Raw genomic sequence first — 115,343 nt, 5'->3', positions numbered from 1 at the left:
AAATAATTACTTGTAGCCATTGGCGTCAAATCGACTTTATACACCTTGCCTTCTTCCATGAAAACCTCTTTATCATATCCTTCTCGATAACGCACACGCTGTATGGTTTCATCAAGATTATAGGCCGTACCGTCAGGATATACATCGATCAGCTTAATAGTGAAATCCGTATCCTTAGCGTCAGAAGAAACATAAAGTGTAGACTCAATAAACCCAGTTACTTCTATACCTTCCGTAAGAACGTCTGTAGTATAAACAAGAATATTAGGATTTTCTTCTGCCTTTTGCTGATCAAATGCACCACCTTGAACGGCATTCCCCGTGCAGCATACATTCCCACCTAAAGAATTAACAGGATTCATGGGATCGTAAACAAAAGAATCTGGGTTATCTCTCGTCGCTTTCTTTTTTGTTAGCGTGCCATTGCCTTTAAGGGTGTTGGCCTTTCCATCACTATTCAAATAATAGGTCGTCATTTTAGTATCTGCCGGTGGCCATTCCTCCGCCGATTTCCAATCATTGCTACCCATAGTATAATATTGTATTCGAGGCGTGTTTTTCTTGAAATCATTGGCTTCTCCTTTCAACCAAAGATCCCACCAAGCATAGATCTGTTCGTCATAATTTAAACGGGCATCGCCTACACTACGTTGACCGACTATCGTGTTTTCGGTTGCACGGGTAAATGCACAATGCAAGGTAGGAGCAATTACCAAATATTGATTTTCTCGTATTTCAGGATCTTTTGAATTGTTGCGAACATGGTTGAATAAGGCCAAATTGGGCGTGATTGAAACATCATACCAAGAGGCGAACCAAAAACCAGGTGCACCGATTTCCATGGTATCATGATAAAGGCCTCCTTCGTACCAGGCTGGATCATTGGGTTTACGTACGACCATTTTATCAAAGACCTCCTGTTTCCCGTGCATATTCTTAACGATATCTTTAATTGGTAAATGCTTAAGCGATTCTGCCATATCCATGGGTGGTTTTTTTGGAGCCAGATCATAGAACCTTGAAATTCTGATCAAGTCTTCCTGCGTCGCACCTTCAGGGATTCTTGGCTTAAATTTATCTTGTTCTACCCCATATAACCAAGCGAAGAACAAAAGCTGCTCTACACCGCCTCGATACCAATTGCCCTGCTCCTTAATGTCACCAACCGTTCCAATTCCTGCGCCAAAACCTTGTGGAACCATGGCCGCATGTGAGGGATGATCGAGCGCGGATACAGCCATCTGCCATTCTGCCGTAGAGGAACAGCCATAAGTACCTATTTTACCGTTAGACCATGATTGATCGGCCATCCACGAAAATGCATCATAACCATCGGTGAGTGGCATCCCCAAAATATCCCATTCGCCTTCAGAAAAATAACGTCCGCGCTCATTTTGTACGACAAAGGCATATCCGCGTTTGACTGCTTCATAGGCTTGCTGGGCCGTTCGGGTTTGTTGCACGCCATCAACCCAGGTATTAAAATTATAAGGTGTCCGCGAAAAGATAATTGGCACCTTTTCTGTGGTTTTAGGCCGGTAGATATCAGTAGCTAGACGAATTCCGTCTCGCATGGGCATCATGATCTTTTGATCAATAATGGCAATTTCATCAAGTTTTTCAAAGATATCTTTTTGCTCCTGTCCATAGAATATCTGGACAGCTAACAAAAAGATAAAGACAAAGGGAATACGATAAATTTTCATAGGATTAATTTTTATTAGTGGTCGTATGTAAAAACAGTCTAATTTAAAGATAAATAAATTAAATCTTATAAGTAAAGCACCTGAAAGAACTAAATATTTCAAAATTAAATAGGACTGATGGATAATTCAGAATCACAGGGCTCGTCCGACAGGTACGGGCGAGTAAGTCCACAAATATGTATATGAAGTTGTCTTGTCGATCGAGACAAACTTTTGGAGTATAAATACCAATTGGTGGAAATAAAAAGCCCGACGAGTTATCATCGGGCTTGCTTGCTGATTTCCGAATCTGAATTAGTTCATAACCAATTCCTTGATTCTTATAATAGACTATACCTTAATAGGTTTCCGGTAACGGAATTGGCATTGTATTAAATACCTGATCTCCAGGCCTATCTATAGACAGAGTATTGGATAATCCATACCGTCTTAAATCGAACATTCTATGGTTTTCGGACCAAAGTGAATATCTTCGTTGTTTCAGCATCTCAGCTGTTAATGCCTCTGCCGTTTGCGCACCTGAATAATCAGGCAAGTTGGCCGAATTTCTGATGACGTTTAACGCATCTTCTGCATCCTGAAAATTACTGGCCAAAATACTTGCTTCCGCATAGACCAATATTAACTCCTCATTCCTAAGAAAATCGATAGGACTGGTATCAGAGTCGTATAAACGTGTTTCATGGGTGCCGTTTAGACCATCTTGTGAAGCTGGGTTTGTTCTTAAGGCAGACTTCTGCTCCACTCTCAAATCTCCAGCCTCTGCATCCGCAATCCAAGAATTATGGACTATAATCTGATCCCCATTAAGGCCAGGAACCTTGAACACCGTATTCGATTGATCGCCACCACCCAAGCCGAATATATGCTTTGGACCAATATCCAAATCTCCTGCCAGATCCAAGTAGGAGTTAGACAAAGCGGTCAGTGCCGCATTTCCGTCACCAGCATAAACCGCAGCCACGCCAGCCCATGCTCTGTTAAATTCAGAAAAGGTAGATGGCTCTTGGAAACCATTAAAACCATTACTCAATGTAAATGCAAAACTGCTTCCTGCACTGGAAAGGCTTTGTTGTCCTTCTTCCAAAAGAGCGCGAGCCTTAGCAAGACCTTCATTGAATTCTACAATTGGTCCCATGTTTTCAGGATCGGCTACGTCCAATCGTGCTTTTCCGTAAGACTTAAGTATTTGTATCAACTCTGATGCCATCATCGTCTTGGCATAACCGATGTAGCCGTTCTTTTCGCTTTCGTTTACGGCATCAGTATTGGCAACAGCTTCGAGTAAAAGATTGATATTCTTTATACATCTGTAATTCCCATTCCATGATCCTACGCTGTAAAAAGAGTTGTTGTCTAGCTGTAGGCCATCTTTGCCCAGCAAATCTCCTGTATTACGCGGTTCCGCATTAAAAAGATAAAGCTCTCTTCCCAAAACTCCATTAGAAGTAGCTTCGTTTCCTATTCCATTTCGGGACGTAGATTCAATCGCAACCACAAGCTCGTTCAATTGGCCTTTGGATGCATTCTTCAAGACCCCATCCACACTTGGCCCGTTTGGATCTACGACTTCATCAAAAGTACAAGAAACCATAAGCGAGAATAGTGGGATTATGAAGGTCACAATCGCTAAAGTTTTTATATTATTTTTCATATTATTTTTTTTAAAAATTTACGTTTAGGCTAAAGAAAAATTGGCGAGAACTAGGGTATGAACCTACCTCTATCCCGGTAGAAAGTCCGGTACCACCGTTTACGGACACCTCTGGATCATAACCACTGTAATCGCTAATGGTGAAAAGGTTTTTACCTGATACCCCCAATTTAACTCCTTCTACGGTGTTGCCAAATACACTATTCACCGTGTTTTTAGATAAAGAATAGTGAATTGAAGCTTCTCTCAACCTGAAATAACCTGCAGGTTCCACGAATCGTACCGCATTTGCTGGCATAAGAAGTCGTGCCTTACCCTCTTCGGTTTCTAGATCAGGAGTAACCAATCCTAAATCAGAAAGAAATGTCGTAAGGTTGAGATTTTCTCCTCCCTGTTTCCAGTTAAAAAGAAAAGACACATCAAATTGTTTGTAAATCGTGAAGTTATTGCTCCAACCCATTTGAAAATCAGGTTCTACATCCCCCACTTTGGTAGGTTTTATTCCTGTACCATCCAGGTTTAAATTACCGACCAACTGGGTAGCGGACTGTCCTTCTTGAATATAGAACGTTCCAAGACCAAGTCCAAATCCAGCGCCAGGTTGAGCGAATGCCGGTACGGCCAAGCGCGTTACTTCAGAACGGTTCTTATACCATTGAACGGAAGTGTTCCATTTGAAGTTCTCATTATCAAACACAAAAGCTCTTAAAGCTAATTCCACTCCAGTATTTTTAAGGTCACCAAGGTTGGTAGTTTCCTGGGTAAAACCAGAAGAGGAAGGCAATGCTCTTGTCAATATTAAATCTCTCACCTTCTTGTCGTAATAGGTCGCCTCAAAAGAGAGTTGATTATTAAAAATCCCAAGATCAAAACCAAATTCCAATTCACTGGCAGTTTCAGGTTTCACCAAGGCATCTCCTTTGCTTCCTACTACAGACTGTCCAATATTGCCACCTATGTTACTTGCACCCAAACTGGTAAAAGTAGAACCAAAGCTGGCAGGGCTCCCTGTTTCACCATAAGCTGCCCTTAGCTTCAACTGAGAAATAGACTCCAAAGTCCAAAAGTCGAAATTCGCCATGTTTATCGCCAAAGAAGCCTTTGGAAATCCATGGAATTTATTAGGGTCGCCATTTCTGGAGGATTTATCCATACGATATCCTAAAGTGGCGATAATCTGATCCTTATAGTTACCTTCTATTTGCCCAAAATATCCAAAATCTTTTTCCTCTGAGCGAAATTGATCAATGACTTGGTTAACAGATTGGTCAACACTTGTTTGGCCAGCAGCTAAAAGAGAGCCTCGGCTATTCACAAGATTCGACTTTTGATATAGATAAGCTACACCCAATTGTGTGGTAAGGTCTAAACTGCCGTTCATTGCTTCACGATTCCAAACACCAATAATTTGCGTATTCAATTGGGTAAAATTGTTTTTCCCTACAGCTATAAAACCTCCCGGTCCTGGTCGCACTTGGGATTGATGAGTTTCTGGAACATAAACATACGTCTGGTTCGCTAAATAATCCAAGCCGCCACTGGTCACAATTTTAACCCTATCTGTGTCGGTTCGCAACAAATTAGTATTTAGAGTCATCCCTTGCACGAGACGATCGTTGGTATCATCATTCAAGGCATTGTCCCTCACAAAAATAGAGTTTCCTGCAGCATTGGGGTTATCAGGATAATTACCATTTTCATCTGGGAATAGATTGGTCCATGGTCGAGTATATGCCAAGGTGTACCCATAACTTAGGCCACCCTCGTTTTCGTTTCCAGTAAAACTTCTACTGGAATTACTTCTGGTATAACTGGTAGATGAACTAAAATCAAATACATTAGAGATACGATGGTCAATATTGCTTCGCAATGAGAAACGATCAAAGCCGGTATTTTTTATAATACCTTCTTCGTCCCTATAAGAACCTCCAACATAAAATTTAGTTTTATCGTTACCACCAGTAGCACTTAAACGAGTTTCGGTTATAAAACCAGTATTCCCATAAATAATATCCTCAAAATCGTATAGTCCTCCATTTTCCGCCATTGTGGCCTCGTATTTGGCTCTTTCTGCAGCACCAAAAGCACTCTCAACCGATGCGGCCGTCCAAGGACGCACGCCTAAACGTTTAGCAATGGTATTTGTACCAATATCTTGACTAAAGCTAATTCTGGTTTTGCCCGATTTACCACGCTTGGTAGTAATCAACACGACTCCAGCGTTACCTCGTTGCCCATATATCGCAGCAGCAGAAGATCCTTTTAACACTTCTATGTTCTGAATGTCATTGGGGTCTAGATCTGCCAAACGGTTACTAGAATTCTCCTCATTCCCACGGTTTGCACCAGATGCAAAACGAAGACCAGATGGAATTTCCACATTATTATAATAGACACCATCAACGATTATGAGCGGTTGGTTGTTTCCATTAATGGAAGAAATTCCCCGTAATCTTAAGGCAAAACCTCCACCCGGCGCACCTGAGGTAGCCGTAATATTTACCCCCGGAATTTTACCGTATAAGGCTCCATCTACCGTAGATTGACTGGTAGTTCCGACTAGTTCTGCAGCAGAAACCGTAGAAACGGCATTCGCAAGGTTTTGTCGCTTAACGGAACTCGCCAATCCTGTTACGACTACTTCTTCAAGCCCGGTTGCAGACTCTTCCATGGTAACACTCAGAACTGTAGGTCCGGTCAACTTGACTTCCGTAGTGGCATATCCTAAAGAAGAAAACACCAAGGTTGAAGGAAATGAAGGTACCAAGATTTCAAAATCGCCATCAATATCGGTTATGGCACCGGTCGTAGTTCCTTTTACAATAACGTTGACACCTGGAAGAGGTAGTCCAGCCGACCCTTCCGTAACTTTACCTGTAACAGTTCCCTGAGCTGCAAGAAGCAACGGAACTGTTAAAAAGATCAAGAGAATAGAATTTTTCCAAAAATTTTGTTTCATATTCATATAATTAGTGTTAAAATTTAAAAGTTGAAGATAATAAAGTTTTCAAGTTTTAAAAATTTTATTTTCTAAATGGACTTGTTTTCCGTAAACAACGCCTGGCAAATAAACTTTAAATTAGTCTTTTGGAAGTGCCGCTCAATTGGATTAAAACGATGATGACACTATCACCACAAGTTACTATTGTAAATTTGTGAAATGCTATTTTTTTTCCTGTGGAAAATTGTCTCAAATACACTGCGAGATCAAATACAAAATAACAATCATCGATGGAATAAAATAAATTCAGTAGATTTAACTTTATCAACCATAAGCAAAGCGCCTTCAAAATGCTGACCTCAAGAGCTTTAACCTTATTAACGTTCTGTTTTTACACAAAAAAGTCGCTTTTCTTACGTCGAACCAAGTAATAATTGCATAGATCAGATTAACTTTAAAAGAAATAAAAATTAATGACTTATGAAAACTACAATTTACTTTTTATTCATTTCTGCAGCACTACTTCTAAGCTGTAACGATCAAAAAACAGTAAATACTGGAACCGATGATACATCCAGTTATTTCGACTATTCCAACAGCGATGACCAAAAAACAGGTGGTATTAAAATGATTCCTATCACCACTCCAAAAGGCACTTTTAATGTTTGGACAAAAAGAATGGGCAACAATCCAAAAATGAAAGTTTTGCTGCTTCATGGAGGCCCAGGTGGTACACATGAGCTGTTTGAAAATTTTGATGGATACTTCCCTAACGAAGAAATTGAATACATTTATTACGATCAACTGGATAGTTATTATAGCGACAAGCCCAACGATTCCACTTTATGGACCATTGAACATTCTGTAGATCAAGTGGAGCAAGTCAGAAAAGCCCTGAATCTCGATAAAGATAATTTTTACTTATTCGGACAGTCTTGGGGAGGCCTATTGGCAATGGAATATGCACTCAAACATCAGGATCATATAAAAGGACTTATTATTGCGAATATGATGGCCAGTGTTCCTGAATATGAAAAGTATGCGGCAGAGGTATTGGGACCACAATTACCACCAGAAGTGCATAAAGAAATTAAAGCCATGGAAGATAAAGAGGATTTTCAAAACCCACGCTATACCGAACTTGTGACCCAACATTATTACACCAAACACGTGTTGCATTTGCCATTGGATGAATGGCCAGAATTCATCAATCGTTCCTTTTCCCACATGAATCCTAATATTTATATTTATATGCAAGGCTACAGTGAATTCGGTGTTACTGGAAATGCCACATTAAAAGGATGGGACATTTCTGATCGGTTAAACGAACTAAAAGTTCCAACTTTGATGATTGGTGGAAAGCACGATACCATGGATCCAGAATATATGGAATGGATGAGCACTCAAGTACAAAACGGCAGAAGTTTGACGACCAACGGTGCACACCTTACACAATATGATGATGCTGACAACTTCTTTAATGGATTGATCAAATTCATAAAAGATGTGAATGATGGTAATTTCACAGAAAACTAAAAGATGTCCAAAGAGAACATAGCCAGGTTTGGACTCAGTGCGATGGGCTTTGTCTATGTTCTCGTCGGTATTTTGACAGCCATGACGGCATTCAATTGGGGCGGCCAAAAGACTGGAACAAAAGGCGCCATTACCTTTTTATCTGGTCAACCTTTTGGCAAAATCCTTTTAGCCACCATGGCCATCGGCCTTTTCAGTTATGCCTTCTGGCGAATGTATCAAACGTTTTATGATACCAGAAATTTAGGTACGGATTTTAAAGCCCTTTTTACAAGAGGCGGTTACTTTACCGGTGGTCTATTTTATGGGGCATTAGGATTCTTAGCTGTGAAATTGCTCTTTGGTGGTGGTTATGACAGTCAACAAGAGCTCGTCATTAATGCTTTAAATTCAAAATATGGAGGTGTTTTTGCGGTTATATTCGGATTGGTTCTGGCAGGTAAAGCGATCTTCGAAATTTATTTTGTGGTTTCAAATCAGTTTAAAAAGAACGTACAATCCTCAGAAATGCCCCCAAAAGCTAAAACTACTTTGTTGAAATTTGGCAGTATTGGACACTCGGCACGAGCTATAGTTTTTGGAGTCATGTCATTTTTAACGATACGAACTGGAATTACATTTCGAAATAAAGAAATGAGTACGTTAGAAGATGCTTTTCGATTTCTGAACAATGAATTTGGTGGTGTAGTACTTGGACTCGTGGCAGTCGGATTTTTATGTTTCGGGCTTTTTATGTTCGTTAAAGCAAAATATCTGTATATCAATATCCATTAATACTACCATTTATTTTTCTCCATCATTATGATTTTGGATGAAGAATCCGATCAATCAATTTCAAATTCATAGGCAATATCATCCGGAGTGTTCAATTTTCCATCAGCCCCCAAAGAAATCAAAATATAACGTTCACCAGAAGGATGCCTTTCATAAAAAAACTCTCGACCCCAATAATCCTTGTAGATGTTTTTATGCAAGGGATTATTTCTAACAATAGATGCCAATTCCTCTGGATAATGGCCTGAAGTTTCTTTCTCATGCTTTAAAAGGGATGCCACTTGTGTTAACTTTTTGGTAGTTTGTCTATCAGCATTTCCAAATAAAAAAGCAGAAAATCGTACGAAATAAAATGTAAGTACAATTATTATCCCTAACAATAAAACCTTCGGTAAGCGGCGCAACCATCTTTTTATTGGTGATCTATGTTTTTGTTCATACTTACGTTGCTTCCTTCCATTACGCCAAAATTTAAAATCCTGAAAAATCAGTAGCAATTCGGCCAATAAACCAGCAATTGATCCCATGTTTTATTTCTAACCCTTAGTTATTCAGTTCCTGTTCCATAAGCATCAAATAAGTACACCAAGGATGCCATGGTCGCAGCTCCCAACTCTAATTCTCTTTTGTTGACCGCTGAAAAAACATCAGTGGCTGCATGATGGTAATCAAAATAACGCTGGGAATCTGGTTTTAAGCCAGCCAAAACAATGTGATCAGATTTTAGTGGACCAATATCAGCACCGCTGCCTCCTTTTTCGAAATAATGAATTAAATAAGGTTTGAATAGGTCTCGCCACCCTAAGACTTTATTAAACACCTCATCACTACAATCAAATGAAAAACCTCTTGGCGTAAAGCCTCCCGAATCACTTTCCAAGGCGAAAATGTGATTTTCCTTTTTGGACTTTGCTATTTCAGCATATTTTTTACCGCCTCTAAGGCCATTTTCCTCGTTCATAAAAAGCACAACTCTTATACTGCGTTTCGGCTTAATACCACTTTCCTTTAACAGTCGGAGCACATCCATAGATTGCACAACACCTGCGCCATCATCGTGTGAACCATCACCCAAATCCCAAGAATCCAAATGTCCGCCAACAACGATATACTCATCTGGAAATTCTGATCCCGTAATTTGACCAATCACATTGTGCGATTCCACATCCGCCATCTGTTTGCAATTCTGTTTGAAAAAGAAATTAATTGACGGATCCAATGCCAACATCGTACTTAACAACTCCGCGTGATTGGTGCTTATTGCGGCAGATGGAATTCGTTGAGACACCGGCAAATCGCCATAGGTCATGCTGCCCGTATGCGGAAAATCATCCAATCGTAAGTTTAAGGAACGAACAATTACGCCAACCGCTCCCAATTTCCCAGCTTCCATAGCACCTGCATAACGCTGATCGGCACAACCTCCATAAGCCTCAAAGGTATCGATCAAATCTGCCTGCATGGCGCGATTAAAGAATACGATCTTCCCTTTAACTTGTTCTGGACTTAAAGCCTTCAACTCATCTATGCCCTGAACTTCAACAACATGTGCACGTACACCTCCTCCCGGTGTTTCAACAGAACCACCCAAAGCACAAATATTGACATGGGTCGTCATACCAGGTAGGGTTTCGATATAGGCAAATTCAGGTAAACCTCTAATCCATTTAGGCACCATGACCGGTTGCAGCCATACTTTGTCCAATCCTAATTTTTCCAATTCCTCCTTGGTATATGCCACGGCACGTTCTGCGCCTAAGGATCCCGAAAGTCGAGCACCAATCTTATTGGACAAATGATCCAACCATTCATAGCTCTTCCCGTTGGTCAGAGAATTACTGTAGATCTTTTTAATGTTTTCAGCGTCGGTTTGAGATGAAACATTGATGGAGAGTAAAATACCTAATATAACAAGTTGTTTCATCGGAAGGATATGATTGATTTATAGAAATAAATATACTGATTTATAAGAGATACTTTGCGGTTGAACTTATCCAAAGATGGAAGTTTGTATTAAACCTACAAGGTTTTAGAAACCTTGCAGGATGGAAGGTGAAGGCTTCGCATTAATAGTAAAAGCTATTCCTTTTCCAATTGCCTTTTATACAAATCGATATTGGCCTTTATGTCGTCATCTAATTCAGGCTCCTTAATATCTGTATAGGTTTTTAACGTATCATACAAAACCTTGGCTACTAAATATCTTGAGGTTTTTTTATCATCACAAGGAATAACATACCAAGGCGCATGAACTTTTGAGGTTTTATTGAGAAGATCTTCATAACAGGTCATATAGTCATCCCAAAGTTTGCGCTCATCCAAATCGCCAGGAGAAAATTTCCAGTTCTTATCCTCTCGATTCAAGCGTCTTAGCAATCGGTGTTTTTGTTCACCTTTTGAAAGGTTCAAAAAGAATTTAAATATTATGGTGCCGTTCTCAGCAATGTGTTTCTCAAAATTATTAATGTCTTCAAAGCGTCTTTCCCAAAAATCATCGTCAATATCCTCAACAGAGTCAATTCCTGGAATATTTTCATTTAAAATATAAGACGGGTGGACTTTGGTTACGAGGACGTTTTCATAATGCGTACGATTGAAAATTCCAAACTTACCTCGTTCCGGAAGTGCAATGTAATGACGCCATAAATAATCATGTTTTAATTCTAAACTTGTTGGTGTCTTAAAACTATGGACAACCACGCCACGCGAATTAAAGTCTTTAAAAACCTCACGGATCAAGCTGTCCTTTCCTGCAGTGTCCATGCCTTGCAAACAGACCAGTACGGAATACTTGCCATGGGCGTACATTTTATCCTGTATTTTACCGAGCCCCTTCCGAACGTCTTTTAAATGGTCTTTTATGTCGCTTTTAGAAGCATCTAAATCGAAAGAGGTCTTAAGATCATTTATCTTAATTGATTCTGTAACTTTAAAATCCTTACTATTAATATCCTTCATTATGGTTGCTTTTTATCTGAATTTATATTTTTGGTGTCAGCATTGACTTTATTGCCATCTGCATCTTCGTCCTTGGAAATCAATGGATGGTCTGTGATTCCTAAACCAACAATTTTAATGATACTACTCACGGCATTAAACAGCATTAAAACCACACTGATCAATCCCCCGCTCAATAGGGAGGACAGTGCTAAACTGATATAATAAATTGTAGCGTACCAAGAGCTTGGCACGTTATCAGCCTCTGTAATGGGGATGTTCAACAATTGGAATAGGATAATTGCCAGAATGAAAATGGTCGTATCAATCTTGGCAATAAGCAAAACATGCTGATAATGTTCTTTTGTTAGTTTCGATTCCGTACTAGAACTCAAACTTAACAAAGTCAGCAAAAGCGCCAAAATAGTCGCAGATGCCAAAGCTATGGTATTGCATAGCGTGTTAATTCCGGGAAGTGATGATTTGATTAAAATTTTAGCTTCATAACCACTAATATTCCCTAAAAAATATGCCCCAAGCCCCATTATAAGAGCAGAAATAATACCTCCGTAAAGTGCTCTTTTATTATATTGGGTGAGTTGTACCATATGTTTTATTTGGAGGCAAACAGTTTTACATCACTTTCACTCACTTCCTTTTCTCCAAGGATGATCAAACGCTCCACAACGTTGCGCAGCTCTCTGATATTTCCTGTCCAATCGTATTCTTGTAATTGTTTGATGGCTTTTGCAGAAAACGATTTTGGGGCGGTACCATTTTGTTCGGCTATTTTATTTGCAAAATGTTCTATCAATAACGGGATATCTTCCCTTCTGTCATTTAAAGGCGGCACCTGAATTAAAATGACGGCCAATCTGTGGTATAAGTCCTCCCTAAATCTGCCTTCCTCAATCTCCTTATTTAAATTTTTATTGGTTGCGGCTATAACCCGTACATCTACCTTAATATCCTTATCACTTCCTACACGTTGAACCTTGCTCTCCTGCAGAGCTCTCAATACCTTTGCCTGTGCAGAAAGGCTCATGTCTCCAATTTCATCAAGAAAAATAGTCCCACCATTGGCAGCTTCAAACCGACCTGCTCTATCTCTTACAGCACTTGTAAAAGCGCCCTTAACGTGCCCAAACAATTCACTTTCAATCAATTCAGAAGGAATGGCCGCGCAATTGACCTCAATCATTGGCCCAGTGGAGCGATCGCTCTTTTCATGAAGCCAGTGTGCAACAAGCTCTTTTCCTGTACCGTTTGGCCCAGTAATTAAGACCCTAGCATCGGTAGCAGCTACCTTTTCGATCATGTCCTTTATATGGGAAATGGCTTTGCTTTCACCGATCATTTCATAATTTTTGCTCACTTTTTTCTTGAGCATTTTATTTTCAACCACCAATTCCTTCCGATCCAAAGCTATTCTGACCGTGTTAAGCAATCGGTTCAAATCCGGTGGTTTTGAGATATAATCAAAAGCGCCCAGGCGCATGGTGTTGACTGCTGTATCCAAATCACCATGACCGGAAATCATCACAATCGTAGTTTCTGGTTTTATTTTCTTGGCGGCCTCCAAGACTTCTACACCGTCCATTTTTGGCATTTTGATATCACAAAGTACCAAATCATAATCCTCTTTTTTTATTTTTTCCAATCCAATCAAGCCATCTGCAGCTTCGTCTACTTGATAGCTATCGTTTTCTTCAGAAAGAATTTTCACTAAAACCCTTCTGATGCTTGCTTCGTCTTCTATGACTAATATTTTCGACATTCTTAATATTTAAAAATTATTCTTGTTCTAAAATAGAAACTTATAATTTGAACAAGGTATAAATTTGATTCGTATTTTTTTAACCCATCTGTATTTATTAGAAACTCTATAGGTGACATCACCCAATACAAAAGACCTATCGTAAAATGTTGTCATCAAACATAAAACAAAAATTGCTTTTGGTAATTTAAATTGTGAAGTCTATTTGAAACGATAATAATCGTAAGAAATCGAATCTATGACAAATATATAGATGCATTAACCTGCAACATCCAATCATCTCATATTTTCTCTAAATTCAAGTTAGAATCCAGATATCAACCAATATCATATCCACAATCCGAGCTACTTCAGTTAACCTTTGGTCAATTGGCCTTTAAAACTTCAATGATTTAAGTTTCCCATAGTTGATGTCGTTGTAGCGAGTTTCAATATCACCTGATTAATACCTTAACCATTTAAACAGCTCTTTATAGCTCGGTTTCTTACCGTACATTAAAATACCGACTCTATAAATTTTGGCCGCAAACCAAACGGTAAATATGAAGGTAAACACTAATATTGCAAAGGACAAAAGTTGTTGCCATATTGGAACACCAAACGGAATTCTCATCAGCATGACTACAGGTGATGTTAATGGTATAAAAGAAAATATTGTAGAAACAGTTCCGTGAGGATCTTCTATTACGGTAAACACTCCTACATAAACAGCCAAAATAAGTGGCATAATGATTGGCATCATAAATTGTTGTGTATCTGTTTCATTATCTACAGCCGCACCAATAGCAGCATAAAACGAACTGTACAAAAGATACCCTCCAATAAAGAAAAACAAAAACGCCACACATAAATTAAGAATTGGCAAGTTGACAAATCCAGTAATTAAGTCCTGGGCGATGTTTTGAGCATCAGAAGATGCCATTGCCTGATTGATCATTTCCTGTTGTGGGGATTGGATTTGCATCAAATCAATACCAAAAATTGCAGAAACGACAAATAACAATACGCCACCAAGAATAAGCCAAATTAAAAACTGTGTTATCCCAGCCAATGACGTCCCTATGATTTTGCCCATCATCAATTGTATTGGCTTGACTGAGGAAATAATCACTTCGATAATTCTGCTCGTTTTTTCTTCAATTACGCTACGCATGATCATATTGCCGTAAATAATAATAAACATAAACAACAAATAGCCCGCAGCGCCTCCAAAAGCAAGTTTTAGATAACTATCAATCTTAGATGTTTTCTCGCCATCAAAAGTTTCCTGCGCTATGTTTATTGTGGTTTTGGATGCTCTTATCTGCTCGATATCTACACCATCATTTTGAAGCTTGATATCAGACAGGCGTTTTTCAATTCGACGTTCCAAATTTGAAATTATGGATACGGAAGGGGACTCATCGGAATAAAAATTTACTGATTGGACGAGATTAAGGGTATCTGAACTTTTTTTAATATACAATAATCCAAAGTCCTCCTTAGCTTTCACCAACTCTTTTGCGGTTTCATACCCAGTATCACTTAAAATGGTATAAGTGGTGTGTTCAGTGTTTTCAAAAGCTTCTGCTAGAACCCTCGTTTCATCCAAAATTGTAATGGTCCGTTTTTTATCATTATTGATTTGGGACAAATATGCCACAACGGCCACAAGGGCAATCATAATGATAGGGCTCAAAAAGGTCATGACAACAAAGGACCTGTTACGCACTTTATTCAAATACTCTCTTTTGATGATGAGTGGTAAATGGTTCATTTTTAATTGTTTTTTACAGTTTGAATAAAAATGTCATTGGCACTAGGGATCACTTCAACAAAATGATGAATTTCTGCTTTTGACGTTAAAAAGCTCAACAAATCATTAGAAGATGTTTCTTGAGGTAGTTTAATATTCAATTTGATATCATCATTCAAATTTTTGAAAGTTGCCGGAAACACTTCAAATTTCTCCTTAATCATTCGGGTTACCTCTTCAGGATTGGAGGATTGCATACCGACTTCAAAAGTGTTCGTCTTAAATTGACGCTTTACATCGGTCAATTTCCCATCCAAAACTTTATTCGATTTATGAATCAGCGCAATATGGTCGCACAACTCTTCCACCGATTCCATACGATGGGTTGAAAAAATAACTGTTGCACCTTCATCTCTCAACTGTAATATCTCATCTTTAATGAGTGAGGCATTGATAGGGTCAAATCCAGAAAAAGGTTCATCAAAAATCAAAAGTTTTGGTCGGTGAATTACGGTAACAATAAACTGAATTTTTTGTGCCTGCCCTTTACTGAGTTCTTGTATTTTTTTGTTCCACCAATCGCCAATTTCCAGTTTGTCAAACCAATATTTTAGACGCTCTCTAGCTTCTTGTTTTGACAAGCCTTTTAACTGCGCCAAATAGAGTACCTGCTCTCCCACTTTCATGGATTTATAAAGACCTCGCTCTTCTGGCAAATATCCAATATCGCGGATATTCATAGGCTTTAAAGGTAGTCCGTCCAAAAGCACTTCACCAGAATCTGGCATGGTAATCTGATTAATAATTCGGATGAGTGTCGTCTTACCTGCGCCATTTGGGCCCAAAAGCCCAAAAATACTTCCTTTTGGAACTGCAATGGAGACTTCATTTAGTGCTTTAAAATCTCCAAAACTTTTGGAAACTGAATTTGCAACTAATAAGTTGTTCATAAAATAGCTTTTGTATGGTATAGTTTAAAGATGCGTAAATATATTAAATGTTAGACTTTAGACTGCTTTTTTATTTTTATTTTGAACATTATTAATATTTATAGAATTCAAAAAACCATAATGTCCTAAAAAACAAAACCCACCCTTAATAAATCAAGGATGGGAAAAAATTGCTATGAAAAAGAAAAATATCACTAAAATAAATTAGTGATATTCAAATATAGTAATTTTTATCAAATTACCAATTGGTTATGAAAACATATCTTTAACTTTCTCAAAGAATGATTTATCCGAACTTTCAGGCTTAGGCTGAAAGTGTTCGTCATTTCTCACGCTTTCAAAAAACTCCTTTTGCTCTTTATTCAGCGTCTTTGGTGTCCAAACATTAATATGTACCAATAAGTCACCTTTTCCGTAGCCATTGATACTTGGAATTCCCTTACCTCTTAAACGCAAGATCTTACCTGACTGAACACCCGATTCAATCTTGATACGCACTTTGCCCGTTACCGTATCAATTTCTTGACTGGTACCCAAAACAGCATCCGGTAAACTCACATATAAATCATAATGTAAATTGTCACCTTCGCGCTTTAAAGTGCTATGTTCTTCTTCTTGAATGGCAACCAATAGATCTCCAGAAACACCATTTCCAGGGGCATCATTACCTTTTCCTGAAACCTTTAACTGCATGCCATCAACTACACCTGCTGGAATTTTAACAGATACAGTTTCTTCTTTAAGAACCAAACCTTGGGCATCAGCGTCAGATGGTTTTTTGTCGATCATCTCTCCTGCACCACCACATGTTGGACATGGTGAAGAGGTTTGCATACGACCCAAAATTGTATTGGTAATTCGCATGACTTGTCCAGATCCATTACAGCTTGAACAGGTTTTGTAGGTTGTACCTGCTGCCTGAACTTTACGTTTTACTTTAAGTTTTTTCTCAACCCCATTGGCTATTTCTTCTAAAGTCAACGTAATTCTTATTCTCAAATTACTGCCTTTAACGCGTCTCTGTTGACCGCCAAAACCGCCACCAAAACCACCTCCAAAACCGCCACCAAAGATATCTCCGAATTGGCTAAAGATGTCATCCATATTCATGCCGCCACCATTGAAGCCACCGCCTCCACCTTGGAATGCCTGATGACCAAATTGATCATAACGCGCTTTCTTTTCAGGGTTGCTCAATACTTCATAAGCCTCTGCTGCTTTCTTAAACTGCTCTTCTGCCGCCTTATCGTCTGGATTTTTATCGGGGTGATATTTTATGGCCTTCTTACGATATGCTTTTTTAATCTCATTCGCCGATGCACTCTTATCAATCTTTAATATGTCGTAATAATCTTCCTTCATGGTATGCTGTTTCTAATCAATTCCTAAATCCTTACTCGCTTGTTTAAAATCCCGTAATTACTTTAGGAAAACGAATCACTTTATCACCCAACTTGTAGCCTTTTTCAATGACATCAACAATCTTGCCTTTTAAGTCATCAGAGGGTGCCGGAATTTGGGTAATGGCCTCATGTTCATCTGCACTGAAAACATCACCTATTTCTACAGCAATCTCTTCGAGTCCCTTACTATTTAAGGTACTCTTAAATTTATTGCGAATCAGCTCTACGCCCGTTAATAGCTCCTTTTCTTCAGTTTTAGAAATTTCATGGATCGCTCTGTCAAAATCGTCCATAACCGGCAAAAGCGACTGAATTACATCTTGGCCTGCAGTTTTGAACAATTCCATTCGTTCTTTTGTGGTCCGTTTTTTGTAATTTTCAAATTCTGCAAATAGTCTTAAAAACTTATCTTTTTCTTTGCCCAATTCCTCTTTCAATTGGTCCTCAACACTAATTTCTTCAGTTTGAGTAGCCTCATTTATAGCCTCTTCAACATTGATCTCAATGTCTTCAACTTTATCTTTTTTGCCCATATTCTTGAACTTCATTTTTTATCTTCATTTTTGAATTGGCAAAAGTACTGCCATTATTCAAAAAATGTCAAAATGTCACAATATATTTTCCATTTCTTCATTTACACAAATTTCAATCATTTGAAATGCTGACATTTTCAATATTTATCGATAGGTGCTTAAATGCATCGATTACATAATATATCATGATTGTATCACATTTCACTTCAAAGTATAAAATTATGGTGTATAGTGTCTTTGGGCTTTCTATCCTACTATCCTTACTTTTGTTTTTCGTGGTGTCGCCAGACAATGCAGAGCCAGAACCTTGGAGTGATCCCCAATCCATCCTTATGTTTTTATTTGCAGTCGCTATTTTGGCTTTTGGTTGTCTTCCTCTTTTAAAAATGAAAACCATGCGCATTGAGTCCGATCGCATCATTTATCAAAAACAGGTATTTGCTTCCCATATAAGAGAAGTGCTTTTTAAAGATTATGATTACTATAAAGTTATTTATGAAGAAACCGAAAATGGCGCGTTCGAAGCGGTATGGTTAATTAAGGATGGTATATTGATCAATTGTTTCAGTTCTTATGAGTATTCTAATTTCAAGGAGTTGAAAAGAGCATTAAACTTAGAGAATAAAGGACTATTGAATCTATCGCCAATGAAACAGTTTTTGTGTAAGTTGGGAGCAAAGATTTGAATTTGTGAATGAGCACCTCCAGTCATCTGAATTATTATGACAGTCCATTCGTTAGCCTAAATCAAATTTATAACCTGATAGAAGCCCTAAGATAATTATGATTTCAATATAGCTTCCAGTGCAGGATGGACATTGGGATAGGTAAAATCAAAACCAGCATCTTCTATTTTCTTCGAACTAACCCGTTGGCTTTCAAAAAGCATAATATGCATTTCGCCAAGCACCAGTTTCATTAAGAACTTTGGTATATTCGGCAAAAACAAAGGTTTATCAAGCGTTTTTGCGATTGCTTTTGTCAGCTCTGTATTGGTAATGGGATTTGGAGCAACGCCGTTGTAAATCCCTTCCAATTCATTCTGAATAATATAGACGAAAATCCGTGATAAATCATGAACATGAATCCATGACTGCCATTGTTCTCCAGAACCAAAGGCTGAGCCCAACCCAAATTTAATAGGCATTGCCATTTGAGGCAATGCACCCTCATTAGCATCTAACACTAAGCCTATCCTAACATTTGAAACCAATAATCCCAGTTCGGAGAACTCATTTACGGCATTTTCCCATGCAGCGACTACATCGCCTAAGAAAGTTGGAGATTGTTTAGTACAAGATTCGTCATAATATTTGGTGAGAGAATCTGGATAAAAACCAATGGCGCTTGCTGAAAGAATATGTTTGATATGGTGGTTCTGTACTTTTGATAACGCCGTTTTTAAGCACTGTAGCGATTGTACCCTACTTTCGATAATCGTTTTCTTATAACTTTTAGTCCAACGTTTTGCGATGCCTGCACCTGCTAAGTTGATAATGGCGTCAACATCTTTAAAACAGTCGCTGTCTATTTCGTTTTTATTGGGGTCCCAATAAAACCCTTTATAAGCATCCTGAGATTTTATTTTATCCTTTGAAGTTGTCAAATAATGCACCGAAATATCCTGCTCATGACATCGCTTTACAATTTCCTTCCCAATTAAACCTGTAGCTCCCGTAATTAATACCTTCATCTATTTTTGTGCTTTTTATAAAGTTAACCAATGAAAAATTGATTGTTTATCACTTTAACACAAGGTTTAACAGAATTAACAAATAAATGATATTTTTAACTTTTAGAACAAGATGATTTTCCTCTCAAAGAAGGGATTGGTATATATTTTATTCGATTCGACAAAGTTTTTTGTAAAAAGGCGTATTTAGCTCACACCTCGCTGAATGCTAAGAGCCTTTCCTTCAAAAGGGCGCATTTAGCTCGTTCCTCGCTGAATGCTAAGAGCTTTTTTCTGCAAAAGGGCGCATTTAGCTCGCACACTCGCTGAATGCTAAGAGCTTTTTTCTGCAAAAGGGCGCATTTAGCTCGTTCCTCGCTGAATGCTAAGTCGAATGCTTCGTTACACGAATCATTTCTCTTTTTCCGGGAGGACCAGGTAGTTTTTCAACTTCAAAACCAACAGCTTGCATGGCACGACGTACGCTTCCTTTTGCTGCATAGGTCACCAAAATACCCTCTGATTTCATAGCATCAAACATATTTTTAAAAATGGATTCCGTCCAAAGTTCGGGCTGTACCCGTGCCCCGAATGCGTCGAAATAAATTAGATCAAATTGATCTTTATCAGTGATATTCTTGAATAGCTTTTGTTGCTTCTGAAGTGTATAATATGGTGTTAGCCGTTTATCTATTTCCCAAGGGATATGATGCATCTCTTCAAAAAGTAAGGTTTTTTCAGGAATATGAAGCTCGTCTGCATAATTTAAAGCGGTCATCTCTTTTGCTGAAATTGGAAATGCCTCTACACCTGTATAATGGATATCTACATGATGGTCTTCTGCCTGCAACAAGGTCAAAAACGCATTAAGACCTGTGCCAAATCCTATTTCTAAAATTGAAATCTCCTGACTTTCGTTATTTGAAGAATTTAAGCGATCAAAGCAAAAAAGCAAACCATGCTTGATATAGACATGGTTTGCTTCTTGTATGGCTCCATGAATAGAATGGTACTGCTCATTCCATTCTTCAATCTGGATGGTCTTAGAACCATCAGCCGTAGTAATTATTTTGCGTTTCAATTGTTATTCGCTTTTCAACAACACACCGTCAGCCTCAAAAGAAAAGGTTACTTTAGGCTCAGTGATTGCTGCAATTTCCTCGGCAGATTTACCTGCATCTTCTGCATAATGTTGCAATTCGTCAACTGGAACTTCATTTACATAAGCCTTTCCATTGATCACAATTTCTTTTCCTGCAATATCTTTTGGCATAAAAAATCCATAATCTTTAAATTTCACCATGATTTGATTGCCATCTTCAAGATCTACTTTCATCCAACAGCCTTTTGACTGACAAACCTCATCCACTTTACCAATCATTTTGGCGTTTATGGTATCTCCAACACTCATTGACTTATAGGCTTCAGCCATATCTGCTGTCGATTTTGCGGCATCGGCTGTAATCTCTTCTCCAATCGACGTATAGTCAATAACTTCCTGTTCCACTTCTTGAGTTTCTGTCTTTTTATCTTCAGTTTTACAGGCGATTACGGTTAACGCAATTCCAAAAACGATAAGAATTTTCTTCATAATTTATTTATTTTCTGAAAGATTTATAGTGACAAATATAAGTTTTTTTTAAAACAAATTATTTGATTTTTTATACTGCAAGAAATCACTAAATTTGCAGCATCAAAAAAAATATGATGACAAAACACACTTCACACGAAATCGATATAGTAAAATCAGATACTACTAAAATTGACGCTGTTGATTTTGAGAACTTAACATTTGGTAGAACTTTTACTGACCACATGTTTATCTGTGACTATGAAAATGATGAATGGCAAACGCCAAAAATCATACCTTACCAACCTATGACCATGGATCCATCTGCTCGGGTATTCCATTATGGACAGGCGGTTTTTGAAGGCATGAAAGCCTATAAGGATGAAGATGGCAAAGTATGGCTCTTTAGACCAGAAGATAATTTCAACCGTATTAATAAATCGGCGGCGCGTTTAGCTATGCCTGAGTTTCCTAAAGATTACTTCATGAAAGGCCTGACCACCTTATTGCAAATGGACAGTGCGTGGGTGAAACCTGGGAAAGGAAATTCACTATACATCAGACCTTTTATAATTGCTACAGATCCAGCAATCTCAGCTTCCCCTTCAAGTAATTACAGATTCATGATTATTTGTGCTCCTGCGAAAGCTTATTACACCGGTAAAATACGCGTATTGATTGCTGAAGAGTATAGTAGATCTGCCAACGGAGGTGTAGGTTTTGCTAAAGCAGCGGGTAACTATGCAGCACAATTTTATCCTACTAGTCTTGCTCAAAAGAAGGGTTTCCAACAAGTTATTTGGACGGATGCCGACACCCACGAAAGATTGGAAGAAGCTGGTACAATGAACGTGTTCTTTAGAATAAATGACACTTTAATCACCGCGCCTTTAAGCGATCGTATTTTAGATGGTGTTACCAGAAGAAGTATCATTCAACTCGCCGAAGACAATGGAATTGAGGTACAAGTAAGACCAATAACGGTGACTGAAATTAAAGAGGCATCTAAAAATGGTTCCCTAAAAGAGATTTTTGGTGCAGGAACGGCTGTTGTAATTAGTCCTATCTCAGCATTCGAACATGCGGAAGAGCTTTTTGAACTTCCTAATATCGAGAATTCTTACGCTGATACCTTAAAAGATAAGATGCTCAGTATTCAGCATAATATGGCTGAAGATAAGCACGGATGGACATATCAAATTTAAAACTCAGATACCGAGTTTTCAATTTCTAAATTAAAAATTCCAAATTCCAATGAATAATCGTTGGAATTTGGAATTTGATATTTTATGCTTTTACTTTTGATGATTATGCTTTAAGAATGCAGGATTCTCTCAATATTAGGCTGGAAATAATTTGGGCCTTTTAAAACTTTTCCGTCCTCACGGTAGATAGGCTCACCGTCCTCGCCCAACTTACTCATATTGCTTTTCTGGATTTCATCAAAAACTTCTTCAATTTTATGCTGAAAACCATGTTCAATGATTGTTCCACATAAGATATAGAGCATATCACCTAAGGCATCGCCAACCTCCACAAGATCATTGGCACTTGCAGCTTCTAAATATTCTTCGTTTTCTTCTCTCATCAATTTATAACGGAGCATATTTTTCTCCAGTCCCAAATCGGCTTTTGGGGATTCCCTATACCCAATCTTAAATGCCGTATGAAATGCTTTTACTGCATCCAGTTTTTTCTTCATAATATATAGTTTTTATAGTGTTGCAATTTTTGCCAGTTGAGCTATATCTACAATGGCCCCAAATTCAGCAATAGAAAATGATGTTCAGGATTAACTTAGCTTTTTCAGAAGAACCTTGTTCAGATTCTAAAAGGTTTGACTAATTTTGCATAAAAATAGCGATATGTTAACAAATGGTCAATTGATTTTCGGGATATTATTTGCAATTGTTTTTGCCGTAATCTTGATTTATACCTATCGTAAAGATTTAAAACTTCACAGAAAACACTACAAAGGCAGTATTTGGATTCTCATTGCTTTTATCGCTTTTATTCTAATGATATTGGCCGTTAAGTATATGTTCACTTAACATAAACTGATTTAAAAACACTATCCATCAAAGCATCATTCTGAAAATTTTTCAGGAGTCAAAGTTAACTAACAGTTTCGAAAAATATAGAAATTCGAAAAATTCTTCACTGAGCCCAAGTTGCCATTAAGAATCAGAAACGTTCCCAATTTAAGTTTTAGTTTTTTTTTATGATGACATTTCAGTTGCTCTCCGATGTCATCTCATAACTAAAACATTCAAAAAGATGAGAGCTCAATTACACATTCAAAAACACGTATTAATTCCTCTTTTACTTTTCTCTCTAATTTTACTTTTTTCAAGTACATTATCAGCACAAACTTGGAATCAATTGGGTGTTGATTTTGTAGGTCCGCCCCATGTTGATTTCGCAAAAGCAGTAAGTATTAACGCCAACGGAAATACGGTTGCCTTTGGCCTGCCAAAGGGAGGTACGAGCATAGGGAGTCGTGTGCAGATTTTTAATCTTAATGGTACAAATTGGAGTCAAAAGGGCAGTACCATAATTTCTTCTTTAGGAGGAGGTGAATCGGTAAGTTTAAGCGCAGATGGAAATATAGTTTGTATTGGCGCCAACGCATCAGGTACTAACGGATCTAACTCTGGTTTGGTGCAAGTATATCAATTTAATGGTACCGACTGGCAACAAATGGGTTCCAATGTTTTAGGAGATAGCACTGGAGATTCTTTCGGATCAAAAGTTGCTATTTCATCTGATGGAAACACATTTGCAGCTTCCGCACCCAAAGTTGATTATAATAGCGTTCCCGACGTTGGACATGTTCGTATTTATAACTACAACGGAACCAATTGGATCCAAAAAGGCGGTCCAATAGTTCCCAAGGCTGATAGAACTTTGGGCATAACTCTCGATATGGATGCGACTGGCAATACAATAATCACATCAGGTGCCAACAGAGCGATTAATGGTGCAGGCGCCGTGATAGTGTATGCTTTTAATGGCACAGATTGGGTACAAAAAGGTCAAGAGATTTTAGGAGTGGGCACAGAAGGCATAGGCAGGGAAGTGGCCATAAGTGCAGACGGAAACATTATTGCCTATAGTTCATTTAGCTCCGCAAGAACTGGGCAAGTAAGGGCTTTCACATTCAATGGCACAGATTGGATACAAATAGGTAGCGCTATGGACGGAGAGAATAATAATGATTTATTTGGATGCAGTTTAGGCATGAGTGCAAATGGTACTATTCTCGCAATTGGAGCCAACGGTGTCAACGTGACAGGCGGACTACAGGCAGGCACCGTTACGGTGAACCAATTTGATGGAACCGATTGGAATCAGGCTGGCCAGGTTGTTACAGGCAATGTTAATTTTGACATGTTGGGTTCAGCGCTGGCATTGTCATCAGACGGCAACACATATGTGGCTGCACAAGCGCCTTCAAAAGCAACAGCGTTTGTTTATCGCATCAGTCAACCCCTATCACTCGACGACAATAAATTTTCTAAAATAACCCTATTTCCGAATCCGACAAATGGCAGTTTCAGCTTGAGTTTAGGGCATCAGGCAGAGACTTTAAACCTCAATATATTCAACATGCTGGGGCAAGTTGTATTATCGAAATCCTATACTTCAGTTGAACGTATAGAAAAACTGAGTCTTGAAGATCCAGGCTTATATTTTATAAAAGTAAGCAACAGCAATGGTGGTTCACAAACATTAAGATTACTTGTAAATTGATCAAATTTTTAATAAAAAAATGATGACATCTTCTATTTTTTAAGATGTATTAAAAATAACACTATTATGACTGTAATCATTTCGATCATCACGCTTATCGTTGTCAACCTTCTATTATTGAAATTTAGTGTCAATAAGAAAACGGGAAACTAAAATATAGTTCCCCGTTTTCTATTAAATGTGCTTTGAAATAAGATTCAATTCTCTTCTTTCAAAAAACTATGTGAGTTACTATAGTTCAGCATTTGGCTTGAGAAAGATTCTGGCTGGGTAACTTTTATTGAAGTAATCTCACCATGGTCATCTCTGTCTGGCATCAAAACAGGATTTACAAATCCGCTATAGGGCGCATCAGGGAATTGCGCATTTCTTTCTAAAATTTCCTTGTGTAATGTTTGATCTACCTTAACACCGTAGGTTTCCACCAGAGCCTCAACGGCTTTATAATCGCCTTCTGACTTGATGCGTTGGGTTTCACGAAGCAACTGTCCAAAAAGCTCATGCAGCTTTTCATAATCGTTGATATTGTAATAGGTTTTTCCATCACGGGTGATTTTTTCAATGACATTGTCATTTTTGCCTTTGTCAAAAACCCAAGCACTCACCCATTGTCTATTTCTCATGTGGGCTTGTTCAACATCGTCGCCCAAATTCAAGCGGATCAACTGGGTCATTAGCCCGTTGCGGATATAGCTATTATAAGCAGCCATCCCCACTTTTTTCCAATCGTCTACCAACCCAAGCTCTTGTAGTTTTGGATTGTACAGATAATAAAGCCCTACTAAATCAGCACGACCTTCTTCTAAAGTTGACGCATAGTTTTTAAGTGTTTCTTTAGTTTCACCTACACCAGGATTCAATTGCCCCGAAGCATGACCAACCACTTCATGTAAGGCCGTGTGCAACTTGCTTGCTACCTGACCGTATTCTTGCTCCAATTTTAATTCATCTTCATCATTTACAAATTCTTTTAACCTACCTGCACTTCCTGCATTATTATAGGCTTCGATAATATTGCCAAGAGAAACCGATTTACTTCCAACCGCTGCTCTAATCCAATTGGCATTTGGTAAATTAACTCCAATTGGTGTGCTCGGCGAAGCATCTCCAGCTTCACCTGCTACATTCACAACCTTATAAGTAACCCCTACAACATTTTTCTTTTTGTGAGCATCCATTAAAGGAGAATTGTCCTCAAACCATTGTGCGTTATCGGATAAAACTTTCATTTTTTGTGACATGTCAAAATCATTGATTTGAACGATGCTCTCATAAGAACCTCTATAGCCTATAGGATCATTGTAAACCTCAATAAAACCATTGATATAATCCACATTTCCTACAGTGGCAGCTGTCCATGCAACATTGTAGTCATCCCAGGTTTGCAAGTCACCCGTTTTGTAATATTGAATTAGAAGTCCCAATGCGTCTCCTTGGGCTTGGTTTTCAGCAACACCTTTCGCCAGTTCCAGCCATTTCACAACTTCATCAATGGCCGAACCATACAAACCACCTGATTTATAAACCAATTCTTTTAATTCGCCGTTTTCCTTTACCAATTTAGAATTGAGTCCAAATGACAAGGGTTTGTCTGGATTAGGCGATCTTTTATTCTTGTAAAACTGTACCACATCGGCAGTGGTGACATCTGTTCCATAAAAATTAACTGCTGATTGTGCCACATTATCTGCATCTTTAGCTTGATTGATTTTCTTTGAATCCTGATCATTAAAAATCACATCAAAAGCATCACCTTCCAATTGTGTATTGGTTGCGGTCAATAAAGATTTTAAATAGTCTTGAGAAAATTCTGCCTTTAATTTATCATTGGAATAATGGTGATGGATCCCATTGCTGAACCAAACACGTTTTAAATAGGTTTCAAAAGCTTTCCAATCGACCGAAGACTTATCCCCTTCATAATTACTATAGATGGTCTCTAATGCTTTTCTGATTTTAAGATTGTGACGGTAGTTTTGATCCCACATAATATCACGCCCTGCCAAACCTGCTTGGGTTAAATAATACACTAATTTTTGTTCTTTCAAAGTCAAGTTTTCCCACCCTGGAATTTGATATCGCAGAATTTTAACGTCGGCAAACTGCTCAACAGTATAATCAAATGCTGTGTCAACTTTTTCAGCCTGTGAAATTGAATCGTTGTTTGTTTTGGGTTCGTTTTTGCAGGCAAAAGTCAAGCTCATTGCTAGTGCAATCCCAAATATTGATTTTAAGTTCATTTGTTAATTTTTAAATTTTAATACTACAAATGTAATATTTATTAAGATACTATAAAATTGTCTATCTTTGATAAACTCTACAAAATCACCCAATGAAATTTATAAAATACCTCTTATTCTTACTGTTAATTGCTTTTATCGGAATGGCCATTTATATTGCAGTTCAACCCAATGATTTTGAAGTTACGGAAAGCACTACCATTAACGCTCCGAAAGCGGTGGTTTTCGATATCGTTTCAGATACCACTGATGTGGACTGGTCCTCATTTTGGAAAAGCTCTGAAACAATGCAGAAAACCATAGCCACCCCTAACGACTCAATTCACCAGACGTTTACAAGTAAGCGAATAAAAAAATCAGAATTAAAATGGAATTTTGTATCCAATGATGATGGCTCAACAACCGTTACTAGGAAGCTTGATGCTGACAATTTAGCGTTTATGACCAAGGCCAAATTTGCATTGTTTGGCGATAATGAAGAGGAACTTTCAGAGCAATTCAAAGCAGACCTGGAAAGTATCGATAAAAAAGTAGCAAAAAGTATGGCTACATATTCTATTAATGTTGACGGCATAACGGAATATGGTGGCGGTTTTTATTTGTACAAAACGATTTCTTCCACCGGAAGCAATAAAAGCACTACCATGAGAGAGCAATATGATGACATCAGAACATTCATGAATGCTCATAACATCTCCGCCAGTGGCATGCCATTCACAATCTATATTGAAATGAACCTGGAGAATGGCAATGTAATTATGAGCAATGCCATCCCCGTAAGTGAAAGGGTCATTATTGCAGAAGACAGTAATGTGCTTAATGGATTTATGGAACGCACCAAAGCACTTAAGGTGACTTTAAGAGGGAACCATACCAATTTAAAAGAAGCGTGGACCATTGCTCAAAAATATCTAAAAGATCAAAATATAGAAGCCTCAGAAATAAGTCCGTTTGAGGTTTATAAGAATGATCCTGCCCAACTTCCTAATCCTGCACATTGGGTTACTGAAATCTATATTCCTATTAAAGAATCCGCTGAAGACTTGTGAAACAACTAATATTGGTTTTTATTGGAGGTGGCTTTGGTAGCGTCCTGAGATTTATCATCGGGAAATATCTCAACAGCCATGCAACCGGTATTCCTTACGGCACCTTTGCAGCTAATATTTTAGGGAGTTTATTGATTGGCATTATTTTAGGTTTGGCCGTAAAGAACAATACTTTAACCCAAAACCAAATCTTATTCCTTGCCACCGGGTTTTGTGGCGGATTCACCACCTTCTCAACCTTTGCTTATGAGAATCACATCTTTTTAAAATCGGGCGATTTTATGAGCTTTGCCATCTATACTATAGCGAGTTTTGTCGTCGGATTTTTAGCTGTTTTCCTCGGAATGTATTTGGTGAAAAGTTGATCTGAGTTGTTTCGGAGAACTGCACGAAGTTTCATTTCCCGAAGATCTCGCGGATTTTCGCAGAAATGTTGCATATAAAAATTAAAGACTAAAGCAATCACCCAACTAATCACTGCTGACCGTCTACTGTCTACTACCAACTGCTGACTGAATAACTATTTCAAAAACGCCATAACACCCGCCCTCACCTCAACATCTACATAATTTTCCCGCGGTACAATTGGGCAAGAATACTTTTCATCGTAGGCACAATAAGGATTATATGCTGTATTGAAATCGATAGTCATGATTTCGCCATCTGGAATGCTCAAATCGATATAACGTCCGCCCCCGTAAGTTTCATCTCCATTGGTGTCATCTAAAAAGGGTAAAAACAGGTAATCTTCAAAGCCTGCTTCATTCAATAAATCTTGATCCTGGTAAACGCTCAAGGTGTACGACTCTCCTTTTAAATCGAAAGAAATTTCACCATATTTTAAATACGTAGGAAGCCTATCTGTTGTAGTTTTCATTTTGAAAGGCTTTTCATCGACGGATTTCGTGAAAGTTGCTTCTACCACATACAGAGAATCAAATTTAAAAAAGTCCAATCCTGTAAACTCTCTTCTATCTTTCTGTTTTAAAGGCGACTTTGAAGCATCTTTAAACTCTGCATTGAGATTTCTTTGAAACTCTGTCTCGCCTTGAATTGGTTGTTTATCCTGAGCACAACCCCATAAAAAAATGAATCCCAACAAAAATGAATATAGTGTTTTCATAAAAAAGTAATTGATTTGCAAACATACAATTTTAACTTAATGACCATAGTTTATTTCGATGATTCCGTATTTTTACAAACAAGAGGCTGGTATTTCGGAATTCGAGGATTTAGGACCATAATTACTGTTTTTTTTTATAAAAAGAGTCACAATAACCTCAAAACAAAGTTTAAAAAATGACAAACGTTTATAAAGTATTAATTATTGGCGCAGGCCCAATTGGCATAGCCTGCGCATTGGAATGCAAAAAAAGAAATTGGCACTATGTTGTCCTTGAAAAAGGTGCGTTGACAAATTCTCTATTCAACTATCCGAAAAACATGACTTTTTTTTCAACGTCAGAAAAGTTAGAGATTGATGACATACCATTTATCAGCAATAATCCAAAGCCCAATAGAGACGAGGCTCTCGAATACTATAGACGTGTAGCTACGTCCAACGAATTGAACATCCGTCTATACGAGGAAGTCATGACCATTAAAAAATTGGAGGACAATTTTGTAGTCACCTCTTCCAAAACGAAATATCACGTGAACAAAGTGATTATCGCCTCTGGATTTTATGACATTCCAACATTATTAAATGTTCCAGGGGAAGATTTACCGAAGGTCACCCATTATTATAACGAAGCCCATCCTTATGCTATGCAAGACGTAGTTGTGGTCGGCGCAAGCAACTCCTCAGTAGATGCAGCCCTCGAAATTTGGCGCAAAGGAGGAAACGTAACCATGGTCATCAGAGGCTCAGAAATCGGAGAGCGCGTGAAGTATTGGGTGAGACCGGACATCATCAATCGAATTAAGGAAGGAAGTATAAAAGCTTACTACAATTCAGAAGTCGTTGAGATTGTAGACACTGAAATAACCATTAAAACGCCAGATGGCAAAATCACGTTACCTAATGATTTCGTTGTAGCGCTTACAGGGTATAGTCCTAATTTCGAGTTTTTAATCAATTCAGGAATTAAACTCTCCAATGATAAAGCCCGCTTACCTCAATATGATCCCGACACTATGGAAACCAATATATTAGGATTATATTTAGCTGGGGTTATCTGTGGTGGCATGGAAACGCATAAATGGTTTATCGAAAACTCAAGGATTCATGCTAAAATAATCATTGAACATATCGAAACGTTAAGCACTAAAAAGATTTAAATTATGGAACAGTGGGAAAAACTGCCGGTATTCCAAAAGGCACGTGAAATCATGGATCTTGTTGGTTCCATCATCGATTCCGTTGAAAGGACCGATATTACATTTGAGGATCCGATTGAGGCTGAAATGATGCAGCACAATCTCAAATATTTGGGCATGAATGCTTCCATAATTCCTGCTAAGATAGCTGGCGCCTCATCTGAGGATATGCTCTACGACATTAGAATGGAGAATGCCACCATTATTAGAAAAGCGGCAATGGAATTGATTACTGATGCCAGAGGCCTGGAAATGCATGGGTATCCGGATACCGAATATTTAGATATCTTAAGAAATGAGGTCGAAGAATTTAGGGTATTGTTTGCGGAATGGGTCAAAACCTTCGATTGCTGGAACTATATTATTGATCGTTGGGGTCTCTTTAATCCGCCGGGAGTCAACTATGACGATGACGATCCAGATGACGACATCCCATTTAATTTTGATGATTTTGATGGATTTGATGATCTTTAAGGACGGAACTATTTTATAGGTCGCACTTCATTGTATTTTATCACATGAGACAAAACAATCTGAGTTTTAGTTTCACCATAAACAATGAGTTGGTCTATAAAGCTTTCCAAATGTTTCTGGTTCTTAAGGACCACTTCCATAACAATATTTTCATTGCCCGTTATTCTGTAGCAATTCAAAACTTCATCGTAGGTTTTCACCTTTTCCAAAAATGGTTTCAGCATGCCCATAAACGCTCTTAAGGTAATAATTGCCTTCAGCTGATAACCGGCCTCAAAGGGAGATACAAAGGCATGATAACCCTGAATAATTCCGGCATCTTCCATCTTTTTTATACGTTCAGAAACTGCAGGAGAACTGATTCCAACCTGTCTCCCGATTTCAGCGTTAGACTGACGTGCTCCGTTTTGTAAACACTTCAAAATCTTCCAATTAAGCGAATCTATACTCATTTAAAGAAAATTAACTATATTACTTTAATTATTAAAGCAAATATACCCTTTTACTTTAAGATCAATTCTAATACCATCAGATTTGTCACTAAATTTGATAAATTGCTTTTATTAATCATGTCGAACCCAATTCCATCTTACCTACCTGAAATGCCGCTTTATAAAAAGGCGATAGAAATTATTATTCTTTCAAGAAGTATTTCAACATATTTAAATCAAGATTTAGCATACTTAAAACCAGATGGTTCTGAAGATACAGACATTTATTTCTCTGGTGATATTGTACAACAATCCTCATCTTTGGCTCCTGAAATTGTCAATGCAGAAATGGAACGTCATACAGATAAAAAATACAAGCACATTGCTTCTTTGGAGCGTTTGACTAATTTACTCTATAAAAACTGTAAACGTTTAGAAAAAAGCCACAGTAATGGTAGAGAATACCTTCCTATCTTGAGAAGAGAGTTAAGAAAATTTAGAAGATTGCAGCATACTTGGATGATGACTTTGTAACACTTTAAATTCCAAACAAAACAAATTCCAAATTCCGAGTCTATCGGCAGATAGGCATATTTCAATAAGGATCTTAAAAAACACTAAAAATTGCTTAATTGCAGATTTTACAGTTTTCCTTTTCTTGCAATTCACCAATCAAATACCCAGCCTCGTTTACTTTAAAATCACAGCACTCTACAAAACCTTGGGCAACCAGTTTTCTCGCACGCTGAATCTGTGATTTCACAGTTGGTAAGGGCAAGTCTAACCGCTCAGAAATTTGAGCCTGTTTTAAACCTTGAATATCAGCTAAAATTAAAGGGCTCCTATATTTTTGTGGTAATGCTTTGATGATGCCACGCAAACAGTCTTCCCGTGTATGTTCAGAATTGGTGTGTTCTTCGACAATATCCTTTTCTTCAATTGGATGCCTAAGGTTATTTTGTCTAAAATAATCTATAACCGTATAGCGAGCAATGGAGAACACCCATGCCTTGATTTTTCGATCGTCTTTTAAGGAATCCAGTTTTACATGGACTTTGATAAATGTTTCCTGAAGCAAGTCATCAGCTATAGCGGCATCCTTTACCTTACTTAATATAAAGCGCCTGATGTCTTGTGCATATAAATCCCAAACGGTTTTCGTTTTCATAAAAGCTCATTAAAAAAGAGTCCACTTTAGTATAAAATTACTAAAATAGACTCTTATTATTAACATTTTAAACTAAGCTTAACAGTTGCAATTCTGACATGTACAGTTTTCACAGGTACAAGCCACACAATTTCCTTGTTGACAACTGTCGCAGTCGCAGAAACACTCTTTATTATTCATGATCTATATATTTTAATGTTCATCTAATAGACGTGAAAAGATTGAAAAAGATGCATTTTTTGAAACTTTTTTATAAACTTAGAATAATGGAGGAGCAAAACCCGATCCATAAACAGATTATTACTCAAAATAACGTCGCCACTCGAATTGTTTAAATATTAGAAAAGAACCCATCCTGATGCCACTTTTCAGGGTTTGCATCAATATAATTCGAAATGTTTTTATAAGATTTCTGCTGTCTAATGATATGGTCGTGAAATGACCTTTTCCAGGCGAAATCTTCAAAACCTGCAAGATGGATCATTTTTGAAGATGTTGTTTTAAAAGCCCCAATTAAACTTGACAGCGATTTTATTTTAATCGAAAGATGCTCTATTCTTAAACGATCAATTTCTATTATAAGATGGACATGATTTGGCATGATTACATAATTATGGACCAAAACATAAGGATATTGGGCCTCCAACCAATTGATTTGATTCTGGACAATCAATCCATATTCATTCAACTCCATTTTCTTCTTGGATTCTTTTGAAACCAATTTATCATGATTTTCAGAACCTACGGACAGCTCGCGTACGGACAGGTCGTGACCTGTCCCTTCCACAACCCTCCCCAAACAACAGACCATATTTTGCACACAAATTGTGACGAAATATAAATTATCTCGGGAATAATCATATCCTTTCAACCGATTTCTCTTCCGATTTTTCATTTTGATGCTACAAAACAATATTAATACTGATACTGATACTGAAAATTATGGAATATTTTCCAATTTTCCACGTACGGACAGCTCGCGAGCTGTCCCTACAAAATCCCAAATAACCAAACCATGAAATTATTAACAACACATCCATCATTAATCGCTATTGAAATCGAAAAACATGCTAATATACGCCGCTCTCAGCGCACGGACAGCGTACGGATATCGCGCGCGGACAGCTCCCGAGCTGTCCCTACATAATCCAAAAAACCAAATCACATCTATTTGCTCTATTTAAAAATCATCAAATCGATTCTTCGGGACTTTTTTCACAGATTATTGCAAACAAAAAACCTGACAGGTTTCGGAAACCTGTCAGGTCTGAATAAAATAGATCTTGCAATATTTTTAATTAAACCAAACTAATCAAGACCATTCCAGCCCTCAATTTGGCTTTCTGCCAAAAAATACTTTTCTGATTTAATGGTGTAGATCAGCCAATCAAAATAATTTTTTGATTTTCTCGTAAACTTGTAACGTAGTGTAGTTTCCATAATCGAATCATTTTATAGGTTATACTTAAATAGGTAAATAGCGACCCTACAAAATTAGTTCTGAAAGCTGATAACAGCACAATTTCTAAACACATATTAGTTGTTTTACATTTTTAACTACCTAATATGCATTGATTTACATAAATTAACGATAAACGGTTAAGTTTATTAATGAAAAAATCCTGAACGCTTTTCGTTCAGGATTGATTTTGTTTTTCGAGAAATATGATCAAATTTATGTAGAGTGGCTTAAAAAACTATAGACACGCTCACTCAATACTGTATACATAAGTTTTAGGAAAAATAATTATGGATTAACTGAATCACGATGGAACAAACGAGATCCCACCTAATACAGGGCTAAGCCTTTGGACTTCGCTCAGGTCGAAAAAATTGAAAATAATATCCGAAAAAGGAAAATGTGCTATGCAAGGACATCTCGCGAGCTGTCCTTGCTACATATTTCTGCGATACTGACCGCCCACTTCAAATAAAGCTTCGGTGATTTGACCCAATGAAGCCACTTTACACACTTCCATCAAGGCTTCAAAAATATTCTCATTATGAATGGCTTTATGCTGCAAGTCATTTAGCAAGTCTTTTGTATCATTTCCTTTGTGAAGATTTTCAAGCGTTTGGATCTGGAATTGCTTCTCTTCTTCAGTAGCTCTTATCACTTCTTTCGGAATAATCGTTGGCGACCCTTTACTGCTTAAAAAGGTATTCACCCCAATGATTGGAAACTCGCCATTATGCTTTAAAGTCTCATAATACAAGCTTTCTTCCTGAATCTTACTGCGTTGGTACATAGTTTCCATAGCTCCGAGAACGCCTCCTCTTTCGGTAATACGATCAAACTCCAACAACACTGCTTCTTCTACCAAATCGGTCAGCTCTTCGATGATGAACGAGCCTTGGATAGGGTTTTCATTCTTAGCCAGTCCTAATTCTTTGTTGATAATCAATTGTATCGCCATGGCACGTCTTACCGATTCTTCTGTTGGTGTTGTAATGGCTTCGTCGTAAGCATTGGTATGTAGCGAATTACAGTTGTCATATATGGCGTACAAGGCTTGAAGTGTCGTCCGAATATCGTTGAAATCAATCTCCTGCGCATGCAAACTACGCCCGGAAGTTTGGATGTGATACTTCAACATTTGTGCTCTTGGATCGGCGCCATATTTGTTTTTCATTGCCTTAGCCCAGATCTTACGGGCCACACGACCAATCACTGCATATTCAGGATCGATACCGTTGGAGAAAAAGAAAGACAGGTTTGGACCAAATTTGTTGATATCCATCCCTCTACTCAAATAGTACTCCACATAGGTAAATCCGTTGGACAAGGTCAATGCCAATTGCGTAATTGGATTGGCTCCGGCTTCTGCTATATGATATCCTGAAATGGACACCGAATAGAAGTTGCGCACATTGTTTTCGATGAAATATTCCTGTACATCGCCCATCAATCGCAATGCAAATTCTGTCGAGAAAATACAGGTGTTTTGCGCCTGATCTTCTTTCAAAATATCGGCTTGAACGGTACCACGAACTTGAGCAATCGTTTTGGTTTTGATATCTTGATACACGTCATTCGGCAATACCTGATCACCTGTAACGCCCAAAAGCATTAATCCTAAACCGTCATTACTTTCTGGCAAGTCGCCTTTATAGCTTGGACGTTCCACCTCTTTATCTTTATAGATTTTGACGATTTTGGCCTCGACTTCCTTTTCGAGTCCGTTTTCCTTGATATAAAGTTCACATTGTTGATCAATAGCGGCGTTCATAAAAAAGCCCAACAGCATTGGCGCAGGGCCATTGATGGTCATACTTACAGAAGTCATAGGATGCGACAGATTAAAACCTGAATACAGTTTTTTGGCATCGTCCAAACAACAAATGCTCACTCCGGCATTTCCGATTTTCCCATAAATATCGGGACGATGATCAGGATCGTTTCCATAAAGTGTGACGCTATCAAAAGCGGTTGACAAGCGTTTTGCCGGTAGTCCCATACTCACATAATGAAAGCGACGATTGGTTCTTTCCGGACCGCCCTCGCCAGCAAACATACGCGCTGGGTCTTCTCCCGTTCTTTTAAAAGGGTAAAGTCCAGAGGTAAAAGGAAATTCACCCGGAACATTCTCTTGTAAAATCCATCTTAAAATATCACCCCAAGCCTGATATTTTGGAAGGGCAACCTTTGGAATCTGTAAATGTGAAAGGGATTCTGTATGGGTTTCAATCTTTATTTCTTTACCTCTAACCTTAAAAGCATAAACAGGATTTTTGTAGGTATTGACTTTTTCATCCCAACCAGTAATGACTTCCCAGTTGTAAGGATCAAGGTTTAATTTGACCCGGTCAAATTCGCCTACCAACAGTTTTAGGAAATCTTTGTTTTCGACATCGCTTGAGTTGATCGATTGATTATCTATACCAGCTTTGTCCAATTCCGGGGTCTGCCCGATTACCGATTCGATGGTTTTGTAAATCCCATAAAGCTTTTGTGCCACTTCAACTTGTTCAGTTGCCGTTTTGTCATAAGCCCGATTATTTTCTGCTATCTCAGAGAGATATCGCGTTCTAGCTGGAGGAATTACAAAAATCTTTTCGCTCATTTCATCAGAAATGGTAAAGGTCGATTTTAAATCGGCCTTGGTTATTTCGACGATTTTATCCATAATCGCCTTATACAGGGTATTCATTCCTGGATCATTAAATTGTGAGGCAATTGTCCCGAAAACAGGTAAGTCTTTTGGATCAACATCCCACAAGAGATGATTACGTACATATTGTTTTTTGACATCACGGAGTGCATCCAAGGAACCACGTTTATCAAATTTGTTGATGGCCACCAAATCGGCAAAGTCGAGCATGTCAATCTTTTCCAATTGTGTAGCGGCACCAAATTCAGGTGTCATGACGTATAACGACACATCCGAATGCTCAATAATTTCCGTATCTGATTGACCAATTCCCGAAGTTTCGATAATGATTAAATCATATTCTGCAGCTTTTAAAACTTGAATGGCTTCATTGACATATTTTGAAAGTGCAAGATTGGATTGGCGGGTCGCCAAACTCCGCATATAGACACGAGGATTATTGATGGCATTCATCCGAATACGGTCTCCAAGAAGAGCACCTCCTGTTTTACGTTTTGACGGATCCACAGAGACTAAACCTACAGTTTTCTCTGGAAAATCAATTAAAAATCGACGCACCAACTCATCCACCAAAGATGATTTCCCAGCACCTCCAGTTCCAGTTATTCCGAGAACCGGTGTTTTGGAAGTTTTATTTTTAATATGAATTTTATCCAAGAGGTCATCTGCAACTTCTGGAAAGTTTTCAGCAGAAGAGATGATTCTTGCAATGGCCTTTGGATTTTTTTTCTTTAAATCATTTAATTCAACATCCAACACATCACCTATCGCATAATCAGAGGTTTTAACCAAATCATTGATCATGCCCTGCAAACCCATTTCCCTTCCGTCGTCTGGAGCATAAATTCTGGTAATGCCATAATCCATCAATTCTTTGATTTCTGATGGCAGAATGACACCACCACCTCCACCAAAAATCTTGATATGTCCTGCGCCTTTTTCCTTTAATAAATCATACATGTATTTAAAATACTCATTATGACCACCTTGATAAGAAGTTATCGCAATGGCATTGACATCTTCCTGAATGGCAGTATTGACCACTTCTTCTACACTTCTATCATGTCCTAAATGAATAACTTCAACCCCTGTAGATTGGATAATGCGTCGCATGATGTTAATTGCTGCATCATGCCCATCAAAAAGAGAAGCAGCAGTTACTATTCTGACTTTATGTTTTGGTTTGTATGGTGTTGCTTGTATCATTGTTGAAAATTGAAATTATACGTCCTGCAAATTTACAGATTTTATAAAACAAGTCACCTCATATTGTGAATAGTTTAAATTTGCAAGAGGGGTTGCAGCGGCATCCTTTTTTAGGCATTTATAAACTAACCAAAAAATAATCCAATTCCCCAAGATGCCTAAAAAAGATATAGCGGAAAACCCGGTTTTTATTTCAAAAACTTGCCCAAAGACTTATTATCTAAACTATTTGACATATTTTTGGACTTACTAACAATTAATTTTATTATGAAAAAATCAATAGTTGTTTTACTTACATTTTTTACCGTCTATTCTTGTGCAGAGTTACAGGGCGTTGTTGATTCATTGCCACAAGGCGGTGGAGTTTTAAGCAATACCGATATTGCATCTGGTCTAAGACAGGCTTTGGATATGGGTATTGAGAAACAAGTGACCAAACTGACCAAAACGGATGGTTTTTATAGAAATGAACTTGTTAAAATACTTTTACCTGCGGAATTACAAAAAGTTGACAAAGGTTTACGTGATATAGGACTTGGAAATCTGGCCGATGAAGGCTTGAAAGTACTCAACCGAGCTGCTGAAGACGCGGTTAAGGAAGCCACTCCAATTTTTGTGGGTGCAGTTAAGGAGATTACCTTTGCCGATGCAAGGAACATTCTTTTGGGCACTGATGACGCCGCAACACAATATCTTACCACTAAGACCCAAACATCTTTATATGATAAATTTCATCCTGTAATCAATACGTCGTTCGCTAAGGTTGGTGCTGATCAAATTTGGCAAAACCTGATCAACAGGTACAATGCGATACCGTTTACCAGCAAAGTCAATCCGGATTTGACGGATTATGTCACCGAACAAGCTTTAAAAGGTGTTTACACGATGATTGCGGTTGAAGAAAAAGAAATTAGAAATAAAGTAGGCGCAAGAAGCACAGATCTTTTAAGACGGGTTTTCGCTCTGCAAGATTCGAAATAGTCTCATAAAAATAGAAACCTCGAGAAAAATTTTTTAAGTTCAAAAGTCGATGGAACAATTCCATCGACTTTTTTTATGAATATTTTTAAAAATTTAACTTGTTCGCTATGTGGAATTTAGATATATTTAACTTTCAAATTCTTGTAGTCATGAAAACTTCATTGGAAATCAAAACGCACCAACTCAAACTACAAACACGGTATAAGCAACTTATTGAACAAGCCTACAACGTCCGTCAAACAGATCATGCTTTAAGTGATATTTCGGAATACAAAGCCATCAAGCTTTTAAATAAACTGAACCGTTTGAAATATTTACACAGAGATATAACTCCAAAAGCTCTAAATTAAACATTATCAAAACTTTAACGTTCCCGCCACGTCCTTAGCGACTTACAATACGTATTTATAGTTTAAGATCATATCCTATTAACCCATGAATACACAAAATTGCAAAGTCGGAAAAGTTAAGTTTAGCCTCAACGAGGTGTTGAACTTAAAGGAAGTAGAAAAAAACTACATAAAATTTACTGAAGAAGCCTATAATATGTTACAATTGGACGCCAGTTTGAGCGACTTTCTATACCATGAAGCTTCCAAATTGAGAAAGATCATCCTTAACTTAAAGAATGCTAAGACCACTGATGTTGATGCAGCGTTTTAAAATAATCAAACGCTTTCAGTAATCGCGATCCATACCAAGAGAACATTTCGCCATCCACCACTTGAATAGTGGCTTTTGGGAAGAATGGTCTGATCTCTTGTATGTGCTCTTCTTTGAATGGAAATGGCTCGCTGGAGAGCAAAACAAGTTCTGCGTTTTCCGGAAGTGATGCGTCGAGCACAACTTCTGGATAGCGACTGAGATGCCCAAAATAATTCTCTAAGCCATTTAATCGCAATAATTCGTCAATAAAATTATCTTTTGCAGCGACCATCCAAGGGTCTTTCCAAATAAAATAAGCGGCAGTTTTTTTAGGCCTGTCTTTTATAAAATCCTCAAAATCAGATATCTTTTCAGATATGTTGTTTATAAGGACAGTGGCAACGTCTTCTTTGGAAAAAAGTATGCCATATAATTTGATTAGATCCAAAGTATCTCCAATCGTATAAATATCACTGATGTGTACAGTGGCTATTTTCTCCAACTCCTGAATCATTTCTTTGGTGTTTTCTTCTTTATTGCACAAGATGATATCAGGCTTCAAGTCTATTATTCTATCAAAATGAACCTGTTTTGTACCGCCAACGATGACCTTCTCTTCCTTTAGATGAATGGGGTGAACGCAGAATTTGGTCATTCCAACAATTGAAGATTCCAAACCTAAATCCACCAATAGCTCCGTTTGTGATGGAACCAAGGAGATGATCCGTTTTGGAGTTTTATCTACTTCAATATGTCTATGGAGTTGATCTTTCATTTGATGTTCGTAGAGCTTTCTCAAAGAGGTTTTCGCAAAGTTTTCTCGCTGAGGCTGAGTCGCCAAGTAAAGTTCGCTTTAAAACTTCACAAATTTTCGATTTTTTAGATACTTAAGTCGTAGAAATTAAAGATATCAAAACGCGTTTAAAATCGCGGCCATTTCCTGTTGTAATTCCTTAGCCTTCTCGGCAGCAAATTCAGCAAAATCCTTTCCGTTTGATGCATAAATGATTCCTCTTGACGAGTTGATCAATAAGCCTACCGAGTCATTCATTCCGTATTTGCAAACGTCCTGAAGATTACCCCCTTGCGCGCCTACTCCAGGAACCAACAAGAAACTGTCCGGAATAATTTTTCGGACATCGGCTAAATACTCTGCTTTTGTAGCCCCCACAACATACATAAGATTTTCAGGATTTTTCCAAGTTTGCGAAGTCTCCAAAACCCGCTTATACACTTCTTTGCCCTCAATTGTTTTAGTTTGAAAATCAAATGCCCCTTCATTGGAAGTCAAGGCCAAAAGAATGGTATGTTTTTCTTTAAATTCCAAAAATGGTTCAACAGAATCCTTTCCCATATAGGGGGCAACGGTAACACTGTCAAAACCCAAGTCTTCGAAAAAAGCTTTGGCGTACATGCTGCTTGTATTGCCAATATCGCCGCGCTTGGCATCGGCAATAGTAAAAATTTCAGGATGGTTTTGATTGAGGTATTGAATCGTTTTTTCGAGAGATTTCCAACCCTTTAATCCGTAAGCCTCATAAAATGCCGTGTTGGGCTTATAAGCTACACACAAATGATGAGTGGCATCAATTACGGCTTTATTAAAAGCAAAAATAGGATCTTCTTCTTTGAGAAGGTGTTTTGGAATTTTGTTCAAATCGACATCAAGTCCAATACACAGAAAAGATTTTTTTATTCTGATTTGATCAATGAGTTGTTGTGTTGTCATACATCAAAAAAAACCTCAAAATGAGGCTTGATATTAAATTACGTCTGTACTTGCTTTTAACTTCTGGGTATTTTCTGCCAATTGCAGCTCGTCAATAATACGCTGAATATCGCCATTGACAATATTGCCCAAATCATAAAGTGTCAAACCAATTCTATGATCTGTGACACGTCCCTGTGAATAATTATAAGTTCTAATTTTAGCACTTCTATCTCCAGAACTCACCATAGAACCACGTTTTTCAGCATCTTCAGCATTTTTCTTGGCCAGTTCCATCTCGTATAAACGTGAGCGCAGTACTTTAAATGCCTTCTCTTTATTTTTGTGTTGTGATTTCTGATCCTGACACTGTGCCACCAACCCCGTTGGAATGTGGGTTAGACGCACTGCAGAATACGTGGTATTCACCGATTGACCACCTGGGCCCGAAGAACAGAAAAAGTCAATTCTAACATCTTTTGGGTTTATCTCTACGTCAAATTCTTCAGCTTCTGGAAACACCATGACCGTTGCAGCACTCGTATGAACACGTCCTTGGGTTTCGGTTTGAGGTACGCGTTGTACACGGTGTACCCCTGCTTCAAACTTCATGGTACCGTAAACATCTTCACCTGAAATGGCAAATTGAATTTCTTTAAAACCTCCATTGGTGCCTTCACTATAATCAACCACATCTACTTTCCAACTTTTGCTTTCGCAATATTTACTGTACATTCTGAACAAATCACCAGCAAAAATACTGGCCTCATCACCGCCTGTTCCTGCACGAAGTTCCACAACGGCATTTTTCACATCTTCGGGATCTTTCGGAATCAACATCATACGAATTTCTTCTTCCAGCTTTGGAATGCCGTCCTTGGCCTCATCATATTGCATCTTGGCCATTTCCACCATTTCTGGATCGCTGCCATCATCTAAAATCTCTTCGGCTTCAGCCAAATTGTTAGTCAATTCTAAATACTCCTCACGCTTATCCATCAACTTGCGCAATTCCTTATATTCTTTATTGAGGTCTATATAACGCTTCTGATCGGACATGATGTTTGGCTGGATAATTAAATCGCTAACCTCATCAAAACGCTGTTTTACTATTTGTAACTTATCTAACATAAATGGTTTAATTGTGATGCAAAAGTACAATAATTTCTTAATTTCGAATTGGGAAATTTCATTATGGCTCAAAGAAAAGCAACAAAAGAAGAATGATTTGCCACACACAAAAAAAGTTGAGTTGAAATATTTTCAAGAAATAAGTTCGTGAAAATTTCGTTTCATATTTATGACACACCGCTTAGAAGCCATATTACTGTTTTATAAACCCTTCTTTTTATGGTCTATGGGCATCAATATTCTGATTGTTATATTCACACCACACGTCTTACCAAGTATCATCACCAAACTATTGCTCACATTTTTTGTGTGGTTCTTAGTGCGTGAAACCAATGCCAAACGCAAATTGATTTTTTATAAGAATTTAGGCGTATCTACATGGCGACTATTTTCAACACTTTTTGTGATTGACATGGTAATAACCATCAGCTTTTTGCTATTAATTAAAGCATTTATATGATTATTGAATTGGATAGCGTTGAATTGTATTTTAATGAACGACGCATCCTAAATGGCATCTATTTAAAAGCTGAAACCGGCCATATCGTGGGTCTCTTAGGAAGAAATGGCTCCGGAAAAAGTTGTTTGCTCCAAATTCTATTTGGATCCTTACGACCAAAATATAAGTTTGTTAAGCTTGATGACGAACCACTTACAAAACCGCTTTATGCTTTAAATATTGCTTCTTATCTTCCCCAGCATCATTTAGCGCCAGATCATTTAAAAATTAAAACTTTATTTCAGATCATGAAATTGGATTGGGAAGATTTTATAAGCCATTTTGAGAATTTCCAGACCTATCACAACGCAAGAATAGGTAGACTGTCTGGTGGAGAACGTCGTGTCATTGAAACCTATGCCGTTTTAAAACAAAAACGAAAAATAATTTTGTTGGACGAACCATTCTCCAATATTGCACCTCTGCATATTGAAAAAATTAAAGCACTAATAATTTCAGAAAAATTAAATAAAGCCATTATGATTACCGATCATTATTACAGAGATGTCATTGATATTTGCGATGATCTATATCTTTTGAATAATGGCTGTACCAAAAAAATCGACAAATTGGCGGAGCTTGAGGATTACAAGTATCTAAATCCCGGAAAATTGAAATCATAAATTTAAGGGGCCTTGCAATCGGGCGGAGCCACGACGAATAAATAAGAAATTGTCTTTTCGATCAAAACAAGTCTGGTGGTAAATAAAACCATTAATGAAAATAAAAAAGGAGGCTATCAACCTCCTTCTCCATAGTCATTTAAAATTTTATCCACATTTTGAAGACCCACAGTCCTTGCAGGTCAAGCAACCTTCCTGATAAATTAGGTTTTCAGATTTACAGCTGCTGCACGATTGACCTTTTACCTGAGTACCATCTTCAACATAACGTTTCAAAGCTCTTGCCACACCATTTTTCCAGGTGTTGATGGACTCTGTATCCAATTGCAAACTGTTGATCAAGTCTACAACTTTATCAATTGGCATCCCGTGACGCAAGGTACTTGAAATCATTTTAGCGTAGTTCCAATATTCCGGATTGAACTTGTGCGACAAGCCTTCAATGGTTGTTTTATAACCTCTAATGTTTTTGTATTGAAAATCGTAGCGCGATGTACCGTCTTCATTTCTGTTTTTGATAATCAAGCCTTCATTTGCCCAACGAGGAATCAAAATACCATCTTCGTCATCAGCGAGACCAGTGAAAATCTCATAAGGCTTACCATCGATCAAACCGATAAAGGCAATCCACTTTTCTTTGTTATTTTGAAATCTCACCACATCGGCTTCCAAAGTTTGCGGACGCTTAGTTGGAAATGTCGTCAAGGTTTCTTGCTCTTCTTCTTTCTTTTCTTCATTCGAAATCAAAACCCCAGAACGTGAGCCATCTCGATAGACGGTAACCCCTTTACAGCCTTTCTCCCAAGCTTCCATATAAAGTTGCCCTACCAACTCTTCAGTAGCATCATTTGGCAAGTTAATGGTCACACTAATAGAATGATCCACCCATTTTTGAACTGCACCCTGCATAGAGACTTTACTCATCCAATCCACATCATTGGAGGTGGCCTTATAATATGGCGATTTTTTGATCAATGCATCCAGTTCCTTTTGCTCGTAATTTTTACTGATGTCATAGCCGTTGACCTCCATCCATTGTTTGAACCTATGGTGGAACACTACATATTCTTCCCATGAATCCCCTACCTCATCCACAAAATCTACACGAGCTTCCTTGTCGTTAGGATTTACTTTTCGACGTCTTTTATAAACGGGCATAAATACAGGCTCAATACCCGAAGACGTTTGGGTCATCAAACTTGTGGTTCCGGTTGGCGCAATAGTCAATAAAGCGATATTGCGACGACCAAATTCTGTCATGTCATAATATAGTTTTTCATCGGCCGCTTTCAAACGCTGAATGAACGGGTTGTTCTTTTCACGCTCCATATCAAAAAACGCAAAAGCTCCACGCTCCTTAGCTAAATCAACCGAAGCACGATAAGCCGCCAATGCTAAGGTTTTATGGACTTCCACTGAGAATTCATTTCCTTTTTTACTCCCATACTTAATGCCCAAAGCAGCCAACATATCACCTTCTGCGGTAATTCCAACGCCTGTTCTTCTGCCTTCTTTTGCTTTAGTCCTGATGTTGACCCATAAATTTCTTTCGGTAGCTTTGACCTCATCTTCTTCAGGATCAGCATCAATTTTCTGTAAAATGACATCGATTTTCTCCAATTCCAAGTCGATAATATCATCCATTATCCGTTGCGCTACACCAACATGTTTTTTGAAAAGCTCAAAATTGAATTTAGCTTCTTTTGTAAAAGGTTGCTCGACGTATGAAAATAAATTGATGGCCAATAAACGGCAAGAATCGTAAGGACACAATGGAATTTCACCGCATGGATTGGTGGACACTGTTTTATAACCTAAATCAGCGTAACAATCTGGAAGCGATTCATTAATAATGGTATCCCAAAATAAAATTCCAGGTTCAGCAGATTTCCATGCGTTATGGACAATTTTTTTCCAAATAGCATTCGCTTCAATGGTTTTCGAGAACTTGGGATTATCACTGAAAATTGGATATTTCTGAGTATAAGAGCTGTCCGATTTCACTGCTTTCATGAACTCGTCGTCTATTCTTACAGACACGTTAGCTCCAGTAACTTTACCTTGCTCGAGTTTGGCATCAATAAAATCTTCAGCATCCGGATGATTGATGGAAACCGACAACATTAAGGCTCCTCGACGTCCATCTTGCGCCACTTCTCTTGTAGAATTGGAATAACGCTCCATAAATGGAACAATACCAGTTGAAGTCAAAGCCGAATTCTTGACCGGGGAACTTTTTGGACGAATGTGTGACAAATCGTGACCTACCCCACCACGGCGTTTCATCAATTGAACTTGTTCTTGGTCAATTTTCATAATGCCACCATACGAATCAGATTCGCCGGCATTGCCGATCACAAAACAATTAGAAAGTGAGGCAATTTGAAAAGGGTTACCAATCCCTGCCATCGGACTTCCTTGAGGCACAATATATTTGAAATCTTTGATGAGATCAAAAATCTCCTGTTCTGACATTGGGTTTTGATATTTAGACTCAGCACGTGCAATTTCTTTTGCAATACGGCTGTGCATATCATTTGGCGTCAATTCATAAATATGACCATCGGAATCTTTAAGGGCGTATTTATTTAACCAAACTCTTGCGGCCAAATCATCACCTTTAAAATAGTCTAAGGCAGCATTAAAAGCTTCTTCTTGTGTGTAGGTCAGGGCTGGGGAGGTAAGCGTGTCAACTTTCATGGATTAATATACTTTTATCAATTAAAAAAATGTTTTATAAAAGTATAAAGAAACGAAAAATAAACAACTCGGTCTATGATCAAAATCATGAAGTTTACAAGTAAACGAATATAACTACATAGAAATCAATGTATTAAATATTTATCAACATTATAAAGTTAACAAATATTTTATATTCATGTATGCTCTCGAAAATTAGAAATTAAATGTCACACCTATGCCCAAGAGTTGCTTCCATTGCACTCTTGCACCGCGCTCAACATATTCACCATCCACCCCCGTAGGCGTCGAAATTTTGATATCATCATCGTATTTCAAATGGGAACTTAAAGATGCTTTTACAAATTGGTTGACCTTAAAATCAAAATTGACCAACCAATCCACATCCACATTTCCAAAATTGTCAATATAGTCCGTATACAAATTGAGCTTGGTAGAAATTTTAATGTTTTCATACATTTCGGTCTCAAAAAAATGGGACACCAAAATACCAACTTCGTTTCTTATACGCTGTCCTGATCTGATCAAATTCCCCTCAGCATCATAAACCGCGGGTTCAACGCCAAAAGCCCCCTTATTTGCCAAGGCCTCATCCAAGACAAACGTGGTTTTAACCGTTAAAGGTGAAAAGTAAAATGAAAACTTGTCAAAATCTTTACCATACTCAGCACCAGCACCAACGAACATATATCCAGGAGCCATAAACTTTGAGATGGGCGTTTCTTTATTAGGGTAATTATAACCATTGGTAAACTGCGACTTGAAGTTAACATGTCCAGAGAAAAACCAATTGGTTAAGGAATCCTTTCTATACCCGATTTTGGAATCAAGCTCAAGAATATCTTCAGTTTTTCTTACCTTTTGTGATTCTTGCTTGTTCACACCATAGCGGATTTTACCGCTGTTCTTCCAGAAAAAGTTTTGACGATCATAATTTAATGAGGAGTTCAATCCCAAGAGTCCAGAGATAGAATTACTACCTCCTGAATTCCAGTTGACAAAGGTCACTTCACTGATATCCAAACTGACTCTGTTTTTTTGAATCCATTTTGGTTCCTCAACAGCAGCAACCGAATCTGTATCTGTTGTTTGACCGTTTAAAAACTGACATAGCAACACTATGCACATACATAAAATCTTTCTCATTAAGTAGGGGTTTAATGGTTTAGACCAGTTTTAATATTCAAATTCTCCAAATTCACTTTTAATGGTCAACTGTTTTTTAGCGGCATTCTCCACCCTACCCACTATCTGTGCTTCTACGTTAAACGATCTAGATATTGAAATCAGATCTTCAGCGATTGAGGGAGACACATATAGCTCCATACGGTGGCCACAGTTGAATACTTGATACATTTCCTTCCAATTGGTATTGGATTGCTCCTGAATCAACTTAAACAACGGAGGAATTGGAAATAAATTATCTTTTATGATATGAAGGTCATTTATAAAATGGAGAATTTTGGTTTGGGCACCACCACTGCAATGCACCATCCCATGGATATCTTCTGAATTGTATTTAGATAAAATCTTTTTGATTATCGGCGCATAGGTCCGTGTAGGCGAAAGCACCAATTTCCCTGCATCCAAAGGAGAGCCTTCTACGGCATCAGTCAACTTAACGTTTCCTGAATACACTAAATGTTCAGGGACAGATGCATCAAAACTTTCTGGAAACTTAGCAGCCAAATACTTATGAAACACATCATGTCGCGCAGAAGTGAGTCCATTGCTGCCCATTCCGCCGTTATACTCGCTTTCATAGCTTGCTTGACCTGAAGAGGACAGACCAACAATAACATCTCCGGCCCGAATATTGGCATTATCGATGACATCAGAACGCTTCATACGTGCTGTAACGGTAGAATCCACTATAATGGTACGCACCAAATCACCTACATCAGCAGTTTCACCTCCGGTAGAATGGATAGTAACTCCAAAGGATTTTAACTCTGCAATCAATTCTTCTGAGCCATTAATAATAGCAGAAATCACCTCACCCGGGATTAAATTTTTATTTCTTCCAATAGTAGAAGACAGCATAATATTATCCGAAGCACCCACACAAAGCAAATCGTCAATATTCATGATCAATGCATCTTGCGCGATACCTTTCCAAACCGAAAGATCACCGGTCTCCTTCCAATACATATAGGCCAATGAGGATTTTGTACCTGCACCATCAGCGTGCATGATTAAACAGTAGTCTTCATCATTGGTGAGATAATCTGGAACAATTTTACAAAACGCCTGTGGAAACAGACCTTTATCAATGTTCTTAATGGCATTGTGCACATCTTCCTTAGAAGCGGATACGCCTCTTTGGGCATACCTTTTACTTACGTCTTGACTCATAACATTAATTGGAAATGCAAAAATAAGGATTGTATATTAGTTTTCCTTGATAATAGGATTTGAATTCATAATGGAGGGCGTGTCTTTTAAAAGTCTTTCCCTTTTATTTCCGTCGCCAAAGTAAATATTGGTCCCGACCAAAATCCGCCAATAAGTGTCATCAGACCCTCCTGAAATCACGCCGTCAAGTGTGTCGCTTAATACAAAGTTGTAGTCTGCCATAAGCCGTAAACCCAATCTTTTAGCGGCAATAACCTCAATCCCGGCACCTCCCTGAAATTTGGTTGCAGTTTGTGTAAAATAATTAGAAGCATTTAAACCTCCTCCAGCAAATAAAAACGGCGAAAAATTCTGATATGGAGACATGAGATATTCCAAGTTCAGATCAAAAGACATAAACCCCTCATTATAGATATCTTCAAATGCGAGGTTGAACTTATTATAGGTCAAACCTATATTGAGATGTGGAGAAAGACTTCGTTTATAACCTGCACGGAATGCGATTTCAAAAATCGGATTTGGCAAATCTCCATTGATAATTGATGTACCAATGCCTACATCAATGACATTCGCACCTCTATAGTCGAAGAAAAAAGTTTTTTTATCAAGGGTCTTGTTTACCTCCAAATCCTCGTTTTGTGCAAGCGTCTTAAAACTGACAGACGTTATGATTATTAAAGTAGCAATTTTTATAAAAAAGGGATAAGCTTTCATAATTATTTAATATGATTCAAATTTAAATCCTTCGATTTTGATATCAAAGGTTTAACAATAAATTCAGATTAACAAATACTATAACACTTGCCGTGTTTTAGCCATAAAAAAAGGACAGCTAATTCTATTGAATTAGCTGTCCTTTACTGTTTTCACTATATGATTAAATAATGGTTTTTTTCTTAATAGAAACCAACTTAAAATCCAAGTTGAGCATTCTTTTGAACCCCATCATGTACAATTACTACAGTATCTTGTTTCATAACCGGAGCATCATCATTCGAATCACCTTGAGAAAACAAATAAGTCGCAAATGCCAAAGCCGCTAGGCTCAGAATAAGTTTTTTCATTTTAATAATTATTGATTAATAGCATGACAAATATAAGAAATCAAGTGGCTGAACACGAGCTTTCAAGCATCTATTATTCCATATTATCAATAATTTCGACTAGTTGCATTTTATCAAGATGAAATACGTTTTTGCACATTGAAAAATACGTAGACCTACGTATCAAACTACTATTCAGAAGGCTTATTCAAATAAAAAAACCTCTAATTAAAGAGGTTCTTTTGAGGTTTTTCCGAAAGCTATCGGTTAAAACTAACACGTAAACAACAACTCACGGTATTTTGTCATTGGCCATAATTCATCATCCACCAACAATTCCAGTTTATCACAGTGGTATCGAATGCTATCAAACAATGGTTTTACTTTAAAACAATAGTCGTTGGCTCTGATTTCAAAATCTTCTATAAGATTTGCCGTTCTTCTCTCATCGGTCATTCTGGTAACATCAGAATTAATAGAAGAAATATGACCTGAAATATCTTCAATCAAATTCAGTTGTTCTTGAGCGAATTTTTTAAAGTCTTTCCCATAGATCTCTTTTAAACCTTTTACGTTTTTTATCAATCTATTTTGATATTGTACGGCAACCGGCACAATATGATTACGTGCAATATCTCCGAGTACGCGACCTTCGATTTGAATACGCAATATATATTCCTCCATTTCAATTTCGTATCTGGCCTCAGATTCAATTTTGTTCATGACGCCCATTTCTTCAAAAATTTTAATTGATTTTTCGGAAACCTTTACTTTCAAAGCCTCAGGAGTCGTTCTGTGATTGCTAAGACCTCGCTTTGCTGCCTCTTTCTCCCACGCTTGACCGTATCCATTTCCTTCAAAAAGAATGTTTTTGGATTTTTTAATATAGTCTCTCAAGACGTTGAAAATGGCATCATCCTTTTTCATTTCTTTTTTCTTGATCAACTTATCTACCTCGGCCTTGAAATCACACAACTGCTTTGCAACAATTGTGTTTAATACGGTCATCGGATTGGCACAATTGGCGGTAGACCCCACAGCCCTGAACTCAAACTTATTTCCTGTAAATGCAAAAGGAGAGGTTCTGTTTCGATCTGTATTATCCAATAATACGTCTGGAATCTTTCCTACAACATTCAATTTCAATTCCGTTTTCTCCTCCGGTGACAATTTCCCATTGGTAACATTTTCCAATTCGTTCAACACCCTTGTCAATTGTTCGCCAATAAAAACCGACATAATGGCCGGAGGCGCCTCATTTGCACCCAAGCGATGATCATTACTTGCTGAAGCAATGGCAGCCCTTAAAAGCTCTTCATTATCATTAACAGCCTTTATTGTATTGATGAAAAATGTCAAGAACTGCAAATTGCTCATTGGAGTCTTTCCGGGACCTAATAGATTAATGCCCGTATCGGTACTCAAACTCCAGTTATTGTGTTTTCCAGAACCATTAACCCCAGCAAACGGCTTTTCATGAAACAAAACCTTAAAATTATGACGTTCTGCAACTTTGTGCATGACATCCATCAATAACGAATTGTGGTCTACAGCTAGATTGGCTTCATCGAAAATGGGCGCCAATTCAAACTGATTTGGCGCCACTTCGTTATGTCTTGTCTTAACTGGAATTCCCAATAACATGCATTCCACTTCCAAATCCATCATATAAGCCAAAGCTCTTGCCGGAATAGAACCAAAATAATGATCATCCAATTGTTGTCCTTTTGCTGCAGAATGCCCCAATAACGTACGACCTGTCTGAACGATATCGGGTCTTGAGGCCGCTAAAGCACTGTCAATTAAAAAGTATTCTTGTTCCCACCCCAATGAGGTATTTACTTTTTTTACATTCTTGTCAAAATATTTACAAACTGCAACTGCAGCAGTATCCATAGCATACAAAGCTCTCAACAATGGCGTTTTATAATCTAAGGCCTCTCCTGTATAGGATACAAATACCGTTGGAATACACAAGGTGGTGCCATATATAAAAGCTGGAGAAGTTGGGTCCCAAGCCGTGTAACCACGAGCCTCAAACGTGTTTCTAATACCTCCATTGGGAAAGCTGGACGCATCAGGTTCTTGCTGGACCAATTGAGTGCCTCCAAATTTCTCAATGGCCAATCCATTTCCTATAGTTTCAAAAAAGGCATCGTGTTTTTCAGCAGTAGAGCCAGTTAAGGGCTGAAACCAGTGTGAGTAATGGGTCGCTCCTTTAGATATGGACCATTCTTTCATTCCTGTTGAAATATGATCGGCTACAGAGCGGTCTATCTTTGCTCCGGTTTCCACAGCTGCCATAACGCTATTAAAAGCCTCTTTAGTGAGAAACTGCCGCATCGTAGCCTCATTAAAAACATTGGAGCCAAATATTTCTGACCGCCGTTGTGTTTCTTCAATGTGAACAGGTTTGCGATTAAGAGTTTTTTTAACTGCGTAAAAACGTAATGTGGACATAATTATTTATTTAATTAAAATTATGCCACAAAAATAAAAAAAAATGAACACAAATAGGATTACACCCTAAAAAATATAGGGTCTCAGATTAAAAATTATGAGATTCGCAACAACAACCCCTCTATTTTTCGATGTAGAAGGCCAAAAAGATAAAAATAAGATAAGATGCTAACAAAATGAAACCTTTTAATCGGCCCAATTCTAATTTTTTAGGAAGAAAGATCATCGGTATCAAAATTAAGGCAAATGCCATCATCCAAATCATATCATTAGCCAATATCTGTGGGTTGTTAACTGCTATTGGTTGAATCATTGCTGTAAGACCAAGTACGGAAGCAATATTGAAAATATTGGATCCTATCAGATTTCCCAGGGAAATGGCTTTCTCCTTTTTCAAAGCCGCAATGACCGATGCTGCCAATTCTGGCACACTTGTTCCGATAGCCACCATAGTCACCGAAATGACCCGTTCACTGACACCCAATGACACCGCCATCTCCTTAGCACCGAAAACCAACCATTCACTGCCAAAATAAAGTGCAACAGCGCCTATCAGCAACCATACAGTAATTTTAAAACCTGAAGTAATTTGAAGCGTTTCATCAAGGTCTTCTACCTGCGTTTCTGGCTCACTTTTAGATTTTCGTATTAAAACAACAAGAAAGATAATTAATGAGAGCAGCAAAGCAGCTCCCTCCCATCGATTTAAAATATCGCCGCTCTGCAACATAAAATAGAGCACAACAGACAACAACATCATCATGGGCCAATTGAGTTTGTAAAAATTCTTGTCCACGGTTATTGGTGAAATAAGTACCGTAATCCCCAATACCAAACCAATATTGGCAATATTGGAGCCTATGACGTTGCCTAAGGCTATATCAGATGAACCAGCCAAAGCCGCCTGTAAACTCACTAAAAGCTCAGGTGCAGATGTGGCAAAAGACACCACTGTCATCCCTATAACCAGTTTGGAAATATTAAATTTAAAGGACAATGCCACTGAGGAGCGCACCAAGAATTCACCACCCACAACTAACAGGATCAAACCTAAAACCACCCAAACTACACTCATAAATTTTTTTTTGCGAAGATACTATATTCAAATTATGAGGAAAGCTTTGAGCTTTACGAATTTTATAAAATTTCAATATTCTCTGTTAAATAAAAATAATTGTCTAAAATCCGATTAAGCCCTCTTGTGGATATAGGCGGTCTAAAAAACAATGGTAAGACAGTATAAGAAACACTTGATTTTAATTTGGAAAAATTAGCAAAAGCAAGTATGTTTAACTGATACATATTAAAAATTTTATAACGTTAATATTGGCCAGGCACCATTGAAAAATAGGTTTAAGCCAAAATAGAACGTTTCCGGATCTTTATGGATCAAGCAAAGTTGTCGAGGATATTACCAATCCTTAATTTTAATAGTAATGACATATACTGGTGGACCTTTGAATGAATTGAACGGCAAAATGGGAATTTCTGCACCTTTTAGAAGCGTGCCAGTAATGAAATTGATCCGAACGCATAACCCTTTAAGCAAAGACGCCTTAGTTCAATTGATAGCATACCATTACAACAACGATTGTCCATGTGGCATAAAGAGCCAAGGCACTGTAGAAATGTTTGGAAAAAACCTCTACGAGTCGCAACTTGTCTATTGGAAAGAATACCGGTATACCTTAAAGGAATGTATTCAGTGGGAATATGATTTATTCGTAGTACAATCCTTGAAGGGTGGAATCATTGAGAAAAAAGCGCTCCATAATTTAAATGAAATATTAACGAATTTTCAATTTGAAGAAGCCGAAGGTTTTTTAGATGAGGAGCTGAGAATAGACATCATTATAAAAAAGAACACTATAAAAGTCGGTGGCATACAGATTAAGCCACTAACCTACAAATTAATGCGGCAGGAAGTCATATCATTTAATAAGATGGCAAATCAGAAATGGCGTAAGCCCGTTTTTTACATGTTTTATGATAAAGACGAAAACTTTATTAATAAAGACGAAGTCGTTCTCGAAATACAAAATTTATAAATCGGAAAGTGTGGCTTTCTCTTTTGATTTCTTTGGTGCAGATATAAGAACCTCCGAATGACAATATTCAGAGTACGTTGCGCGGAATTGATCGCCGTCTTTTATTATCTCTTTCAAATAATGAAATTTGATCTTTTTTTCTTGACTCGTTATGACGGGTAAATTCAGGTTGTTATTGAAATGTTTTATTTCCTTCTTTTTAGGATCCTGTTGTCTGTTTATAATAAATTCCCGATGATTATTAATTCTATTGTCGATATTCATATTTAAATCGGCAATTGAGGTCGTTTGGATATTTTCACTTATTATCTCCGAAAATTTTGGATCTATTTCATATCCAATACTATTGCGTTGAGATGCCATAGCGGCCAAGGCAGTCGTTCCTGTCCCTAAAAATGGATCTAAAACCACATCATTTTGTAGAGAATACATATTAATCAATCGATAAGGCAATTCAAAAGGATATGCAGCACTTCTTTTGCGAGATTTAGAATTATCGATTTTTTGTTTGGTGCCTTTCAAATCCCAGAGGTCGGAAAACCAAACATTTCTTTCTTCCCAAAAGAATGAACTTTCCTGTCTTCTTAATTTGTCGTCAGGCGTTTTAAATTCCCGTTTTCCCCCTTTTCTAAATATTAGCACCCACTCATGTTCCAAAGTAACGTATGCTCCTGCGGGCAGCATCCCGGAACCCATAAACTTATTTGGGGCGTTCGTTTGTTTACGCCAGATGATGTTTGGCAAATTTGGAATCTCCAATTTTTGAAAAGCAGAGATAATACGCGCATGATTTGGATATAAAGCAAAATTTGAATTTATAGTCCGAGTAGCATCACCAATATTAATACAGGCAAACCCGCCATCTTTTAGCACACGCGCTACTTCTTTCCATATTTTATCCAATTCAAGGTGCATCAATTCAAAAGCCAAATGAGGATCTTTATTTGTTAATGCGGTTGCAATTTTTGGATTTTGTAGAGCCATGATATCGTCCCACATTTCAATCATTGGATAAGGTGGTGAAGTGACTACAAGATCAATTGAATTGGATTCAATTTGATGCATGTTTTGAGCGGCACCAATGATAGTTTTATGTGTAGTGGTTTTTATATCCATTTGACAAATATAAGAAAGTTACTTAGAGTCAGATTGAAAGATTTACCAACAAATAACCTCAATTTTAATGGCTTCCTAAAAACAATTCAAAATTCACACGAATTACTCAATGACCTCTTTTTATCATGTCATCCTCTTGATTTTCACAGTCTTTAACATTCTGAACAAAAGTTTCGTTAAACTTTTTTATCCTATTAAATTATATAATAATTTTGAGTAAAAACGAAATAAAATGAAAACTGCTAAATTTATTAAAATCGGATTGGGCGTGATCTTCGTGGCTATTATCAGCCTTATTTCTCTAAAAACTTTCGCCCACAAATCAGAACCTTCTGCTGTGGTAAAAAACGAGGCATTAATTAATGAAAACACAGCTCTTGATGAAAATACGTCTATTACTATTGACAGCAATACTTCAGATTCAGAATTTGAAGACATCCAAACACTCCTTAAAGAACAACAGATTACCGCATCCTTCACCCAAATAGAGCGTAACGATGCTGGAAAAATTACAGGTATAAAAATCGAACTCACCGATACTAATGGAAATCAAGCGGTGAGCCAAATGTCTAGTAATGTTCCAATCCCACAAATTGTCTTCGGGAAAAAAGATGGTTCGCTTTATATCGCGCGAAGTAGCAAAGAACAAGGTGCAATGGCATTCTTTAACCGTCCAAACATGGCTCCTTTTGGTTTTGACAACGATTCTTTAGGGGCTCTAACGGCGCCTCAGTTTGGGAATTTTAATTTTGATGATTTCTTTAATGATGAGGATCATGCGTTCTTTTTGAATGGACAAACATTGAATTTGGACGAATTAAGAGAACAGATGAAAAAACAAATGGAATCGGGTGGTTTATTAGGCAACAATCTTTCTTGGTTTTTTGACACTCAAGACAATAATAGTCCGCTGCCGAATAAATTCAACTTCAGAGATGACCCGAATTCAAATAAGCTGATTATTATTGACGGCAAAGAATCAGATTTTCAAACCTTGGACGAATTGGCCAAATCCAATAGGTTACAAACCGTAGATCATCTACAATCAGATACAGCTATAAGTATTTATGGCAAAAAAGCTAAAGATGGGGCTGTCATAGCTACAACCAAGAAAAATCAGTAATTTCAAAGAACACAAAGTAGAACACACCTGAGACGGTGTGTTTTTTTATTCCCACCAATAGGTTTTAAAGCCACGAGCCTTACCCCGATCAATAAGACATTTTCTTATTTATATCTCGTTGGCTTTTCCGTCCGTACCGGCCCGAAGGAACCCAAGGTTCACGATTTAACACTAACAAGCAATAGAAACCTATGTTAAATAACTACAAAAACAGTTGTGTAACTATAAAAATAGTTATATTTGATCTTGATAATAGATGTTTTCAGTTTTGTTAATCATAAAATAGTTGTCCATGCAAAAGCTTACGAATAAAGAAGAAGAAATCATGCACATCATTTGGAAGCTTGAAAAAGCCTTCGTAAAAGATGTCATGGCAGTAATCACAGAAGATCAACCACACTACAACACCTTATCTACCATTATTAGAAATTTGGAAGAAAAAGGTTATGTAAGTTATCACGCCTACGGTAAGACCCATCAGTACTTCCCTACTGTAAGCAAGGAAGCTTACAAAAAACGGTTTATGAGCACTGCCATCGAGAATTATTTCAATAATTCCTATAAGAATGTGGTGTCTTTTTTCGCTAAGGAAGAAAAAATAAGCGTCGATGAACTTAAGGAAATTATTGCGCTAATTGAAACGAAAAACGCCCAAGAAACCGATTCTGATAACACCAAAACACACTAATTATGGAGTATTTATTAAAATCGAGCGCATTGATTGCCGTTTTTTACGCATGCTACATCTTGTTTTTACAGCGGGAGACCTTTTTTGATTCTAACCGATGGTTTTTACTATTTGGATTGATTACCGCCGTCTTATTTCCATTGTTGGTGATTCCTGTTTACGTGGAGATACCAACAACTATGTCTGGCGGATTTAGCGTGATTGCGACTACCGTCCAAACTGCTCCAGAACCATCTTTTGATTTCACCTCTTTAATAATGTGGATTTATGCTCTTGGCGCAAGTTTCTTTTTGGGCCGATTACTCATCCAATTCTTTTCATTATTGACAATCATCAAAACTAACGATAAGAAAAAAATTGGAAAGTACACCTATGTACAAACTTCACAGAATATAACGCCTTTCTCTTTTTTCAAATGGGTTGTTTTTAATCCAAAACTGTTTAACGAAGAAGAACTGGAACTCATTCTGCAACACGAAAAGATCCACGCATCCCAATTACACAGCATAGATACGGTTTTAGTTGATCTTGCCACCGCTCTATTTTGGTTCAATCCTTTTATATGGCTATACAGAAAAGCGCTCAAACAAAATTTAGAATTCATTGCCGATCATTATACTCAAAAACAAACCGATTGTGAAGAACGTTATCAAAAACTATTGCTTAAAACCAGCTTGCCCGAACAAAATTTAATTTTCATCAACACTTTTTATAATTCAACCGTCCGCCTTAAGCTATTTGGAAAGAAAATCACGCTTTTCACCGCTTTCGGACAAGTCAAAAAACGAATCGTTATGCTACACAAATCAAAATCAAACCTTATGAACACTTGGAAATACAGTATTGTCATGCCCTTATTGGTCATTTTTGCCATGACTTTTAATACCGAAACTATTGCACAAACTACAATTGCAGAAAAAGAAACTGCAAGAGACGATCAACAAAACATTTTAAAATTTGTGGTGACTAAAGACACCAAGGATCAACAGCTCGATTTCATTAAAGAGAAAATTGAAGATAAAGGCGCCACCATCGCATTTAAGAATGTGAAGCGGAATTCAAAACATGAGATTACTTCACTCAAGATTAAATTTGAGCACAAAAGCACGAGTTTGAATCACTCTAAAAAATTATCATCACCAATCGAGCCCATCGAAATTTCGATGAATCCATCCAATGGGGATATTCATGTTGGTGAGCAAACCCATGGACTGGGCCAAACCTTGAAAGTTGAAACGGATGAGGATGGACAGACAAGTTTAAATAAAAGCACCTCCAAAAGTTCCATAATAAATATCACTGATGAAAATGGAAATAAAGAAAAAATAATGCTTGAAGATGGTTATACTATGATCGAAAAAAGTGGTAAAAAATTCTATGTAACAAAGGACAACAAACAACTTATCATCACAACAGATAGCACAGGAACATCTCAAAAAATAAATCTCACAACTGACACCATCATCACTCCAAAATCAAACAGTCTTCAAAATAGTCCATATAGAATATCGACTGGAGTAAGTAAAATAGTTTACTCAGATGATGAGGATGATAAAGGTGAAGTGATTTTTGAGCAACGAGCCAGTGTTATTTCAGATTTAAAAAATCCGCCATTGTACATTTTAGATGGCAAAGAAATTTCCGAACAAGAAATGCAAACTGTTGACCCGAACACAATCAAAAGCCTTGATGTTATAAAAGATAATGCAGCCACTAAAAAGTATGGCGAAAAAGGTAAAAATGGCGTGATTCTTATTACATCGAAAAAGCCTGGAAATTCTAAACTGGAGGATAAAGAGATAATTACCATTGTCGAATCAAAATATGAAAACCAAAATATAATTTCTATTTCAAATAATGGAGAAAGACCATTATATATAATTGATGGCGAAGAAATCACTAAAAAAGAAATGGAGAAGATGGATCTATCAACATTTGGTACAATTGAAATTCTTAAAGATGAAGATGCCACCAAAAAGTACGGAGAAAAAGGCAAAAACGGCGTTGTCCTTATCACCACAAAAAAGAAATAACTGAAATTAAGGCCCATTAAGAAAGCCCAAATTCATAACTGAATTTGGGCTTTTCTATTTTTAAATCCTCGGTTGTTACTCTACCACAATCTTTTTGGTCAGGGCTTTTCCTTGTGATTCCAATCGCATAAGATAAATGCCGGATGATAATCCAAAATCAGAGTAAAGACTCAAAGAAACATCTTCAGTCATCCGGTGTTGCATCAATTTACGACTATCCATGCTAAAGATTTCTATTTGGGTATCGTTCTGAACTCCTGAAATATAAAGTCTATCTCTGATTGGATTCGGAAAGATTTTAAGATTCAGCGCATTGTTTTCTTTCAAACCCAATTCCCTATTCCAAACCTGTCCTCCCCTATGACCCCAAATATATTCCACCAATTCAGGCAGATCGATAAAAGGGTTCCTATTGAGTTGCCAAGTGTAGATGATATTGTTTCGGTTCATTTCAAAATCGTCAGGTGGATCATTTCGGTGCCATTCCAACAAAGTTTCCAGGTCTCCCAACTCCCCTCCCGTATCCTCAGGAAATCCATTGACAACTTCAAGTCCGTTGTAGCGTAGGGCCAAATAAAAAACACCACGTGCCACATCGCCTTTAAACTTGCCTAAAGTCCCTTTTGGCCCGTTGTATTGACCGTAGTGCAAATTGCTTCGTCTGCTATTCTCACGAGAATCTGCCGCACGAATTGCATGTGCATCACTATTTCCATGACGAAGGGAGTCTGCATTGGTATTCCAATAAACATCCTTGCCATCGAAAATCTCATCTAAATCAATACTGTAAAATCGGCCTCTACTTCGTGGATAGGTATGCTCCCTGTTCCATTTATTAAGACTTTCACTGGTTAGCTGAAAGTCTAATTTGGGGCGTCCAGTTTCTTGATACACCAACCACACTTCATTACTGTGTTCAGGATTTTGATCGGCCTCTTTTAAAATATCAATAACATCAGCATAAGTTTGTGCCCTGACCACCCCTTCTTCGGCTATAATATCTTGGATAGCTTGTTTTAAATCAGCATCTGCCAAACCATCCAAACTATCGTAATACCCATTGGGTTGCGAACTATTGACAATTCCGAACGTCGGATTGATAGGCGTTCCAAAAGCTGCCGTAGTAAAATCATTGTCTACGACTCTTATCTCCAAATGGTTATTCAAGGCTAAAAATGTTGGTGGGAATCCTGAAATAGTCACCTTCATAACCTCATCGCCTTCATCGTCATCGTCATCAATTATGGTAATAGTGGTTGTTACCGTGTTTGATCCGCTTGGAATTGTCAGGACCGTATCACCTGTAAAATCAGTGGTGTTAAAACCGAAATTATCCAGACTTAAATTGAATGTGAGATCTTCAGTCACATTTTGTTCCGTGGTGAAATTAATATCAAACGTATCTCCTTCATTATACTGCGTTTCTGGAATGCTTATCAAAATACCATTCAGCACAATCCCAGAACCATCATTCAATTGCCTTGGTGTAGGCGTTGTTGCCAAATAGGTGACTAAACCGTCATCATCCACAAAACGTTGGATGGAGTTAGTATTATTGTTCGGCCCTTCATTGATCTGTTGGATATCAAGATCAAAGGCCCTAAAAATATCCAAAAGCCCATTGGCATCCGGATCGTTGGTACCATAAACCAAAACATCAACCAAACTGTCGTCCACATAAGCCAAGGTGTATTCAGGAAAATCTTCATCATTTCCACGATAGAGCGCCACCGCATCAGGGCCGTTTTGAATTACGGAAACGGGTATTAAATATTGGGGCGTCGGAACAACAAACTTACTTCCAATAAGCAACAATCCGTTAATATCAGTTTCATAACCAGTCAAATCCAACGCCAAATAACTCGTGTTGCCACCAGATATTGAACCGTTAAAAAATACCAAAACATAACCATCCAAAGGGAAGTTGGGCGTTTCGGAGAGGAGTTCAACAAACTCCTTGTCGTCGATACTTGGAGTATCACAATCCAATTCATTGATAACCACCTGTGCGAAGGTTATAGTTGAAAAGATCAGAAAAAGAAGAATTACAGCTATATGTTTCATTATGAGGTTTTTAATAAAGATACATAACAGACTGATATGAAAAACATTGGAACTTAATAAACGATGAATTTAACAATTTCCTAAATTCAAAAAAGATATGAAAAGCGTATACCAGAAAGATGAAAACGCGGAAACTTCATGTTTTTAGGAGAAAATCCATCTGAGTTTTTGAAAAGGATCAAAAAAACACTCTTCAAAACTAACATTATGGAACACAACAACCCATTTATCATTACAAAAACAAACTTGAAACAAGACGTGTTTCATATATATGTAATAGTAACCATCATTTTAATTATAAATTCAAAGCTGAATTCATTAAAAACTGCTAAAACATTAGGAACATCATTCTTAAAACCGATATATTGAAAAGACAATTGCAATTCAAAACAAAATATTAATCTTTAAAAACACTACTATTATGATCACACTTGCCAAAATTATAATCGTTATTATTTTTTCGATTAGCTAAATGCAAAAACTAAGTAAAACTCAGTCTAGAATGAGTTTTGACCTTAGTTTTATTGAAACAACATTCATTTAATATTTTTCAAGGCTTAAATTTCTATCTTTGTTACAGATGCGATAAAAAAGCGTCGACTTTTACAAGAAGGGCACTATGAAAAAAAGTTTTTTTAAATTTTTGGCAAAGATCAATAAAGCACTACTTCCAAGCTATTCAAAACGCCAGCTTGATCTTTCTAAAGCTTCCAAACTTCAAATGGCCATCATAGGTTGGCGTGTATATGTGACCAAAAACGCATTAGATTAAAACCACAGCTTCAATCCCCAAATTCCAACTATATTTTCTGCTATCTTTGCAGAAAATAATAATAAATGTCATTTAAGGACTTACAACTCAATAAACCCATTTTAAAAGCAGTAGCCGAATCCGGTTACCAAATCCCCACCTTAGTACAAGAAAAGACCATCCCATTGGTTTTGGCCAAAAAAGATGTCATCGCCTCTGCGCAAACAGGCACGGGAAAAACCGCTGCATTTGCACTTCCCATTTTGCAACTTCTTTTTGACCATCAAGATGAAGCAAAAAAAGCAAAAAAAATCAGAGCCTTGATCATCAGTCCTACGCGGGAATTGGCGATACAAATTGCCCAAAACTTTAAGACTTACAGTGCCTATACCAATTTAAAAACAATGGTGATTTTTGGAGGTGCCTCCATCGATCCGCAAATTGACCTTCTTAAAAAAGGCGTCGACATTGTTATTGCAACACCTGGACGTTTACTTGATTTACACAAACAGGATCAGATCAATTTGGATCATATCGAAATTTTGGTTTTGGACGAAGCCGACTTGATGCTGGATATGGGTTTCATCGATGAGGTTTCCAAAATTGAACGTCTGTGTCCTGAAGGAAAGCAAATTTTGCTGTTTTCTGCAACCATGCCTTTCAAGGTAGAACAACTGGCAAACTCCATTTTAAAGTCGCCAGAACGGGTGGAAGTAACACCCACTTCATCGGTTGCTAAAAACGTGAGCCAAGTCTTGTATTATGTTCCAAAACAGAACAAAATCGAATTGTGCCTCCACTTGTTGCGCAATACAATCAAAGGCAATATTCTTATTTTTAGACGAACCAAATTTGGGGTTGAAAAACTCGAGCAGACCCTATTAAAAAACGGGTATAAAGTGGAGAGTTTTCATGGGGATAAAACCCAAAGTGACCGACAAGCTGCTCTAAGCAAATTCAAGCATGGTGAAGCCAATATTCTTATTGCAACAGACGTTGCCGCAAGAGGTATTGACATCAATGAGTTGGATGCCGTGGTCAATTTTGATATGCCAAACGTGCCAGAAACCTATGTTCATCGCATTGGAAGAACGGGTCGTGCAGAGCATTTTGGCAACTCCTATTCTTTCTGTTCAGCGGATGAAAAAGCCTATGTCAAGAGTATTCAGCAATTGATCAACCTACAGATTCCGGTTGAAGAAGATCATCCTTACCCTTTGGATCCAAAAGCGAAACCTATTATTCATACCTCTAAAAAAACAGGAAGTAAGCATAAGAAGGGACGTAAAGGGCAAGGCTCGAAAAGTAAGAAGAAACGTTGGTATTAGAAAGAGCTGGAAGTAGGAAGATTGAAGTTTGGAATTTATAGTTAGAGTTTCAATTTATAAATTGGGACATATTGATTATTGGTGGCTCATTTGAAATTGGGTATGCTGCAAGTTTAGACAAAGCAAAATATGCTACAGGCGCTGCTGCCACTTAGAGGTATATCACATTTTTAGTTTCCCTGTGTAGACCTGAACATGAACCCGCGGACTTCTTAACTTTAGGTCTCACAAAATCAGCTATCTGTAAATATTTACGCTATCATTAAACGGTTAACATTTTGTTGGCCGTTTTTTTTTATTAATAAATGTATCTTTAAAGTCTTAAACTTTTAAATAACAAACGTCGCACAAAAGACAGCCCCCTATGAATTATAAATCAACACCGTTTTATTTATTATTACTTTATGTGAGTTTAAGCTTCGCTCAAACCACCATAAAAGATGCACAAACCAATTACCCGGTGTCTTACGCTACAGTCTCCTTTAACAACGGCAACGGTTTATTTGCAAACGATGAAGGCCAATTTATTTTTACAAAAAAACTTTATCCAGATATTGATACACTCTATATTTCCGCCTTAGGCTTTAAAGACCTCAATTTGGCCACTGCAAATTTACCTGAAACCATTCTAATGTATCCAGAAGTTAATGCTTTGGACGAAGTATTGATTTCGGCTAAAATAGATCGGAAATTCAAGGTGGAAGACATCAAACCTCATCTAGATGACGATTATTACAAATGTTGGTTGCCCACTATAGAATCAGAAATTGCCGTTTACTTCAATAATCCGGATGAGGCATTGAAAAAAATCACTAAAGTTCACTTCCCTATTACTCTCGAATCTAAAGATTGGGAAAAACGAAAACGTTCCAATGCCGATAAAAAACCCTTTTCGACATTGTTTAAGGTGAAATTTTACAACAATGAAAACGGTCACCCAGGGAAAGAAATCAGCTTTCGCACCATTGTGTTCCGAGCGACTGAGAAAGACGGCGACAAATTTACTTTGGACGTTTCAGATGAAGATATTCTCATTCCACAATCGGGTGTATTTGTATCCTTACAAGTTTTGGGTTATACGGATGATAAGGGCAAATTATTGTCCAATAAAAAATATAAGGAAATCAAATCCAATGATGGAAGTATTATAAAAATTCCGACCAACTTTAGACCGCTCCTTCCTTTTACGGATAAAATTTCAGGAAATAAAACCTATGTCAAACGTGTTTTTGTCAATAATAATAAATGGACGCGATTTGAGCGAGGCAGCAACTTTCAATCAACCCTCCTCCAATCAGGACTAAATAATTACGGTATCGGACTCACTTTTAATGTTTATAAAGACTAATAACCCATGATATATCCTTGGCATCTTTACTTAATGGCAGCAATCTACGTGTTTGCCGGCACTATGCATTTTATCAAACCTAAAATGTATTTACGCATCATGCCAAGATACTTACCTAAACCTAAACTCCTGGTATTCCTTAGCGGGATAGCGGAGATTATGCTGGGTGTTGGCTTGTGTTTTCCTTCAACAAAAAACCTCGCTATATCAGGTATTATTGCGATGCTCGTCGTGTTCTTAATCGTTCATTATTATATGTTGACCAGCAAAAAAGCAGGTGCTGGCATTCCGGTGTGGGTCTTGTTATTGCGAATTCCTTTACAGTTTGGATTAATGTACTGGGCATTTTGGTATTTCCAACTCTAATTTCACCCTTTTAAATATTATCTTAGATAACTTAATCGATTTAAACCATCATGAATACTCCCAAACTTTTATTTTATTTAATCCTATTTGTTATGGCTGGCTGCGCAGAATCTAAAGAAAAAGAAGAAGTAGTTATTTATAGTTATGTAGAAGAGCCACATTCTTATGCCAAACCAAATAATGCGTTTGTCAATCACTTGAATTTAGAGATTGCTGTCGATTTTGAAAACGAAATTATAACTGGAAAAGCCATTTATGACATTGTCAATAATAATAGCACACAAATAATCTTAGATTCAAAAAACTTAACTATCGAATCTGTCATGGCCGATGGCAAAGAAACCGAATTCTCATTGGGAGCCAACGACAAAATTTTGGGACAGCCGCTGACCATTACCATTAAAAAAGACACCAAGAAAATCGAAATTATCTATAAAACCACAAAAGACTCGGAAGCTTTACAGTGGTTAAAACCTAAACAAACAGCTGATAAAACCAAACCTTTTCTATTTACACAAGGACAGGCGATTTTGACGAGAACCTGGATTCCCATTCAAGATAGCCCACAAATACGTTTGACCTATGAGGCCACTGTGCAAGTGCCCAAAGGTTTGATGGCAGTCATGAGCGCTGAAAATCCGAAGGAAAAAACTGAAGACGGTTTGTATCACTTCAGAATGAAACAGGCCATTCCTGCATACCTAATCGCATTGGCAGTTGGCGATTTAAGTTACAAAGCGATTAGCGAACGTACTGGTGTTTATGCTGAAAAATCTATGCTTAATAAAGCATTCGATGAGTTTTCTGATATGGAAAAGATGGTGTCAGCAGCTGAAAATCTTTATGGCGATTATGTTTGGGAACAGTTTGACGTCATTGTCCTGCCGCCGAGCTTTCCTTTCGGTGGGATGGAAAACCCAAGATTGACTTTTGCAACGCCAACTGTTATTGCCGGCGATAAAAGCTTGACCTCATTGATTGCTCATGAGCTCGCACATTCATGGTCTGGTAACCTGGTCACAAACACCACATGGAATGATTTTTGGATCAACGAAGGCTTTACTGTGTATTTTGAAATGCGCATCATGGAAGCCCTCTACGGAAATGAACGTGCCGATATGCTGGCCCTAATCAGCAGGCAGGATTTAGACGATGAATTGGAATATTTAAAAGACACGCCAAATGCCACCAAATTGAAACTCAATTTAAAAGGCAAAAATCCTGACGATGGTATGAACAGTATTGCTTATGACAAAGGCTATCTCTTTTTAAGAACCTTGGAAGAAACAGTCGGACGCAATAAATTTGATGCATTTTTAAAACAGTATTTTAAGGAACATGCCTTCTCAACAATGACTACAGAGAAATTTGTGACTTACCTCAACACGAATCTATTAGAAAAAAACAAGATGACCTTTAATACGGATCAATGGGTCAATCAGCCAGGGGTGCCTAAAAACCAAGCGGTCATAACTTCTGATAAATTCAAAAATGTCGAAGAAATTCTTCAAGAATTTATCGTCAACAACGAATTTGATAAAGAAATCACTAAAGATTGGACACCTCAGGAATGGGTGCACTTTATTAGAAATCTTCCTGCAACCATGACGGTGGAGCAAATGAAAACCTTGGACGATCTATTAAACCTGACCAATTCCTCAAACTCTTATATTCAAATGGTTTGGTACGAACAGGCTATAAATCATGATTATCACGGAAGAAATGTGGACGCTAAAATTGAAGATTTCTTGACATCTGTAGGCCGACGTTGGTATGTGGAAACTATTTTTAAAGCCTTCAAAAGAAATGATAGATTGGAAGACGCGCTGAAAATTTACGAAAAGTCACGGCCAAATTATCATTCTGTTACCGTGATGACCATAGATGATCTTCTGGCTTTTAAACCTGAGGAAGAAGTGATCAAATAATTTATAAGACGTTAACAAATTTGTCGGGAATAAAAGGCAGAATCTTATTCTATTGATTTCATTTTATTTCCCCCAACAGTAGTTATACCAAATAAACAATGTAATTAAATTGGTATTATTGATATTTACTCCCGTCAGAAAGTTTTGTTTTTTTTGGAATCTTCTGCGAAATCTGCGTAACCTGCCCGGCCGACAGGCGGGTCTGCGGGAAATTCATTCCACCGCAAAATCAAAATAAGTATCCGGAAATGGCTCCCATCTCAAGGTAAAATGCCACCATTCTTTAGGGTAATTTCTAAAATTGTATTTCAGCATCACATCCTGTAAGAGTTGTCGATTTCGCAATTGCGCTTCCGTGAGATTGGTATAATCCAACCAAGATAGCTCACCAAAAAAATCATAAGGGCCACCCATATCTAAAGGTTCTCCAGTATCAGCATCAATAATGGTCAAATCGATGGTACTACCTCTACTGTGCCCAGATCTTGAAGCGATATAGCCGTCCCTAAATAAAAACTGCTTGTCGACTTCTGGATAAAATTCGCGCTTTTGAATTGTGTCTGTCAAATCTTTCGACCAAGCAACAAAATGATCTACGGCACGTTGCGGTCTATAGGCATCATACACTTTTAAGCAGAGATTTTGATAGCGCAGATCCTCCTGTACTTTTTTTAAGGCTTCTGTGGCTTCAGAAGTAAAAATCAATCTGTTGGACTTATAGCCTTCAATGGGCATTCCGATAAAGTTATTGTTGGTGAAATATCGCAATTCAACTTCCAAATCAGGAATATGATCCTTAACGTAGACAAATCCTTCAGGTAATTGCGCTACTGGTGATTTCACAAATGCAAAACCTACTACAACCAACACTAAAAGCAATGCGATTTTTTTCCTCATAGTGATGCTAAGTTAAATAAAATAAACATTATGGACAGACCCTCTGTTTAAAAAAGAAATAGCATTTTATGCTTCAAAATATAAGAAACAAAAAAACCTCTCAAAAAAGAGAGGTTTTACAAAGAGCCGATAGAGGGACTCGAACCCACGACCTGCTGATTACAAATCAGCTGCTCTAGCCAGCTGAGCTACATCGGCGCAAGAGACTGCAAATATAATCTTGAAAATCATATTTGCAAATCTTTTAAAATAAATTAATCTAATGCATTGATTTTTTCAATCAGCGCTTGACCTTTTGTTTCCAATTCAGCATTGATAGCTTTAAAGTGTGCTTTTTTGTTCTCTACTTTTTTCTCATTGACTTTTGCAATCAATTCATCAAAAGTATTGATAGCTTCATCAACAATAGCTTCAGTTTTCTTTGTGTCTTTGCCAGTGTGTGCATATTCCCATACATAAGCCGCTTCAATAATATCGCCTAAAACATAATTAATATCCTTTTTTAGGTCTCTAACATTTGCCATTTTTATATTTTTTAAAATTTTTACAAAAGTAATCAATTATAACATCTCCTCTACAATGGATTGGGTATATTTTAACTACACATAAACTTCCAATAATGTTGCACCTTCGGAAACGATTTGATAAGTGCTAATCGCCGCAGGAAGCAAGATAGTCTCTCCTTTTTTTATGACTTCAGAATGGGTGGCCGTCTTGATTTCAGCTTCACCTTCCACGCAGATATAAATAACAAACGAATCGAACGTGTTTTCTTTTTGAAGCTCATTATCAACTTTTAAATAGTTGGTTGTAAAATATTGACAGCTCACCATTGGGTTGGAATGATTGGATGTCTTATCATAAGACACTCTAAAATTGTCTTCCATATCAAACCCAATGGCATCCATGGCCAAATCCGTATGAAGTTCACGCTCATTGCCAAAGTCATCTGTCCGATCCCAATCATAAATACGATACGTAATATCACTGGTTTGCTGAATTTCGGCCAATAAAACTCCTGCTCCAATAGCGTGTACCCGACCTACTTCAATAAAATAAGTATCACCCGCCTTCACCTTGTCAAAATTGAGAATATTTGGAAGCGATTTGTTATTTAAATGTTCAAGATAGAGCTCAGGTGTCATTTTCTGATTAAAGTCCACAATCAAATTGGCACCTTTATCCGCTTGCATCACATACCACATTTCCGTTTTGCCAAAGGAGTTGTGACGTTTTGCAGCCAATTCATCATTGGGATGCAATTGAATGGACAAATCTTCTTTGGCATCTATAAACTTGATCAATAATGGAAACTTATTTCCGAACTGCTTATAATTCTTTTCTCCAATCAAATCGGCTTTGTAAGTACTCAACAAATGTTTTAAGGATTGGTTTTCCAGATTTCCATTTATAACCACAGACGTATCGCCTTCCACATCGCTGATTTCCCAACTCTCGCCAACATTCGACAATTGCGAATCTTTATTCAATAAGGATTTTAATTTTTCACCACCCCAAATTTTATCTTTCAAAATGGGTTGGAATTTTAATGGATATAACGTGTTTTTCAAAATAGCTTGTTTTTGTTCAGAACTGCAAGTCCCGACAATTCGGGATGAGAATTTATAGTCTTTTATGAATTAAGTACCTGAATAGGTTACAAAATTACGAGGCGTTTCGTACAAAGTAATGGTCAGATCAAGTGATGGCTTCAATCTTGGTTTTATTTTGTCGTAGATCACAACAGCGATATTTTCGGCGGTAGGGTTTAAGGTTTTAAACTCTTCCACCTCAATATTTAAATTTTTATGATCAAGGTAATCTTCAATCTCCTCCTTTATGATGTCTTTCAAAACTTTCAAATCCATCACAAATCCGGTCTCATGATCAATACCACCGGTGACACTTACGGTCAATTCATAATTGTGGCCATGGTAATTGGGATTACTGCATTTACCGAAAATCTCGGCATTCTTCTCATCGCTCCAATCCTTTCTAAAAAGACGGTGTGCGGCATTAAAATGTGCTTTTCTGCTAACCGTAACAATCATGATTATCCTCTATTTATATGTTCATAGAACTTATCAAAAATGATCTTAAACCATTCTGTGTAAATCTCTGGCTGTTTTAGCATGTCTTCTTTTACTTCCTCCAAAGGCATCCATTTCCAAGCCGCAACCTCATCCGGATTAATAATAGGCGCGTCTTCATAATTACCGATAAGGACATGGTCAAACTCGTGTTCCGTTAGGCCATTATCAAAAGGTGCTTTATAAATAAATGAAATGGTGTCTTCCAATTCCGCCACAAAACCCATTTCTTCCTGAAGCCTACGTTTTCCGGCTTCAATATTGGTTTCGCCTTCACGTTGGTGGCTACAACAGGTATTTGCCCAAAGCAAGGGCGAATGGTATTTGTGTGCCGCACGTTGCTGCAACATCAGCTCATTTTTATTATTAAAGATAAACACGGAAAAAGCGCGGTGTAAAAGTGCTTTTTCGTGCGCCTCCATCTTTGGCATGAGGCCAATTTGCTCGTCTTTTTCATTAACGAGAATTACTCTTTCTTCAGTCATAGCTTACAAAAATACCAACAAAAGTTATAAAAAGCACCAATGTTAACTTAAAATTAAAATCGGTTTAATTCTTCTACTAAATTTGCCCTCAATAATAGTATCTTTGCATCCCATTTTAAGCAGAATATGAGTTTTAAAAAAGAAATAGAAAGACGACGAACGTTTGGTATTATTGCGCATCCAGATGCTGGAAAAACAACACTTACCGAGAAATTGTTGTTATTTGGTGGTGCCATCCAAGAAGCTGGTGCGGTTAAAAGCAATAAAATTAAGAAAGGTGCGACGAGTGACTTTATGGAAATTGAACGTCAGCGTGGAATTTCTGTCGCTACTTCCGTGTTGGCTTTTGAGTATGAAGGCATAAAAATAAATATTCTCGATACGCCCGGGCACAAGGATTTTGCCGAAGATACTTTTAGAACTTTAACCGCCGTTGACAGCGTAATAGTTGTTATTGACGTTGCAAAAGGTGTTGAAGAACAGACCGAAAAATTAGTAGAAGTCTGTAGAATGCGAAAGATTCCGATGATTGTGTTTATCAATAAACTCGATCGTGAAGGACGAGATGCATTTGATCTATTGGATGAAGTTGAACAAAAACTTGGCTTAAGAGTTATTCCAATGAGTTTTCCGATAGGTATGGGCTACGACTTTAAAGGGATTTATAATCTCTGGGAGAAAAACATCAACCTGTTTAGTGGCAGTAGTCGAAAAAGTATTGAAGAAACCATTGAAATTTCCGATTTGGAATCTAAAGAAATAGATGCACTGATTGGAAAAAAAGCAGCGGACACGCTTCGTGAAGAAATCGAACTGGTAGAAGGAATCTACCCTACATTTGATAGAGACGAATATTTAAATGGAACACAACAACCTGTATTTTTCGGATCTGCCTTAAATAATTTTGGGGTTCGTGAATTATTGGACTGTTTCGTTGAAATTGCGCCAAAACCAAGACCTAAACAAAGTGAGGAGCGTTTGGTGCAACCAGATGAAAAGGAGTTTACCGGCTTTGTATTTAAAATCCACGCTAACATGGATCCGAACCATCGTGACCGTTTGGCATTTATAAAAATTGTTTCGGGCACTTTTGAACGCAACAAACCTTATCTGCACGTTAGAAACAATAAAAAAATGAAATTTTCCAGTCCAAATGCCTTTTTTGCAGAAAAGAAAGAAATTGTGGACATCTCTTATCCTGGAGATATTGTTGGGATACATGATACGGGTAATTTTAAAATTGGTGATACGCTTACCGAAGGTGAGAACATCAACTATAAAGGTATTCCGAGTTTTTCTCCTGAACACTTTAGATACATCAATAATGCTGATCCATTAAAATCAAAGCAACTTTATAAAGGTATCGATCAGTTAATGGATGAAGGTGTGGCACAATTGTTTACACTGGAACTCAATGGCAGAAAGGTCATCGGAACCGTTGGTGCTTTACAGTATGAAGTCATCCAATACCGATTGGAGCATGAATATGGTGCTAAATGTACGTATGAAAACCTAAATGTATTTAAGGCTTGCTGGGTAGAACCTACCGATCCAAAAAATGATGAATTCAAAGAATTTTTAAGAGTAAAACATCGGTATTTGGCAAAGGATAAACAAGATCAATTGGTGTTTTTAGCGGATTCTCAATTTTCATTGCAAATGACGCAACAAACATATCCGAGTATTAAGTTTCATTTCGTTTCGGAATACAAGTAGTTAAATTCAAAAAAAACAATCTAAAGACACGCTTCGTGAATTGTTATTTGGGATTTAGGGTTTAGAGATTTTTAGTCCATCATAAAAATCTCTCCCCGTCCACTCTCTCCCTTTGGTCCCAAGCTATTAAATTTCCAACTAAAGCTCAGCATAAAGTACTGTTCCAAGACAGTACTTTGTGAGTCTTGAATATAATTATCAGTGGCAATACGTTGTGCGTTTGTATTCTGATTCAACAAGTCATAGACCTTTAAAGTTATATTTCCTTTGTCCTTTAAAACGGAATAAGCCAAGGTAGTATTCCAAAACCAGGCGCTTTTTTGAAATCCTTCTGCGACATCCCTATTATAGGTGAAACTGATATCGTTGCGCCATTCCAGTTTTTTGGGCATAAAAGTAGCTGTTCGAATGCCAACACTATGTCTTAAAAAATTTCGATCTTCAAAATCGTCCAGATCATATCGCGTATTAGTGATTGACAGTCGGTAATTTGGCCTTATTTCAAATATGTTTATCCAGGTATAAGTCACTCCAATTGAAGGATTAAGACCAATGCTTAATGCAGCATATTCAATATTATTGTTGAAATTGACCCGATTATTCGCATTGGCAAACAATCCTAAGTTCATCTTTACCGTCTGAAGTGAGTCAATTTTAAAATCCTTGCTTAAACTGGAACCAATATACGAGTTATAGTTACCGTTGACATTTGTATAGGTTGTGGTCCGAACAAAATTTTCGTCAATCTGCGATTTTGAAACCACCTGATCATCAACAATACGAGCATTGGCATAAACGTAAAACCCGCTACGCTTTTGATAATCATAATTGTTATAATCTACACTTATTCGATGTGTTTTTGAAGGACTTAAGTTGGGATTTCCTGTTATGGTGTTCAAGGGGTCAGAAACGTCTGTGAACGGTTGTAATTGTGCTATTTCAGGCGTATTATTTCCCAAATTATAGTCCGCATAAAATGAAGACTTCGCATTGAACCGATAATTGAAATTCGCATTCAACTCCAAGAAATCGTAAGTTTGATTTAAGCTTAATCCGGTCTTAATCTATCAGCATTTTCTAGTTTTGTAAAACTATAACCGGATCCCAAACTAATATTCGTCTTTTCTGAGTTATATACTAATTTAATATTTGGAGTATGCTTATGGTTCTTATTGATGAAATCTGTACTTAAAGTTGAATTGAAACTATCATACGATTGAGACTGCTGATCAAAGTCAAAAGTACTTCTGAGATCTTTTCGCTTATCTATATCATATGCATATTTAAAATCTAAAAACCATTTTTTTGCCTGCAGAGGTAATCGATAGGTAAAACCTAAATCTAACCTATTCGAAGTCCTTTCCCCATCAATAAATTGATCTCTTACAATAGCGTTGGGATCATTACCATAGATATTAGTTTCTGAATTTAGAAAATCAGAAGAATTATTCGCATTTACATCGGCATTCATATTTACCCTAATAAAACTTCCGTCTTTGCCAAAACGCTTGGTCAAACTCAAATTGTTTCCAAAATTCTTACCGATAATTTTTACAAAAGAAGATGTTTTTCCTTGATTCATCAATGTATTATTCTCATCACGTGAGGTCTCTTCCTTTTCAAAGCTATTCCTCGAATTTGAGAAGCGGAAGGAAGGTCTAACATTAATTAAAAATGTAGAATCAATTTTGATATCAAAAGCGGTATTTACACTATGCGCTTCTGTATCATTAATTGAGTTTGAAGAAGAATTTGAAAAATACCTGGAATCAGGTAAAATATTTTCACGTTCTACAATTGATGCATTATCTGAATGGCTCGAAGAATAAAAATAGTCTGCAGAAACATCATTCCCCTCACCCAATTCATCAGCATAATTCACCCCTGCAGTTTCTGATGTTGTGATACCTTGACCACCTCCAAATGATCGTCCATCAATGACAAAGGAATCACTGCCACTGAAACTCACACTGTTCACGGAACCAAACATCTTATGCAGTTCACCAAAACTAAACCCAGCCGAATTAATATTATTTCCGCCGGCCAGAACGCTTATGCGCTGTTCATTATCGAAAATATTGACGAGCCCAGCAAACTCATAACGTTCATCCGTTCCAGCTCCCGCCGCAACACGTCCAAAAACTCCTTTATTGTTTTCTTCTTTGATTGTTAAGTTGATCGATTTACTCTCCTTATCCCCTTGCTCTCCAGTAAATGCCTCTGCTTTGGATTTTTTATCTGTAATTTGGACTTTCTCAATAAGCTCCTTGGTTAAATTCCTTGTAGTAATTGTAGGATCATTTCCGAAGAATGGTTTTCCGTTTACAAGAATTTCACTTACTTCTTTCCCGTTGATTTTAATCGTTCCATCTTCGTCAACCTCTACTCCAGGAAGTTCTTTTAAAAGATCTTCAACAGTGGCATCTTTTTTGGTTTTAAACGAAGCCACGTTAAATTCCAAAGTATCTTTTTTCACGGTAATTGGTGCTCTGGACTTCACTAAGACCTCATCGAGTACATTAGCTGTTTTTAGCGGAATATTTTTCAGGTTGAGAGGATCTTTGCCGATTTTGAGAATTCGGGTATACGTTTCAAACCCTATATAGGAAATAATCAAGTTTAAGGAATCTTCATAAGTCCTATTGTCCAAAGTAAAAGCGCCGTTCTTATCAGAAATGGTATAGGTTACCAAAGTAGAATCTTTAAGAGTTTCCAAATAAATGGTTGCCGATTCTAATGGTGCCTGATCTACCTCTGAAATTAAAGTACCTGAAATTTTAAAAGGTTTACCTTGGGAAAAGGCCATACATGCCCACAATAATATGAACATACACAGAAGTTTTCTCATGCGTCTGATTGATGATTAATAGCTTTCAAGAAACGAATATAAAAGAGAAATCCAACGCAAATCTAAAAAAAACTATAAATAAAGTCTAAACTTTACTTTTTACGCATGTATATACTGATGGGAACACCATGAAAATTGAATTCTTCACGAAGTTTATTTTCTAAAAAACGCTTGTAAGGCTCCCTTACATATTGTGGTAAATTACAGAAAAAAGCAAACTGAGGTTGCGGTGTTGGCAACTGCATAATGTATTTAATTTTAACGTATTTACCTTTTAATGCAGGTGGTGGGTTATTCTCAATAATTGGCAATAACACCTCATTGAGTTTACTTGTTTTTATTTTCTTAGAGCGATTGTTATAAACTTCAACCGCAGTTTCAATAGCCTTAAAAATACGCTGCTTGTTGAGAACCGAAATAAAGACAATTGGAACATCAGTAAAAGGTTCAATCTCTTTGCGGATTTGTTTTTCGTAATCTCTCACAGTATTGGTCTCCTTTTCAACCAAGTCCCATTTGTTGACTAAAATTACAATACCTTTTCTGTTGCGTTCAGCCAACCAAAATATATTCTGAACCTGTCCATCAAAACCCCGTGTGGCATCATGGACCAAGATTACGACATCACAGTGTTCAATGGCCCTGACACTTCGCATCACTGAGTAAAATTCCAAATCTTCCTTTACCTTCGATTTACGACGGATTCCCGCAGTATCTACCAAATTAAATTCAAATCCGAATTGGTTATATTTAGTGTCAATGGCATCTCTCGTCGTTCCAGCAATATCAGTGACGATATAACGTTCCTCGCCAATAAGCGCATTGATAAAAGAAGACTTTCCAGCATTAGGACGGCCTACAACCGCAAATCTTGGTAAATCACTTTCTTCCTCTTCAACGTATTCAGGCAATGCTGCTACCACGGCATCAAGCAAATCTCCCGTGCCGCTTCCGTTAATACTGGCAATTGTAAAATAGTCTCCCAAGCCCAAGGAATAAAATTCCACGGCATTTTCTGCGCGCTTATTATTATCCACTTTATTGACGGCTAAAAACACAGGCTTGTTGACCCGTCTCAGCAATTTGGCAACGTCCTCATCCATTCCTGTCACCCCGGTTTCGACATCTACCACAAAAATGATGACATCGGCTTCATCAATAGCAAGCTCCACCTGTTTGTCGATTTCAACTTCAAAAACATCATCACTACCAACAACATATCCTCCAGTATCGATCACAGAGAACTCACGTCCATTCCACTCTGATTTCCCATAATGTCTATCTCTGGTCACACCACTTACGGCATCGACGATAGCTTCCCTCCGTTTGATTAAACGATTGAATAACGTTGACTTTCCTACATTTGGACGACCTACTATGGCTACTATACTACTCATGACTTTCAAATTGTTTGCAAAGGTAGTGTTTCCTTTCTGAAAAAAATAGAGTATTTTTCAACGCTTTAAAATTATATCTATGTCATTATCAAATGAAATTGTTCTTAGGCCGCGTTTTAAAATGGAATTAAACTACGGGAATGCGTTTATTCTCAAAACTTTTGAAGACGCAAAATCCACATCTAAAACTTATAAAATAGTTCGGGTCGACGATCATGTCTTCATCCGACTGCCCACTCATGAACAACAGTTTTGGTCGCCACAATTGCATTTGGAAATAAATGAGATAGACGACAAAACTTCTACACTCCATGGATTATTTGGACCAAATCCGACAGTTTGGACCATGTTTATGTTTCTGCATTTTTTAGTTGCAGGGCTTTTTATCGCCTTCGGCATTTGGACCTATACTAATTGGACTTTAAAAAACCCTTATGCGTTTCCAATGGGGCTGATGATTTTAATGGTGGCGGTTTGGTTTGGACTATATTTTGCCGGTCGGTTTGGAAGGGCAAAGGGGAAAGATGAAATGCATGGACTTTATGATTTTATGAATACAACTCTAAAAACGAATGGATTGATATAGAGATTATTACACGGAGGTTCGCGGAGATGCACGGAGGTCCGCAGAGAGTTTATATTATTTTTGTGAAATGAGCTTTGTATAGTAGATTTCGGGTCGAGCAATACTTCTACCTACTAACCTCTACCGACTACCCACTACCAAGTTAATACACAGAGCATTCACAAAGAGATTTTGAAAACATATACGAATCTGTATTTGTCGGTCAGTTTTGTATTGAACTTCAACTCAAAACTGAGACTGAATACTGCTTACTGAGGACTGAAGACTTAAAAAACTACTTCTGATTATACCCAAAGCGTTTCAACTGCTTCTGGTCACTTCGCCAGTTTTTATTGACTTTCACGTACAATTCCAAATGGACTTGTTTTCCGAAAAACAGTTCCAAGTCTTTTCTGGCTTCTATGCCAACTCTTTTTAAAGCAGCACCTTTGTGGCCGATGATGATTCCTTTTTGAGTTTCGCGCTCTACCATAATAACAGATCGCATGCGGATTATGGTCTCTTCTTCAAAAAACTCCTCGGTATCAATTTCAACGGCATAGGGAATCTCTTTTTTGTAATGCATCAGAATTTTCTCCCGAATGGTTTCATTTACAAAAAACCGTTCCGGTCTGTCCGTCAATTGATCTTTTGGATAAAATGCTGGCGATTCGGGTAAGAGTTCAATAATTCTACCGAAAACTTCTTTAACATTAAATCCCTCCAAGGCTGAAATTGGATAGATTTCCGCATTCGGCACTTTTTCAGACCATAATTGCACTTGTTTTTCCAATTGTTGTTGGTCGGACTTGTCAATCTTATTCAACAATAGCAACACTGGAATTTTTGAGTTGGTAATTTTTTTAAAGAAGGCTTCATCCTTAAGTTCCTGTTCTCCTATTTCCACCATATATATCAGCACATCAGCATCGTCAAAGGCAGACTTCACAAAATCCATCATGGATGCCTGAAGTTCGTACGCCGGCTTGATAATTCCTGGTGTATCGGATAAAATAACCTGAAAATCATCGCCATTGACAATTCCAAGAATACGGTGCCTTGTAGTTTGTGCTTTAGATGTGATAATGGATAATTTTTCACCCACAAAGGCATTCATCAATGTTGATTTACCAACATTTGGATTCCCGATAATATTTACAAAACCTGCTTTATGCATCTTATTGATAATTTTTACAAAGATAAGTTTTAAATTTTAAGACGAATGATTTCCACTAGTGGGTTTTAATACCGCGAGGCTTGCCTTGATCGAAAAGACCATTCCTTAGTCATAACTCGTAAGGTCGTCTCGAGGATCTTGATTATTCTGGGAGTCTCGCTCCTCTTTTTCAATTTGCTCAAGCACTTCAGAAATTGTATGCGAATCGTGCCCATATTGTTTTGAAAATTCTTTAGTAAACGCTGCTCCAAAAAAGAAGATGAGACACGAATAAGACACCCAAAGCAAGACTAAAACAATGCCCCCAGCGGCACCATAAGTTGATCCAGGATTGGCAGTTCCAAAATAAAGACCCAATAAATACTTACCAAGCGTAAAGAGAAGCGCGGTGATAAAGGCACCAATCCACACCGTTTTCCATTTGATTTTTGCATCTGGCATGTATTTGAACATCAGAGCAAATAGTGTTGTAACAACAGCCACAGACAGCACCAAATCCAACAAATAAGCAATATAGAGTACAATATGTGGGAATACTTCTTTTATATAATTACTCAACACTCCTAAAATTGCAGAAACTATAAAACTAATCAGCAATAAAAACCCAATGACCAATATAAAAGCAAAACTTCTGGCACGGTCTGTAAGCAATTTTTTGAAACTGAATTTTTCTGAGCCATCTACTTTCCAGATTTTATTGAGCGAAATCTGTAATTGGTAAAACACCCCTGTGGCTCCAAAAATAATACTGGCAATTCCAATAAGGGTAGAAATAATATTCTTCTCCGTATTGAGTGTCTCGGTAATGATTGTTTTAATGATATCGGCAGCGTCCTGTCCTAACACTTCACTAATCTCTTGTGTCAATTGACCTTGTACAATAGCAGGGCCCCAAATACTGCCCACAATATTGATCAAAATAACAATAAGTCCAGGCAAAGACAGCACGGCATAATACGCCACAACGGCACTCAAACGAAATGGATCCTCATCATTCCAAGTCTTGAAACTTTTCACAAATAAAGAAGGGAGGTGCTTTAATTTGAAGTTTTCTTCCAAATGCTCTGACTTTTTCTTTTTAGTTGATTCTGCATCCATTGGGAAAAGAATTTTTAGATTTTTAAAGTTAAAAAATTACTTTGGATACGTCTTTTTTATGTTCCGAATTAAGTCCTCTAAACCATTTAATTTTAGCTCATATACGGTTGCAAGCATCAGACCAAGTTGCCCCTTGGGAAAACCTTTGTTATGATACCAAACCACATAATACTCAGGCAACTCAATTAGATACCTCCCTTCATATTTGCCGAAAGGCATTTTGGTATGTGCAAGTTTGATGAGGAAGTTTTTATCGGGTTCTATCACAAGTTATGGATGTTTTTTATAATCGTCATAGACTTTCAAAGCGTCATCTATCTTTATTTTCCAAGCAGCCTGCATAATAATATTTCTGGAGTAGTTCGATTCTATATCATAACTATGTTGCATGACTGTCATCTCTTTATTGATGCGTTTATACGTACTATTTAGATCTCGTTTGATGTCCTTGGAAATATTTAGTTGGGTGATTTCTTTTTTGAATTTACGCGCATGTAATTCTGTAATATCAAAATGCAATTGCTCATGGGCAAGAATATGGTCAGACGATTTTTTCTTATGCACCCAAGAACGTTTTGGATAAAAATGGGCTTGTACTTGAGTGTCAAATCCTATCACTTCACCATTTCCTTCCTTAATGGAAAACCTAAATGAAATTCCAGAGGATGTTATGGCCACAATATCTCCAAGATCTTTGGGTTCCCCTTTAAAATCTGACCATTTGAGTTGAACATTTTCCTGCCACTCCAAAACATCTTCATTACTGGATGATCCGATAAGGGTCAATGCCAAAATAAAAAGTAGTTTGTAAATCATCACGCCCACTTAAAGGTGATGGCTTTTTCTATGTCTGGATGAAGACTATAAAGGACAGGGCAGGTTCTACCTGTGTTTTCAAGAATTTTTCTTGTTTTATCATCTGTTTCGAACGGTAAATCCATGATTACTTCAATTTTTGAAATCCGTCTTGGATTGCTGGCCATGATTTTGGTGACTTCAGAGGTTGCACCTGTCATATCTACACCCATATCCCTCGCCTTGATGCCCATAACGGTCATCATACAACTTGCCAATCCAGTAGCAACAGTGTCCGTAGGAGAGAACGCCAATCCCTTACCGTTATTATCAGTTGGCGCGTCGGTGATAAATGCATCTCCCGATTTAATATGTGTACACTCCGTTCTTAAATCGCCAAGGTAAACTACTTTTGAGGTCATAATTTTGCTTCTTCTATGGTAAGATCACTTGTGTATTTTACAATATAAATGGCTTCGTTGTAATAACCACCATTCAACTGTTTAGCATATCTGAATTTATTTTCAGTGTATTGGGTTTCAACGGCATTGCTTGATGCCTTGTACAAATCTTCATCAGATGCCAAGCGTAAAAGAACATCTAATGTAAGGTCAAAGCCCCTCGCTGCAAACTTATTTGGCTCAATACCGTATTTGCTCTTGTATGATTTAACAAAACTATTCTGTTGATCTGAATTCAAGCTTTTATGGATGTTTGGATAGTGAAATTTCAGACTTGCTAAATGATAATTAGACACATTTGCGCCTTCAAAGGCATCGGTTTTATTGGTAGTGACCAAAATAATGTCATGGTTCCTATTGGTCAACCCATTTAGCATGCTCGTTACATTTGACACTAAAGCCTCGTTGGCAGTCTCCAAAAAGACATAATTTTTGCCATTTGAAAAAGCGCCACTTAAATCGGTAGCCATTATATAATAAGCATCTCGGCCATCGTTTTTTCGAGAGAAGATTTGTTTTGCACTTGGAAATTCAGATTTCAACCGATTACTATTCTCTCTCTTTGAATGATCCGCTATGATGACCACATTGACTTTCGATGCATCATCTTTCACAAATTGAATGATGGCCTTTTCAAGCATCTGTGGTTCAGGAATGGTTTGAAAAACGTTGCCATACAATTGCTCTGGTTTAGTTATTGGTGAAATTACTGGAACGCCATCCTTTTCCAAGGCTCGCGCCACACGGTCTAAATTATTTGCCATTAAAGGCCCAATAACCGCGTCATAGTTAGAAAAGTCATTACTATTCAAAATTTTAGAAATTTCAGAAAGTTGATCTTCAGTATCAAAAACCTTCAATCTGGTAGAAATACCTAATTGTTTTGCTGAATCTACAGCCATTAAAACACCCGAATGAAAATCGAGGGAAACAGACAGACGTCTATCTGTTTTAATCATCTCTTTTGCTTCCTGAACTGAATCTGTATCCACTCTACTCAAGCGGAATGGCAACATGACCGCAATTTGCTTTGTTTTTAAATTCCTTAAATTTTTAGTGAGATTTGTTTCTTCAACTTGCCCAACGACTTCTCCAACAGTAACATTATGAGGGACTTTTAAAACCATGCCTTCTTTTAATCCATCGATTTTTAATTCTGGATTAAGTTTTTCCAAATCCTCTTGGGTCAAACCTAATTTTATCTTCAAACGATAATAGCCTTCACTTTTTTGGACCGTGTAATAATTAAAACTGTCATCAATGACTTTTTCATCGGTCGTGTTTGGCACATTTATTTCGTCTCCTGGCTGTAGTACTTCGTTCATACCAGGATTCAATGTTTCCAATTCTGCAACGGTGATTCCAAATTTATAGGCCACACGCCATTTCCCTTCTTTAGGTTGCACCTTGTAGGTTTTAATGGCATTACTTGGTGTTACCATTGAAACTACTGTTTTGTACTTCGGAATCCTGATCTGATCACCCCTTCTTAAATTCTCAGAATATAAGCGCTTATTGTGTTTTTTTATATCATCAATTTCAACATTGTATTCTTTTGAAAGGCTATAGAGTGTTTCCTTGCGCTTTACCTTATGGGATATATAACCGATCAACTCCTTGGTTTCCGTTGTGGCATCAGATGAAATAGCAGCTGCATTTGGAATGATCAAAACTGAGTTTAGATTCAATTTCTTCTTGGCATCCGGGTTCAAGGCATAAATATCAGAAACAGATACTTGGTATTTTTTTGCGATCGACTCTACAGTTTCTCCTTGCTTTACCGTATGCGCTTTAAACTTTTGTGCATGGGCAAACCAACTGCAAGACAAGGTAATGACACAAATTAAAATGAGTTTTTTCATTGATATAGTTTTATATTCCTGTTCTAACTCCTCTTCAAAAAGGAAGAATGGAATTTCTTAACTTCTTGTTTTTCTATTATTGATGAGATTCCTGCCTTCGCAGGAATTGTTCATTCCCATTCAATAGTTGCAGGCGGCTTAGAACTAATGTCATAGACTACTCTATTAACGCCTTTTACTTTATTTATTATTTCATTGGATGTATTTTGCAAAAATTCATACGGTAAATTCACCCAATCTGCAGTCATACCATCTGTGCTTTCCACCGCTCTTAGAGCAACGCATTTTTCGTAGGTACGCTCATCACCCATCACTCCAACGCTATTTACAGGCAACAAGATTGCTCCCGCTTGCCATACTTTATCGTATAAATTCCAGGATTTAAGATTATTGATAAATACCGCATCCACCTCCTGTAGGATACGTACTTTTTCGGCAGTAATATCGCCTAAAATACGAATAGCCAATCCAGGCCCTGGAAACGGATGTCGACCTAAGATGTTTTCGTCCATTTCCATGGAAGCACCAACCCGTCTCACCTCATCCTTAAATAATGCTCTTAAAGGCTCTACTATTTTAAGTTTCATAAAATCAGGCAAACCTCCAACGTTATGATGACTTTTAATAGTAGCACTTGGGCCTCCAGTTGCAGAAACACTTTCTATTACATCTGGATAGATAGTGCCTTGTGCCAACCATTTTACATCTTCAATTTGATGCGCTTCATCATCAAAAACCTCAATGAACACACGACCAATAGCTTTACGTTTCAACTCTGGATCGCTTACACCCGCAAGAGCATCCAAAAAACGTGCCGAAGCATCAACACCTTTTACATTGAGGCCCATACCTTCATATTGGGTCAGGACACTTTCAAATTCGTTCTTGCGAAGTAATCCGTTATTCACAAAAATGCAATACAAATTTTTGCCAATGGCTTTATGAAGTAAAATTGCAGCCACTGAAGAATCTACACCTCCAGAAAGACCTAAAACTACTTTATCGTCACCAATTTGTGCCTGTAAAGCCTCCACGGTTTCTTCCACAAAAGACTGTGGTGTCCAATCCTGTTCCAATTTTGCTATATGGACCAAAAAATTCTCCAAAAGTTGCTTGCCATCCGTAGAATGGTAAACTTCAGGATGGAATTGAATGCCATATGTTTGCTCTCCTTCGATGATGAAAGCAGCATTTTCAACGTCCTTCGTACTTGCAATTAGCAGACCGTTTGTGGGCAAATCTTTAATGGTATCACTATGGCTCATCCATACTTGACTGCCCGTATCGATATGATTAAACAGAGGTTCTTTTACCTTAATATAAGATAAATTCGTCCTGCCATACTCGCGCGAATCGGAAGGTGCTACCAATCCTCCAGAAAAATGGGACAAATATTGGGCGCCATAACATATGCCCAGTAACGGCATGTGGCCTCTAATTTTTGATAAATCTGGATGTGGTGCATTCTCTGCTCTCACAGACGATGGCCCTCCAGATAAAATGACCGCTTTAAAGCTTTCTATTTCTGTTGGAATTTTATTGAATGGATGGATCTCACAATATATATTGAGTTCTCTAACACGTCTCGCAATAAGTTGGGTGTATTGCGATCCGAAATCTAAAATAAGGACTTTGTTATGTTGCATGCGCAAAAATAAGGATTGATTTTCAGATTTACGATTTAGCAGTCATGAAAATTGTAAAATAATGAGCAGACTTTAAGACGATATCATCTTTACAAAAAAGCGACGATCTTCAATAAAATAGAGTTGTTATAAGACCTTAAAACGCCGTTTTCCGTTTGGTGGGTGCGATCAACACAAAACCTGGTGCCCGTCAATTTTAGTTTTGGGCTTCATTAGCAATAAATTAAAAAAGCTGAACAATGATGTCATTGTTCAGCTTTAATCTATTCTATTCTTTAAATATGACTAAGTAGTTCTGTTGCAAGTTCTATTTAATGATCAGCTTTTGCGTTTTAAATTGATGCTCATTATTAAGCTTTACCACATAAACACCCGTGCTCATGGTTGAGATATCCATGGTATTCTCTGTCGTATTCATATTGAGAACTTGACCCAATACCAATCGTCCATGTATATCATAAAGTTGCGCTGTTGTTGGACCGGACAATTGCCCTGTAATAAACAAGGTTTTAGGTGATGTTGTTGTATAAATACGTAAATTATCATTTGCGCTCATATCATCAATGGACAGCGTTTTAGCCGAATAATGAACATTAAAACGGTCAGCTCCATTTAAATTTGTGGTAGGCTTAAAAGTAAAAGCTTCATCATTTAATAAAGTAAGCGTATTGTTTTGGGTATCTTCCAAGTACACCTTAATGTTTGATGGCAGTGTTGAGAGCTCATCAATACTGATGCTCAATTCTGTTCCTGCTTTGGCCTTGATTCCCAACGGTACGATCACATCGTTATAATCAGTGTATGGTAAGGACTGAATAGCGATATCAAGACCTGAATTATCTTCTAACAACTTAGAAAATATTGCAAAATCAACTTTAGTAGCCGCATAGGCAGCAGCATCATAACCAACATCTAATCCTCTACTAGTCCCATCAATAAAATAAACACTGGTGGTTACTTCTTTAGAAGCGCTACTCAATTTAAGCTTGCTTAATGCTCTTGATGAACTTCCGGGTCTACCCACAATAAAATCATCTGAACCTCCCTTTCTTCTCATAGCTGTAGTAAATTGAACACTACCTCCACCTGCTTTGGCTTTAACAAAGAATCCCTGTCCAGGGGCAATTAACTGATCTGTTTCAGCAGTGGCATAATTCAAAATATTCCAATCACTAGAGTTTCCTTTATAACCATAAATAGCTTGATAAGCGCCGTCAGGCCTAAATTCATTAATGTTGATATCAAAGAAAGTTTTAAAATCTAAATAAGATGGATATGGGTTTCCGATAAGGTTCCAGGCTTCGCCCAAACCACCATCAGAAATAGCAATATTTACATCCGATTTAGTAGCCTCTCCTGTAAATGTCAAGGTGTTGCCGGTTTGTGGTGTCAGAGCTATAGTTGCAGCTCTATATCCAGTGCCAGAAATAAGTGAAAATTCACCTAAATAATCAGCACCTATATTATAATTCTCATAAGCACCAGATATTACATTATATGGTGCAAACGCAAAAACACCAGGTTGGCTTGGATTCTGAGGTAAATTTGGATTGGCTATCCTAAAAGCATTGTTAAATTTTGCATTTGTCAATGGGGAGGAAATAAGATCATTGCCTCCACCTGCAGCCGTACCCATTTTATTGACCCAGCGCCCATAATTAACTACACCATTTATTTCACCATTAACGATTAAGCTAGAATACGAATTTGATCTCGACTTTAAAGTTGTGGTAGTAGCATTTACTATTGCACCTGAATCTACAGTAAGAGATGCACCAGGTTCAACAATTAAATTATTAAATGTGATATTGGTGGCAATCACAGCGTCACCGGAAGCTATAGTAATATTATCATTTGCAGTAACCACTCCAACTGGAGTTGTAGGAGACCAAGTGCCATCGGTATAAGTGTAAGTTTCTATTTTGTCGACATTGATCTGGATGGTCTTGGCACACGGAAAATTGATGGTTGAACTAATGGCTCTAAATTCTGCGGCGGATGCAGCAGCACCAGTAGTTGATACAAGTCTCACGTAACGACCCTTCTTTTCAGGAAAACTAGCCGTTTTTAAACCTGTTGCATTATTAGTATAACTCCATGTGCCAGTTCCGACACGTGTACCAAAATTACTCAAAGAATTACTTATAAAGACTTCATAGGAGGTAATCCTACCAGTCGTACCTGACTGACGTGGCAGATACTCAATACCGGTAACATTAGATTCGATCCCCAAATCTAAAGTAATATAAGGAGAACCCGTTGCACCTGAAGCAGTTTGCCAGATAGTATTGTCATTATTGTCAGTAGCATTTGAAGAAGGGCTTATACTTAATGCGCTACTGGCTGTGGCAGTAGCACCTCTCAAAACAGATAGTTCAGCAGCTGTTGCCCAAACTTGATTAGCTATTGCCGGTGTTTTTGCAACAAAACGTAAATAACGTCCTTGTCTTGGCGTAAATCTTACAGTCTTTAAGGCATCATTGCTTGCGAATGTTCCATTTTGTACTACAGCAGTACCCCATGATCCAAGTGTGTTACTAACATAAATATCATATGTACCAATTCTACCATTTGTATCGCCGTCACCACTTCCAGTCCTAGGTAAATAAGTGAAGCCAGACAACACAGCGCCTGCCCCCATATCAAACACTAATTCATGAGGATATCTAGAAACAGGGTCGTTATAGTTACTGTGCCAGAAAGTTGTAGGGTCATTATCAAATGCCGCTGAAATACTATTATTACCGGTAGTAGTATGTTGACTGCTCACTGAAACTACATTTGGAATTGCCGTTTGTCTTCTAAAGGCTGTATTCACAGTATATGTACCAGCCTGAGAAGGAAGAATATCATTCATCGTGTTAGCGGTCACAACGACACCGTTTGGACCTGTTATCGTATAATTTGCTAAATTGGCAAATAATTCAACAGTGTCACCTTCACCAACAGTAATTTCCGTTCCACCAATTTGTCTTGGGCCACTGTTATTTATTTGATAAGAGATCTCGGTTTCCTCACAAGCTAAGGCGATAGCAACTCCCACACAATTACAGTCAGCATCTAACGCATCATTGATAGTATTTGAATTTCCGTCATCACAGGATTGGCCTTCAGTAGGACATTCAGGAGAAAAATACATTTTAGCGTCAGCCAAGCTCGAAATCTCACTTACGTCCTCAAAAAAATCAGCATGATCTATTGATGACCCATAATAGAAACTATTGTCAGGTAAATCAGATAGTGGCACAGACACCAATTCAAATGAAACCGGAGTGCTCCATCGACTCCCATCGCGGAGGTTTTTAGAAAAGCCATGAAGACCGATAAATAATAGTAGAAATGAAATAGTAGAAAAATAATTTTTAATCATAATCGTAGGTCAAAATTGATAGTTATAATAGTAAAAGATTTTGGAGCAGTTATTTAAATCTGTTTTAATTCAGGTTTAAATACAATAATAATTACCGATTTAAAATGAGACAAATAACTTTAAGGGTGCAAATAAACGTATTAATTATAGATCACTTATTAAAAAAGATATATTTTTTACGGATAATCTACCAAAATTATCGGTAATCCGCAGTCTCGTCGATAAAATCAGTTTTTTTTACGACAAACAGCTTCTACGGAAATAAATGCGATGGACAAGTGCGATGGATAATAAAATCAGTAATCTAATTCTTGTTAAGACGTTAAATATCCAGTTATGGTTTAGACACCTGAATCGAACTGGATTTCCAATAAAAATAAGATGAAGAAATAATATTATTGCAGAATTCCGAAAAGATTTTTATAGCTATAAAAACATACGACAAGATGTTGACCAAAGAATGACTTGAGGCTATAGCAGTATCCAAAATAATGCAATCATCATCCTCTTTAGCCTTTGCATAGAGAAAATCGAGATGTAGAAGATATTGCTCTTTTTCATTTGTAAAATATGAATCAACAAAAACTTTTTGCAATTAAAAGTGGTGCAAAAAAAAGAGCGAAAACTATAAAGGTTCTGCTCTTTTGGATTCATTTTTAGGCTATTCATATATTAGGAAATTTTTACAGCCTTAATAACATCTTATCTAATAATAAGTTTTTGTGTTTTGGATTGATTATCATTATTAAGTTTTATCACATAAACTCCAGTACTTACAGTTGAAATATCCATGGTATTCTCAGTAGTATTAGGATAGAGAACTTTATGCATAACCAATCGGCCTTGTATATCATAAAGATGTGCTGTTGTTGAACCAGACAATTGCCCCATAATAAATAAGGCTTTAGGAGATGTTGTTGTATAAATACGCAAATTATCATTAGACTGAATGTCGGTAACTGATAATGTTTTAGCTGAGTAATGAATATTGAAACGGTCGGCCCCATTTAGGTTGGTCGTTGGCGCAAAAGTAAAGGTTTCATCATTCAATAAAGTCAAGGTATTGTATTGGGTATCTTCCAAATACACATTAATGTTTGATGGTAGTGTAGAAACCTCATCGATGCTGATCGTTAATTCCGCCCCTGCTTTAGCCTTAATTCCCAAGGGGACAGTAACGTTATTAAAATCATTATAAGGTAAAGATTGTACAGCGATGTCAAGACCGGTATTGTCTTCCAATAAATTGGTGAACATTGAAAAATCAACTTTAGTAGCTGAATAAGCTGCCGCATCATAACCGCGGTCCAAACCTTTTGTTGTGCCTTCAATAAAATAGATACTTGTTGATGCCGTATTGGAAGCATTACTTAATTTAAGCTTGCTTAAGGCTTTGGATGCGCTCGCTGGTCTTCCAGCAATAAAATCGTCAGAAGTTCCAGTACGTCTCATAGCTGGTGTAAAGGTTATATTGCCTGCACCTGCTTTAGCCTTTACAAAGAATCCTTGGCCTGGAGCAATTAAATCGCCCTCATTGGATGTAGCCAAATTCCAAACTTCCCATTGATTTGATGCCCCACCGTTATATCCGTAAATTGCTTGATAGGCTTTACCAGATTCAAATTCATCCATATTAGAATTAAAAAATGTTCTGAAATGAAGATAGGAAGGGTATGGGTTTCCAATCAGGTTCCAAGCTCTTCCTGGTAAGGCATCTGACATAGCGACCTGTACATTTGATTTCGCAACAGATCCTGTAAAGGTCAAGTTGCTACCTGTAGTTGTAGCTGCTCTGAAACCCATTCCTGATGCTATAATAGTTGATGCATTTGCAGTGATATCATAATTTTGGTAGGCACCAGCTGCGGTATTATAAGGTGCAAATGCTCTCAACGTCCCTGATGCTGCTAACACACCATTAGCAGGTGCTGATGCAAAAGATCCAAAAGTCTGATTGACCACTGGGGAAGAAATAAGATCATTCCCACCGCCAGCAGAAGTGCCAATCACATTAACGTATCGTTCGTAATTGACAGCACCAGTAATCTCCCCGTTCAAAATCAAACTTGAATAGGTGTTAGACCTGGACTGTAAAGTTGTTGTGTCCACAGCCAATGTCACCCCACTATTGACGGTTAATCCTGCACCAGGAGCAACTATTACACTGTAACATGATAGAGAATTGGAAATTACAGCATCGCCTGAATTAATTCGGATACTATCATATATACCAAGTTCAGTAGAATTTGGATCGCTTGGGGACCAGGTGCTACCATCATATATATATGCTGTTCCAACATTTATTTGTATGGTCTTGATGCATGGAGTAATAACTTCACTGATCACTCTAATTTCTGCAGCGGATGCCCAATCGTTATTTCCTCCTTCTGAAAGCGCCACCAGGCGTACGTATCTTCCTTGCTTTTCAGTAAAACTGATTTGTTTTAAATCAGCATTGTAGGCCCAAGGCACATTAACACCTGTGCCTCCCTCGTATCCAGTAGCCACAGCACTACCCCAGTCGGTAGTTGAATTGCTCACGTAAATCTCATAACCAGCAATCATACCGTGTAGTATACCATCTTGTCTTGGTAAATACTCAAGACCAGATACAGTTGATTCAGTACGTAAATCAATTACTATCTCATGAGGGTAGGGATCATCTATAGCAGACCATTCCGTATGCCATATAGTATCAGGATTGCCATCAACGGCGTTTGAAGCATGGCCATTCTCTGTTAAATATTCTTCACTATCCACGGATATCACAACTGGATGTAAGATACCAGTTACTGTATATAGACCAGATTGTCCACTACTGATGTTTGAAACAATAGGGCTACTTAGAACATTATCGCTTGGGTCTGTTACGGTATAGGCAACACCTTCCAAATTCAGAAACAATCCTATATCATCGCCCTCGTTGACCGTAACTTCTGTTGCCCCATCAACTCTTGGACCACTGTTTATTTCATAAGTTATCGATAAGTCTTCACATAATATAACAGTCCCTACACAATTGCAATTCCCATCTTGCTCGTCATTGATCGTATTTGGATCACCATCATCACAGCTGGTACCTGTTGGAGGACAGTTTAAAGGATTAGCATAAACTTCAACTTCTGCCAAGCTCAATATGCCATTTTGACGAATCATAACATATCTAGCAGTTCCAAGATCTCTCGATAGAACTTGGATTGTTCTTGAATTTAAAATGCCAACTGAGGTATAATTTGAAATATCATAACTATCAATAATACCAACAAAAACTTCTGCACCAAAGAGTCGACCCGATTCATCAGTTCTATTGAAAATCCGTATTTCAGAGAGATCAAACACCTCGCCTAAATCTACGCGCCACCACGAATCCGGTAAATCCTCTGTATGGGTTACCGAATTACCTTCTAAATTATCATTGTCAAAAAAACCACTGGTATTACCATCAACAGCTTTCTCAGGATCACCTCCCCAATCCACACTCGATTGTGAGGTAGGTTGCCCAAGAGCCAAGTTCACCTCAAGATTCTGGGAAAAACCCTTAAAACCTAAAAATATGAGAAGAAAAAAAATTAAATAGAATCTTGTACTAGACATAATAATAAAAAGATTTGGGTTGGGCATTAGACCACTTCTTAATTCATATATGTAATTCATTAACGAATTAACTGAACGGATGCGGGACTATTGTTTGCAAATAATAAACTTAAATTCAACAACAAACATTTTTTAAGGTAAACTACCAATCTTTTCGACAAACTATTCAATCTCAGATAAATTATTTTCACCATATTCCAACCCTAATTGAAGAAGTTACACAATTTATATTGAGTATTTATCACTATCACATCCTTGAAAAAGCAGCGAAGTTATATACATAAACATAAGATCAAAAGAGATGTTATCGAATTCATTGAGTAGAGTTGACGAGTTTATCTTTAGGACTATAGGTTGATTTTAAACCGCACTTGCGTCTTAAAATGGCAATTTCATGAAAAAAAATATCAATCAATGATAAGTATAAGATGGACTCAAAAACTAGATAAGATTAATAAAAAGATTAAGTCCAAATAGAAAGAAAACTTCACCTTCATATTAAGTAGCTTCATATCGCAAACGCGATAAAAGGATTGCAGACAACTAACCCACATTAATCCAAACACAGTTGACCCATTAAAAAAGCTGAACAATGCGGTCATTGTTCAGCCTTAAAAAATTGTATTATTTAATCGGGATTAGATAACCTTAATGCACCTCCTATTTAATCACCAGCTTCTGAGTTTTAATTTGATGGTCATTATTAAGCTTTACCACATAAATACCAGTACCGATGGTTGAGATATCCATGGTATTTTCCGTAGTATTTGGATTGAGAGCTTTACTCAATACCAACCGCCCTTGTATGTCATATAAATAGGCTCTTGTTGCACCGGTCAGTTGCCCCATAATGTATAAGGTCTTAGGTGATGATGTTGTGTAGATGCGTAAATTATCATTGGCATCCATATCTCCAATGGATAAGGTTCTCGATGCATAATGGACATTGAAACGACCCGCACCATTCAAATCTACGGTAGGTGTAAAAGTAAAGGCGTCATCATTCAACAACGTCAGTGTATTGTATTGGGTATCTTCCAAATACACATTAATATTAGCTGGCAATGTGGAAACCTCATCAAGACTAATGCTCAATTGTGCGCCCGCTTTAGCTTTGACTCCCAAAGGAACGATCACATCATTAAAATCTTCATAAGGCAGAGCTTGAATGGCAATATCCAAACCTTTATTACCCTCTATTAAATTAGTGAAAAGTAAAAAATCAACCTTGGTGGCAGCATATGCGGCTGCATCATAACCTGGATCTATTCCTTTGGTGCTTCCGTCCACGAAATACACGCTTGTACTCACATCACTGGACCCTCTTGTCAATTTAAGTTTGCTTAACGCAATATTCTTATTGGGTCTGCCATGGATAAAGTCATCCGATGCACCTGAAGTTCTCATCTCCGGTGTAAATCGTACTATACCACCGCCCACTTTTGATTTCACAAAGAATCCTTGACCTGGTGCAATTTTGGGTTGTAAATTAGGATCCTCAAAACTTAAATTGTTGAGAATTGTCCACTCGCCGGAATTACCAGTATAACCATATATGGCCTGATAGGCTTCTCCAGCTTCAAATTGATCTTTATTAACCTCAAAGAACATTTCAAAATCAAGATACGATGGATATGGGTTTCCAATAAGATTCCAAGAACTTCTAGAACCGTCATAAATTGGAACACTTACAGCACTCTTAGTAGTGGTTCCTCTAAAGCTCAAGGTACCACCATTTACTGTGGCTGCCCTGTATCCTATACCAGGTACCATCGCTTCACTCCCCAAATTGTTTGTTCCTATATTAAAATTCTCATATTTGCCCGAGTTCACGTTATAAGGTGCAAAGGCATAGATTCCTACCGTAGTCGGATGCGCAGCTATTACACCTACGTTTTCTTCCACAAAAGCAGCATTAAAATTCCTCGCTACAGGAGGCGAAATAAGATCATTACCACCGCCTGCAGAGGTTCCCATCTTATTCACATAACGATTATAAATAACGGTCCCGGTTAAATATCCAGTTTCAATCAAACTGGCATAAGATGTAGAGTTTGAATTTAGAGTCAGGGTATTTCTAACAGATAAATTGACCGCGGCATTTGGATTTACCGTTAAAGCTGCTCCAGGAGCAACCGTAATGTTACGGGCAGATGTACTTTGCAAAATCATTGCTTCACCACTTTCGATGATAATATCATCAAATATACCGGATACACCACTTGGATCACCACTTTCAGACCAAGAGCCATTAAACGTGTAGATTTCTGGAGTCACCACATTTATTTCCAAGGTCTGGACGCATTCTATAGTCACATTAATCTTTATCTCCGCCGCATTGGCATGTTGCTGGAGTTCTCTTACCTCTGAATGAGCCACTAAGCGCACGTATCTGCCACGGATTTCAGGAAACTCTTCAATCTTCCATCCATAGGTGTTTTCCCATTGTCCAGTGTGGACAGGAGTACCCCAATCTAAAACATCTTCACTTACCCAATCGTCAGGTGAATCACTTACATATATCGAAAACTCAGAAATTCTGCCATTTTCAGCATTATGCTCCTCACCTACTTCATCTATTGGACGAGGTAAATATTCTAGTCCTACCACTCCTTTTTCTTCACCTAAATCTAAATCTATCCAATGAGGAAAGTTGTAATCATCCCATTTTGTATGCCAATAAGTATTAGGGCTTCCGTCAATGGCTTTTTCACGGTTACTATCTTGGAGTTCTATTTGCTCACTAGATACATCGTGGATAGACAACTCTTTAGCTGGTCCAACCTCACTCAATGTAGCTGTTACTGTATAGACACCTGATTCGATGATATTATTGATGACGCCATTAATTATTTCAACCCCATCCGGACCTCTCACAATATAATCAACGTTTTCATCATTAAGCGTCAATCTGATACTATCCCCCTCACGAATGGAAATCTCTTTGGAGCCACTGCCCGAGTTATCGCCTATTTCATACACTAAATAATAGTCGTCACAAGGGTCTGGCTCCACAACAACCTTATATTCTTCATTATAAATAGCTTGGATTTCTGCTTCGGTAAGTGCAATATTGTAGAGCTTAAACTTGTCCATACGGCCGTCGAGCTCATCGGTTATGCCGCTGCTGTTTCCATCTTCTCCTCCAGGATTATCACGCAGCTCATAAAAGCCAGAGAGTGTAAAGGCATTATATACTGATTCCGGATGATCTGTCCTAATTATTAAATTTCCCGTAAGATCAGAACTTCTAAATTCTTCACCATTCACATAAAGTATTGCAGTTTCACCATCATAAGTGGCCACAAGATGTTCCCAAACCCCAGGCTCGTACCTCTTATCAATCTCGCGGTTACCATAAAGAATAGCAGATCCTCCATGCGTAAAAAATTCCAACTTATACTGATCCGCGTGATAGCCCATAAAAAATGACGAATAATCAGAGTTTAATTCACCTAAGTGCGTAAAAACAGCCACATTCGGAATTTTGCCGTCTGGCAATCTACTATCAACATTTCTATTCACCCAGGCCATGACCGTAATTTGGTTTGTTAACGCAGCTCCTATTGTGGAAGATGTCGGAATGTCAACAATAGAATTACTCCTAAATTCCATGCCATTCATTTCAAGGGCATTTCCTGATAAACCATCGGCGGTCCAAAAATCACCAAGTGTTGCTACTGGGTTTCCATCATCGTCATGCTCTATAATTTCACCATGATTATCATTTCCAGAGGAGTCTCTAATTAAAGACCCAGTCCCTTCAAAAAAATCAAATTCCACCAATAAATGGTCTCCATTAAGCCTCGAATCTGCTTCACCTACCAAAACCGTTTCTGCAATACTCGGAACGCCATTTACATCTATAGCAAACAACATATAATAGCCTGGAGGCATGAGATTGGCTTCGGGGATATTTAAAGTGTAACTACCATCATTATTATCTGAATAGGTTACAGGCACCCGACGCTGCTCGTTATTCACACTATGGGTAGCCGAGGACATTCTTATAAACGAAAACTCCTGAATGCCCGGTGAGGCCGTCACGGTTAATGATCTTTCGTAAAATGCCTTATCTGGGGCTTTTAAAGTTGGACGCTCTGCCAAATCGCCATTACTATTAAACAAATACGGTGGACTGAATATTTCAGCATCTTTATGATTGGCTGCACAACCTTCGCCACACAAGCCGCCACCACCCATAAAAACGCGGCCATCCTTCAATAAAATGGCGGCACTATGGTAAGTTCTTGGCGTTTGCATACTGGCCAAAGTTCTAAATGAGTTTGATTCGGGATTATACATCTCCGCAGAAAAATAAGCCACATCGTCCACAAAAACTTCGGCATGATCCAAACCTCCCATAATTAACACTTCGCCATCAGGAAGTACGACGCTACTCACATATACTCTGGCGTGTTCCATTGGATTAGCCGTGGCAGTTACGGTCACATTATCAGTAATGCCCGTTGAATCAAGAGCAATCACATAGGCATTTGGATTTGGCACGGTGTTGGACGAGTATGACGCACTCCCGCCTACTTTTAAAATTTTACCGATATCAAACATGGCAGCGCTACCATTCATTGACATAGAGTCTTGAGCTCTTTGACCAATTACTTCATAAGAACCCGCTCCACTATTTCCATTTACATCAATCCAGTGCATCGTCTCTCCTGGGCCGGCATGAAAAATTTTCCCGTTAGGCGCGGCAAACAACCACGCGTGGTTATCCAATCGATATACACCTTCAGGCTCTCCATCAATATCATTTTGATTATAAAGTATTGTGCTTGACAATCCTGTTAGATGGGTCCAACCTTGGCCTTCTCTCCATATCTCCCCGTCTCTCCCTCCTGCAGGGACACCATCGTTCCATGATCCACCAATAGTAAATGCCGCACCGTCCGCTAAAGTCACCGCGCCTTGATACCCTCTCGGAATATTCATATCTACATCAGCTGTCCAAACTCCTGTTTTAGGATCATAAATACTGGTTTTCTCATCAGAGCTCCCACCAGTGACCAATAATCGTCCATCGGCCAGATTGTTAATCCCGGGGCAGAACATATCATGATAAGTCTCGGTTACCGTTCTTGGTAAAACCGCCCCTAAGCTATCATTCCCTAAAGGGTCAAAAATTTGGGTAAACGTGTACCCATCATTCATATCAAAGTCGTCATGATATTTTGAAGACCAGGTCACCAATCTCCCATCGGGCAAATTGGCAATAGCAACAGGGACAATGTCGAATTCAATGATACCACCCCATTGGCCCACTACTTGCGGATCTTGGGCAAAACTTTTAAACCCCACAAATAGCAGGAATATAGAAAATGTGAATAATTTAAGGCGTGTCATAATGGTTAGGAATAAGCAGGATTGTAAAAATTAAGTTAGCCTCTTCGACTAAGTCTTAACTCAAGGTTGATTAGGGTCACTATGAATTAATTCAATAGACGAATTGTCTACTTTTCCTTGTAAAGAAACACACTTAAGCTAAGAACGCAGATTATATTAGGCAAACTACTGATATTTTCGACGAATCCTCTCGCAAACAGACGATTGAAGTCAATAATTACATCCTAACATGATGAATGTAGTCCTATTTAAAGACAACATAAAGTGCTAAAACATAGTGTAGGACTATCATAACTATTGAGCAGAAGGATTTTAATAAAGGAATTATCAAATAACTCCCAATGAAAATTAAATACTTTTAAGGGCTTTGCTCGCTTTATTCCATCGACTCCAAAATCATCTCAATATCCCTTTCCGTAGTGTCCGGATTGATAAAACAAAAACGTGACACAGTTTCAAAGTGGTCGCCATTTTTCCATTTGGTGGGTGTGACCAATGCAAAACCTTTGCGATGGTTTTCATAAGTCCATTCGGTATAATCGTCCGGTTGCCATCCTTTTCTTCGGTACAATACGCAAGATAAACTTGGTTCTCGAACCAATTCCAGATCTGGATGGGCTGTAATCATTCTTCCGGCAATTTGCGCCAGTTCAATGCCACGCTCCACCGCTTCCCTATACCGATCCGTGCCGTGGGTAGCCAATGAAAACCATAACGGCAATCCGCGGACGCGACGTGTTAACTGAATTTGATAATCGGTGGGATTAAAGCCATGTGCACCTTCGTCCTTAAAAATATCCAAATAAGAACCTTGTTGGGAATGGGCGTTTTTTGCCAATTCCGGTTCTTTATAAATTACGGCGCCACAATCGTAGGGCGAGAACATCCATTTGTGTGGGTCGATGGTCACGCTATCTGCTTTTTCGATGCCATCAAACAAGTGGCGGACAGAATCTGCAACCAAGGCACCACCACCGTAAGCGGCATCTACATGAAACCATAAGTTTTCCTGCTGACAAACGGAGGCAATGTCGGCCATATCATCAATAATGCCTGCATTGGTTGTTCCTGCCGTGGCGACCACTGCAAAAAGGCGTTTTCTCTCGTGTTTTGTCAAGCTTCCAATAGCTGTTTTTAGATCAGCACCTGTTAAACGCTCTTCAGAATCGACCAAAAGGATATCTACATCGGCTACTTTCGCCATCGCTTTGATGGATGAATGCGCGCCAATGGAAGTAATGATCAATCCCTTTTCTCTCTGGAATTCAGGATTCTCACGCCAATGTTCTCTTGCCGTTACAATGGCTGATAAATTGGCTGCGGTTCCGCCACTCGTAAATACACCGAACGCACCGTCGGGCATACCTGTAAGAGACACAATCCACTTCATGGCTTCATTTTCACAGAAAATGCCGCCTGCACCTTCCATCCAATACGCACCATGAATACTGGACGCCGAGGTGACCAAATCGAACATAATGGCTGCTTTTGTAGGCGAGGCTGGTACAAATGCAAGATTTCGAGGATGGTCTACCGGCACATTGGCCTTTGCCAAATGGTCCTTCCATAAATTGAAGGCATATTCGCCACCAATCCCTTTTGCCGTGATCGTTTCTCCCACCAGACTTTTGAGTTCTGCTTCTTTTTTGGGCTTGCCTATGGGATGCTCCGTTGCTGAAATACGCCCAATGGCATATTTCATAATGTCCAAGGTCATCTCAATTAAGTTCAAATCAATTTTGTGCATGCTTTTCATAGCTCCAGATTTATTGATTTGAAATGTCTAAAATTAAAAACTCAGCTTTTAATGGCTCTAAATTTTCAATTAAACTCTGAATGATGTCTTCGCCATATTCCAAATAAAACTCCGAAATATTGAGATGTCGCTCTTGCAGACTTTGTCTTGGAAACAATTCATCCTGTAGGATTTTTACACGATCCAAAACATCCTCCATTTTCCGTTTCTGGGCTTTTAATAAGCGATGTTCAAGATTTTCTATGCCCTTTATTTGTTTGACTTCTTGTGCCGCAACCGCGCCCTTAAAGGATTTGTCGGTTTGCTCCGCCAAAACATATAAATCTTCAAATTGCTTCTTTAAATATTCCTTTTGAGGAGTAAAATCGATGTTGATATCGGAAATGGATTTAGTTACCTTGGTCATTAAGTCTTCTTGATTTAAGAATAAATCGGCAACAGAAACCTTCAATTTATTAAGTTTATCCTTTTGTTTTTCAGTGATGAGCAGTACAGAATTCCGAAGCAACAACATTGGAAAAGTCACGTCTTGCGCTTCAAAATTAGATTTCAATTGTAACCAATATGCCAATTCCCCGCCGCCGCCGATATAGCAAAGGTTGGGCAGAATAATTTCTTGATACATAGGGCGCAAAATCACATTCGGACTAAATCGTTCTGGATGTGCGTTTACCTCGGCAAGTAATTCATCCTTTGTCCATCGGATATCGGTATCTAAAACGCCATATGAACCATCGGTCTCTAAAATTCGTTCTCGTAAGTCTTTATTGAGATAGAATAAATTAATTTTCCTAGGGTTGACCTGTATTTTATAATTAGAAGGCAATTTATTGATCTCTTCATTTGTTTTGGTCACTTTCTCAAATGCCGTTTGTTGAATCAATTCTTCAGAAATATAGGGCAGATACATTTTTTTCAAATTGGGATCATTCCCATCTAAAATAACTAAGCCATAAATTGCAAACAGTTTATTGACCAAAAATCGGGTTGCATCTGTTAAGTTATCATGTTCCAAATAAGCTTGCTCAAATAGTTTCTTTAAGGATTTTGCATTCTCACTTTTATCCAACTGCGTTGCAAATACCTCATAAACATGGTCCAAACCTTCTAAATCCAATTCCCCAACAGCCCCTGAAGCTTCTCTGTTCCACTGCACTTTTTTGCCCTTAAAATTAAAGAAGTTGATTTCTTCAAAATCGTGGTCTTCCGTAGCCATCCAATAAATAGGCACAAAATTAAAATTGGGATAGGCTGCTTTTAATTCCTTACAAAGATTAATTGTCGAAACAATTTTATAGAAAAAATATAAGGGGCCCGTAAACAAATTCAGTTGATGCCCTGTGGTGACCGTAAATGTTGTGCCGTGCTTTAGAAGATCAATATTAGTGAGGGTCATGGAAGAAATGCTCAAGCCTTCATACTGTAACATGAGTGCCTTCACCAAGTCAGACCGATTGTTTCGATTATAATTCAGCTGTTTTTCTTCAATCTGCTTTTCAAAATTTTCAAGCTTTGGAAAGCGATTATAAAATGGTTTGAGGTTTTCCTTTTCATCTAAATAATCGCAAATCAAGGAAGAAAAATAATTGGTGTCTTTAAATGGGATATAATCAGTTGGCATATTCGTATTTAAAAATGAAATGTAAAGATAATGCTCTTAACATTTTTTGAGTCCTAAATTAAAGTTAATTCACTTTGGCTTCCTATCTTTACTCAACTAATTTATTCCACACTATTTCATTATGCGTAAACTATCCGTTTTTCTTTTTGTCCTTTTGAGTCCCATTTTTGCTTCGCAATCGCAATACCTTCAATCCCCTTCAGAGTTTCTTGGTTATGAATTGGGTACAGAGTTTTCAAGACACCATGAAGTGGTAGACTACTTTAAAATGGTAGCCTCACAACTGCCAAAACAGGTCAAACTTGAAACATACGGAGAGACTTACGAAAGACGACCGCTTTATACGGCGATTATTTCTTCCGAAGAAAACATGAAAAACCTTGAAACCATCAGACAAAACCATCTAAAAAATGCTGGTGTTCTTGAAGGAAGTGCATCTTCCAACGATATTGCCGTGGTGTGGCTGAGCTATAATGTTCATGGCAATGAGGCCTCAAGTACGGAAGCATCAATGAAAACCATTTACACCTTATTGACAGAAAAACAAGACTGGTTGAAAAACACGGTGATCATCATTGATCCTTGCTTAAACCCTGATGGTCGCGACCGATATGTCAATTGGTATAATCAAACAAAAAGCACGCCTTATGACATTGACCAACAAGCTAGCGAACAAAACGAACCTTGGCCAAGAGGCAGGGCCAACCACTATCTATTTGATCTCAATCGAGATTGGGTTTGGGCCAGCCAAAAAGAAACTCAGGCACGTTTAAAAGTTTATAATAAGTGGTTGCCGCAAATTCACGTCGATTTCCATGAACAGGGCATCAATGATCCGTATTATTTTGCACCAGCTGCAGAGCCCTTTCACGACATTATAACCGATTGGCAGCGCGATTTTCAGACGCAAATTGGAGAAAATCACGCGAAATACTTTGATGCTAATGGTTGGCTGTATTTCACACAAGAGCGTTTTGATTTGCTCTACCCAAGTTATGGCGATACTTACCCGACTTATATGGGCGCCATTGGGATGACCTATGAGCAAAGTGGCCAAAAAGGTTTGGGAATTTTGAATGATGAAGGTGATGTCCTAACCTTAGTAGACCGATTGGAACACCATTATACAACAGGTTTATCAACTGTAGAAATGGCTTCTAAAAATGCCGAAAAATTAAATGCGGAGTTCAAGAAGTTCTTCGCCAACAAGAATATCAAGTACAAAAGTTACGTATTGCACGGTTCACGTGATAAGATAGATGGACTAAAAACATTATTGGACAAACACGAAATCACTTATGGTGCCGCAGCAACAGGAAAGATTTCAGGTTACAGCTATAATGACAGTAAAAATGGCAACCGCAACGTGAATTCTGAAGACATAGTGATCAGTGCCCTTCAACCAAAAGGTCAAATGGTGCAAGTATTATTTGAGCCTCATACACATTTGGCAGATTCTATCACTTACGATATTACCGCTTGGAGCTTACCTTATGCCTACGGATTGGATGCCGTGGCGAGCGGCAATTTAGTTGGAACCACAACTATTGGAAAGACCCCAGAATTAAACACGAAAAACGCCAATGCCGTAGCCTATGTCGCCAAATGGGATCATATGAAGGATGCTGAGTTTTTAGCCGAATTATTAAAACAAAACGTCAAAATACGTTTCACAGAAAAACCTTTAACTACCAGAAATTCAGAATCTTTTGATCGGGGTGCCTTGATTATTATAAGAGGTGACAATAAAAAAGTTGAAAACTTTGATGATGTCGTAATCGCCGCCGCCAACAAGTTTAAGAGAAAAACGGTTGCCGTTACCAGCGGATTTTCAAAAACAGGCCCCGATTTTGGATCGCCAGATGTCAAGTTGGTCAATAAACACAATATTGCAGTGCTCTCTGGCAATTACACCTCGTCTCTGGGCTATGGCGAAGTATGGCATTTCTTTGAACAGCAATTACATTACCCTGTCACGTCAATTAATACCAACAACTTTTCAAGAACCAATCTCGACAAATACACTGTTTTGGTCATTCCAAATGGGAATTATAGCAGACTATTCGATAAATCAAACTTGGAAAAACTTCAAAACTGGGTCAAAAAAGGAGGTAAAGTCATTGCGATTGATGGCGCTTTAAATATTTTCGCAGATCATAAAGATTTTGGCTTGAAGACCACGGCGTCAAAAGATACAACGGCCTTAAAAAGCAACCTCATCGCTTATGCAGAACGCGAGCGTGACAACACCAATAACTTGATTACAGGGTCTGTTTTTAACACGGAGGTGGACAACACGCACCCATTAGCTTTTGGTTATGATCAAAACTACTTTACATTAAAATCAGGATCTACCGCTTACAGTTTATTAGAAAAAGGCTACAATGTTGCTTACTTAGGTAAAAACCCTAAAAAGGTATCTGGATTTGCTGGAAAGAATACCTTAAAAAATTTGGAAAACTCTCTAATTTTCGGTGAAGAACGCGTTGGTAAGGGCAGTATCATTTATATGGCTGATAATATCCTTTTCAGGAATTTCTGGGAAAATGGCAAATTATTTTTTGTCAACGCCATTTTCTTTGTGAATAATAATGCCTTCCAATTGTAGCAGAATCAACAACCTCGGGGCTCATCCGACCAACACAGCGGGCAAGCCCACGAGGTATGAATAAGAAATCGCCTGTTCTATCGGGGCAAGCCTCGGGATATTAAAACCCACGGGTGGAAATAAAATTAACAGTTAAGGCATTTATACGTCTGTTTTATTTTGTATTTTAATAACAAAAACTAACAGGTTATGAAAACTAAATTCAATTGCGTTTTCCTCGATTATAAAAACCATTTGTTATGTGTCTTATTAATTGTTTTTGGTGGAACGACTATTTTTGCATCCACCTTATTCCAGGAGCAAGACATAGTACAAACATTCTCTGAATTCAAAGGGACTGTTATTGATGGCAAATCCAAGGCTCCTTTATCCTTTGCCACTTTAACCGTTGATGGAACCAATATCAGCACAGTGACCAATTCTGATGGTGAGTTTTTATTAAAGGTACCAAACACCATGGTCGATAGTTCCATCAGAATCTCTTTTTTGGGATATCAGGTCAAAACAGTTCCGCTTTCTAATTTAAATGGGGAAAACATTCAAATTTTACTAGAAGAATCTGCAACGCAGCTTTCAGAAATAAAAATAAATGTTCCAAAAGATGCCATCACTTTAGTAAGAGCAGCATTGAACAAAAAAAGTGAACATTTTATTAACGAGGAAACTGTAATGACCGCTTTTTACAGGGAAACCATTAAAAAAAGACGTCGTAACGCTTCCTTATCCGAAGCGATAGTAGAAATTTACAGAGAACCTTACTCCTCGTCCAAATCAGATAAAATCAAACTTGTCAAAGCTCGAAAAAGCACCGACTATAGTCGGTTGGATACTTTGGCCCTAAAGTTAGAAGGAGGTCCGTTTAGTGCGCTTTATGCGGATGTGATCAAATATCCGCAGTATATATTTTCTGAAAACGATTTCAGCAACTACGAGTTTTCTTTTGATAAATCTACTGAAATCAATAACCGTAGTGTATATGTGGTGAAATTCAAGCCCCATGAGAACATTGTTATACCGATGCATTACGGAAAACTATATATTGATGCCGAAACTTTTTCACTGGTTAGCGCTATCTACAATTTGGATGTTGAAAATCGGGAGATGGCAGCAAAAATGTTCGTTAAGAAGAAACCTAATAGAGTTACTGTTTATCCCACAGAAGCAGCCTATCGGGTGGATTATAGGACTCAGAACGGAAAATGGCACTATGGTTACAGCAATCTCCAACTCACCTTTAAAGTGAACTGGAAAGGCCGATTATTTAACAACGTTTACACCTTGAACAGCGAAATGGCCATAACCGATTGGACCAAGGCCTTGGACGATTCCTTCACACGAAAAGAAACATTGCGACCAACAGTCATTCTAAGTGATGAAGCTTCGGGTTTTTCTGATCCGGAGTTTTGGGGTGAGTACAACATTATTGAACCCGAGAAATCCATTGAATCGGCCATCGAAAAAATCAACAAACAGATGGAGAGAAGAAAAGAAAATGAGTAAATGGGTGGCCAGTGACCGATGCCTGATGACCGATGACGCGCGCGACTCCCAAATTACAACCTACCACCAATTGATCACCGCTAACTGAGGACTGCCATCTGAAGACTGACAACTACCCTCTACCCTCTATTTTCTATCCTCTAAAATCACCTATTCCTTAGACTTTCTATACGCCAAATAGAACAACTGAGGCAACACCGTCAAGGAAAGTAGTGTACAAATTAAAATACCACCCACAATCATAATCGCCAAGGGTTTTTGAATTTCAGATCCCATGCCATTGGAAAGCGCAGCTGGCAATAAGCCCATGGCACCCATTAAACCAATCATCACAATAGGTCGTATTTTTTCTTTGACTCCCAAAGCAATCGCCTCTCTTAATTTGTGGCGCTCCTGCAATTTCTCATGAATAACGGTGATTAAAATCAGTCCGTTAATCGTTGATACTCCAAAGAGGATAATAAAACCAATGCCAGCCGAAATACCAAAAACCGTTCCCGTAACCCATAAGGAAATCAAACCGCCGACAAAGGCGAAAGGCAGAGTAAGCGCAGCGATAACAGTGTCTTTGACATTACCAAAATTCATGTACAACAAGAAAAGAATCAACAATAATGAAATAGGCACGACCACCATTAATTGCTTACTGGCACGCTCTTTACTTTCAAACTCCCCCGCCCATTCCACTTTGTTGTACGATGGAATTTCAACTTCTGCCTCCACTTTTTTCCGTGCTTCGGCAATGGTACTTCCCAGGTCACGTCCTTCAATACTAAAACCAACCCCGATATAACGGCTATTTCCTTCCCGATAGATAAACGCAGGACCTGTATGGAAATCAATGGTCGCTATTTCCTTTAATGGTACGTGATGGCCATCATAAACCGGCACCAGAATATTACCAATGGCCTCCGCCGATTCACGATGTTGTTTTTGATATCTAATGCGGATATCAAACATCCGTTCACCTTCATAAAAAGTAGTTGCCGCCTGACCTCCAATGGCCATGGCTACCACCGATTGGGCATCGGACATGGTGACGCCATATTTTGCCATCTTGTTGTCATGCAATTGAATCCGCAATTCGGGTTGACCGATATTTTCATACACATTTAAATCCGTAATGCCTTCAATATCTCGGATGGCATCAGCAACTTCATGGGCTTTCCCTTCCAATTCGAAGAGATCATCCCCAAAAATCTTCACCACCAACGAACTTTTTACGCCCGCCACATATTCTTCGACGTTGTCTTGAATAGGCTGGCTAAATCCGAAATTGATCCCCGGATAGGTTTCCAGATCATCTCGTATTTCTGCCATTAAATCGTCTTTTGAAATGTCGCGTTCCCATTCGCCTTCAGGTTTTAACTCAATATGAAATTCGATATTGAAAAACCCGGTAGGATCGGTGCCATCATTGGGACGTCCCGTTTGGGTCAACACAAATTTAATCTCATCGTGTTGTCTTATTTTTTCTTTCATCTCCTGTGCCAACTTCACCGATTCGTCAAGGTGAATGCTCACTGGCAAAGTTGCACGGACGTAGATGGCGCCTTCATTTAATTTTGGTAAGAATTCGGTGCCGTAATAACTGAACTTTACAGCACATATCACCAATAAACCCACAAACGCATATAAGGTTGCTCTTCCGTGTTTATCGGTAAATTTATAAAGTTTAAAAAATTGCACGTTAAAAAACTTTGACACAATGCTTTCTTTATCATTAACCCCTTTATTCAATAGTACTTTACACATGGCTGGCACATAAGTCAAACTTAAAATAAGCGAGCCTAAAAGCGCATAGCCTAAAGTGTATGCCAAGGGCGAGAACATCTTCCCTTCCACTTTCTGGAAGGAAAATATAGGCATGAGGGCAACGATGAGAATAAACAAGGCGAAAAAGATGGGTGTTGAGACCTTGCCCACGCTTTTTTTAATAATCCCCAACTTAGAGACTTTCGCAAACTTATCTCTTCCCATAAGACGGGATTTAATTTGGAGGGACACAAAAACCTGTTCCACAATGACCAAAGTGCCTTCCAGAAGCAATCCAAAATCGAGCGCGCCCATGGATATTAAATTGGCTGGCAGGCCTTGGATTCGCAACATGATAATAGCGAACAAGAACGATAGCGGAATTACCGACGCAACAATCAGCGTTGTTCTCCAGTTATAAAGAAAGATGAATACGATCAACGATACCAAAATCACCCCTTCAATTAAGTTGGTCGTTACGGTACTAACCGTGGTTTCAACCAATTCTGAACGGTCGATAAAAGGGACGATCTCCACATTTTTTGGAAGAATCCGTGTGTTTAGTTCGTTGATTCGTGTTTTTAAACCTTCAATAACGTCGGCAGGATTTTCACCTCGCAACATGATCACGATCCCCTGAACAAGATCATCATCTTCATCCAGTCCCACTTGGCCCAATCTGGGTTTGGCGGCAATAATAACTTCGGCCACGTGTTTTACCAAAACTGGCGTAGAACCGTTTACCGTAATCAAGATGTTTTCAATATCTTCAACACTTTCCAACAAACCAACGCCACGGACTGCATAGGCCTGATCGCCACGCTGAATCACATCACCACCAACATTGATATTACTTTTAGAAACCGCTTCGTAAACATCCAAGGGCGAAAGGTCATAATTTTTTAATTCGCTGGGATTGATCTGGATCTCATAAATCTTTTCTTCGCCTCCAAAACTCGCTACATCCGCAACGCCGGGAACAGATAAGAGTTCACGTTCAATAACCCAATCATGAATGGCAGTAATTTCCTTTATTTGCAAATCACTCTTCACCACATATCTAAAAATTTCACCGGTAGCCCCAGAAGGAGGTTCTATTTGTGCGTCACTTCCTTCTGGCAATGCCAAACCTTGAAGTCTATTGGAAGCGTATTGTTGGGCATAAAAATCCTCAACATCATCATCAAAAAGAACGGTCACCACCGAAAGTCCGAACAAGGATGTGGAGCGTACTTCAGCTTTTTTCGGAATGGTATTCATTTCCTTAGAAACAGGAAGTGTAATAAATTTTTCTACTTCTTCGGCACTTCTACCGGGCCATTGCGTAATGATTCGCGCTCTGGTATTGGTGACATCTGGAAAAGCTTCAATAGGAATTTTGATGTAATTTACAATCCCCGCCACCAACAACAATCCTGTTAGAAAAAATACAATGGTGGAGTTTTTTAAGGAAAACCCAACGATACCTTGGACAAATTTCTTCATGGATAAGGCTTATTTTAACGCTTTTAAGTGGTTGTAAATCAAAAGGTGATTTTTTGTGATAATTTGTTCGCCCTCTTTAATGTTATTTTCAAAATAAACCGTGTTGGCGTTTTGTATGGTCGGCGTCACCTTTCGGACTTCGATATCGCAATCGGATTTATACAGAACCAGGAAATGTTGGTTATCGTCAAAAATCAACGCATCTACTGGAGCGGCATTAGCCATCAGACCGTCTTCCTTTTCAACCGTGACATCCACCAGCATTCCAGGCATGAGTTTGCCATCTTTATTATCCATCACGATACGTGCTTTTAGAACACGTTCATTGGAATCAAACACTTGTGATACCACATTTATTTCTCCTATAAACACCTCCTCGGCATAAGGCAAAGCTTTTATTTCTACTGGCATGCCTTGTTTTACATACGGAATATTTCCAGCGTAAATATTGGCCATGATCCAAACTTCATTCAAATCGGAAATTGTAAAAAGCGGATCGCCTTCTGCCGAAACCTGCATGCCTGCTGCCACATTTTTACTGATAATGGTGCCCGAAGAGGACGCTCTCACCTGGAACACACCGCGCTCCGCACTCGCACTATATAAATTAAGTTGCGCGTTAATGTTTTGAAGTTCCGCTCTCAGTACATCCAAACTACTTTGTGCCTCAATCAAATCTCTTTGGGAGGCGATCTTATCGTGATGCATTTCCTGAACCGATTCCAATTCGCGTTGAGCGACAAGGATTTGGGATTTCAGACTTGATTTTTGTGAGGTCAAACTACTGAGTTCACTGCTCATCATTTCCAAAAGCAACTGTCCTTTTTTAACTTTATCACCTGAGGAAAAATAGGTTTTGGTCACGACACCACTCACCAAACTCACAAAGTGAACCAGCTTGTCCGGGTTTGCCTCTACTTGAGCGTTCAGTATAATGGATTCTGTAATGGTTCTTTTTTCTACAGCCACTTTAACAATATCATCTTTCATAAAATCATTGAGACAAAACGTAGTGGTCTCTTTATGAATGATATGTTCATTTTTATTTTTTGCGCAACCACTGATAAGCAGAAGCAAAAAAGCAAAAAGCGTCAGACGGTATAAATTGGTGTTGTACATTTTTTATAATTGAATAAATGGTATTTAAATTTCTTTTCCGATGGTATATTGGAGCGTTTCCAATTGCAAATGGATTTCTTTCTTTGATTCGAGGATGATTCTTTTATTTTCCAGATAAGCCTCCTGAAAATCCAAATATTGCAATAGGTTGATATTACGGCTCAAGAAATTCTTGGAATAACTTTCGAAGATTTCATCTAAATCGGTTTCAAAATGGGCTTCTATGCTTTCATAAAACGCTAAGGCAGCTCTAAAATCCTTGTAATTCTGATCAAATTCGGCCTGCGCTCTTAACCGGATGTCGCTGGAAAGAATACTGGTATTTTCAATTCCCATTTGTGCATAAGCAATCGCACCTTGATTCCTGTTGAAAACAGGTAAGTCTATAGATAACCCGAATCCGAAGAAACTCGGCCACACCCCGCCTCCACGATCGTAAGAGGCATTCAAATTGATATCGGGAATGGCCTGCGATTTTTCATAGTTAAGTAAACTTTTGAAATGCTCATTTTCCAATTCGGCCAATTTCACATCAGGTCTATACGTAAAAAAATCTTGTTGAAGATTTAAAACATCAAGATCTTGAAGTCTTTGGAGGTCAGGCGTAAAATCATCTTCATGCACAAGTAAACTTACCGGCCCAGTAATGCTCAAAAGCACTTTTAATTCCTTCTCCGTTTCGTTTTTGGCTTTGGAAAGTTCATTGATTTCTTTTGAAAGTTCCAATTGCAAGCTTTGAAGTCGCATATATTCCCCTTTGCTAATATGATCGCTCTCAAGTTGTCGTTTATAGGCCTTTAGTAATTTCTGGATCAAATCACGTTGCTTGAAAAAAATTTCAGTGTAAAGCTGCAAATACTGTAACTCGGTGAGTGTATTTCTAAACTCGTATTTCAGATTTCGAAGCAATTCTTCAAATTCCTGTTCGGCAACTTTAACGCCAACTTTCTCAACCTCCATCAATTTTCTACGCTTTCCGGCGGTGATAATTTGCTGCTCCAGCTGCACTGCAAACTGTGTGTTTTGGGCAACACTCCCAAAAACCTGAGGCAATGGTTCATCCAAATAAGACAATTGCTTATTGGTGGCCCACAGATTAATTTCTTCAACGGTCAAACTTGGATTGGGCCAAAGTTTTGCCTGTGCCACCATCGCTTCTGCCTGATTTATTTTGTAGGTCTCAGCAAGCAGTAGTAGGTTTTGCTTTAAGAAAAGTTCTTCATAGTGCTGTCGATTAAGTTTTAACGTGTCTTTTTGCTGTGATTGAGCAAAAACACTTGAACTAAAACCTATTAAAAGCACGACGGCAATTTTCGAAAAGAATTGTGCAGCATCCTGCATCTCTTTACCACCAATAATTTTGTCCTTCAATTTCATGGTGCAAAAGACTCCAAAACAAGCTTAAAAAGACCTTAAAATGGATAAAGTTTAGCTTAAGAATGCATTAATCATGTAGCATTAGCCACCATATAATGGGAAGATCAACGAAAAGGTATTTAAGTTTTCATTGTCCGTATAGTAAGAGATTTGCCCCTGGTGCTGTGAAATAATTTTAGATATAAAAACAAGCCCTAGCCCAAAACCCGACTTGCCTTTGCTATTTTCTCCTCTAAAAAAGTGTTGAAAGAGGTATTTCTGTTCGTCTTCAGTAATGACAGGGCCTTCATTAATAAAATCCAATTGAAGCTGTTTTTCATCAGTAATAATATGAATGCTGCCTTCTTTATTAGAACTGTAATGAATGGAATTTAGCATCAGATTCATAAATGCCGCTTTCAATAAACGTGCAGAACCTTGTATGGTCAATAAGCTTTCATTGTCCGTTTGCCCGATATAATCCACTGAAAATTCAAATTCTGGATATAATTGTGAAAGCTCATCCATAGTATCAAAAATCAACTCATCCACCCGAATGTTTGTTTTTGGAATGCTATGCCCGGCATCGGTTTTTGAGAGTTCCAACAAGAGGTTAATAATTTCACTGAGGTTTTTGGTGTCTTCCTTCTGACGGTTGATCTGCGACTTCAAAACCTCCAAATCCGTTTCGTTTTCCATACGTTCAAAATTGGAGACCAAAACAGCGATAGGTGTTTTTAACTCATGTGAAATATGATTAATGGCGTGTTTTTGAAAGGATACGGCCTCTTTCATCCGTTTCATCAACTTGTTGAATTGCTCTGCCAAAACCACAATTTCATTTTCTGAACGCTTGACTTCAATAGGAATATAAAGCGTATCAAAATTATAATTGGTGATTTTTTTGGTGATATCTACGATGGGTTCTGCGATAATCCGGGACAGGTAATAGGCTATTAAAACCACCACTAACGAAATGCCCAAAAAGGTAATCAGCAATACGTATCGTAAAAAATCCAATTTTGAATAACCCGATTCGTCAAAAGCTTTATTGATGCCGTAGTAAGTATTGTTGTTATATTTCACATAGACACCTACCACGTCATACAAATCGTCTTTTGCTTCTAACCATGGGTTGACGATGGTCAGCACTTTCAGGATGTTGTTGACCTCTTCCTGAGGAATCTGTAAATCGTCAATACTGGAATAAATCAAGGTTTTTGAATGGTCGAAAATCAGGAGTTTTTCATCGTAAAACTCGTTGATGCTGATCCGATCCATCGCTTGGATAATGGATTCGTCCGCTTGTCTAATTTCAGTTAAAAATTTAATGGTGGAGGTGATTTTCTGCTTTTGTTTCTGTTGAAATTCCTCCTCACGATATTCATAGAAAAGCGTGTAGATAAAAAACAGGGTCATGCCCAACAAACTGATGATTGTTGCTGAAAAATACAACAGAATTTTTCTTCTAATACTCATCAGTCCTCGAAATAATAACCATAACCGATCTTAGTTTTAATGGATTCCTTATCAAACGGACGATCGATTTTCTTTCGTAAAAAATTGATATAGACCTCTATGGTATTGGTGTTGGCATCAAAAGACTTCCCCCAAATCTCTTGGATCAACCGTTGTTTAGAGACAATTTCACCTTTAGATTCCAACAATTTGAGTAGGATTTGATATTCTCTTGGAGTTAACGAAATTTCCGTTTCCTGTCTGCTTACTTTTTTCAATCGTGTATTCACCTGAAGATCCCCAGCAATAATAATCCCATTTCCTTGACGATCAACGGAATTGTTTTGACTGCGTTTTATAAGTGAATTGATCTTTAAAATCAGTTCACGCATATAAAAAGGTTTGGTAATATAATCGTCGGCTCCCATTTCATAACCGTGCACTTTATCTTCCAATTCAGAAAAGGCTGAAATCATTAAAATGGGCGTTGCCATATTATGGGTCCTAAACTCTTTTGCCAAATCGAAACCGCTTTTACCGGGTAAATTAATATCCAACAAGATACAGTCGAAATGCGATTTATTTAGAATTCTCTCAGCCAACAATCCGTCATAAACGGTTTCGACCTGCATATTTTCTGCCAAAAGCGCATCTTTTATATTTCTATTCAGCTCTGGATCATCTTCTATGATAAGTATTTTTTTCACCCGAACGATTTTTTTTGAACATCCAAAATTAAGTAATATAAAATTGATTTCGCAATCATGTGTCTACACACAAACACAACAAATAAGGAAAATCCAATATAAATTATTTCTTTATGAGGTCCAGAATAGCGCTGTCTATACAAATTATTTTATGACGGTAGGATCTCATCAGGAAAATCAGTAATAGCGACAAAACCTTGCGCTTTAAAGCAAAAAATAAGACTTACATTTGCACTTTAAATCCTACAAATGGTTTTAAAAAAACATAGTTTTTATAAATTTTGATGATATAAAATTTTCGAATATGGAAGTTACCAAACCACATTTTCTCGATTTAATAAAGAATAAAAAATGGCGTGAATTAAAGCGTTCCTTGCAGGACATGGATGCTTTGGACTTGTCATTGATGGTTGAAAACTTCTCTAAAAACGATAAGATCATTTTATTCAGATTGTTATCCAGAGAACAGGCCAAGAACGTCTTCAAAATGCTTCCGCAGTCTGATCAGGAGGAAGTCATTGAGGGATTGTCTGAGAATTCCCAAAAACTATCAAGATTACTGAATGACATTGAGCCCGATGATAGAACTTCATTTTTTGAAGATTTACCGGAAGATATTGCCCAAAGTTTCATTCAAATGTTGTCTCCCGAAGAACGAGCAATTACCGTTAAACTTTTAAGCTATCCAAAAGATAGTATTGGACGTTTGATGACGCCTGAATTCGTAGCCATAAAAGCGGATATTACAGTTGCCAAAGCTTTTGAACATATAAGGCAGTTTGGACAGGATTCTGAAACTCTAAACGTTATTTATATCATAGATCATGAGTGGCGGTTAATTGACGACATCTCTATCAAAGATCTCATCTTGGCCAGTCCTGAACAACATGTTTCAGAGCTGCTCGATCATCGGTTTGTGTTCTTGAATGCTTTGGATGATCAAGAAGCGGCCATTCAGGTTTTTAAAGATTATGATCGGGAAGCAATGCCCGTTTTAAATAAAGAAGGTGTGCTTTTAGGAATTGTTACTTTTGATGACATTTTAGATGTTATAGAGGAAGAATCCACTGAAGATTTCCATAAATTCGGATCGATTCAAAATGTGAGTAAAAACCCTTTAAAGGAGCGTATTTTTATTTTATATAAAAACAGGATAGTTTGGCTTGTTCTTTTAGTCTTTATGAATGTGTTTTCCGGAGCGGCTTTAGCGAGTTTTGAAGATGTGATCCAACAAGTGGTTGCCTTGGTGTTCTTTTTACCTCTATTGATTGATAGTGGTGGTAATGCCGGATCACAATCGGCCACACTGATGATTCGCTACTTGGCCTTGGGCGAAATCCAAATCTCCGATTGGTACAAATTAATTGGCAGGGAACTCATGGTTTCTTTCTTACTTGGATTGACTATGGCGGCCAGTGTTGCTGCCGTAGCGAGTTTTAGGGCACCAGAAGTGATTATTGTAGTCTGCATAGCGATGGTCATAAACGTCATGCTTGGAAGTCTAATAGGCATGTTATTACCTTTTATATTTACTAAACTAAACATAGATCCGGCCACGGCAAGTGCACCATTGGTCACCTCACTATCTGATATTTGTGGGGTGCTGATTTATTTCTCTATCGCAGCACGATATTTTGGGTTTTGATAAATCGAAATAAAAAAACCAAATCTTTATCAATGAAAGACATTCAAATAAAGATTTGGTTTAATTTTAGCAGTCAATAGATGCTTTACTTTTAAGATGTCACCACGTCTCCATAAAGATCAAAATCTTCTGCTTCCGTAATTGTAACCATGGCATACTCCCCAGTTTTTAAATAATTCTTAGTGGCATCAATACGGACTTCGTTGTCGACGTCTGGAGAATCAAACTCTGTTCGGCCTACAAAGTAATTGCCTTCTTTGCGATCTATGACTACTTTAAATTCTTGGCCTATTTTGGCTTGGTTCAATTCCCAAGAAATCTGAGATTGGATTTCCATAATCTGGTTGGCACGATCTTGCTTGATCTCTTGCGGTACATCATCTTCCAAATTATAAGCATGTGTGTTTTCTTCATGGCTATAGGTGAAACAGCCCAAACGTTCAAAACGCATATCGGTAACCCATTGTTTCAATTCCTGAAAATTCTCCTCTGTTTCTCCTGGATAACCTACAATTAAGGTGGTTCTAATCGTCATTTCTGGAACTTTATTTCTAAACTCTTTCAGCAGCTTTGTCGTTTTTTCTTTGGTTGTTCCACGACGCATACTTTTAAGAATGTTATCGGAAATGTGCTGCAGCGGAATATCGAGGTAGTTACAGATTTTTGGCTCGCGTTTCATTACATCAAGCACGTCCATTGGGAATCCCGTTGGAAATGCATAATGCAAACGGATCCACTCCACACCTTCTACTTTCACAAGGGCTTCAAGTAATTCGGCAAGGTTACGTTTTTTATATAAATCGAGACCATAATAGGTTAAATCCTGTGCAATCAAGATTAATTCCTTCACACCTTTGGCCGCCAATTTTTCAGCTTCAACAACGATGTCTTCAATTGGCGTCGATCTGTGTTTACCACGCATAATTGGAATAGCACAAAAACTACAAGGTCTGTCGCAACCTTCGGCAATTTTTAGATAGGCATAGTTTTTTGGGGTTGTCGTTAAACGCTCACCAATAAGTTCGTGCTTATAATCGGCACCTAATGCTTTCAGTAGACCCGGGAGTTCCGTAGTTCCAAAATATTGATCCACATTCGGAATTTCCTTTTGTAAATCTGGTTTATATCGTTCACTCAAGCAACCGGTCACAAAAACCTTATCGACTTCACCATCTTCCTTTTTTTGCATAAATTCAAGAATGGTATTGATGCTTTCTTCTTTTGCATTATTGATAAAGCCACAAGTATTGATCACCACAATATTGCCTTCCTCTTCATGCACGACATCTTTACCGCTCGCTTTTAGTTGTCCCATAAGGACTTCGCTGTCATAAACATTCTTACTACAACCTAAGGTCACGACGTTTATGCGGTTCTTTTTAAGCGATTTCGTTCTCATATTCAAAAAAATTAAGTGTGCAAAGATACGTAATGAAAACGATTTAAGAATTACGATTTACGATTGATAATTGCACTATGGACTTAAGATGATCTATTGCACCTTGAATCTTGAATTTGGATTTTTTTTCTCCCGCAGACCCGCCCTGCTGGTCGGGCAGGTAGTGCAGATTTTCGCAGAATGCACGATGATAATGATTTGACTGCTTGAAACCTTGAAAACACTTAGCAACATTACAACTTCTCCTCCTTTTTAAGGAGGAGTGGCTTCTGCTTCAGTAAAGAAGCAGAAGACGAGGTGGTTTTTAACTTGCACTAATTCAATGCTTATACCTGTTCTACTTTATTACCCAATTGTCGCATGAGAACAAACCCTTCCGTCTTCATCCCGTATCCGCGGGATGAAGCCACCTTCCCTTTGAAAGGGAAGGAATTAATTGGACCATGTATGATTGAAAAATAGTGCTGTGAACTTAACTTCATTTTTATACAATTTCCTATTCAACTTCCTGTTTCTGGGTTAATTTTGTTCTTTGTCTACAGTTAAAAATTAGTAACATACCAAATTCCCCCCATTTTTTAAGGAGGAGTGGCTTCTGCTTCAGTAAAGAAGCAGAAGACGAGGTGGTTTTTAAATTGCACAAGCTCAATGCTTATAACGATTCTTTTTTATTCCTAATTCCTCGCTTTAAAAC

91 protein-coding genes and 1 tRNA gene (1 of these 92 running past the window's edge) are annotated in these 115,343 nt (G+C 37.9%); 30 read left to right on the top strand and 62 right to left on the bottom strand.

Going from position 1 to position 115,343, the window contains the following annotated elements; translation table 11 throughout:
- From J4051_RS03655 to J4051_RS03645, 3 genes are all read right to left on the bottom strand, one after another.
- Positions 1 to 1,706 carry the 5' portion of a CocE/NonD family hydrolase gene (locus tag J4051_RS03655; protein WP_208232506.1) on the bottom strand. Its footprint begins 172 nt before the window's first position, so the window shows 1,706 of its 1,878 coding nt (coding positions 1-1,706); the start codon lies at positions 1,704 to 1,706; its stop codon lies off the left edge, out of view.
- A gap of 337 nt (positions 1,707 to 2,043) precedes the next feature.
- The gene (locus J4051_RS03650) at positions 2,044 to 3,360 is read right to left on the bottom strand and encodes a RagB/SusD family nutrient uptake outer membrane protein (RefSeq protein ID WP_208232505.1); all 1,317 of its coding nucleotides are present in this window, start codon (positions 3,358 to 3,360) and stop codon (positions 2,044 to 2,046) included.
- Between the two features lie 10 nt (positions 3,361 to 3,370).
- A complete protein-coding gene (locus J4051_RS03645; protein WP_208232504.1) occupies positions 3,371 to 6,319 on the bottom strand; it encodes a SusC/RagA family TonB-linked outer membrane protein in 2,949 nt (982 codons plus the stop codon).
- Positions 6,320 to 6,781: 462 nt separating this feature from the next.
- Here J4051_RS03645 and J4051_RS03640 point away from each other — a divergent pair, with 462 nt between their 5' ends.
- Together J4051_RS03640 and J4051_RS03635 are read left to right on the top strand one after the other, a co-directional pair.
- Complete coding sequence (locus tag J4051_RS03640; RefSeq protein WP_208232503.1) at positions 6,782 to 7,837, top strand: proline iminopeptidase-family hydrolase; 1,056 nt, start codon at positions 6,782 to 6,784, stop codon at positions 7,835 to 7,837.
- Positions 7,838 to 7,840: 3 nt separating this feature from the next.
- Positions 7,841 to 8,611: a DUF1206 domain-containing protein gene (locus tag J4051_RS03635; protein ID WP_208232502.1), complete on the top strand. Its 771-nt coding sequence runs from the start codon at positions 7,841 to 7,843 to the stop codon at positions 8,609 to 8,611.
- 50 nt (positions 8,612 to 8,661) lie between these two features.
- On the opposite strand, the gene J4051_RS03630 is transcribed toward J4051_RS03635, so the two are convergent.
- The 9 genes from J4051_RS03630 to J4051_RS03590 all read right to left on the bottom strand — a co-directional run bounded on the left by J4051_RS03630 (position 8,662) and on the right by J4051_RS03590 (position 17,961).
- Positions 8,662 to 9,138: a type II secretion system protein GspG gene (locus tag J4051_RS03630; protein ID WP_208232501.1), complete on the bottom strand. Its 477-nt coding sequence runs from the start codon at positions 9,136 to 9,138 to the stop codon at positions 8,662 to 8,664.
- A gap of 20 nt (positions 9,139 to 9,158) precedes the next feature.
- On the bottom strand, positions 9,159 to 10,535 hold the full coding sequence (locus J4051_RS03625; protein WP_208232500.1) for a M20/M25/M40 family metallo-hydrolase: 1,377 nt from the start codon (positions 10,533 to 10,535) through the stop codon (positions 9,159 to 9,161).
- Between the two features lie 155 nt (positions 10,536 to 10,690).
- Positions 10,691 to 11,569, bottom strand: coding sequence for a PPK2 family polyphosphate kinase (locus J4051_RS03620; RefSeq protein WP_208232499.1), 879 nt, complete (start codon positions 11,567 to 11,569; stop codon positions 10,691 to 10,693).
- Complete coding sequence (locus J4051_RS03615; protein ID WP_208232498.1) at positions 11,569 to 12,156, bottom strand: hypothetical protein; 588 nt, start codon at positions 12,154 to 12,156, stop codon at positions 11,569 to 11,571. The genes J4051_RS03620 and J4051_RS03615 overlap by 1 nt, the downstream gene beginning before the upstream one ends.
- A 5-nt stretch (positions 12,157 to 12,161) precedes the next feature.
- On the bottom strand, positions 12,162 to 13,325 hold the full coding sequence (locus tag J4051_RS03610) for a sigma-54-dependent transcriptional regulator (protein ID WP_208232497.1): 1,164 nt from the start codon (positions 13,323 to 13,325) through the stop codon (positions 12,162 to 12,164).
- A gap of 442 nt (positions 13,326 to 13,767) precedes the next feature.
- On the bottom strand, positions 13,768 to 15,081 hold the full coding sequence (locus tag J4051_RS03605; RefSeq protein WP_208232496.1) for an ABC transporter permease: 1,314 nt from the start codon (positions 15,079 to 15,081) through the stop codon (positions 13,768 to 13,770).
- Between the two features lie 2 nt (positions 15,082 to 15,083).
- Positions 15,084 to 16,010, bottom strand: coding sequence for an ABC transporter ATP-binding protein (locus J4051_RS03600; protein WP_208232495.1), 927 nt, complete (start codon positions 16,008 to 16,010; stop codon positions 15,084 to 15,086).
- A gap of 249 nt (positions 16,011 to 16,259) precedes the next feature.
- Complete coding sequence (dnaJ, locus tag J4051_RS03595) at positions 16,260 to 17,372, bottom strand: molecular chaperone DnaJ (RefSeq protein ID WP_208232494.1); 1,113 nt, start codon at positions 17,370 to 17,372, stop codon at positions 16,260 to 16,262.
- Between the two features lie 43 nt (positions 17,373 to 17,415).
- Positions 17,416 to 17,961, bottom strand: a complete 546-nt coding sequence (locus J4051_RS03590) for a nucleotide exchange factor GrpE (RefSeq protein WP_236027187.1) — start codon at positions 17,959 to 17,961, stop codon at positions 17,416 to 17,418.
- Positions 17,962 to 18,131: 170 nt separating this feature from the next.
- Here J4051_RS03590 and J4051_RS03585 point away from each other — a divergent pair, with 170 nt between their 5' ends.
- Entirely contained in the window at positions 18,132 to 18,632 is a 501-nt protein-coding gene (locus J4051_RS03585; protein WP_208232493.1) for a hypothetical protein, read from the top strand.
- A 95-nt stretch (positions 18,633 to 18,727) separates the two neighbouring features.
- Here J4051_RS03585 and J4051_RS03580 read toward each other — a convergent pair whose 3' ends face one another.
- The 3 genes from J4051_RS03580 to J4051_RS03570 form a co-directional block, all read right to left on the bottom strand.
- Positions 18,728 to 19,639 (bottom strand): TIGR01777 family oxidoreductase, encoded by a 912-nt coding sequence (locus J4051_RS03580; RefSeq protein ID WP_208232492.1) that lies wholly within the window; start codon positions 19,637 to 19,639, stop codon positions 18,728 to 18,730.
- 364 nt (positions 19,640 to 20,003) lie between these two features.
- The gene (mnmD, locus tag J4051_RS03575; RefSeq protein WP_208232491.1) at positions 20,004 to 20,699 is read right to left on the bottom strand and encodes a tRNA (5-methylaminomethyl-2-thiouridine)(34)-methyltransferase MnmD; all 696 of its coding nucleotides are present in this window, start codon (positions 20,697 to 20,699) and stop codon (positions 20,004 to 20,006) included.
- Positions 20,700 to 20,702: 3 nt separating this feature from the next.
- Entirely contained in the window at positions 20,703 to 21,209 is a 507-nt protein-coding gene (locus J4051_RS03570; protein ID WP_208232490.1) for a DUF4920 domain-containing protein, read from the bottom strand.
- Positions 21,210 to 21,325: 116 nt separating this feature from the next.
- On the opposite strand from J4051_RS03570, the gene J4051_RS03565 reads away from it, so the two are divergent.
- Positions 21,326 to 22,393 carry a branched-chain amino acid aminotransferase gene (locus J4051_RS03565; protein WP_208232622.1) on the top strand — a complete coding sequence of 356 codons (1,068 nt, stop codon included), beginning with the start codon at positions 21,326 to 21,328 and terminating at the stop codon, positions 22,391 to 22,393.
- A gap of 110 nt (positions 22,394 to 22,503) precedes the next feature.
- Here J4051_RS03565 and J4051_RS03560 read toward each other — a convergent pair whose 3' ends face one another.
- Complete coding sequence (locus tag J4051_RS03560) at positions 22,504 to 22,890, bottom strand: pyrophosphohydrolase domain-containing protein (RefSeq protein ID WP_208232489.1); 387 nt, start codon at positions 22,888 to 22,890, stop codon at positions 22,504 to 22,506.
- A 163-nt stretch (positions 22,891 to 23,053) separates the two neighbouring features.
- Here J4051_RS03560 and J4051_RS03555 point away from each other — a divergent pair, with 163 nt between their 5' ends.
- Both J4051_RS03555 and J4051_RS03550 read left to right on the top strand, forming a co-directional pair.
- Positions 23,054 to 23,239 (top strand): hypothetical protein, encoded by a 186-nt coding sequence (locus J4051_RS03555; RefSeq protein WP_208232488.1) that lies wholly within the window; start codon positions 23,054 to 23,056, stop codon positions 23,237 to 23,239.
- 226 nt (positions 23,240 to 23,465) lie between these two features.
- The gene (locus tag J4051_RS03550) at positions 23,466 to 24,941 is read left to right on the top strand and encodes a T9SS type A sorting domain-containing protein (protein ID WP_208232487.1); all 1,476 of its coding nucleotides are present in this window, start codon (positions 23,466 to 23,468) and stop codon (positions 24,939 to 24,941) included.
- A 197-nt stretch (positions 24,942 to 25,138) separates the two neighbouring features.
- Here the strand turns inward: J4051_RS03550 and J4051_RS03545 are convergent, their stop codons facing one another.
- A complete protein-coding gene (locus J4051_RS03545; RefSeq protein WP_208232486.1) occupies positions 25,139 to 27,181 on the bottom strand; it encodes a dipeptidyl-peptidase 3 family protein in 2,043 nt (680 codons plus the stop codon).
- Between the two features lie 92 nt (positions 27,182 to 27,273).
- Here J4051_RS03545 and J4051_RS03540 point away from each other — a divergent pair, with 92 nt between their 5' ends.
- Together J4051_RS03540 and crcB are read left to right on the top strand one after the other, a co-directional pair.
- Positions 27,274 to 28,230 (top strand): effector binding domain-containing protein, encoded by a 957-nt coding sequence (locus J4051_RS03540; protein ID WP_208232485.1) that lies wholly within the window; start codon positions 27,274 to 27,276, stop codon positions 28,228 to 28,230.
- Positions 28,227 to 28,595: a fluoride efflux transporter CrcB gene (gene crcB, locus J4051_RS03535; RefSeq protein ID WP_208232484.1), complete on the top strand. Its 369-nt coding sequence runs from the start codon at positions 28,227 to 28,229 to the stop codon at positions 28,593 to 28,595. The genes J4051_RS03540 and crcB overlap by 4 nt, the downstream gene beginning before the upstream one ends.
- A 155-nt stretch (positions 28,596 to 28,750) precedes the next feature.
- Here crcB and J4051_RS03530 read toward each other — a convergent pair whose 3' ends face one another.
- Positions 28,751 to 29,353, bottom strand: a complete 603-nt coding sequence (locus J4051_RS03530) for a DUF1684 domain-containing protein (protein ID WP_208232483.1) — start codon at positions 29,351 to 29,353, stop codon at positions 28,751 to 28,753.
- Positions 29,354 to 29,529: 176 nt separating this feature from the next.
- Here J4051_RS03530 and J4051_RS03525 point away from each other — a divergent pair, with 176 nt between their 5' ends.
- On the top strand, positions 29,530 to 30,510 hold the full coding sequence (locus J4051_RS03525) for a YpdA family putative bacillithiol disulfide reductase (RefSeq protein WP_208232482.1): 981 nt from the start codon (positions 29,530 to 29,532) through the stop codon (positions 30,508 to 30,510).
- A gap of 3 nt (positions 30,511 to 30,513) precedes the next feature.
- The gene (locus J4051_RS03520; RefSeq protein WP_208232481.1) at positions 30,514 to 31,023 is read left to right on the top strand and encodes a hypothetical protein; all 510 of its coding nucleotides are present in this window, start codon (positions 30,514 to 30,516) and stop codon (positions 31,021 to 31,023) included.
- Positions 31,024 to 31,031: 8 nt separating this feature from the next.
- Here the strand turns inward: J4051_RS03520 and J4051_RS03515 are convergent, their stop codons facing one another.
- Positions 31,032 to 31,475, bottom strand: coding sequence for an Lrp/AsnC family transcriptional regulator (locus J4051_RS03515; protein ID WP_208232480.1), 444 nt, complete (start codon positions 31,473 to 31,475; stop codon positions 31,032 to 31,034).
- Positions 31,476 to 31,592: 117 nt separating this feature from the next.
- On the opposite strand from J4051_RS03515, the gene J4051_RS03510 reads away from it, so the two are divergent.
- On the top strand, positions 31,593 to 31,988 hold the full coding sequence (locus J4051_RS03510) for a hypothetical protein (protein WP_208232479.1): 396 nt from the start codon (positions 31,593 to 31,595) through the stop codon (positions 31,986 to 31,988).
- A gap of 94 nt (positions 31,989 to 32,082) precedes the next feature.
- Here the strand turns inward: J4051_RS03510 and J4051_RS03505 are convergent, their stop codons facing one another.
- The 4 genes from J4051_RS03505 to J4051_RS03495 form a co-directional block, all read right to left on the bottom strand.
- A complete protein-coding gene (locus J4051_RS03505) occupies positions 32,083 to 32,622 on the bottom strand; it encodes a sigma-70 family RNA polymerase sigma factor (RefSeq protein WP_208232478.1) in 540 nt (179 codons plus the stop codon).
- Positions 32,623 to 32,953: 331 nt separating this feature from the next.
- Positions 32,954 to 33,517: a transposase gene (locus J4051_RS03500; RefSeq protein ID WP_208232477.1), complete on the bottom strand. Its 564-nt coding sequence runs from the start codon at positions 33,515 to 33,517 to the stop codon at positions 32,954 to 32,956.
- Positions 33,518 to 33,930: 413 nt separating this feature from the next.
- The gene (locus J4051_RS19120) at positions 33,931 to 34,062 is read right to left on the bottom strand and encodes a hypothetical protein (protein WP_262897792.1); all 132 of its coding nucleotides are present in this window, start codon (positions 34,060 to 34,062) and stop codon (positions 33,931 to 33,933) included.
- Between the two features lie 455 nt (positions 34,063 to 34,517).
- Positions 34,518 to 37,940: a methylmalonyl-CoA mutase family protein gene (locus tag J4051_RS03495; RefSeq protein WP_208232476.1), complete on the bottom strand. Its 3,423-nt coding sequence runs from the start codon at positions 37,938 to 37,940 to the stop codon at positions 34,518 to 34,520.
- A 267-nt stretch (positions 37,941 to 38,207) separates the two neighbouring features.
- On the opposite strand from J4051_RS03495, the gene J4051_RS03490 reads away from it, so the two are divergent.
- The 3 genes from J4051_RS03490 (at position 38,208) to J4051_RS03480 (ending at position 39,584) form a co-directional block, all read left to right on the top strand.
- Positions 38,208 to 38,921, top strand: a complete 714-nt coding sequence (locus tag J4051_RS03490; RefSeq protein ID WP_208232475.1) for a DUF4197 domain-containing protein — start codon at positions 38,208 to 38,210, stop codon at positions 38,919 to 38,921.
- Between the two features lie 149 nt (positions 38,922 to 39,070).
- Complete coding sequence (locus tag J4051_RS03485) at positions 39,071 to 39,271, top strand: Lacal_2735 family protein (RefSeq protein ID WP_208232474.1); 201 nt, start codon at positions 39,071 to 39,073, stop codon at positions 39,269 to 39,271.
- 85 nt (positions 39,272 to 39,356) lie between these two features.
- Positions 39,357 to 39,584, top strand: a complete 228-nt coding sequence (locus J4051_RS03480) for a hypothetical protein (protein ID WP_208232473.1) — start codon at positions 39,357 to 39,359, stop codon at positions 39,582 to 39,584.
- On the opposite strand, the gene J4051_RS03475 is transcribed toward J4051_RS03480, so the two are convergent.
- The 3 genes from J4051_RS03475 to prfA all read right to left on the bottom strand — a co-directional run bounded on the left by J4051_RS03475 (position 39,553) and on the right by prfA (position 42,405).
- Positions 39,553 to 40,341, bottom strand: a complete 789-nt coding sequence (locus J4051_RS03475) for an ABC transporter substrate-binding protein (protein ID WP_208232472.1) — start codon at positions 40,339 to 40,341, stop codon at positions 39,553 to 39,555. The two genes, J4051_RS03480 and J4051_RS03475, sit on opposite strands and share 32 nt — an antisense overlap.
- Before the next feature lie 135 nt (positions 40,342 to 40,476).
- The gene (pyrF, locus tag J4051_RS03470; RefSeq protein ID WP_208232471.1) at positions 40,477 to 41,295 is read right to left on the bottom strand and encodes an orotidine-5'-phosphate decarboxylase; all 819 of its coding nucleotides are present in this window, start codon (positions 41,293 to 41,295) and stop codon (positions 40,477 to 40,479) included.
- A 33-nt stretch (positions 41,296 to 41,328) separates the two neighbouring features.
- Complete coding sequence (gene prfA / locus J4051_RS03465; RefSeq protein WP_208232470.1) at positions 41,329 to 42,405, bottom strand: peptide chain release factor 1; 1,077 nt, start codon at positions 42,403 to 42,405, stop codon at positions 41,329 to 41,331.
- A 169-nt stretch (positions 42,406 to 42,574) separates the two neighbouring features.
- Between prfA and J4051_RS03460 the strand changes: the two genes are divergently transcribed.
- Both J4051_RS03460 and J4051_RS03455 read left to right on the top strand, forming a co-directional pair.
- Positions 42,575 to 42,865: a hypothetical protein gene (locus tag J4051_RS03460; protein WP_208232468.1), complete on the top strand. Its 291-nt coding sequence runs from the start codon at positions 42,575 to 42,577 to the stop codon at positions 42,863 to 42,865.
- Positions 42,862 to 43,527 (top strand): ATP-binding cassette domain-containing protein, encoded by a 666-nt coding sequence (locus tag J4051_RS03455; RefSeq protein WP_208232466.1) that lies wholly within the window; start codon positions 42,862 to 42,864, stop codon positions 43,525 to 43,527. Before J4051_RS03460 ends, J4051_RS03455 begins: the two co-directional genes overlap by 4 nt.
- Before the next feature lie 147 nt (positions 43,528 to 43,674).
- Here the strand turns inward: J4051_RS03455 and J4051_RS03450 are convergent, their stop codons facing one another.
- The 7 genes from J4051_RS03450 to J4051_RS03420 form a co-directional block, all read right to left on the bottom strand.
- Positions 43,675 to 46,227: an adenosylcobalamin-dependent ribonucleoside-diphosphate reductase gene (locus tag J4051_RS03450; protein WP_208232464.1), complete on the bottom strand. Its 2,553-nt coding sequence runs from the start codon at positions 46,225 to 46,227 to the stop codon at positions 43,675 to 43,677.
- Between the two features lie 195 nt (positions 46,228 to 46,422).
- On the bottom strand, positions 46,423 to 47,373 hold the full coding sequence (locus J4051_RS03445) for a DUF3078 domain-containing protein (protein ID WP_208232462.1): 951 nt from the start codon (positions 47,371 to 47,373) through the stop codon (positions 46,423 to 46,425).
- A 30-nt stretch (positions 47,374 to 47,403) separates the two neighbouring features.
- Complete coding sequence (locus tag J4051_RS03440) at positions 47,404 to 48,582, bottom strand: AIR synthase related protein (protein WP_208232460.1); 1,179 nt, start codon at positions 48,580 to 48,582, stop codon at positions 47,404 to 47,406.
- 36 nt (positions 48,583 to 48,618) lie between these two features.
- Positions 48,619 to 49,296: a Curli production assembly/transport component CsgG gene (locus J4051_RS03435; protein ID WP_208232458.1), complete on the bottom strand. Its 678-nt coding sequence runs from the start codon at positions 49,294 to 49,296 to the stop codon at positions 48,619 to 48,621.
- A gap of 197 nt (positions 49,297 to 49,493) precedes the next feature.
- The gene (locus J4051_RS03430; protein WP_208232457.1) at positions 49,494 to 49,646 is read right to left on the bottom strand and encodes a hypothetical protein; all 153 of its coding nucleotides are present in this window, start codon (positions 49,644 to 49,646) and stop codon (positions 49,494 to 49,496) included.
- 252 nt (positions 49,647 to 49,898) lie between these two features.
- The gene (locus J4051_RS03425) at positions 49,899 to 52,085 is read right to left on the bottom strand and encodes a glutamine synthetase III family protein (RefSeq protein WP_208232455.1); all 2,187 of its coding nucleotides are present in this window, start codon (positions 52,083 to 52,085) and stop codon (positions 49,899 to 49,901) included.
- 121 nt (positions 52,086 to 52,206) lie between these two features.
- A complete protein-coding gene (locus tag J4051_RS03420) occupies positions 52,207 to 53,160 on the bottom strand; it encodes a calcium/sodium antiporter (RefSeq protein WP_208232453.1) in 954 nt (317 codons plus the stop codon).
- A gap of 361 nt (positions 53,161 to 53,521) precedes the next feature.
- Between J4051_RS03420 and J4051_RS03415 the strand changes: the two genes are divergently transcribed.
- Positions 53,522 to 54,133, top strand: a complete 612-nt coding sequence (locus J4051_RS03415; RefSeq protein WP_208232451.1) for an MjaI family restriction endonuclease — start codon at positions 53,522 to 53,524, stop codon at positions 54,131 to 54,133.
- Here J4051_RS03415 and J4051_RS03410 read toward each other — a convergent pair.
- Positions 54,128 to 55,249, bottom strand: coding sequence for a DNA-methyltransferase (locus J4051_RS03410; RefSeq protein ID WP_208232449.1), 1,122 nt, complete (start codon positions 55,247 to 55,249; stop codon positions 54,128 to 54,130). The genes J4051_RS03415 and J4051_RS03410 overlap by 6 nt on opposite strands.
- 232 nt (positions 55,250 to 55,481) lie before the next feature.
- On the opposite strand from J4051_RS03410, the gene J4051_RS03405 reads away from it, so the two are divergent.
- The 3 genes from J4051_RS03405 to J4051_RS03395 all read left to right on the top strand — a co-directional run bounded on the left by J4051_RS03405 (position 55,482) and on the right by J4051_RS03395 (position 59,093).
- Positions 55,482 to 56,372, top strand: a complete 891-nt coding sequence (locus tag J4051_RS03405; protein ID WP_208232447.1) for a hypothetical protein — start codon at positions 55,482 to 55,484, stop codon at positions 56,370 to 56,372.
- A gap of 292 nt (positions 56,373 to 56,664) precedes the next feature.
- Positions 56,665 to 57,060, top strand: a complete 396-nt coding sequence (locus tag J4051_RS03400; RefSeq protein ID WP_208232446.1) for a BlaI/MecI/CopY family transcriptional regulator — start codon at positions 56,665 to 56,667, stop codon at positions 57,058 to 57,060.
- 2 nt (positions 57,061 to 57,062) lie between these two features.
- Positions 57,063 to 59,093: a M56 family metallopeptidase gene (locus J4051_RS03395; protein WP_208232444.1), complete on the top strand. Its 2,031-nt coding sequence runs from the start codon at positions 57,063 to 57,065 to the stop codon at positions 59,091 to 59,093.
- A gap of 75 nt (positions 59,094 to 59,168) precedes the next feature.
- Here J4051_RS03395 and J4051_RS03390 read toward each other — a convergent pair whose 3' ends face one another.
- Positions 59,169 to 61,157: an endonuclease gene (locus J4051_RS03390; protein ID WP_208232441.1), complete on the bottom strand. Its 1,989-nt coding sequence runs from the start codon at positions 61,155 to 61,157 to the stop codon at positions 59,169 to 59,171.
- Between the two features lie 619 nt (positions 61,158 to 61,776).
- Here J4051_RS03390 and J4051_RS03385 point away from each other — a divergent pair.
- The 5 genes from J4051_RS03385 to J4051_RS03365 all read left to right on the top strand — a co-directional run bounded on the left by J4051_RS03385 (position 61,777) and on the right by J4051_RS03365 (position 66,878).
- Entirely contained in the window at positions 61,777 to 61,929 is a 153-nt protein-coding gene (locus J4051_RS03385; protein ID WP_208232439.1) for an SsrA-binding protein, read from the top strand.
- A gap of 65 nt (positions 61,930 to 61,994) precedes the next feature.
- On the top strand, positions 61,995 to 63,236 hold the full coding sequence (locus tag J4051_RS03380) for a DEAD/DEAH box helicase (protein WP_208232437.1): 1,242 nt from the start codon (positions 61,995 to 61,997) through the stop codon (positions 63,234 to 63,236).
- Between the two features lie 364 nt (positions 63,237 to 63,600).
- A complete protein-coding gene (locus tag J4051_RS03375; protein ID WP_208232435.1) occupies positions 63,601 to 64,584 on the top strand; it encodes a hypothetical protein in 984 nt (327 codons plus the stop codon).
- Positions 64,585 to 64,590: 6 nt separating this feature from the next.
- On the top strand, positions 64,591 to 64,950 hold the full coding sequence (locus J4051_RS03370; protein WP_208232433.1) for a DoxX family protein: 360 nt from the start codon (positions 64,591 to 64,593) through the stop codon (positions 64,948 to 64,950).
- Between the two features lie 92 nt (positions 64,951 to 65,042).
- On the top strand, positions 65,043 to 66,878 hold the full coding sequence (locus tag J4051_RS03365; RefSeq protein ID WP_236027185.1) for a M1 family metallopeptidase: 1,836 nt from the start codon (positions 65,043 to 65,045) through the stop codon (positions 66,876 to 66,878).
- Between the two features lie 213 nt (positions 66,879 to 67,091).
- On the opposite strand, the gene J4051_RS03360 is transcribed toward J4051_RS03365, so the two are convergent.
- The 6 genes from J4051_RS03360 to idi form a co-directional block, all read right to left on the bottom strand.
- The gene (locus J4051_RS03360; protein WP_208232429.1) at positions 67,092 to 67,775 is read right to left on the bottom strand and encodes a M15 family metallopeptidase; all 684 of its coding nucleotides are present in this window, start codon (positions 67,773 to 67,775) and stop codon (positions 67,092 to 67,094) included.
- A 124-nt stretch (positions 67,776 to 67,899) separates the two neighbouring features.
- Positions 67,900 to 67,973, bottom strand: a tRNA-Thr gene (locus J4051_RS03355).
- A gap of 56 nt (positions 67,974 to 68,029) precedes the next feature.
- The gene (locus J4051_RS03350; protein ID WP_208232428.1) at positions 68,030 to 68,299 is read right to left on the bottom strand and encodes a hypothetical protein; all 270 of its coding nucleotides are present in this window, start codon (positions 68,297 to 68,299) and stop codon (positions 68,030 to 68,032) included.
- 75 nt (positions 68,300 to 68,374) lie between these two features.
- Positions 68,375 to 69,346 carry a type I phosphomannose isomerase catalytic subunit gene (locus J4051_RS03345; protein ID WP_208232426.1) on the bottom strand — a complete coding sequence of 324 codons (972 nt, stop codon included), beginning with the start codon at positions 69,344 to 69,346 and terminating at the stop codon, positions 68,375 to 68,377.
- Positions 69,347 to 69,415: 69 nt separating this feature from the next.
- On the bottom strand, positions 69,416 to 69,826 hold the full coding sequence (locus J4051_RS03340) for a 6-pyruvoyl trahydropterin synthase family protein (protein ID WP_208232425.1): 411 nt from the start codon (positions 69,824 to 69,826) through the stop codon (positions 69,416 to 69,418).
- Between the two features lie 2 nt (positions 69,827 to 69,828).
- Positions 69,829 to 70,350 carry an isopentenyl-diphosphate Delta-isomerase gene (gene idi / locus J4051_RS03335; RefSeq protein ID WP_208232423.1) on the bottom strand — a complete coding sequence of 174 codons (522 nt, stop codon included), beginning with the start codon at positions 70,348 to 70,350 and terminating at the stop codon, positions 69,829 to 69,831.
- 126 nt (positions 70,351 to 70,476) lie between these two features.
- On the opposite strand from idi, the gene J4051_RS03330 reads away from it, so the two are divergent.
- Positions 70,477 to 72,066: a peptide chain release factor 3 gene (locus J4051_RS03330; RefSeq protein WP_208232422.1), complete on the top strand. Its 1,590-nt coding sequence runs from the start codon at positions 70,477 to 70,479 to the stop codon at positions 72,064 to 72,066.
- A 71-nt stretch (positions 72,067 to 72,137) separates the two neighbouring features.
- Here the strand turns inward: J4051_RS03330 and J4051_RS19190 are convergent, their stop codons facing one another.
- The 3 genes from J4051_RS19190 to der form a co-directional block, all read right to left on the bottom strand.
- On the bottom strand, positions 72,138 to 73,091 hold the full coding sequence (locus J4051_RS19190; RefSeq protein WP_317192692.1) for an outer membrane beta-barrel protein: 954 nt from the start codon (positions 73,089 to 73,091) through the stop codon (positions 72,138 to 72,140).
- A gap of 23 nt (positions 73,092 to 73,114) precedes the next feature.
- On the bottom strand, positions 73,115 to 74,896 hold the full coding sequence (locus J4051_RS19185) for a carboxypeptidase-like regulatory domain-containing protein (RefSeq protein WP_317192691.1): 1,782 nt from the start codon (positions 74,894 to 74,896) through the stop codon (positions 73,115 to 73,117).
- Positions 74,897 to 75,006: 110 nt separating this feature from the next.
- Complete coding sequence (der, locus tag J4051_RS03320; protein ID WP_208232420.1) at positions 75,007 to 76,311, bottom strand: ribosome biogenesis GTPase Der; 1,305 nt, start codon at positions 76,309 to 76,311, stop codon at positions 75,007 to 75,009.
- 79 nt (positions 76,312 to 76,390) lie between these two features.
- Here der and J4051_RS03315 point away from each other — a divergent pair, with 79 nt between their 5' ends.
- Positions 76,391 to 76,897: a GTP-binding protein gene (locus J4051_RS03315; protein WP_208232418.1), complete on the top strand. Its 507-nt coding sequence runs from the start codon at positions 76,391 to 76,393 to the stop codon at positions 76,895 to 76,897.
- Between the two features lie 274 nt (positions 76,898 to 77,171).
- Here the strand turns inward: J4051_RS03315 and era are convergent, their stop codons facing one another.
- The 12 genes from era to bshC form a co-directional block, all read right to left on the bottom strand.
- Complete coding sequence (gene era, locus J4051_RS03310) at positions 77,172 to 78,053, bottom strand: GTPase Era (RefSeq protein WP_208232416.1); 882 nt, start codon at positions 78,051 to 78,053, stop codon at positions 77,172 to 77,174.
- 105 nt (positions 78,054 to 78,158) lie between these two features.
- Positions 78,159 to 79,151, bottom strand: coding sequence for a YihY/virulence factor BrkB family protein (locus J4051_RS03305; protein WP_208232414.1), 993 nt, complete (start codon positions 79,149 to 79,151; stop codon positions 78,159 to 78,161).
- 36 nt (positions 79,152 to 79,187) lie between these two features.
- Positions 79,188 to 79,415 carry a DUF3820 family protein gene (locus tag J4051_RS03300; protein WP_208232621.1) on the bottom strand — a complete coding sequence of 76 codons (228 nt, stop codon included), beginning with the start codon at positions 79,413 to 79,415 and terminating at the stop codon, positions 79,188 to 79,190.
- A 6-nt stretch (positions 79,416 to 79,421) separates the two neighbouring features.
- Positions 79,422 to 79,967 (bottom strand): DUF922 domain-containing protein, encoded by a 546-nt coding sequence (locus tag J4051_RS03295; protein ID WP_208232413.1) that lies wholly within the window; start codon positions 79,965 to 79,967, stop codon positions 79,422 to 79,424.
- On the bottom strand, positions 79,967 to 80,368 hold the full coding sequence (locus tag J4051_RS03290) for an OsmC family protein (protein WP_208232411.1): 402 nt from the start codon (positions 80,366 to 80,368) through the stop codon (positions 79,967 to 79,969). The genes J4051_RS03295 and J4051_RS03290 overlap by 1 nt, the downstream gene beginning before the upstream one ends.
- Entirely contained in the window at positions 80,365 to 82,269 is a 1,905-nt protein-coding gene (locus J4051_RS03285) for a LysM peptidoglycan-binding domain-containing protein (protein WP_208232409.1), read from the bottom strand. Before J4051_RS03285 ends, J4051_RS03290 begins: the two co-directional genes overlap by 4 nt.
- 110 nt (positions 82,270 to 82,379) lie before the next feature.
- On the bottom strand, positions 82,380 to 83,915 hold the full coding sequence (gene guaA, locus J4051_RS03280) for a glutamine-hydrolyzing GMP synthase (protein WP_208232407.1): 1,536 nt from the start codon (positions 83,913 to 83,915) through the stop codon (positions 82,380 to 82,382).
- A 307-nt stretch (positions 83,916 to 84,222) separates the two neighbouring features.
- On the bottom strand, positions 84,223 to 87,285 hold the full coding sequence (locus J4051_RS03275; RefSeq protein ID WP_208232406.1) for a discoidin domain-containing protein: 3,063 nt from the start codon (positions 87,283 to 87,285) through the stop codon (positions 84,223 to 84,225).
- 702 nt (positions 87,286 to 87,987) lie between these two features.
- On the bottom strand, positions 87,988 to 90,879 hold the full coding sequence (locus J4051_RS03270; RefSeq protein WP_208232404.1) for a discoidin domain-containing protein: 2,892 nt from the start codon (positions 90,877 to 90,879) through the stop codon (positions 87,988 to 87,990).
- 660 nt (positions 90,880 to 91,539) lie between these two features.
- Positions 91,540 to 96,240 (bottom strand): galactose oxidase-like domain-containing protein, encoded by a 4,701-nt coding sequence (locus J4051_RS03265; RefSeq protein WP_208232402.1) that lies wholly within the window; start codon positions 96,238 to 96,240, stop codon positions 91,540 to 91,542.
- 376 nt (positions 96,241 to 96,616) lie between these two features.
- Positions 96,617 to 97,987: a pyridoxal phosphate-dependent decarboxylase family protein gene (locus tag J4051_RS03260; RefSeq protein WP_208232620.1), complete on the bottom strand. Its 1,371-nt coding sequence runs from the start codon at positions 97,985 to 97,987 to the stop codon at positions 96,617 to 96,619.
- A gap of 19 nt (positions 97,988 to 98,006) precedes the next feature.
- Positions 98,007 to 99,617, bottom strand: a complete 1,611-nt coding sequence (gene bshC, locus J4051_RS03255; RefSeq protein WP_208232401.1) for a bacillithiol biosynthesis cysteine-adding enzyme BshC — start codon at positions 99,615 to 99,617, stop codon at positions 98,007 to 98,009.
- A gap of 121 nt (positions 99,618 to 99,738) precedes the next feature.
- Between bshC and J4051_RS03250 the strand changes: the two genes are divergently transcribed.
- Both J4051_RS03250 and J4051_RS03245 read left to right on the top strand, forming a co-directional pair.
- Positions 99,739 to 102,225, top strand: coding sequence for a M14 metallopeptidase family protein (locus tag J4051_RS03250; protein WP_208232399.1), 2,487 nt, complete (start codon positions 99,739 to 99,741; stop codon positions 102,223 to 102,225).
- A 189-nt stretch (positions 102,226 to 102,414) separates the two neighbouring features.
- On the top strand, positions 102,415 to 103,725 hold the full coding sequence (locus J4051_RS03245; protein WP_208232397.1) for a carboxypeptidase-like regulatory domain-containing protein: 1,311 nt from the start codon (positions 102,415 to 102,417) through the stop codon (positions 103,723 to 103,725).
- A 150-nt stretch (positions 103,726 to 103,875) separates the two neighbouring features.
- Here the strand turns inward: J4051_RS03245 and J4051_RS03240 are convergent, their stop codons facing one another.
- From J4051_RS03240 to J4051_RS19180, 5 genes are all read right to left on the bottom strand, one after another.
- The gene (locus tag J4051_RS03240) at positions 103,876 to 106,965 is read right to left on the bottom strand and encodes an efflux RND transporter permease subunit (RefSeq protein ID WP_208232395.1); all 3,090 of its coding nucleotides are present in this window, start codon (positions 106,963 to 106,965) and stop codon (positions 103,876 to 103,878) included.
- Positions 106,966 to 106,974: 9 nt separating this feature from the next.
- Positions 106,975 to 108,084: an efflux RND transporter periplasmic adaptor subunit gene (locus tag J4051_RS03235; RefSeq protein ID WP_208232393.1), complete on the bottom strand. Its 1,110-nt coding sequence runs from the start codon at positions 108,082 to 108,084 to the stop codon at positions 106,975 to 106,977.
- Between the two features lie 24 nt (positions 108,085 to 108,108).
- Positions 108,109 to 109,461 carry a TolC family protein gene (locus tag J4051_RS03230; protein ID WP_208232391.1) on the bottom strand — a complete coding sequence of 451 codons (1,353 nt, stop codon included), beginning with the start codon at positions 109,459 to 109,461 and terminating at the stop codon, positions 108,109 to 108,111.
- Between the two features lie 81 nt (positions 109,462 to 109,542).
- Entirely contained in the window at positions 109,543 to 110,919 is a 1,377-nt protein-coding gene (locus tag J4051_RS03225) for a HAMP domain-containing sensor histidine kinase (RefSeq protein WP_208232389.1), read from the bottom strand.
- Positions 110,919 to 111,605 (bottom strand): response regulator transcription factor, encoded by a 687-nt coding sequence (locus J4051_RS19180; protein WP_208232387.1) that lies wholly within the window; start codon positions 111,603 to 111,605, stop codon positions 110,919 to 110,921. The genes J4051_RS03225 and J4051_RS19180 overlap by 1 nt, the downstream gene beginning before the upstream one ends.
- A 304-nt stretch (positions 111,606 to 111,909) precedes the next feature.
- Here J4051_RS19180 and mgtE point away from each other — a divergent pair, with 304 nt between their 5' ends.
- Positions 111,910 to 113,250: a magnesium transporter gene (mgtE, locus tag J4051_RS03215; protein ID WP_208232385.1), complete on the top strand. Its 1,341-nt coding sequence runs from the start codon at positions 111,910 to 111,912 to the stop codon at positions 113,248 to 113,250.
- Positions 113,251 to 113,341: 91 nt separating this feature from the next.
- On the opposite strand, the gene rimO is transcribed toward mgtE, so the two are convergent.
- Positions 113,342 to 114,649 carry a 30S ribosomal protein S12 methylthiotransferase RimO gene (gene rimO / locus J4051_RS03210; RefSeq protein WP_208232383.1) on the bottom strand — a complete coding sequence of 436 codons (1,308 nt, stop codon included), beginning with the start codon at positions 114,647 to 114,649 and terminating at the stop codon, positions 113,342 to 113,344.
- Positions 114,650 to 115,343: the final 694 nt, after the last annotated feature.

This window comes from Gelidibacter pelagius (assembly GCF_017581925.1).
Classification (GTDB): domain Bacteria; phylum Bacteroidota; class Bacteroidia; order Flavobacteriales; family Flavobacteriaceae; genus Gelidibacter; species Gelidibacter pelagius.
This window is presented reverse-complemented; position numbering and strand designations above follow the sequence as displayed.

What these genes read in the sequence shown, in the direction of transcription:
- J4051_RS03650 (WP_208232505.1), bottom strand. Translation starts at nt 3,360, where the DNA reads ATGAAAAATAATATAAAAACTTTAGCGATTGTGACCTTCATAATCCCA.
- J4051_RS03645 (WP_208232504.1), bottom strand. Translation starts at nt 6,319, where the DNA reads ATGAAACAAAATTTTTGGAAAAATTCTATTCTCTTGATCTTTTTAACA.
- J4051_RS03640 (WP_208232503.1), top strand. Translation starts at nt 6,782, where the DNA reads ATGAAAACTACAATTTACTTTTTATTCATTTCTGCAGCACTACTTCTA.
- J4051_RS03635 (WP_208232502.1), top strand. Translation starts at nt 7,841, where the DNA reads ATGTCCAAAGAGAACATAGCCAGGTTTGGACTCAGTGCGATGGGCTTT.
- J4051_RS03630 (WP_208232501.1), bottom strand. Translation starts at nt 9,138, where the DNA reads ATGGGATCAATTGCTGGTTTATTGGCCGAATTGCTACTGATTTTTCAG.
- J4051_RS03625 (WP_208232500.1), bottom strand. Translation starts at nt 10,535, where the DNA reads ATGAAACAACTTGTTATATTAGGTATTTTACTCTCCATCAATGTTTCA.
- J4051_RS03620 (WP_208232499.1), bottom strand. Translation starts at nt 11,569, where the DNA reads ATGAAGGATATTAATAGTAAGGATTTTAAAGTTACAGAATCAATTAAG.
- J4051_RS03615 (WP_208232498.1), bottom strand. Translation starts at nt 12,156, where the DNA reads ATGGTACAACTCACCCAATATAATAAAAGAGCACTTTACGGAGGTATT.
- J4051_RS03610 (WP_208232497.1), bottom strand. Translation starts at nt 13,325, where the DNA reads ATGTCGAAAATATTAGTCATAGAAGACGAAGCAAGCATCAGAAGGGTT.
- J4051_RS03605 (WP_208232496.1), bottom strand. Translation starts at nt 15,081, where the DNA reads ATGAACCATTTACCACTCATCATCAAAAGAGAGTATTTGAATAAAGTG.
- J4051_RS03600 (WP_208232495.1), bottom strand. Translation starts at nt 16,010, where the DNA reads ATGAACAACTTATTAGTTGCAAATTCAGTTTCCAAAAGTTTTGGAGAT.
- dnaJ (WP_208232494.1), bottom strand. Translation starts at nt 17,372, where the DNA reads ATGAAGGAAGATTATTACGACATATTAAAGATTGATAAGAGTGCATCG.
- J4051_RS03590 (WP_236027187.1), bottom strand. Translation starts at nt 17,961, where the DNA reads ATGAAGTTCAAGAATATGGGCAAAAAAGATAAAGTTGAAGACATTGAG.
- J4051_RS03585 (WP_208232493.1), top strand. Translation starts at nt 18,132, where the DNA reads ATGATTGTATCACATTTCACTTCAAAGTATAAAATTATGGTGTATAGT.
- J4051_RS03580 (WP_208232492.1), bottom strand. Translation starts at nt 19,639, where the DNA reads ATGAAGGTATTAATTACGGGAGCTACAGGTTTAATTGGGAAGGAAATT.
- J4051_RS03570 (WP_208232490.1), bottom strand. Translation starts at nt 21,209, where the DNA reads ATGAAGAAAATTCTTATCGTTTTTGGAATTGCGTTAACCGTAATCGCC.
- J4051_RS03565 (WP_208232622.1), top strand. Translation starts at nt 21,326, where the DNA reads ATGACAAAACACACTTCACACGAAATCGATATAGTAAAATCAGATACT.
- J4051_RS03560 (WP_208232489.1), bottom strand. Translation starts at nt 22,890, where the DNA reads ATGAAGAAAAAACTGGATGCAGTAAAAGCATTTCATACGGCATTTAAG.
- J4051_RS03555 (WP_208232488.1), top strand. Translation starts at nt 23,054, where the DNA reads ATGTTAACAAATGGTCAATTGATTTTCGGGATATTATTTGCAATTGTT.
- J4051_RS03550 (WP_208232487.1), top strand. Translation starts at nt 23,466, where the DNA reads ATGAGAGCTCAATTACACATTCAAAAACACGTATTAATTCCTCTTTTA.
- J4051_RS03545 (WP_208232486.1), bottom strand. Translation starts at nt 27,181, where the DNA reads ATGAACTTAAAATCAATATTTGGGATTGCACTAGCAATGAGCTTGACT.
- J4051_RS03540 (WP_208232485.1), top strand. Translation starts at nt 27,274, where the DNA reads ATGAAATTTATAAAATACCTCTTATTCTTACTGTTAATTGCTTTTATC.
- J4051_RS03530 (WP_208232483.1), bottom strand. Translation starts at nt 29,353, where the DNA reads ATGAAAACACTATATTCATTTTTGTTGGGATTCATTTTTTTATGGGGT.
- J4051_RS03525 (WP_208232482.1), top strand. Translation starts at nt 29,530, where the DNA reads ATGACAAACGTTTATAAAGTATTAATTATTGGCGCAGGCCCAATTGGC.
- J4051_RS03520 (WP_208232481.1), top strand. Translation starts at nt 30,514, where the DNA reads ATGGAACAGTGGGAAAAACTGCCGGTATTCCAAAAGGCACGTGAAATC.
- J4051_RS03515 (WP_208232480.1), bottom strand. Translation starts at nt 31,475, where the DNA reads ATGAGTATAGATTCGCTTAATTGGAAGATTTTGAAGTGTTTACAAAAC.
- J4051_RS03510 (WP_208232479.1), top strand. Translation starts at nt 31,593, where the DNA reads ATGTCGAACCCAATTCCATCTTACCTACCTGAAATGCCGCTTTATAAA.
- J4051_RS03505 (WP_208232478.1), bottom strand. Translation starts at nt 32,622, where the DNA reads ATGAAAACGAAAACCGTTTGGGATTTATATGCACAAGACATCAGGCGC.
- J4051_RS03500 (WP_208232477.1), bottom strand. Translation starts at nt 33,517, where the DNA reads ATGAAAAATCGGAAGAGAAATCGGTTGAAAGGATATGATTATTCCCGA.
- J4051_RS19120 (WP_262897792.1), bottom strand. Translation starts at nt 34,062, where the DNA reads ATGGAAACTACACTACGTTACAAGTTTACGAGAAAATCAAAAAATTAT.
- J4051_RS03495 (WP_208232476.1), bottom strand. Translation starts at nt 37,940, where the DNA reads ATGATACAAGCAACACCATACAAACCAAAACATAAAGTCAGAATAGTA.
- J4051_RS03490 (WP_208232475.1), top strand. Translation starts at nt 38,208, where the DNA reads ATGAAAAAATCAATAGTTGTTTTACTTACATTTTTTACCGTCTATTCT.
- J4051_RS03485 (WP_208232474.1), top strand. Translation starts at nt 39,071, where the DNA reads ATGAAAACTTCATTGGAAATCAAAACGCACCAACTCAAACTACAAACA.
- J4051_RS03480 (WP_208232473.1), top strand. Translation starts at nt 39,357, where the DNA reads ATGAATACACAAAATTGCAAAGTCGGAAAAGTTAAGTTTAGCCTCAAC.
- J4051_RS03475 (WP_208232472.1), bottom strand. Translation starts at nt 40,341, where the DNA reads ATGAAAGATCAACTCCATAGACATATTGAAGTAGATAAAACTCCAAAA.
- pyrF (WP_208232471.1), bottom strand. Translation starts at nt 41,295, where the DNA reads ATGACAACACAACAACTCATTGATCAAATCAGAATAAAAAAATCTTTT.
- prfA (WP_208232470.1), bottom strand. Translation starts at nt 42,405, where the DNA reads ATGTTAGATAAGTTACAAATAGTAAAACAGCGTTTTGATGAGGTTAGC.
- J4051_RS03460 (WP_208232468.1), top strand. Translation starts at nt 42,575, where the DNA reads ATGACACACCGCTTAGAAGCCATATTACTGTTTTATAAACCCTTCTTT.
- J4051_RS03455 (WP_208232466.1), top strand. Translation starts at nt 42,862, where the DNA reads ATGATTATTGAATTGGATAGCGTTGAATTGTATTTTAATGAACGACGC.
- J4051_RS03450 (WP_208232464.1), bottom strand. Translation starts at nt 46,227, where the DNA reads ATGAAAGTTGACACGCTTACCTCCCCAGCCCTGACCTACACACAAGAA.
- J4051_RS03445 (WP_208232462.1), bottom strand. Translation starts at nt 47,373, where the DNA reads ATGAGAAAGATTTTATGTATGTGCATAGTGTTGCTATGTCAGTTTTTA.
- J4051_RS03440 (WP_208232460.1), bottom strand. Translation starts at nt 48,582, where the DNA reads ATGAGTCAAGACGTAAGTAAAAGGTATGCCCAAAGAGGCGTATCCGCT.
- J4051_RS03435 (WP_208232458.1), bottom strand. Translation starts at nt 49,296, where the DNA reads ATGAAAGCTTATCCCTTTTTTATAAAAATTGCTACTTTAATAATCATA.
- J4051_RS03430 (WP_208232457.1), bottom strand. Translation starts at nt 49,646, where the DNA reads ATGAAAAAACTTATTCTGAGCCTAGCGGCTTTGGCATTTGCGACTTAT.
- J4051_RS03425 (WP_208232455.1), bottom strand. Translation starts at nt 52,085, where the DNA reads ATGTCCACATTACGTTTTTACGCAGTTAAAAAAACTCTTAATCGCAAA.
- J4051_RS03420 (WP_208232453.1), bottom strand. Translation starts at nt 53,160, where the DNA reads ATGAGTGTAGTTTGGGTGGTTTTAGGTTTGATCCTGTTAGTTGTGGGT.
- J4051_RS03415 (WP_208232451.1), top strand. Translation starts at nt 53,522, where the DNA reads ATGACATATACTGGTGGACCTTTGAATGAATTGAACGGCAAAATGGGA.
- J4051_RS03410 (WP_208232449.1), bottom strand. Translation starts at nt 55,249, where the DNA reads ATGGATATAAAAACCACTACACATAAAACTATCATTGGTGCCGCTCAA.
- J4051_RS03405 (WP_208232447.1), top strand. Translation starts at nt 55,482, where the DNA reads ATGAAAACTGCTAAATTTATTAAAATCGGATTGGGCGTGATCTTCGTG.
- J4051_RS03400 (WP_208232446.1), top strand. Translation starts at nt 56,665, where the DNA reads ATGCAAAAGCTTACGAATAAAGAAGAAGAAATCATGCACATCATTTGG.
- J4051_RS03395 (WP_208232444.1), top strand. Translation starts at nt 57,063, where the DNA reads ATGGAGTATTTATTAAAATCGAGCGCATTGATTGCCGTTTTTTACGCA.
- J4051_RS03390 (WP_208232441.1), bottom strand. Translation starts at nt 61,157, where the DNA reads ATGAAACATATAGCTGTAATTCTTCTTTTTCTGATCTTTTCAACTATA.
- J4051_RS03385 (WP_208232439.1), top strand. Translation starts at nt 61,777, where the DNA reads ATGAAAAAAAGTTTTTTTAAATTTTTGGCAAAGATCAATAAAGCACTA.
- J4051_RS03380 (WP_208232437.1), top strand. Translation starts at nt 61,995, where the DNA reads ATGTCATTTAAGGACTTACAACTCAATAAACCCATTTTAAAAGCAGTA.
- J4051_RS03375 (WP_208232435.1), top strand. Translation starts at nt 63,601, where the DNA reads ATGAATTATAAATCAACACCGTTTTATTTATTATTACTTTATGTGAGT.
- J4051_RS03370 (WP_208232433.1), top strand. Translation starts at nt 64,591, where the DNA reads ATGATATATCCTTGGCATCTTTACTTAATGGCAGCAATCTACGTGTTT.
- J4051_RS03365 (WP_236027185.1), top strand. Translation starts at nt 65,043, where the DNA reads ATGGCTGGCTGCGCAGAATCTAAAGAAAAAGAAGAAGTAGTTATTTAT.
- J4051_RS03360 (WP_208232429.1), bottom strand. Translation starts at nt 67,775, where the DNA reads ATGAGGAAAAAAATCGCATTGCTTTTAGTGTTGGTTGTAGTAGGTTTT.
- J4051_RS03350 (WP_208232428.1), bottom strand. Translation starts at nt 68,299, where the DNA reads ATGGCAAATGTTAGAGACCTAAAAAAGGATATTAATTATGTTTTAGGC.
- J4051_RS03340 (WP_208232425.1), bottom strand. Translation starts at nt 69,826, where the DNA reads ATGATTGTTACGGTTAGCAGAAAAGCACATTTTAATGCCGCACACCGT.
- idi (WP_208232423.1), bottom strand. Translation starts at nt 70,350, where the DNA reads ATGACTGAAGAAAGAGTAATTCTCGTTAATGAAAAAGACGAGCAAATT.
- J4051_RS03330 (WP_208232422.1), top strand. Translation starts at nt 70,477, where the DNA reads ATGAGTTTTAAAAAAGAAATAGAAAGACGACGAACGTTTGGTATTATT.
- J4051_RS19185 (WP_317192691.1), bottom strand. Translation starts at nt 74,896, where the DNA reads ATGTTCATATTATTGTGGGCATGTATGGCCTTTTCCCAAGGTAAACCT.
- der (WP_208232420.1), bottom strand. Translation starts at nt 76,311, where the DNA reads ATGAGTAGTATAGTAGCCATAGTAGGTCGTCCAAATGTAGGAAAGTCA.
- J4051_RS03315 (WP_208232418.1), top strand. Translation starts at nt 76,391, where the DNA reads ATGTCATTATCAAATGAAATTGTTCTTAGGCCGCGTTTTAAAATGGAA.
- era (WP_208232416.1), bottom strand. Translation starts at nt 78,053, where the DNA reads ATGCATAAAGCAGGTTTTGTAAATATTATCGGGAATCCAAATGTTGGT.
- J4051_RS03305 (WP_208232414.1), bottom strand. Translation starts at nt 79,151, where the DNA reads ATGGATGCAGAATCAACTAAAAAGAAAAAGTCAGAGCATTTGGAAGAA.
- J4051_RS03295 (WP_208232413.1), bottom strand. Translation starts at nt 79,967, where the DNA reads ATGATTTACAAACTACTTTTTATTTTGGCATTGACCCTTATCGGATCA.
- J4051_RS03290 (WP_208232411.1), bottom strand. Translation starts at nt 80,368, where the DNA reads ATGACCTCAAAAGTAGTTTACCTTGGCGATTTAAGAACGGAGTGTACA.
- J4051_RS03285 (WP_208232409.1), bottom strand. Translation starts at nt 82,269, where the DNA reads ATGAAAAAACTCATTTTAATTTGTGTCATTACCTTGTCTTGCAGTTGG.
- guaA (WP_208232407.1), bottom strand. Translation starts at nt 83,915, where the DNA reads ATGCAACATAACAAAGTCCTTATTTTAGATTTCGGATCGCAATACACC.
- J4051_RS03275 (WP_208232406.1), bottom strand. Translation starts at nt 87,285, where the DNA reads ATGATTAAAAATTATTTTTCTACTATTTCATTTCTACTATTATTTATC.
- J4051_RS03270 (WP_208232404.1), bottom strand. Translation starts at nt 90,879, where the DNA reads ATGTCTAGTACAAGATTCTATTTAATTTTTTTTCTTCTCATATTTTTA.
- J4051_RS03265 (WP_208232402.1), bottom strand. Translation starts at nt 96,240, where the DNA reads ATGACACGCCTTAAATTATTCACATTTTCTATATTCCTGCTATTTGTG.
- J4051_RS03260 (WP_208232620.1), bottom strand. Translation starts at nt 97,987, where the DNA reads ATGCACAAAATTGATTTGAACTTAATTGAGATGACCTTGGACATTATG.
- bshC (WP_208232401.1), bottom strand. Translation starts at nt 99,617, where the DNA reads ATGCCAACTGATTATATCCCATTTAAAGACACCAATTATTTTTCTTCC.
- J4051_RS03250 (WP_208232399.1), top strand. Translation starts at nt 99,739, where the DNA reads ATGCGTAAACTATCCGTTTTTCTTTTTGTCCTTTTGAGTCCCATTTTT.
- J4051_RS03245 (WP_208232397.1), top strand. Translation starts at nt 102,415, where the DNA reads ATGAAAACTAAATTCAATTGCGTTTTCCTCGATTATAAAAACCATTTG.
- J4051_RS03240 (WP_208232395.1), bottom strand. Translation starts at nt 106,965, where the DNA reads ATGAAGAAATTTGTCCAAGGTATCGTTGGGTTTTCCTTAAAAAACTCC.
- J4051_RS03235 (WP_208232393.1), bottom strand. Translation starts at nt 108,084, where the DNA reads ATGTACAACACCAATTTATACCGTCTGACGCTTTTTGCTTTTTTGCTT.
- J4051_RS03230 (WP_208232391.1), bottom strand. Translation starts at nt 109,461, where the DNA reads ATGAAATTGAAGGACAAAATTATTGGTGGTAAAGAGATGCAGGATGCT.
- J4051_RS03225 (WP_208232389.1), bottom strand. Translation starts at nt 110,919, where the DNA reads ATGAGTATTAGAAGAAAAATTCTGTTGTATTTTTCAGCAACAATCATC.
- mgtE (WP_208232385.1), top strand. Translation starts at nt 111,910, where the DNA reads ATGGAAGTTACCAAACCACATTTTCTCGATTTAATAAAGAATAAAAAA.
- rimO (WP_208232383.1), bottom strand. Translation starts at nt 114,649, where the DNA reads ATGAGAACGAAATCGCTTAAAAAGAACCGCATAAACGTCGTGACCTTA.